Genomic DNA, 101,630 nt, shown 5'->3' with positions numbered 1-101,630 from the left:
GCTGGCCGCGGCGCTGGCGCCGCAGCGCCCGCCTTGCGCTCCGCGGTCAGCGCGATCATGGCGACGCTGACGCCGGGAATGGCACGCACGGCGTTCTCGGCCTGCGCACGCACGCTCTCCCAGGCGCGGGCTTCCGCCGCATCGACGTTGATCGAGAAGAACACCTTGCCGTCGGTGACCGTGATCGCCGACAGCACATTGGCGTTGGTCAAGGGGACGCCGCGCGGCGACATCACCTTGGCAAGGCCATCGAGAACCTGTTGCTGCGTCACGCTCACCGCGCATCTCCTGGAAAATTCAAGAGTGCACCCATAGAGCGTTGCAGCGCAAAAGGCTACCTCGCTCCGACGTCGTCCCGCCGCTCGGCCGGCGCGGCCGAGGCCCCTTCCTTGGCGGCCTCGTAGTTCAGCTCGATCATGACCCCGTTGGGGTCGTTCACGAAGATCTGCCAGAGATCGCCGCCGGGAACCTGGCGCGAGTCGAATTCCATGCCCTTGGACTGAAGCCGCTTCCGCATTCCGTCGAAGCCGTGACTTGCAAAGGCGACGTGATGGACGACGCCGGAGTCCGGCTTTTGTGCCTCGTCGGTCGCCGAAATATCGACCAGATGCACGACAGCCTTGCCCTCGCTGTACATCCACGCACCGGGGAACGCGAAGTTCGGCCGCGCACCCTTTTCCAGGCCCAGAATGTCCTCGTAGAACCGCACCGTGGCGGTGAGATTCCGGGTCCGGATATTGAAATGATCGAGCACTCCGACGCTCATGCCCATGCGATACACTCCCTTTTTTGTGAGCTTCTTTGGTGGGCCGATCCTAGCACAAAACCGGGGTCTGCCATCCAACGAAGCCGTTGCCCTCCGCTGCGCAGGGGGTATGGTGCGGCTCCTTCCATGGACGGAATGCCCTACCCGCCGCGACGTTTTCCGGCGGTCCTAAGGGGCGATCACCACGGCAAATCACAAGGTATCAGGCACAAGGTAGCAGATATGGCTAAAGTCGCTTTTCTCGGTCTCGGCGTAATGGGTTTCCCGATGGCGGGACACCTCGTGAAAAAGGGCGGCCATGAGGTCACCGTGTACAACCGGACCGCAGCGAAGTCGAAGGAATGGGCCGACAAATTCGGCGGCAAGACTGCGCCGACCCCGAAGGCCGCAGCCGAAGGCCAGGACTTCGTGATGTGCTGCGTCGGCAATGACAACGACCTGCGCGCGGTCACCATCGGCCCCGATGGCGCCTTCGCCGGCATGAAGAAGGGTGCGACCTTCGTCGATCACACCACCGCCTCCGCCGAGGTCGCCCGCGAGCTCGATGCCGCCGCCACCAAGGCCAGCTTCAAGTTCGTCGATGCGCCGGTGTCCGGCGGCCAGGCCGGCGCCGAGAACGGCGTGCTGACGGTGATGTGCGGCGGCAGCGCAGACGCCTACGCGGGCGCCGAGCCGATCATCACCGGCGCCTACGCGCGAATGTGCAAGTTGCTCGGACCGGCAGGCGCCGGCCAGCTGACCAAGATGGTCAACCAGATCTGCATCGCCGGCCTGGTGCAGGGCCTCTCCGAGGGCATCCACTTCGCCAAGAAGAGTGGCCTCGACGTCGCCGCCGTGATCGAGACCATCTCGAAGGGCGCAGCGCAGTCCTGGCAGATGGAGAACCGCTACAAGACCATGAACGAGGGCAAGTACGATTTCGGCTTCGCCGTCGAGTGGATGCGCAAGGATCTCTCGATCGCGCTGGCGGAAGCCCGCCGCAACGGCGCCACCCTGCCCGCCACCGCGCTGGTCGACCAGTTCTATGCCGAGGTCGAGAAGATGGGCGGCAAGCGCTGGGATACGTCGAGCCTGCTGGCGCGTCTGCAGCGCTAGTACCTGGAATCATAGATTCGTGAGACACAACCGTCATTGCGAGCGAAGCGAAGCAATCCATCTGCCCGCTTCTGCGGAAGCATGGATTGCTTCGTCGCTGTCGCTCCTCGCAATGACGACCGAATGCGAGTCACACTTCAGCGCCATGGTGACCCGCCGGCGGGTCACCAGCCATGCAGCGTCGTCTCGCGAAGGAGAATTTCCCCTTTGAAGGTCGCGCTGCCAAAATATCGAAAACAACCCCATGCAAAGGAGCTGGCCGGCCGCCGGCATTCGATATGGCAACTTGACATGTCGGGCAAATCAGGGGCACATTTCCATTATTCAGAAATTGTGTGGACACCCTCAATTACGGCGACACTGCACTCAACTTCTAGTTGGCGGTTACGCTGAATAAGTCGAGCCCCTTGGCTCACCTGTAACGCTGAGACCCCACGAAACGACAAGATAAAAATATGGCACGATCCGCCTAGCCATCGAGCACGGCGTCCGCAAGCCGGTCCCGCGACGGATATTGTGCGGGTCCGTTACGCCCCCCGCGCAAAAGTTAATTTAACCTCCGGTTAACGCCTTTCTTTAGCTCTTTAAGGTAACGCTTAATGAATTGGCGTCACAGATAGACAATGCAAAAGGCGCGCGCGGTTCGCGCGCAGGATTTGTGTTGTTGATGAGTAATCCCGCAGAAAAGCCTGAAGTTGTACAGCTTCCGGCAGGACCTCAGGTGACGGTGTCGGTCAACAGCCGGCGCGTCGCTGCTCAGCGGGTGCGCGAGGCGCGGGATCGGTTAACGTCAACCAGTGGAACCCGCCCGGCATTCGACGCCGAACTGCTCCGCCAATACGCCCAGACCCGGATATCTGCGTCCTACGTCGTGATGCTGCTGGTGGTGGCAACCGGCGTGCTGTTTGGCCTCTGGATGAAGCCGATCATGGCCGGGGCCTGGACGCTCGGCATCCTCTGCGTCCATGTCGCCATCATCCGCAGCTGCGCCCGCTTCCTCGCCGAGCCCACCTCGGTCGCGGTGACCCGCAAATGGCGGACGCGCTTCGTGCTGCTCGACCTGCTCTACGGCCTGTGCTGGACCGCAATCCTGATCCACCCTGCCGGGCGCGATCTCGCTTCCAACACGCTGATGATGTTCCTGATGATGCTGGTGATCGCGGTCTCCAGCATGCTGGCGGCGAGCCTGCCGATCGCAGCGCTCGCGGCGACCGTTCCGGTGACGGTGGGGATCGCGCTCGACCTCGTGCTCAACGGCGCGTTCGACAATTACGTGCTGGCGCTGCTCGCGCTTGCCGCCGAAGGCTATTTCGCCCTGCTCGCGCACCGCCTGCATTCGACCACGCTGGCGACGCTGGAGGCCCGCGCCGAAAAGGATGCGCTGATCGGCGAACTGGAACAGGCCAAGGCGATCTCCGACGAAGCACGGCACCGTGCCGAATCCGCCAACGTCGCCAAGTCGCGCTTCCTGGCCCAGATGAGCCACGAGCTGCGCACGCCGCTCAACGCCATCCTCGGCTTCTCCGAGGTGATGAAGAGCGAGATCTTCGGCGCGCATGCCGTGCCCGTGTACAAGGAATATTCTGCCGACATCCATAATTCCGGCGTGCACCTGCTCAATCTCATCAACGAGATCCTCGATCTGTCGCGCATCGAGGCCGGCCGCTACGAGCTGAACGAAGAGGCCGTGGCGCTGGTGCATGTCGTCGCCGACTGCCACCATCTGTTGAAGCTGCGCGCCTCCAGCCGCGGCATCACCATCCACGAAGTGTTCGAGCACGGCATGCCCAGGATCTGGGGCGACGAGCGCGCCATCCGCCAGGTCGTGCTCAATTTGCTCTCCAACTCGATCAAGTTCACCCCGCAGGGCGGCGAGATCTGGCTGAAGGTCGGCTGGACTGCGTCGGGCGGGCAGTATCTGAGCGTCAAGGACACCGGCAGCGGCATCGCCGAGGACGAAATCCCGGTCGTGCTGGCCTCGTTCGGCCAGGGCTCCAACTCGATCAAGTCGGCGGAACAGGGCGCGGGCCTTGGCCTGCCGATCGCGAAAAGCCTGATCGACATGCATGGCGGCACCTTCACGCTGAAGTCGAAATTGCGTATCGGCACCGAGGTGATCGTGACCTTGCCGCCGGAACGGGTGATGAGCGCGCTGGCGCCGATGGCGGAAGAATCGCCGCCGATGCAGCCGGAGCCGGTCGAGCCCGCGATGAGCGGTGACCGCAAACGCGTGCGCCGCAAGTCGATCATGAGTGCCGGCACCGGATTGTAGAGCATGTCGCGGAAGATCGTGACGCGGTTATCGCCAGAGCCTCTTCCGTTCCGATGGAATCGGAACGGGGCTCCAGACTCTTATCTCGCCGCGTTTTCTTTACGCGAACCGGTATCCACTTCGCTCGAAAACGCTTTGACAACAAACGCAAGGCGTTCGCGCCAGAACCATGCTCGCGACAAGAAGCCGAGGCGTGATGCGGCATCCCGCGTCAGCCGGCTTGCACCGGCGGCTGAAACGGTTCAACAGTTGAACAATGAGCTCAGAAACGCCGTGTATCGCAGTCTGCATGATGGACCCCAGGACGAAGCTCTGCTTCGGCTGTGGTCGCACGCTTCCCGAGATCGCGCGCTGGCACAAGATGGACACCACGGAGCGGCTGTCCGTCATGTCGACGCTGCCGGCGCGCATGGCCGAGGCCGGGCTCGAGCGCATGGAGCCGCGTCCGAAGCGCGCATGACCGGCACCACGACCGGAGGTGCTCCATGACCCGCATCCTCCTCATCATCCTGCTGCTGATGGCAACCGCCGGCGCCGTCGTCGCCTATGGCGATCCCGATCAGATCGCGCGCGCCAGGCAGAACCTGACCCAGATCTTCGGCCGCACCATCGTCGCCTCAACCTCCTCTTCCAGCTCGGCCCCCGCGGTGCAGATCGCACGCAGCCAGGGCGGCGAGTTCGCGTTCCGCGCCAAGATCAACGGCGTCAGCGCGCCGATGGTGATCGATACCGGCGCGACCTCGGTCGTGTTGACCTGGGAGACCGCCAAGGCGATCGGGTTGCCGACCGAAATGCTCGAATACAATGTCGACCTGGAGACCGCCGGCGGTCACACCAAGGCGGCGCGCCTGACCCTCGACAGGCTCGCGGTCGGCAAGCTGGTCGAGAAATCCGTGCCGGCCTTGGTGGTGCAGCGCGGGCAGATGAAGACCAACCTGCTCGGCATGAGCTTCCTCGACCGGCTCGAAAGCTGGGGCGTGCGCTCCGACACGCTGAGCCTGACGGGATACCCCGACGTCACCGGTAGCATCAGCACCTCGAGCCGCCACCGGCGCCCGCGCACGGTCGTCGACTAGGTTTACCTATCGTCGTCGTGGATCGACGATGGATGCCGGCACAGCGGCGTGACCTGGATCTCCATGAACGGAAACAGCGGCAGGCTGGACAGGATGTCGTGCAACTCCTGCGCGCCCGATACGTCGAAGATGCTGACATTGGCGTAGCGGCCGGCGACACGCCACAAATGGCGCCAGGCGCCCGTGCGCTGCAGCTCCATGGCGCGGACCCGCTCGGCCTGCTTCAGCGCATCGATCTTTTCGGCCGGGATGTCGTGCGGAATCCGCACATCCATTTCGACGTGGAACAGCATGATGATGAACTCTTTCTGCAAGCAATGATACGGCACCATGGAGACGGCGCGGAGCCGCCGCGGATCGCGGCGGCTCCATCGATCTGTCTACGAGATCGTCAGCCCTGTCGTCAGCCTTGTCCTCAGCCTTGCACCAGACCGCGGCTGACGAGGTTGATGTCGTCGGGGTTGACGAGGTCCTTTGCCGTCCAGCCCGAGACGTCGTAGTCGCTCATGCAATTGCGCACGAAATCCTGCATCGCGCCGAGATCGCCGGTGGCGCTCGCGGCCATCAGGGTCTCGACACGCAGGTTCTCGTAATTGCCCGCATAGTTGCGCTCGTAGAGCTCGTGCCGGCCGCCGAACTCGGAGCCGACCGCGTCCCAGAGCAGCTTGAGCAGCTTGATCCGGTCGATCGCGGCGTAGCCGTTGGAGCCGCGCACGAAGCGGTCGAGATAGGGCCGGATCGCCTCGCTCTCCAGATCGGCCGAGCTCGACGGCAGATAGATCAGGCCGCTCGCGACGTGGCGCTCGATCAGCTCCTTGATTCGCGGATACGCCATCGGCGCGAACACACGATAGGCCAGCCCGTAGTTCAGATTGGGAAGATTGTAGCCATCGGTCCCCTGCCAGTCGATCGGCGATTTCACCATCGCATCGGCTATGCCGTGGAACAGATTGCGCCAGGCAATCACCTCGCCCACCGCGGTCTGCACGCCGCGGAAATCCTTCGAACCGGTCGCCTCGACGGCCATCGAGAACAGGCCAGCGATGAAGTCGAGCTTGACGGCAAGGCGCGTCACGCCGTGCAGCGTGAAACGCGGGATGAAGCCCGACGCCGGGAAAAACTGGTTGATCTTGTCGACGTCGCCATAGATGAAGACGTTCTCCCAGGGCACCAGCACCTTGTCGAAAACGAGGATCGAGTCGTTCTCATCGAAGCGGCTCGACAGCGGATAATCGAACGGCGAACCGGTCGCGGCCGCGGTGAATTCGTAGGACGAGCGGGCAATCAGCTTGATGCCCTTGGCATCCATCGGCGCCGTGAAGATCAGCGCAAACGACTTGTCCTTGATCGGGATGCCGTAGTGGGCGATGAAATTGTAGTGCGTCAGTGCCGATCCGGTCGCGACCACCTTCGCGCCTGAGACGATCAGGCCGGCGTCGGTCTCCTTCTCGACATGCATGAAGACGTCGCGCACCTCCTCGATGGCGCGATCGCGGTCGATCGGCGGATTGACGATGGCGTGATTCCAGAAGTCGATCCGTTCCTGGGTTCGCGAATACCACTTCTTTGCGTTGCCGGCGTATTCGCCATAGAAGCCCGAATTCGCACCGAGCGTGCCGAGGAACGCCGCCTTGTAGTCCGGCGAGCGGCCCATCCAGCCATACGCGACCTTCTGCAATTCGGCGATCGCATCGCGGCCCTTGATCAGATCATCGGCCGTTTTCGAGCCGAGGAAGAACGGATGGGTCAGCTGCCCCGAGCCGGTGTCCGTCAGAACGCCGATCTGATCCTTCTTCTCGTGGAAGCGATCGTACCAGCGCGCCACCATGCGCGCCGAATTGCGGAAGGCGGGATGCTGGGTGACGTTCTTGACGCGCTCGCCATAGATGTAGATTTCCCGGCCGTCCTGGATGCTGTCCAGGAATTCCGCACCGGTATAGACGCTGGTGGTTAACGCAGGCGCATCGGCCCGCAGGGCTGCTGCTGTGGTCATGGGTTTCTCCTCCGCTTGTGTCGTCGGACCGGCGGGGCATTGCCGCACCGGGCCGGACCATCCCGTCACGCTCTTGGTCGGCGTGACATCGGAGGAAAAGCTACGCGCTCACCCGGAGCGGGCGAAAGGTATCACACCATACCGCGCAGTCCGTCGCGGCTCGGGCTATGACTCAGCTCGCACCGACCAGACGGCAGCGATCGTCCAGCCGATGCAACACCGAGGCCGATGCAGCAATGCACAGCACGGCATAGGGAGCGAAAACCGGAGCGAGCCATGGTCAAAGGTTTGGGCAAAGGTTTTGACAGCACCGCTGTCGCTTTCCATCGCGATGGCGAATTGGCCCTCGATGCCTGCGTCGTCACGATCGGCGCATTTGACGGCGTCCACCGCGGCCATCAAGAACTGCTCCGGCAGACCATTGCGGCAGCGCAGCGCAGCGATGTTCCTGCCGTGGTCTACACTTTCGATCCGCCGCCAAAAGTGTATTTCGGCCAGGCCGAGGCATTGATCCCGCTCCGAGAAAAGCTCGAGCGCATCGCAACATTCGCGCCCGATCATGTCGTCGTCGCCGACTTCAACCAGATCTATGTCCGCCGCACCGCGGCCGACTTCCTTGCAGAACTGCAGCGCCTGCACCCGCGTGAAGTGATCGTCGGCGAGGACTTCCGCTTCGGGTCCTGCAAGGGCGGCACCGCGTTGCTGCTGCGGCAACATTTCAACACGCGCATCCTGCCGCCGGTGCGCTGCGGCAATGGCGAGATCGTCTCCAGCAGCCGGATCCGCGCGCTGCGACGGTCCGGCCTTGCCGCTGCCGCGTCGGCGCTGGAAAACTGGCGGGACATCGTGACCGCGCCATCCGCCAATCGACCGAGCTTGGTCCAATTCGAGGTCGCCAGCCAATGACCGCCATCGATCCACGCGAGCTGCGCAACGCCTGCGGCCAGTTCGGCACCGGTGTTACCATTATCACGACGCATTGCGAGGGACGCGATCACGGCATGACCGCCAATGCGTTCATGTCGGTTTCGCTCGAACCGCCGCTGGTCGCGATCTCGATCGCGAAGAGCGCGAAGATGCTTTGCAACATCCAGAACACCGGCCGCTTTGCAGTCAGCGTCCTCGCCGAGGGCATGGAGGATCTCGCCTGGCATTTCGCCGGCAAGCCCAGGCGCGACCTCCGCGACGTGTTCGAACGCCGCAACGAGCTGCCCGTGATCGTCGATGCGGCGGCGTACTTTGTGACCGACCTCGCCGACGAGATCGTCGCCGGAGACCACACCATCTTCATCGGCCATGTCCGCGAGATGGCGCTGGAGCCCGGCAAGAAACCGCTGCTGTTCTTCCGCGGCCGCTTCGGCAGCCTTGCCGACCCGCACCCCGCGCCCGCGACGCTGGAGAATGCTGCTTACGAATTTGTTTGGTGAGACCACCAACCGATATTCCCGAAAACGGGGATGCAAGTTTGATCAAACTGCAAGAAAAGGAGGAAACGACCATGCTGAACGTCACCAAGGACACCATCACCGACCACGTCATCGCCGCGCTCGCGAAGGATATTCCGGATCGCAACCGCCAGATCATGACGAGCCTGATCCGCCACATGCACGACTTCTGCAAGGAGGTCGACCTGACCTTCGCCGAATGGTTCGCGGCCTGCGAATTCCTGCGCCGCGCCGGCGACATCTCGGACGAGAAGCGCAACGAGTTCATCCTGATCGCCGACATTCTCGGCGTCGAGGTGCTGGTCGACATGCTCGACCATCGCGTCACCGATGGCGAGAGCGAGTCGACCGTGCTTGGACCGTTCTACCGCGAGAACCCGCCGGTGCTGGCCAAGGGCGCCTCGATCATCAAGAAGACGTTCGACAACGCGCAGACCGTCAAGGTCTCGGGGCGCATCAGCGACACCGCGGGTCGGCCGATCGAGGGCGTCACCATCGACGTCTGGGAAGACGCGCCCAACGGGCTCTACGATCTGCAAGACCCGGAGCAGCCGGCCTACAATCTGCGCGGCCGCTTCACGACCGACGCCAACGGCGAATACGCCTTCGTGGCACTCCGCCCCGAGCCCTACCCGATTCCGTACGACGGCGCCGGCGGCGAGCTCCTGAAGTACATGGGCCACCATCCCTGGCGCCCGGGCCATATCCACTTCATGCTGTCCAAGGACGGCTATCAATCGCTGATCTCGCAGATCTACGATTCCGAGACCAAGTATCTCGACAACGACTCGGTATTCGCCGTGAAGCAGAGCCTGATCGGCAAGTTCGCGAGGGCACCCACCGGGGCCGACACCGATCTCGTGCTCGACTTCGACTTCAAGCTCAAGAAGGCGGCAGTCGAGCGGCTCGTCGCCGCCGAGTGATACGCGTTACGCCCTGCCAGGCTGAGGCCTGGCAGGGCTCATTCTGATCTGACCTGTGAGGACTTATGAGCCGTGCCGTGATCGACATCGTCGAACCTGTGGAGCAAGTGCAGCCGCCCGCTAAGGACACTGCGATCCGCAGCATCCGCGCCACCATCGTGGAAGCGCCGACCCGCCGGCGGCACAAGCTGTCGAACACCGAAGTCACGCATCAGGGCTACGTGCTGGTGCGCGTCCTGCTCGACAACGGCGTCACAGGTATCGGCGAAGCCTCGACGCTGGGCGGGCCGCGCTGGGCCGAGGAGAGCGTGGAATCGATCAAGGCTGCCGTCACGAATTATCTGGCGCCGGCGCTGCTCGGGCAACCTGCCCTCGCCTTTGAAGCCAATGCGCTGCGGATGAGCAAGGCCGCCACCCGCAATTTCGCCGCCAAGGGCGCGATCGAGTCCGCCCTGCTCGACGCCGCCGGCAAGACCCTCGGCCTTGCCGCCAGCGCACTGCTCGGCGGTGCGGTTCGCGAGCGCATGGAGGTGATCTGGGCGCTGGCCTCGGGCGACAGCGGCCAGGAGCTCGAGGAAGCCAGGGAGAAGCTGCGGCGCCGCGAGCACCGCCAGTTCAAGATCAAGTTCGGCTTCAACCGCCCGCAAGCGGATTTGAAGCGGTTGCAGACGCTACGCGCCGGTCTCGGCGACGAGGTACGCCTGATCGTCGACATCAACCAGGGCTGGACCGAGGCCGAATGCATCCGCTTCATGCCTGCGCTGGAGGAGCTGGATGTCGCGCTGGTCGAACAGCCGGTTTCGGCGCTGCAGCTGGAAGCCATGGCGCGTGTCGCGGCCCGCACCTCCATCCCGTTGCTGGTCGACGAGGCCGCCTTCACCAAGGAGGAGATCGCCCGTGTCGCCACGATGGGCTGCGGCAGCGTCTACTCGCTGAAGCTCGTCAAGAGCGGCGGCCTGTTCGAGATGAAGCGCGCCGCCGCAGTCGCGGGCGCCCATGGGCTCGAGCTCTATGGCGGCTGCCTGCTGGAAAGCAGCATCGGCGCCGCCGCGCATCTTGCCGCATTCGCCACCCTGCCCAGGCTCGAATGGGGCACCGAGCATTTCGGTCCGCGAATTCTCGTTGAGGATCTCGTCGTCAACCCGATCAGATTCGACGCGTTCGAGATCTACGTCCCCGATGGCCCCGGCCTCGGCGTCGAGGTCGACGAGGACAAGGTCCGCGCCTTCGCTCGGAAGGATTAGCCGGATGGCGTCATTGCCGCGGACAATTGACAATCCTGGGACCCACGCCCAGTCTTTGCGCTGGAACCATCTTGATCGCACGCTGATGACAACGCGGTATCGAACCCGGCAGGCCTTTCCCGCAGCTTCTCCGGAAGTGCGCGAACACATGTCCGGCTGACCGTGACCGATCGCGACGATGTCATGGATCTCAGGCGACTGGTCTATTTCGTCGCTGTCGCTGAGGAATTGCATTTCGGCCGTGCCGCATCGCGGCTCGCGATCGCACAGCCGCCGCTCAGCCGGCAGATCGCACAGCTGGAGAGCGATCTCGGCGTCATGCTGATCGACCGGAGTCGAAGCCAGATCCGGCTGACCCAGGCCGGCAGCGTTCTGCTGGAGCGTGCGCGCGACGTGCTGGAGCGGCTCGACCGCACGCATCGCGAGATCAAGCGGATCGGAGAGGGTTTTTCGGGCCACCTACGTGTCGCCTTCGTCGGATCGGCGACCTATGGCGTGCTGCCCAACGTGATCAAGGCGTTTCGTTCGGCCTATCCCGACGTCGAGCTCGCGCTGTCGGCGATGAACAACGCCGAGCAGAAGCGCGCGGTGATCCAGCGCGAGATCGATATCGCCGTCGCCCGGCCCTCGCTCGAGGACGAGGAGTTGAAGTCGGAGCCGCTGCTGCAGGAGCCGTTGATCCTCGCGCTATCTGATACCTCGCCCCTGCTTGAACGCCAGGTCACGCGGCTGGCAGCGCTGAAGGCCGAGACATTCGTGCTCTACCCGCGCAAGCCGCGCCCGAGCTTCGCCGACCACATTCTCAGCATCTGCCTCGAAGAAGGCTTCATTCCGAAATCGCAGGTGCTGGCCCAGGACTACCAGACCGCAATCAGCCTGGTGTCGGTTGGCGTCGGCATCGCGCTGGTGCCGAAATCAGTCTCGCAGGCGGAACGCCCCGGCGTCGCCTATCGCGCCTATGAGGGACACAACCCGGGCACCGCGCTGTCGCTGAACTACCGGCGCGACAACCGGATGCCGCATCTCTTCAACTTCCTGAAGATCGCGCAAGACGTTATGCGGCGTCAGCGCAAGCAGTAATCGTTCCCGTCAGGCCGCGACCGGCACAAGCGCACGATCGTCAACGCGTGCGATCGCATCGCGCAGCACCTCGATCCCAGCGCCCGGCCGAACGCCGTTCTCCGCGAGGTGCCTGCGGAACGCACGCGCGCCGGGAACACCATGGAAGGCGCCGACGAAGTGACGCGTGATCGAATGCAGCCGCGTGCCTTCGGCCAGTTGCCGCTCGATATAGGGCAGCATCGCCGTGAACACGTCCTTCATCGTGGCATGCGGTGACGTTTCGCCGAACAGCTCGGAATCGACCGACAGCAGCCGCCACGGCTCCTGATAGGCCGCCCGCCCCAGCATCACGCCATCGACATGCGCCAGATGCTGCTTCGCCTCGGCGACGCTCGTGATGCCGCCGTTGATGATGATGGGGACGTCCGGCAGCGCCGCCTTCAGGCGGTAGACGCGATCATAGTCGAGCGGCGGGATGTCGCGGTTCTCCTTCGGCGACAATCCGTTGAGCCAGGCCTTGCGTGCGTGCACGACGAGCGCATCCGCGCCGGCGGCAATCACACCGCGGGCCAGCGTATCGAGCGCGACTTCCGGATCCTGGTCGTCGATGCCGATCCGGCATTTCACCGTGACGGGAATCCGCACCGCGCGCTTCATCGCCGCAACGCCTTCGGCGACCAGCACCGGCTCCGCCATCAGGCAGGCACCGAAACGGCCATCCTTCACCCGATCGGACGGACAGCCGACATTGAGATTGATCTCGTCGTAACCGAACTGCTCGCCGATCTGCGCAGCACTCGCGAGCTCACCCGGATCGGAACCACCAAGCTGCAGCGCCACCGGATGCTCGCTGGCATCGAAGCCGAGCAGCCGCGCCCGATCACCGTGGATCACGGCGCCGGTCGTCAGCATCTCCGTATAAAGCCGCGCCCGCCGCGACATCAGACGATGGAAGACGCGGCAATGCCGATCGGTCCAGTCCATCATCGGGGCTACGCTGAATTTGTATTTCATATCAGAGACTTAGCTGCCTTGTCGGTTCAATGCAACGAAAACCGACTGAATTTTTCGTCAGCAGATTCAAAGGCATGTCTGCTGGTTTGATTTCCAGACCGTTTTCGGTGTGCCAAAAGTGTGCCACGGGTCTTACCACTCCAATTCTAGGCTCGCCATTCGGTGTGCCACGAGAGTCGGAGTGGCTACGCAAGTCAGTTTGATCAATGGGAAAAGATGGCAAAGGCGACGATTTGCGATTTGGAGGGCGGGGCAGCGTTGTGCGCTTGGTTTGAAGGCACCCCTTCATTCCACGACGCTACACTGCATGAGTTTGAGCTTCGCCAAGGTGCGCCGGGTCGGCTCGTTGTCCACACCTTCCGCATGGAGTCGGAGGTCGATGCTCGGGGATACTTCCTGCTAACGAAACATGTGGACGTGACCTTGACCATCTTCGAACTGATCGAGGTTGAGTTATTCGAATTTATGGAATCTGCAATCATCTTCGGGCTCGATATTGAGACCGACAATGACGGGATCACACTCAGCTTCGATTCGAGCTACGGCGTACACGGACGGATCAAGGCAAAGCGAATTGTCGTCTCCTTTGAGCCGACAAAACCTGAATAGAGGCCGAACTCCTCGCGTGACGATGCGCAGCGACGCGAGGTCCGTCACGGGGCATTTGCACACCTTGCCTTAGGCCGGAAGTATCTCCGCTTTGCCCCCCGAAACCGGACATCGTTTGGAGGCTCACTCATGCGTCTAATGCTCGACAGCAACGTCTACGACTCGCTGCTCGCAGATCGGGATCTACTGGAGCAAGTAAAGCGCGCGATCCACGTGGGCCGTCTTGAACTGCTCACCACGCACGTCCAGCAAGACGAACTCAGCCGCATCGTGCAGCCCGCGAAGCGCGACGCATTGCAGTCGCTGCCGATCACCTTCGTGAGGGTCGCGACGTCAGGGGCGGCCTGGGATGTCTCCAAGTGGGACGACGCTGAGTGGGGTGATGACAGCGGCCGGATCGAGAAAATGGTCGGCGGCAATTCGAAGCATATAGAGGATGCGCTGATCTCGGCTACAGCAGACGCAAAAGCCAATGTGCTCGTGACGAACGAGAAGAGGCTTGCTGGGATGGTCGGACGGGCCGGCTTTGGTGTCGAGGTCTGGTCGGTGGCTCAGCTCGCAGAGTGGCTACGCAAGTCAGCATGAGAAAAGCCAGTGCCCGGTGTGCCGATAGTGTGCCGTGGCCTGTTTGCAGTGAACCAACCACCTGATTCAGCGATGACTTTTCGGCTGGTTGCTCCAATCCATCATCGGGGCGACGGAAAATTTCCATTTCATCTCAGCTGCTTACCCGCAACGCCGGTCCAATGCAACAGGATGCTTCTGGTACCTTTGCCCGCTTCCCTCAACTCAAAAATCGAAAACAACCCCATGCAAAGTAGCACCCCGGTTCGGACCGTAGCCTGCCAGCGAAAGCAAAATCGCAGCCAATTGGTCCGGTTGGCGCCAAGAACGGGGCAAGCCCCTCGACGCCTCTCAGCCTGAGGCCGGCGTGATCGGCCGGCAAATGTGAGAGAGCGCCGTCTCAAGCGAGCTCAACTGATCGCATGCGAGCGCTGCTCGGAATAGCTGCACGCCGTCGCGAGAGAAAGTCAGGTTGTTCGGCTGCACTGCAAGCCACCGATGGAAGGATCGCTGTTGGAGCTTGAGTCAGGTCCATGAAGACCATCAGAACTCGCTGTTGGTTGCTAAAGAATTCTCTGCAGGCGTCAAGTCCGCCGATCCAGAATGAAGCGCGCTGCCCGCTCTCCGATCATCATCGTCGGTGCGTTGGTATTTCCGGAGACCAGCCGTGGCATGATTGAGGCGTCGGCAATCCGAAGGCCCTCGACGCCACGCACCAGCAGTTCTTCGGAAACAACTGCCGTCGGATCGATGGATGCCCCCATCTTCGCCGTTCCGGAGGGATGAAACACGGTCTTCGAGATCGCGCGCACATAGTCGGCGAGCGCATCGATGTCGTTTTCCAGGCCGGGCTTGGGCAACGCGCGCCGCTTGACCAGCCGCGCCAGCGACGGCGCCTCGGAAATGCGAATGGCAAGCTGGACGCCTCGCACGAGCGTGTCGACATCCGCCTGCTCTGCTAGTGAATTGGCAACGAACAGCGCCGGGTCTGCCGGATTCGGCGATCTCAGGCGAACAGTCCCGCGGGACTGCGGGCGCAGCACGCAGGGGCCGATCGAGATGCCGTGTCCGGGCTCGGATGGCCGATCTGCAAAGCCGTTGAACGTCGGCAAGACGTGAAACTGGATGTCGGGCTCGCCGGTTCCGGCGGTATCGGCAAAGCCGCCGGACTCCACGACCGTTGATGTCAGCAGTCCGGTCTTGGTCAGAAGGTACTGCATCATGTGCGATGCGGCGCGAACGCCCTTGTCTTCGCCGAAGATCGAGATCGGATCCCGGGTTTCGCACTGAACGGTCGCCTCGAGATGATCCTGGTAATTCTCGCCGACCCCGGGCAGATCGGAAACGATCTCGATGCCATGTTCGCGCAGATGCGCGGCAGGCCCGATCCCCGACAGTTGCAGGATCTTCGGCGTTGCCAGGGCGCCCGCAGTCAGGATCACTTCGCGCTGGGCCTTGACGGTCGAACCGTCCTCGAGCCGCACACCGCTCGCCCGCTTGCCTTCGAACACCACCTTGTGGACACGCGTCGCGGTCCTGATGGTCAGGTTGGCGCGTCGCTCTGCCTCGCGCAGGAAGGCTTCGGCGGCGCTGCGGCGGCGTCCACGGCTCGTGGTGGTCTGGTAGAAGCCGACGCCCTCCTGCCCCGCGCCGTTGAAATCCTCGTTGTGGGGGATGCCTGCTTCCTGAGCGGCGCGGATAAACGCCCATGACAACGGATGGCCGTAGGCACGATCGGAGACATTGAGCTTGCCGACCGTGCCATGATACTCGCCGGACAGCCGCTGGTTGGCTTCCAGGTCGCGGAAGACCGGCAGCACCTCATCGTAGCTCCAGCCGCGGCATCCCAACTGCGACCATGTATCGTAATCCCGCCGCGATCCCCGGATGTAGACCATCGCGTTGACCGAACTGCCGCCGCCCAAAACGTGCCCTTGCGGTACGATCGACGGCCGCCCGTTCAGTCCCCTCTCGGGCTCGGACGCATAGACGAAGGCATCCCGTCCCTTCTCGAGGACCTTGAAGAAGGTCGCCGGGATGTGGATGAACCTGTCGGTGTCGCGCTGTCCGCTCTCGACCAGCAAGACACGATTGCGCGGATCCTCAGACAGGCGCGACGCCAGCACACAGCCGGCGGAGCCGCCGCCGGCGACAATGTAGTCATACTCCTGCATGTCACTCCCTGCGACGCGGCCGATTCAGACCTGTTCCCCGGTTAGACAAACACGGTCTGGACCGTGGTGAACTCCTTCAGCCCATCGACTCCGAATTCCACGCCGAAGCCAGACTGCTTCACGCCGCCGAACGGTGCATTCGGCTGAATAGCGCCGTGCTTGTTGATCCAGACCGATCCGGATTCGATGCGTTGCGCGACCGCCTTCGCACGCGCGAGGTCGGTGCCCCAGACCGACCCGCCGAGCCCCATCGTGCTTGCGTTGGCCTTGGCAATCGCGTCGTCGACATCGGAATAGCGGATGATCGGCAGGGCCGGCCCGAACTGCTCCTCGTCCACCAGTCTGCATCCGTGATCGACATCCGCAACCAGCGTCACAGGATAAAAATAACCGGGACCCTCGGGCGGGTCGCCACCAACCAGCACGCGACCGCCCTGCTGCCGCGCCTCTTCGACGAAGGCCGAGACGATCTCGAATTGCCGGCGGTTCTGCAGAGGGCCGAGTGTCGAGGTCTCGGAGAGACCGTCGCCGACGACCACCTGCCTTGCGTAGGCCGCAAGCTCGCGGCAAAGCTCGTCATAGAGGCCGTCATGGACATAAAGCCGCTTCAGCGCCGCGCAGGTTTGGCCGCCGTTGATGAACGCGCCCCAGAACAGGCCTTCGACGATCTTCTTCGGGTCTGCATCCGGCAGCACGATCCCGGCGTCGTTGCCACCGAGCTCAAGTGTCAGGCGTTTCAGGCTGCCCGCCGCGTTCTGCATGATCTTGCGACCGGTTGCCGTCGATCCCGTAAACGTCACCTTGCCGATTCCGGGATACGCCGACATCAGACCGCCGATCTCGTTGTCGCCGGTGACGACGTTGACCACGCCCGGAGGCAGCTTGTCGTTCATGAGTTCGACCAGACGGATCGTGCTCAGCGGCGTCAATGGCGACGGCTTGATGACCACGGTGTTGCCGGCGCGGATCGCCGGGATGACATGCCAGCACGCGATCATGACCGGCCAGTTCCACGGCGTGATCGAGCCGACCACCCCGATCGGCTTGCGGTGCAGCTCGACGCGCCCTTCGGCGCCGTCTTGCAGGACTTCCACCGGCAACGACAAACTGCTGGTATGGCGTGTCCAGGCCACGGCGCCGCCGATCTCGAAGCGCGAACCGAGTCCGTTCAGCGGCTTGCCCTGCTCGAGCGTCAGGAGCCGCGCGAGCTCCTCGGCATGCTGCTCGATCGTGTCGGCGATCGCGCGACACGCGTCGGCACGCTCGGTATCGGGCCGATCCTTCCAGCTTTCAAACGCCTTGGAGGCGGCCGCAACCGCGGCGTCAAGATCGGACGCCGTCGCGAGCGGCATCCCGCCGACGACAGCGCCGGTCGACGGGTTGAATACGTCCTGGAAACGATCTGTCTCGATCCGGCGCCCGTCGATAAGCAAGCTCCAGCGCTGCATGCAATCTTCTCCTCGCGACAACGACTGGCTTCAGCAAAAGCCATCGCACGGCTGCTGTCTTGGAAAGGAGCGCGGTTTCGCTTGGACGGGAGCGCAGCAGGCTATCGGCGCGTGACGTCGGTCGGCGAGCAGTCGAAGGCCCGCTTGAAGCAACGGTTGAAATAGGAGATGTCGTTGAAGCCTGACGAATAGGCGATCTCGGCGATGGTGCCGCCGTCGGAGCCGCGCTGCCGTTCCAGCAGGCGATCCTTGGCCAGCCGTAGCCTGCGATCCCGGATGAAGCTGGTGACCGTGGTTCCGACCGCGCTGAAATCCTCCTGCAACGTGCGCATCGAGACGCCGAGACGATTGGCAAGCCATTGCGCGGTCAGCCACTCCGCCGTGAGATGGCGGTCCACCAGGGCCCGCGCAAATTCAAGCCGGCCGGACGCACGCTCCTTCGGACATAGCGGGGTGTCCGGCGGATCCGCAGCGAACGCCTGCCGGGTCGCCTGCAGCAGCAATTGCCGCAATTCGCCGGATCGCTTGTGGCTCGACGGCATCTGCAGCATCTTGGCAACCAGCGCCCGCAGCATTGTCGACATCGGGTCCTCGGCGCCGAGACGTCGTGACACCTCGAAGTCGTTGGGCTTCTCCGACAGCAGCAATTGCCGCGGCAGGTGCACCGACAAATGATTGCTGAACTGGCCGTTGAAGAAGAAATTCGACGGAAGCGAGGAATCGACCAGGATGCAGTCGCCGGGTGAGATGATGCTCTGGTGCCCTTGCTGCTCGACCCCGCATACCCCCTGCAACTGAACCAGCAGGAAGAAGTGCTCGCCATAGTCCTGGCGAATGTCGCGCTCTCCGCGGCGAACCACGTCGACGTCGGTTGCGACCTGGACGATCTCCATGCCCGCGGCATCGCGCAGCACAACGCCGCCATTGACGAAGCCGCTCTCCTCCCGGCCGAACGGATTGAACCGCCCGCACACGGACCGGAGCTTGTCCTTCCACTCCTCCAAAGGCGGCTGCCCCCAGACATCGGGAGTCCAGCTGCTAAACTCCTGGAGCTGCATGCGCTCCTCCCTGGGAAACGCCGTCGGGCGGCGCTTTTGATAACATGTTAAGCACCTCCTTTGCCGTGTCAACGGGTTTCCGGCACGGAGATGCGGGCACGGCACCGCGACCTGCGGTCGCAACGACGATGCGCTTACGCGAGATAAGCGCTGTGCAGGATGGCCGGATTTTCGATCAATTCCAGCGGCTCACCCGAGAAGCAGATCCTGCCGCGTTCCATCACATAGACCGCGTGGGCGATCTTGAGGGCGATGTGCGTGAACTGCTCGATCAACAGCACGCCGACCCCTTGCGCGGCAAGGTCCTGCAACACCGGCACCAGGCGAGCGACCACGACCGGGGCGAGACCGAACGACAACTCGTCGGCGAGCAGATAGCGCGGTTTGACAATGATCGCCTGCGCCAGCGCCACCATCTGCTGCTGTCCGCCGGACAGATTGCCTGATCTGGCCTGGAGCCGTTCACGCAACTCGGGAAAGGTGCCGAGCGCGACATCAACCGCCGATCTCAGTGCGGAACGCGACAGATGGCTGCCGGCGACCTTGAGATTGTCTTCGACGCTCAGTTCGTTCAGGACCTGGTGTCCTTCAGGGACCGCAGCCAACCCGCTCGCGCGGATGGCCTCCGGCCGTAATCCTGCGATCGAGCGGCCGTCGAGATCGATGGCGCCCGAGGTCGCGGGCAGCACGCCGGCGATCGCCAGCACGAGGCTGCTCTTGCCGGCGCCGTTCGCGCCCAGCAGGGCGGTGATCCGGCCGGGTGCGAGCGCGAGGTCGATGCCGTGCAGGACCGCTTTGCCGCTCCTCGCGAGATTGAGGCCCCGCACTGTCAGGCCTGCACTCACGTCGCATCCTCCAACATACCGAGATAGGCCTCACGGACCTTCGGCTCGGCAAGCACGCTTGCCGTGGGCCCATAGGCGATCGCGGAGCCGAAATCGAGCACCAGCGTCGCCATGCAGGTCGCCGAGATCAGGTCGACGTCATGGTCGACCAGCAGCACCTGCGCGCCGCAATGGCCGTGAAGCTGCCTGATGACGTCGCGCAGATGCTCACTCTCATGCTGTGCGAGACCCGCGCCCGGTTCGTCCATCATGACCAGCCGCGGGCGGCCGACCATGGCGCGGGCGATCTCCAGCATGCGCCGCTGATAGGCATTGAGATCGCGGCCGAGCACGTTGCCCTTGGCGGCAAGGCCGACAAACTCCAGTGCCTGCTCGATCAGTGCAGTGCGCGGCCGCCCATCGATCGGCACGTTGTCGAGGATGGCTCGGATGTTGTCGGCCGCGGTCAGGTTCTCGACGACCTGCTCGTTCTGGAACGTGCGGCGGATCCCGAACCCGGCCCGCTTGTGAATCGCAATGTCTTTCAGGTCCTGGCCGTCGATGCTGACGCGTCCCGCGGTGGGACGCACGAAACCGGACAGGACATTGATCAACGTCGTCTTGCCGGCGCCGTTCGGCCCGACCAGACCGGTGACGGATTCAGGCAGGCGTGCCGTCAGCTCGCTCAAGCCACGCACGCCGCCGAACTGCACCGTCAGATCGTCGATCTCGATCATGGACCGGCCTTTCTTTCGCGACCCAAGACCCGGCGCAGGCGCCCGGCCAGGTCGGACAATTGGCCGGCGATGCCATGAGGCGCAGTGATCAAGGCGTGCAGCAGTCCAATGCCGAACACCATGGTTGCGATATTGCCGTCGACGCGAAAATCGTTGAGCAGCGCCGGGAACGCACGCAACATCAGCCCGGCGATAATCGGGCCGAACCAGGAGTAAGCGCCGCCGACGATGGTCAGCGCGAACAGCATGATCGATTGGCTCGCCGGAAACGCGCTGCCGTCGAGCTGCCCCACGCCCCCGGCAAGCACCGCTCCCGCGACGCCGGCGAGGAAGCCGGCGAGCGCAAAGGCCCACACCTTGTAGGCGACGATGTCGACCCCGCCGGCGAGCGCGCAGACCTCGCTGCGGCGGATCATGGCCCAGGCGCGACCCGGCCGCCCGCGAACATGCGCCAGCACCAGCAGATAGCAGAACACGGTGACGACGACCGCGTAGCGCAGGTAGGCCTGGTCGCTCTGCGCCACGAACGGGCGCGCCATCATCAGCCGCGCGCCGGTGCTCTTGCCGAGAATGCCCGGCCCCCCGTCCGGGAAGCCGAACGCGCTGATCAGCACCTGGATAGCGCCTGCCATCATCAAGGTGATGATCGCAAGATAGAGCCCGCGCATGCGAAGCGCCGGGAGCCCGACGATCAGTCCGACCAATGCCGCCGAGAGGCCCGCGCAGAGAAGTGCGATCTCGAACGGCGCCCCGAGGCCATGGGAGATGCGCAGCGCGAACCAGCCCCCGACACCGAGCAGGCCGAACTGTGCCAGTGACACCATACCGACTTGCGCGAACAGCGGGCCGACACTCAGGCTCGCGATCGTCAGCGCGGCTGCGGAAATGAACGTGCGCAGCCAATAATTGCTCAGCGCGTCCGGTATCACATACAGGGCGATCAGCGCGGCCGCGCACAAGACGCCCCAGCGAAGCGGAAATCTGACGGCGCGAATGGACGGAACTCCCTCCAGGCTTTGATCGGTCACGTCAACTCACCTGTACACGAAGGTAACCTTGCGCTGCATCCACAGCAGCGCGCCGACCGCGAACAGAAATGGCACCGCGGTGCGGAACGGACCGACGATCGGCACCGGCGTCAGCAGCGCCTCGCAGACGCCGATGGCGAGGCCTCCTGCAACCGTCGCCGGGAGCGACACGAAGCGCCCAATGACAGCCGCAGCGATTGCCGGAATGACGGCGAATGTCAGCGCCTGCCCGCTCAATCGCTGGAGGTCGGCGAGCAGCACGCCGCTGACACCGGCCAGCACGCCCGAGATCACCCAGGCCCAGCCGTCGACATGGAATACGCGAACGCCAAGCATCGCGCTGAGCTCGCGGTTGCTGGCCAATGCCCGCATCTGAAGGCCGACCCGGCTATAGGAAAGAAACGCCATCACCACGCAAGTCGCCAGCACGCCGAGGGCGAGCGCGATCGCGCGCGTCATCGTGACGCGCACGCCCATCAAGTCGAAACTCATCGTGTCGGTCGGCAGCCGAAGCCTGCGCGGCGCCTCGCCCCAGACATATCCCATGAAGCCCATCAGGATCAGCGCAAAGCTGAGCGTTGCAACGGCGCGCATGACCGGGTCCGAGTAGGCGAGCCGGGGGGCGATCACACGGCCGTAGAGGAATGACACCGCGGCCGCGGCCGCGATACCGGCAATCCACGACAATTCGGCCGGACCGCCGCGCTCGACGATCACCCAGGAAATAAAGGCTGCCAGGGCGCCGACGGCACCCTGGGCGAAGTTGACCACGCCGGATGCCCGGTAAAGCACCACGATGCCGACACCGGAGAGCACGTAGGTGGCGGCCGTCGCGAGGCCCGAGACGAGAAAGGGCGTGAAATCGGGCATCGTCTATTTCGCGATGCCGATCGTCTTCTCGAAGGCGTGCACGTCGTCGAGCTCAGGGTCCTCCGACTCGACGCAGCCCGGCTTCGGCACCAGCTTGCCATCCTTGACCTGCGATACCGGTCCGGCGTGGTTGGCGTTGTGACGTGGGCCATTGCCGATGTACCAGGGCGAACAGAACATGTCGCTTTCGAACCTGTTCACGTTGCGCAGCGCGGTGGTGACGGAGGCGCGGTCGATCTTCGCCGGGTCCATCTTCAGCAGGGTCTCGGCCGTGACACGCGCCGCGAGGTAGCCGGCCTGCGAGAAGGTGTCCCGCGGGTCCGAACCCTGGCCATACTTGTCCATCACCGCGAGCCAGTTCAGCGTATCGGGCGTCCCGGCGTTGGCAGCGTTCAGCTCCATATCGACCGTGACCTTGCCGTCCCAGTATTTGCCGATCGCATGCGGGAAATCCGGATTGTACAGCGACGCCGGACCGGTGAAGTGCACCTTTTCGGCCAGCCCCTGCTCTTCCGCCGCAGCGAAGATCGGCACTGCCAGCCCCTTGGGGGTGCCGACGCTGATTACGTCAGGCCTGAACGCCATGGCTTCGAGCACGATCGAGGTCGCATCAAGGGAGCCGGGGTCGAAGGCAATGATCTTGCCGTCACCGCCCTGCTTCTTGATCCAGGCGACCGCGCCGGTGCAGGACCATTCACCCACATTGGGAATATTCGGCGCGATGCACACCACGCGCTTGATCTTGCCGGGATAGGTCCGCGCGACATCCATCACGGCCTTGGTGTTGCTGACGCGCGGGCCGGCATTGGTCGGCGCATAGTTCTTCTGGAAGAAGCAATCGCGCGGCACGCCGACGCCGGCGATCACCATGATGTCTTCCTTTTCGTAGATCCCCTGATTGGCGCCGCAATCGACGAAGCTCATGTTGCCGACCAGCGCGACCGCCTTCTGGTCACGGATCAGCTTGGCTGCGACCTGCGACGACTGCTCCGGATTCCAGGCGTCGTCCTCGAGCAGATATTTGACCGGGCGGCCATTGACGCCGCCATTGGCGTTCAAGCACTTGAAATACGCCGCCGCTGCCAGCCCCGACGAGCTGAAATTATCCGGGCCGGTGATGCTGACGATGCCGCCGACGACGATCGGCTCGCCGGTCGCCGCCTTGCCCGTGCCGGCACCGCATTTCGGATCAGCCGCGTAGGCAGCGCTGCCAAGGCAGGCCGCAAGCGCTGCGATGACGGCAGCGAAGATCATCTGTCTCAATGTCATGCGTTCCCCTCCATACCCCAATTGTTGCGTGGGCTTCGTTGTTTCGGCACGCTTCCCCTTGCGCGTCGTGCAATGCAATAGCGGCGCGTTGTTCGGCCGAATTGATCCAGATACTAGGCAGGGGCGATCAGGCGCGTCTTGGACTCGGACGCAATCGGCCTAGGACATAAACGAGCAATGTGTGCCCGAAGGCCGCGTGCGCCGAGTGACCGATGCCCCAGCCCCGGCGCACGCGGTCGCCCCCGTCACCTCATCGCGTCAGCGACGAGCCGTGTGTCGGTGAATTGCTCGAAGCGCACCACGCGTCCCTCATCCACGTCCCAGACGTGCACGACGCGCGCGCTCATCGCCTTGCCGGTCGGCTTGTAGTGTCCGGAATAGGTCCCGACCCCGACGATCGTCGTGCCGCCGTCGATCAGTCTCTCAAGCGTGAACGTGTAACCGGTCCACTCCTGGCCAATGCGCTGGAACACGCCGGCGATGATGGCGTCTGCGCCGACATAGGTCCCCGCATAAGGAAAGCCCGCCATCTCGGTCCACCTGGTTTCCCCGGTGATCGGCGCCATCATGGCAGCGAGATCGCCACGATCCGATCCAGCATAATGCGCCTTGATTGCGTCGTAGTTGCTCACGTCACGGCTCCCTTGATCACACCGGCTCCTTGCCGGGGTCGTAGCTGGTTCTGGACTTGATCTTGATGAAAGCGCCGGCCGGCTTGTTCTCGACCCGGCCCTCGCTCGTCACGCCGAGGAATTTCCCGGTCGAGCGCATGGCATCCCAGTTGTAGAAGAAGATCGACGCGACCGGGATGATGAACTCGCGGAATCCGAAGACGTACTGGTTGTGATCGAACTTGTATGTCGTCGTCAGATCGACGTCGCCATGGCCGCGCTGGACGCCGACCAGATTTTGCCAGGCATAGCGCTGCGAGCTGAGATAGACGTGCTCGTAAAGGTGCTGCGGGCTGTATTCGTAGTGGGCCGTCATCCCGACCAGATCCCGCGACGGCGCCGGCTCGAAACCCGCTGGCGGAATGGCGGGATCGCCGACGACACCGGGCGTGTAGACCTGCGCAACCCGCGGTTCGCCTGGAGCTTCGCCTACGGCGCGGACGCGCTCGCGCACCGACAGCACCCGACGCGTCCTGGTGTTGACGATGAACGCTTCGTCCTCTGTCGCACGCGCAGCAAAGGTGACGTTGATGAAGACCACATCGGGTGCCACGATGATTGCCTCGTACCAGTCTGCACCGGCCGCATCGCCCTCGCGCCATTCAAGGCGGTCGGCCGAGGCGAAAGCCAGGTCAATGGCGCGACCATCCTTCAGCGTGATCTTGAGGCTCTGGCCGGCAAGCATGTCCGTGGTCGGCAGCCGGTTGGTTGCAATGCCGGCGGCGAAGTCATCGAAATTCTTCCAATCAGCGGGCCTGTCATTGTTCTGCATCTTTTGCCTTCCGCTCACTCGACGAATGCCAACGTCGGCAGGTCGACGACCGCCGCTCCGCCGTCGACGGTCAGGATCGAACCGTTCATGGCCGACGCCTCATCCGACGCGAGGAAGCAGATGACATTGGCGACCTCCTCCGACGTTGCCGGGCGGCCGAGCGGTACATCCTTGGTGACCAGCCGATAGGCTTCCTCGATCGAACGGAGTCCGTGCTTCTCGACGACGACCTGCATCTGCTCGTCGGCCATCGCAGTCGCAACCCAGCCGGGGCATACGATGTTGGTCCGCACACCCTTGCGGCCGTAATCGCGCGCCAGCGATTTGCCGAAGCCGATGCAGGCGTGCTTCATCGTCACATAGCCGGCCGCATCGGGGCCCGCGAACAGACCGGCGATCGAGGCGACAATCACGACGGTGCCTTTTCGCGCGATCAGATCGGGAAGGCTTTCGCGGGCACAGACAAAGGCTGTGTCGAGATTGAGTCGGGTCGCCAGCGACCACGTCTCGTCGGTCATCGAGATTGTCGGACCGACGCCGTGCCCTCCGGCATTGGCGATCAGGATGTCCACCCCGCCGAACTTGTCGTGGATCTCCTTCAAGGCCGCCCGTACCCCGACGCTGTCGGCCGCATCAGCCTGCACCACGAAGCAACCGGTTTCATCAGCCAAGGCTTGCAGCGGCTCCCGTCGCCGGCCCATGACCGCAACATTGGCGCCCTCCGACGCAAGCCGCCGTGCGACGGCCGCTCCTATTCCGGTGCCGCCGCCCGTTACCAAAGCAGTTCGTCCGCGAAATCTCATGTGCTTGCCTCGCCCCGCCCGATGCCGCCCGCGCCTTCGTCGAACCGGACGACACTACTGACCGACGATCTTCGTTGCGATCAGAGTGTCCTACCGGATCGAATCCGTCTTGGACTCAGGCGCAGACCCGCTAGGACGCGGGCGCGTACGGCCATCCTGCTCGCGAGGTGCCGCCAAGCGCGGCCTCGCTTGCGAGGCCTCGTTTTGCAATTCTGTGGTTTTGAAAGAGCCGAGATGGACGAGAATAACCGCTTGAAAAACTTTCGTTCTCGGCTCCCATCCATCATGGGCTCAACTTGAGCTGGCTCGCGCTGGATATGACCAGCGCGATCTCCTATGCGGGATGTCGCCCCTGAAGCAGTTCATTCCGAACCCGATGCTCGCTCTCCAGATCGGAAGCCTGTCCAACCCGCTGTTGGACATGTCCCTGAATTGCATCGATGACGTTTGAGGAATGCGTCACGAAGCCAAAGCATTTCTTGACGTTGAACAGCGTTGCTTCAACACAGAAGCCCGGCGAGGTCGTTGCGCAGCAGTCCTCGACCAGGAGGCAACCGTAGCCCAGGAAATTCGCGTCGGTGAGCGAATGCAGCACGCATTGATCGGTGTTGACGCCGGCGAACAGGATCGTCTTGGTTCCGAGATTGCGCAGGATGCTGTCCAGCGGCGTGTCCCAGAAGCCGCTGATCCGGTATTTGTCGACGTGAATGTCCTCGGGCTCCTGCTGCAATTCATCGACGACGGCCGCGGCCCAGCTGTCCTTCTGCAGCACACGCGCGCCGCTGCCCGGCAACGCCTCGCCAAGACCGATACCGACACCCTTCGGCTTGTACAGATGGAGCTGGTTGGGCGCCATGTTCTTGAGATCGGGCCGATTGCCCCAGTTCAGCCAGATCACGTGCACGCCGGCATTCCGCAACACCGGGAGAAGCTTCTGCAGCGGCTCGATCGGCGCCCGATCCGGCGTGTGATCGAGGCCGAGATGGTCGACCCATCCCCCCTTCGCGCAAAAGTCGTTCTGCATGTCGACGACGATCAGAGCGGTGCGGTGCAGGTCGACCGTCACCGTCTGAGGTTGCGCGTCGATCGTAACCGCTTGCGGCGGCGGCGGCGGCATCGCCATGTTGACGTTGTTGTCGTCGACCAGCCATTTGTAGCCGGGAGCCGACCCGAGGGGATTGGCGGTGCCGGACGCTGCGGATTCGGCGGCCTTTGCTAAAGTGGAACTCGTCATCGGACTTTCCTCCCTTGCATATGTTTTCTTGAAGTCGGTTGCGATCAGCCGCCGCGTTCGAACGGAATGGTCAGGGCTGAGGGCTGCCGGCTCTTTCCGACGAAGCCCGCGATGGCGACCAGCGCCAGCAGGTATGGCAGCAGCAACAGAAGCGCGACCGGCACATCGAGCTGCAACGCCGGCGCCAGGAATTGCAGCGCGGTCGCGAAGCCGAACAGCAGGCACGCCGCCAGCGTGTACCAGGGATTCCAGCCGCCGAAGATCACGGCCGTGATCGCGAGATAGCCTGCTCCCTTGGTCATGTTCTCGGTGAACGTATTGCTGTCCGCAACCGACATGAAGGCGCCGCCGAGCCCGGCCAGGATGCCGGCGTAGAGCACGCCGAGATAGCGCGTCCTGGCGACGCTGATGCCCGCCTTGTCCGCGGCGCGAGGATCCTCGCCGACCGCCCGCACCGCCAGCCCGAACGACGTGTACTTCAGGATCAGCCACGTCACGACGACCATCAGGATGCTGACATAGGCAAGGCCGGTCTGGTTCGCCAACGCCGGCCCGATTACCGGGATATGAGCGAGCCACGGCAGATTGAGCTGCGCGAAGCCGGGAATCGGATCGCGCGACAGCGGCCCGAAGATCTCACGGTAGAGAAACGTTGTTGATCCCAGCGCCAGGATGTTGAACCCGATCCCCACCACCAATTGATTGGCGCGCAATGTCACGCTCAACACGGCCTGCGCCCCAGCAACCGCCGTCGCGACCAATACGCCGGCCGCGACGCCAATGAGCGGCGAGCCGGTCGCCCACGATGCCAGCGCCGCCGTGAAAGCCGACATCAACATCATGCCGTCGAGGCTGAGGTTGAGCACGCCGGCGCGCTCGCTCAGCATCTCGCCGGTTGCGGCGAAAATGATCGGAACCGCTAGCCGGAGTCCGGAACCGATGAACACAGCCATTTGTTCGTCAATCATCGGGTCACCTTTCGGTTGGTGAGGATCGCGGAGCCGGCAATGACGATGACGATCAGGCCCTGGCAGATCAGGACGACGGCGGACGGGACGTGGGCGGAGATTTCCATGTTGATCGATCCCGAGCGCAGGAATCCGAACAGCAACGCCCCGATCACGACGCCGACGGCCGAGCCGCGCGACAGCAGGCCGACCACCAGACCGTCAAATCCGTAACCGGACGAGAAATCGCTCGTCAGATAGAATTGCTGTCCGAGGATCATGATCGCGCCACCGAGACCGCCCAGGCCGCCGGACACCGTCATCGCCAGGATCACGTAGAAGCTCGTCCGCATGCCGGCACGGCGGGAAGCCGTCGCATTCAGGCCGACGGCGCGCAGCCGCAGGCCGAGCGTAGAGTGCTTGAGCACCAGCCACACCACGACGACCGCGATCGCTGCTATCAGCAAACCGATGTGGAGCGGAGATCCATTGTCCGGGAATAGCAGCGGCAGCTTGGTTGTGTCAGGAATCTCCGCCGATTCCGGCAGCGACGACACGTCGCTGATCGGCTTCCGCAGCAGGTGAAAGGACTCGACCGACCAGTACACCAGCGGCAGCGCGATGAAGCTCAACAGCAATGTGCTGATGACCTCGTTGGTGCCGCGCGCCGCCTTGAGGAAGCCCGCCAGGCCGCCCCAGACGGCACCGGCGACGGTTCCCACGGCAAGCGGCACGATGAACGCCAGTCCCAGCGGCAGACCACCGGCGCCATGGAGAGCCGCCGCGGTTGCGAACATGCCGCCCATCGCGATCTGCCCTTCGCCTCCCACATTGGTCAGGTTGGCACGGCTGGCGAAGATGAAGCCGAGACCGACCAGCGCGAGGCTGATGGCGCGATTGATCGAAGCACCGATGTTGAAATCGCTTCCCGCCATGCCGTCCCAGAAGGCTTCGATCGCCTCGACGACGGACGCACCGGTGGCAGCGATAATGAGCAGGCCGATCCCGAGCGCGATGACGGTCGACACTACGGGAACCAGAACCTGCAGCGGCACGAGCTTGCGCCGCGTGCCCTGCGCAAGCTTCGGATTTTTCATGACCATGGCTAACCTAGACATGCGCGTGCCCCGACATCATCGCCCCGATCGCCTCACGGCTGAACGACCCGGCCGCGAGCTCGCCAACCAGCTTGCCGCGGTAGATCACCGCGATCCGATCCGACACGGCCATCAGTTCCTCGAGCTCGCTGGAGATCAAAAGCACCCCGAGGCCGTCATCGCGGGCAGCACGGATGCGATTGTAGACGGCCTCGATCGCACCGACATCCAGCCCGCGCGTCGGCTGCGCCGCGAGCAGGAACACCAGCGGATCGAGCGAGAGCTCGCGTGCGAGCACCGCCTTCTGCTGATTGCCGCCGGAGAGGCTCGCCATCGAAACATCAGGGCTGCTCGCCCGCACGTCGAAGTCGCGCATCATTGTCTCTGCCGCCTTGCGGCGCGCCGATTTGTCGAGCAGGCCGAAGCGGCTGAATTTTCCGATCGCGCCGAGATAGAGGTTCTCGGCAACCGACAATTCCTTGATGCAGGCCACTGCATGGCGATCCTCGGGAACGATGCCGACACCGGCATCCGTGATCTCTTGCGGCGTGCAGCCGGTGACCTGTGTCCCGCCGACGACGATCGCGCCTCCGCTTGGCGCGGCGAGACCAGCCAGGATCAACCCGAGCTCGGTCTGGCCGTTGCCCTCGACGCCGGCGATCCCGACGATCTCGCCGGTGCCGACCGTGAGGCTCAAGCCATCGAGCCGCGGCACCCCATGCGGGTCGCGATACACGAGGTCCGAGATCTGCAGCACCGCCTCGCCCGGCGACGTCGGACCAACATCCGAGCTGGATTTCGCCGGCGTCTTGCCCTCGATATCGACCGCTGCGGCGAGCACCGAACCTGCCGACTGGACATCGCGGCCGACCATGGAGCGCACCAGTGACCGGATGTCGGCGCCCTCCATCGCGACGGTCTCGATGATCCGGCCCTGCCGCAGAACGGTCGTGCGATCGGCCACACGGCTGATCTCGCCGAGCTTGTGCGTCACCAGGATCACGGATTTTCCGCGCAGCGCCACCTGGCGGCAGATCGCCAGCAGCGCGTCGATCTCGTCCGGCTGCAGCACGGCCGTCGGTTCGTCGAGCACGAGCAGTTGCGGATCGCCGAGCAGGCATTTGATGATCTCGACCCGCTGCCGCTCACCGACCGAAAGCTCGTCGATCCGCGCCTCGGGATCGATCTCGAGCCCGTATTCCGCGGCGAGCTGCTCCATCCGCACGATGATATCTTGCGGCTTCAGCACCGCGCTGGCGCGCCCGAGCATCAGGTTCTCAGCCACGGTCATGTTGGGCACCAGGCTGAAATGCTGATGCACCATCACGACGCCGCGTTGCAGCGCTTCCGCCGGGCCACGCGGATCAAACGGCTCTCCGCCCAGCGTCATCGTGCCGGCATCCGGCCGGTGCACCCCGAACACCAGATTGCACAATGTCGATTTGCCGGCGCCGTTCTCGCCAAGCAGGCAGTGCACCTCGCCGCGCTCGATCAGCAGCGATATGTCGTCGAGCGCGGTAAAAGCCCCGAAGCGCTTGGTCAGACCAGACAGTTCGAGCAGAGCCACGGTCAGCCCACCTTGACTTTGATCTTGTTCGACAGCAGGTCTTCCTTGAGCTCCTTGATCTTTGCCTGGATCTCGGGCGTCGCCCCGCCGCAGATCTCGATGTCGGCCGAGCGTGGCCCCATGGCGAGGCCGAACTGCTTGTATTCCGGGTGCCACGTTCCGGCGACGGCCTGGTCGATGGCGTATTCGACCATGAACCCGATGCCGCTGACCGTGTAGGCGATGTAGAGCGGGTTGTTGTCGGAGCAGTAATTGGTATAGCTCCCGATCATCCTGGTGCCCTTCTCGCGCGCCGCCTGCTCCATTCCGCGCACACCGAGATTGAGGATGTTGTAGTGGACGTCAGCCCCTTGCGCGATCGAGGCAAGGGTTGCTTCCTTCGCCTTGGCGACGTCGTCAAAGTCGCCGGTGTAGGTCACGAAGCATTTGGTATCCGGCTTGAGGTGCTTGGCGCCGTTCGCGAATTCCGTTCCGGTGTTGACGATGGCGGGAATTTCAAGCCCGCCGACGTAGCTCACCGCGCCGTTCTTCGACATCATCGCGGCGACCGCGCCGGCAATGAAGCCGATCTGGGCCTGCAGTACGTCGTATTGCGCGACGTTGTCGGTCGGCTGTCCGGTCGGGCCGACGATCGAGAACTTCACCTTCGGGAACCGCTTGGCGACCTTGAGCACCGAGGCCTGCGTCTGCCCCGCGGCGCCGATCACCATGTCGTTCTTGGTCGCGAGCGTGACGAGCGCCTGCTCCATGTCCGCGAACTTGACGTTCTCGATCGACGTGATCACGACATTCTTGCCGTGACGTTGCTCGGCCGCCTTCATGCCGTTATAGGCCGACTCCATCCAGCCATGGTCGGCCCTCGACCCCGGAATGAGAATGCCGATGCGGAGCGGCTTCGCAGCGTCGTCGGCGAAGGCGAGCCGGCCTGATGAACCGATAAAGGCCGCCGAGAGCAGGCCTGTTTGCAGAAATGCACGACGGGTACCGTTCATGTGTTTCCTCCTGTTCGTTCCCGCTGTTGCCGCATTCTTTTTATTGCGGCATTTTTGTTATCTACGGCGCGGCCATCGGCCGTGCTGTCGTCTTCAGAATCGAAGCAACCTCATCTCGCGGCCATCGTCGCCAACGCTCCGACGGCGTCGACGAAGCACTTCATCGGCGCTTGCACGACGCCGGCGCCGATGATCCCCTTGCCCGGCTCCTTGTGCGCCGTTGCGGTGTTGATGACCGGCCGCATGCTCTCGTCGACGACCTTGCGGATATCGATGCCGACCGGAGCTCCGATGAAGTCGAGCATCGGCAGAGTGAAGCCGGGATTGCGGCCGACGGTGACGTGCGCCATCTCGCGCGAATAGCGCAGCGCGTCCTGCGGCGTGCCGCCGACGAACTGGACCATCGCGGGAGCCGCCGCCATCGCAAACGCGCCGAGCCCAGCGGTCTCGGTGATCGCGCTGTCGCCGATATCGGGATTGGCATCCGCCTCGCTGAAGCCGGGCAGGAACAGGCCGACAGGGATGTCGGCCGGGCCGACGAACCATTGCCCGTCCAGTCCGCTGACCCTGATGCCGACATTCACGCCGTTGCGCGCCATCGCCGTAACGATGCTGCTGAACGGCACGCCGTGCGCGGCATCCATGGTTGCCTTGCACGCCGCCATCGACAGGCTCAGGAAGAACATGTCGTCCGCCCCGATCGTCCGCAGCGTCTCGTGAACGACATCGCGCGAGATCGAGGACTTGAGCAGCGCTTCCGTGACGGCGCGATACAGCAGCAGGGTCGCGGCCGTGTTGCGATTGTGGACGTCGTCGCCCATGTGCAGCGACTGCGACATCAGCGGCTTCAACGGCACCCCGCCATCGATGCCGGCGACGGCGGCCTTCAGGCACGGCGCCAGCACATTCTCGATGAGCTTGAGGCCTTCGATCACTTCAGGGGCGAAGGCGCCGAAACGCAGTGTCTTGGCACCGCCGGATTCCATCATCGGCGCATAGGCGCGATTGCCCGTGGTCTTGTTCTCCACCACGAATAGCGGCATCGAGGGCGAAACGATCCCGGTCATCGGCCCGACCGCGCCGAATTCATGGCACGGCGCGAAGCGGATGCCGCCTGACGCGGCGAGTTGCTCGGCCTCGTCGGGGGTCGTGGCCCATTTCTCGTAGAGGATTGCGCCGACCACCGCCCCCTTCATCGGGCCGCACATGTCGCTCCAGGCGATCGGCGGGCCGGCATGGAGCAGCGTCCGGCCCATGTCCGGCCAGATCTCGGATGCGTGCGCCGCGACGTCGACCCATACCGGCTGTGCGGTCAGGATGCGCTCGAGCACTTCCGCATTGGCGCGGTCGATCCGCGATCCCAGGCAATCGGCATCACCGGCATCGCCAACCAGTTGCGCGAGGCTCCAGGCGATCTCGGGACTTCCATCGCCGACCGGCCGCCACTGCAGCCGCACCAGCGGCGCACCGCTGCTTTCGACACCGTGATCGAGGTCGGCGGCGCCGAGGCTGATGACGGATGTCTTGGCCTGGAGTGCGGAGGGAGCTGCGTTCATCATCGTTCTCCTCCTTGCATCGCACGACGCCCTGTGCCGCTGTCATCGGCCGCCATGCGGCTCGCGATGGCTTGGGCGGCAAGGGCCGCGCCGGTGCTGCTGCCGACAATCTCCGCGCCGGCGTCCGCCAGCATGGCTTTCTGGGTTCCGACCGGCTGCGGATCTGAATCCGTGCCGCAGACGAAGCAGATAACAGGGAGCTCCCGCCCTTGCGCCCGCGCGGCGGCCTTCGCCCGGCGGATGGCCGGAGCCAGAATCTCTGCGGGATTCGGGTGACTGCCGTGGCCTAGCACGACGTCCAGAACGATGCAGGCAACGGTCGGATCGTCCGCCTCCTTCAGCAGCAGCTCGATCCGCACGCCGTAGTCGATCATCGGATGCGGACGCCCCACCGTGAATTCGTCACTGCCCAAATCGATCACCGTGTGTCCGCGGCTCTCCTCCACGTCGGCGAGACGGTCTGCGGCGGCGAGCGGCGTGTTCGACCGGGCACGAATGCCCGCGGCCCGCCAAATGGTTTGGGCTTCCGAGCAGAACGTGCCGCCGGAGTAGAGACCGCGCAGGTAGCGCTGCGACGGCGCCAGCGCCGCACAAATCCGCGTTGCCAACCGTTCGATGGCCTGATCGTCACTCACGGCCAGGCGCGCGCCCGCAAGCGCAACGGCTTGCCGCGCCGTCTCCCCGAGCGACGAGGCGCGGTGGACATTGCCGGCGGATGCCGCAGGCTCGCCGCCGAGAAAGCAGATCACGACCGGCTTGCCGATCGCGCTCGCGCGCTCGATCACCCGCTTCTGCACGTCGCGTGCGGGAGGCTTGGAGACGATAGCGACAACCTTTGTCTGCGGGTCGGCCGCCAGCAACTCAAGGCCCTGCAGCATGGTGATGCCGCCGACTTCGCTCGAGACGTCGTGGCTGCCGGTGCCGATCGCGTGCGATATGCCCTGCCCATGGCGATGGACCTGGCACATCACTTCCTGCAGGCCCGTGCCCGACGCGCCAACCAGCCCAATGACGCCCCGCCGAACGACGTTGGCAAATCCGAGCGGCACGCCGTTGATGATCGCCGTGCCGCAATCCGGCCCCATCACGAGCAAGCCCTTCTGGGCCGCAACGCGCTTGATGGCCTGCTCCTGCTCGATCGGCACGTTGTCGCTGAACAGCAACACGTTCAGGCCCTGGCGCAGCGCCTTCAAGGCTTCCGCGGCGGCATAGGGGCCCGGCACCGAGATCAATGCGAGGTCGGCATGATCGGCAATCGCGACGCCGCCGGAGATCGATCGCGGCGGCGCTTCCGCCGCAGGTTCGCCCGCCCCACCCTTCGGCTCTTCGCCCACGATCAGGGAGTGAATCTCCCGCTCTGCGGCGGCGAGCTTTTCGGGTGCGTCGTCCGTCACGACGATCATGATATCGCCCGGTTTGGCGCCCTCGAGCGCGGGGTTCATCAGCCCGGCCTGCTGCAGGAATTCCTTGTTGCTGCGGGTTCCCATCAGCAGCGTGACCCGCTGCACGCCGGTCCGCGCGACCGTGACCTGCGAGATCCGCATCAACGACACGGAATCCTTGTACAGGTTCGCCCTTATGCTGGATTGGATGGCCATTGCCTTGTCGTTCCCTTGAATCCCGCAGGCTGCTTGTTTGTCTTGTGCTTGAGCTTCAGCCAGCGGCCAGCTCGATCGCCTGAGCAGATGAGACGCCGAGGCGTCTCATCTGCTTCAACTCCGAGAGCGCCTGCGCAATTGCGGTCGTCAGGTGCGGACCGCCATCTTGCTCGACACCCAAATCCAGATTGGCGCGGGCTGCTCGCCCGCCGATGCGCCAATCCCGGTAGCTATTGAATGACGTGCGTGCCGGTCTCGCCGCGCAGCGCCGCCATCGCACAATCGAGGTGACTGATGATCGCGCGCTTTCCACCGCCCTCGAGAAACCGGATGGCCGCATCGACCTTGGGGCCCATGCTTCCCGGAGGAAAATGGCCTTCGCGATGGTAGGCCTTGATCTCCTCGAGGCTGACCTGATCGAGTTCCCTCTTGTTCGGCTTGCCGAAGTTCACGGCGACACGCGGCACTGCCGTCAGGATCAGCAACTCTTCGATACCAAGCACATTCGCGATGTGAGCGGACGTCAGGTCCTTGTCGATGACTGCCGGCACGCCGGTGCGGACGCCCTTTGCGTCACGAACCACGGGAACGCCGCCGCCGCCTCCCGCGATGACGATCGTCCCCCGCTTGACCAATGCGTCGACCAGCGAGATGTCGCAGACATGCTTGGGCTTCGGCGACGGCACGACATGACGCCAGCCGCGCCCCGAATCCTCGCGCATCGCCCAATTGAGCTCGTCGCTGATCTTCCTGGCCTCGTCTTCCGAAAAGAACGGCCCGACGAACTTCGTCGGATTTTTGAACGCGGGATCGTCCTTGTCGACCTCGACCTGGGTCAGCAGGCTTGCCACATGTCGCTGGTTGCCCTGTTCGCGCAGGGCATTCTCGATCGCCTGCATCAGGAGATAGCCGATGCCGCCCTGGCTGTGCGCGACGCAGATGTCCATGTCCATCGGCGGAATTCGGTTCATCGTCAGCATCTGGCGCATCATGATCTTGCCGACGACGGGGCCGTTGCCGTGCGTGATGACCAGCTCATTGTCGAGCTGCGCAAGCGGCAGCAGCGCCTCCGCGGTGATCTGCGCAACGGACTTCTGCTCCTGGGACGTGCCCCTGATGTCTTCGGGGTGAACCGCATTGCCGCCGATCGCAACCACCAGGCGACGCGGCACGTCATTGAGCGTACGCATTTCCTTACCTCCCGGCATTCTGGACGATGGCGACCGCAAGCTCGCACGCCTGCGCGTTCGACGGCGCAACGAGGATTCCGGCCTGCTCCAGTTTCCTGACCTGCGCGGAGCGTCCTTGCGGATCCTGCTCCGTGCCAACGACGGACGCGATCAATGCCGGTGCATCTCGCCCACGATCCGTGACGATCTTGGTCAGATGCTCGGCGGGATCGGCATGCGCGCCATAGCCGAGCACAAGATCAAGCAGGACCACCGAAAGGTCGCGGTTCCTGAGTGCAGCACGCAACGCTTCGTCGCGCACTGACGGGTCGATCATCGGGTGCGGCCGGCCACGGGTATATTCGTCGTCGCCGAGGTCGATCAGCCGATCGCGTCCGTCATTCGGCTCGACGCCGAGCTTGAGCACGCCGGGGATGGCCGCATTCGACGCCACCTTGCGGCCTGCGGCAGCGAGGATCACCTGCGCTTCGGCGCACAACGTGCCGCCGGCGAACAAGCCCTCGATCCCGCCACGACCGTTCCGCGGAATCCTTGACGCAACTGCGTTGGCGTCGAAGCCCGCTCCGATCTTCTGGTGTCCCAGTGCGAGCTCCGCGGCGCCTTTCAGCGTCGGCGAGAAGCGGGCGTTCGGCGGCAGCTCGACCTCCGAGGCGCCGATGAAGCAGACGGTGAACGACTTCTTGCTTTTGCCGATCCGCTGAAGGACGGATTTGGCGACATCAGGATGCGGCGGTTTCGAGATCAGCACCACGTGGTCGGTTTCCGGATCGGAATCGAACGCATCGATCGCCATCAGCGTGGTGATGCCGCCGATGTCCTTCTTCAGATCGCGCCCGCCAACGCCAATGGCATGGGAGATTCCCGCGCCGGCTTCCGAGATCAGGCACGAGACCTCTTGCGTTCCCGTACCCGACGCGCCGACGATGCCGATCCGACCACGCGTCAGCTTGTTGGCAAACGCCAGCGGCGCGCCGCCGATCACGGCGGTTCCGCAATCCGGTCCCATCATCAGGAGGCCGGCCGCCCGCGCCTGCTGCTTGAGTGACAATTCGTCCTCGAGCGACACGTTGTCGCTGAACATCAGGACATGCAGGCCGCGATTGAGCGCCTTGCGGGCCTCCGCGGCGGCGAACTCGCCGGGCACGGAAATCAGCGCGAGATTGATCTCCGGCCTGTTCTTCACAGCGGCGGCGATCGAGTGCGGCCGCCAGGCCGACTGTGCCTCGCCCTGGCTCTTCGGCTTGTCGAGCGACTTGATCGCATTGTCGAGGGCTTCGCGGGCAGCGGTCTCGGACTCGGCCTTGACCGCGATCACGAGGTCATTGCCCTTCACGGCAGTGCCCTCCTCGAGCAGCCCCGCATTGCGCATGATCGCAGCGTTCGACGGAGTACCCATCATCAACGCCGCCTCGATCACGCCGGGCGACCCGGCGACCTCGCGCGACAGCCGCATCAGCGCGACTGAATCGAGATAGAATCCCTTGCGGACCTCATTCAGGACAACGACGTTCATGACACCCCCAAATCCTTGGCGATCGCCACGATCGCCTGCTGGAAGCACGCCAACGGCGCCTTGACCACGCCGGCACCGACCTGGCCGATGCCGGGCTCGCGATGCGCGATGCCGGTGTTGATGACGGGCACCACGCCGGAATCGACGACCAGGCGGATATCAATGCCGGTCGGCACGCCCGCGAAGTCCATTGCGGCGATGGTCCATTCCGGATTCTGCGCAACCGTGATCTCGCCCATCGAGCGGGTGAAATTGCCGGCCTCGGACGGCGCGCCGGCCCCCACGAAGCCAGCAACTGCGGGCGCGGCCGCCATCGCAAATCCGCCCAGGCCGATCGTCTCGACGATCGCGGAATCGCCCATGTCCGGATTGGCGTCCTTCTCGGAATAGCCGGCAAAATACAGCCCTTCCGGCATTTCGACCGGCGCGGTGAACCATTGCTCGCCGAGCCCGCTGACCCGGATTCCGAAATCGGTGCCGTTGCGGCACATGGCGGTGACGATGGTCGATCCACGAATGCCGTTCGCGGGATCGGTGATCGCCTTGCCCATCGCCATCGCGATGTTGAGGAAGAACTGATCGTTCTGCCCGATGAATGCGAGGCATTCGGCGAGAACGGCATTGTCGGTCGAGGTTCGCGCCATCCAGGGCGCGACCTCCCGAAGGAAAACGCTCGAGCAGGCGAGATTGCGTTGATGCAGCTCGTCGCCCATCGACAGGCCGCGCGCGACGATCGATTTCAGGTCGACGCCACCGGCGGCACGGATCGCCTTGCCCAGAGCGGGCCCGAACACGTCGCGCAACCAGGCGAGCCGCTTCAGCACGCTCGCGTCGTTGCCGCCGAACCGCATCACCTTGCCGAGCCCCTCGTTGACCGCGCAGTAGGCGCGATTTCCGAAGCGTGCGTTCTCGACCACGAACAACGGCATCGACATCGTCGTCATGCCGGTCATCGGGCCGACCGCCCCGAAGTGGTGGTTCGGGTGAAATTCGATCTCGCCACTGGCGGCGAGCTTGGTCGCAGTCGGCAGATCCTGCGCCCATCCTTCGAACACGATGGCGCCCGCGACCGCACCGCGCATCGGCCCGCACATCCTGTCCCAGGAGATCGGCGGTCCGGCGTGCAGGATCATCCGTTCGCGCAGGCCCGGGATCAATTGGCGGGCGGGAACGATGTCGATCAGCCGGGGCTCTCCTTCGAGGATCCGCTCGAGCGCCTGCTGGTTTGCGTCTTCGATCAGTTTCATCGGCGTGCCCTCACACACCGAGCTTCGCGAGCAGGGCCGCCATCTGCGGATCTCCGCCCGCCGATGGCTTCCAGTCGACGTGAACGACGTCGATGCCGCAATCGCGGAGGTCCTTCACGAACCCCTCAAGCCCGACATTCACGACTTCGACCTTGCGCGCCAGCAACTGCTGATACTGCGGCCCATCCTGATCCGTCATCGTCTCCGCCCTAACAAGTTCGTTTTCGTTACGTCGAGCTAATAAGAAAATACTTACTTCGTCAAGACCGGATTCTCGTGAAATGCAAATCTCTGTGCCCGGTCGCGGAGCGGATCGGTCGAAAGCGATCCCGCCTTAAAAAAAGTGCTCCGAACTTGGTTCGGAGCAGTTTGGGAGAACTTGAAATTCGATCGTCATCGCTCGCGAAGGGCGTGGCGCAGGACGATCAGACTGCCTGCAAATGCATCCCGGCCGGATGTGTGGCCGATCGCGGCGAGCGCGATGAAGGCGCGGCGAACTCCGGCGACCTCCCCGCTCATCGTCGCATGGATGGCGGCGTGCAGTGGTGCCGCGCCGTAGCCCAGCGCCGCCGCGCGCAGATGAATTCGGCTGATGTCGTTGGTGCCGTCGAGCAGCGCGCGGCAACGGTCCCACAACGCATCACGACGTTCGGTGCGCCCCAGCGCAGCCAGCGCAATCAGCGCACCACCGATCAGATCGTCGCCGGACGGCGTAAGCCCCGGCCCGAGACCGATCAAGCCGGCAAGCCCGGAGTCTTGAACCGCATGGTCATCCCCTCCTGCCAGGACGCGTTCCAGCGCAGCGAGACCGGGCATGGCAGCCCGAACCAGCGCTGAGGCGTCGCTCGGAACAGGTCCGGCCCCGACAATGGCCAGGCCTTCGGAAGTCAGATCATCGCCCCACATCTCGTCGACGGCATCAAGGCCGCGTCGGAGGCTGCTGATCGACCAATGCGGCGCAGCGCGCGGCGCCCAGACGGACCGCGCGGCCAGATTTGCGAGCGGCGTCCCTGCGATCCACAGAACGCAGTCCGCGACCCGCACGGGATCGCCGACCACAAGGCCCGGCCATCGGAAGTCGCCGAGCACCTGCAACGGCCCCGATCCGATGCCGGTCTGTCCAATGCAGATCCAGATCCCGTCGATGACGGCGTAGAACGAACGTTCGAACACGGCGACGACCTGGCCCGCCGCGCGGTCGCGAAGCGCCCTGTCGGCAAGAAGGCCTACTTCCACACAGTCACAGACCGTCGTTGCGGGCATGCGAGGCCGCTCGCCGTGCGCGCCCGCGCAAACCTGCGTCCTCCCCTCAGCTTCGCGGTCTCCGACAAGCATCCGCCCTCGCCTCCTTCAGCGCGCCTGAGCCGCGAACCGCTGCGGCGCACCGGCCTGGGCCTCGCCGCCCAGATAAGCCGCCTCCAGCAGCGGGTCCTCGGCGATGATATCGGCGGCGCCGCTCTTCAAGATCGCACCGGTCTCCAGGAGATAGGCCCGGTCCGCCAGAGCGAGCGCATGGCCCGCCATCTGATCGACCACGATGATGGTCATGCCCTCGATCCGCAGCCGCTCGAAGGACGCAAACAGCTCGTCGACGACGAGCGGCGCCAACCCGAGCGACGGCTCGTCCAGCATGAAGATCTTCGGCCCGGTCAAAAGCCCGCGCGCCACCGCGAGCATCTGCTGCTCGCCTCCGGACAGCAGGCCGGCGCGCTGATCGATGCGCTCCTTCAGCCGCGGGAAGCGCACGAACATCGCCTCGATCTCGGCATCGAGGTCGATTCCCTTGCGCGCATAGGCGCCGAGCTGCAGATTCTGCTTCACCGTCAGTTCCGGAAACACCTGGCGCCCTTCCGGCACCAGCACGACACCCGAACGGGCGCGAATATGTGCGGGCATCTTGTCGATGCGCGTCTCGGCGAGCCGGACTTCGCCCGTGGATCGCGGCGGTTCGAGACCGGCGATCGACCGCATCAGGGTGGTCTTGCCGGCGCCGTTGGCACCGAGCACGGCAACCGCCTCGCCGGGAGCGACCACGAGATCAATACCGTTCAGGGCGCGCGACAAGCCATAGAACGAATCGAGCGCCTTGACCTCGAGTGCGGTGCCCTGCCGCGCCGGCCGCGGCGCGCGGCTCTTCTCACCCGGCGCGGCGTCGCCAAGATAAGCCTTGCGGACCAGCGGATCGTTGCGGATCGCCGCTGCATCGCCGATCGCGATCCGCTTGCCGCCGTCGAGCACGACGATGAGATCGCTGAGCGACATGATCATCGGCATGTCGTGCTCGACGATGATGACGGCAATCCCGAGGTCGGCGATCCGGCGCAACAGCGCCGTCAGGCGCTGCTTGTCGCCCTTCGAGAGGCCCGCCGCCGGCTCGTCGAGCAACAGGATGCGGGGCCGCAGCGCGAGCGCGCGCGCGATCTCGACCAGCCGCTTCTCGCCATGAGACAGCGAATCCGCAAGCCGATCGACATCGCCGTCGACACCGGCAAAGCGCAGCAGGAACCGGGCAAAACCCTCGGTCTCCGCATTGCGCAGCGCGGAGACAAGGCCGCCAAGACGGCCGGCCCGCTCGGCCAGCAGGATGTTTTCGAGGATCGCGAGCGAACCGAACAATTGCGTGGTCTGGAACGTGCGCGCCACGCCGACCCGTGCCAGCAGATGCGACGTCATGCCGGTGACATCGCGATCGCCAAGCTTCACCGACCCCGCCTGCGGCCGGTAGAAGCCGCAGAGCAGATTGAGCGCACTGGTCTTGCCGGCGCCGTTGGGACCGATGATGCTGGTGACGGCGCCGGGCGCCGCCTGGAACGATACGCCCTGGACGGCGCGCACGCCGCCGAACGAAATCGAGAGATCCGTCACGTCGAGCCCGGCCGCATTGTGCGTCTCGAGCAGCGCCGCGTCGACATTCGCCGCCGCGACCGCGGGCTCGGCCACCGGCTTGCGCGCCGGCAGGAATTTTGCGGCGAGCTGCTCCGCGAGGCCAACGATGCCGGAGGGCGCGGCGCGCAGCACGACGAACAGCAACGCGCCGAAGGCCAGCAGGCGATACTCGGCGAGGTCCGACAGCACTTCCGGCAGCAGCACCACCAGCGCGGCGCCGATCACCGGGCCGAGCGCCGAACCGGCGCCGCCGACCATCACCGCGAACAGGAGCAGCACCGATTGCAGGAACGGAAACGAGCTCGGGCTGATATAGCCCTGCAGCGGCGCGAACAGCGCGCCGGCGAGCGCCATCGCCGCCGCCGAGATCACGAACGCCACGGCGCGGACATGCACCAGATCGATGCCGAGCGAGCGTGTCGCGACCTCGGTATCGCGCGCCGCACGCATGGCATACCCCCACCCGCTGCGCTTCAGCCGCTCGAACAGGATGAGGCCGGCAAACACCAGCACGATGCCCGCGATCGCCAGCGAACGCTCGGACAGCGCATAGCCGAACACGCTCGGCGGCGCGCTCAGCATCAGGCCGTTGCCGCCGCCGGTGAGATCACGCCATTCGATGGTGACATGCTCGACGATGAAGCCGAACGCAATCGTCACCATGGCCAGATACGGCCCGCGCACGCGCAGTGCCGGCATCGCGAGCAGGCCGCCGGCGATGCTGACCAGCACGATGGCCCCCGCCGTCGCGGCAAGGTAGGGCCAGCCGGCCTTCTCCATCAGCAGCACGGTGGTGTACGCGCCGATCGCCATGAAGCCGATATGCCCGAGCGAGATCTGGCCCGCGAGGCCGAGCAGGACGTTGAGGCCGATGCAGCCGATCGCCGTCAGCGCGATCGTCGCGATCAGGAACACCGAATAGCTGTCCGCGACCGCGGCGTAGCCGACGGCAATCGCGAACGCCGCGACCGCGACGAGAAGGGAAGCGCGCGAGGTCATACCTTCTTAACTCCAGCTCGGCCGAGCAGCCCGTGCGGCATGACGACGAGGATGACGATGACGGATGCGAACGTGATGATCTGGGTGTAAACCGATCCGAGATAGTTGGTCGCGAACACCTCGATCAGGCCAAGACACAGCCCGGCCAGCATGACGCCCCAGGCGCTGCCAAGACCGCCGATGATCGCGGCGGCGAACGCCTTGATGCCGAACAGCGTGCCCATCTCGGACGAGACGTTGAACAGCGGCGCGATCAGCAGCGCCGCGACGCCCGCCAACATGGCCGACACCGCGTAGCTCGCGGCAATGGCGCCGCTGACATTGATACCCATCAGCCGTGCGGCATTGGGATTCTGCACCACCGCAAGCATCGCGACGCCATGCCGCGTGCGGCGGGTGATCAGATGCAGCGCCAGCGCAAGCAGGAGGCCGACCACCGGAATCAGGAGCTGCAGGGGATAGACCCCTGCCCCCTCGACGATCTGGATCGGCTTGGCCGCGAGCATCGACGGGAAGCTGCGCGGCTCCTTGCCGAACACGAACAGCATCAGGTTGTCGACCATGATGCCGACCGCCACGGTCGCCATCAGCCAGCTGTCCGACCCGCGCAGCACGAACGGACGAACCGCGAAGCGTTCGATCAGAACGCCGTAGACAGCGCAGACCAGCAACACCGCGGGGACGCCGATCGCGGCCGGCCAGCCCCACACGACGAGGAAGAAGTATCCGGCAACGGCTCCCAGGGTCATCGAGCTGCCCTGTGAGAAGTTGACCGTGCCGGACACGGCATAAGTGACGTGAAAGCCCAGCGCGAGCAGACCGTACATGCTCCCCAGCGCCATTCCGGTTATTATCGCCGAAAGAAACGACATCGATGATCACCCCGATCTGCTTGCTGGACCACCGTTGCCGTCAGTTCTTGAACGGCAGGATGTGGTTGTCTTCGAAGTGGGCCCAGATGTAGTCCTGGGCCGTCAGCGCATCGTGCTTGTTCTGGGCGAACGGCTTTTCATAGGTCTTGATCAGGCCTTCCAGCCGGTCGATTCCGTAGAAGCCGTCGCGAATGGCGGTTGGATCGGTGCTGCCGGCCTTCTGGATCGCGCCGGCGATCACCATGACGCTGTCATAGGCGTTGGCGAAGCCGACCGCCGGGGTCACGTCTGCGGGCCCCTTGATATCGGGATACTTCGCCTGCAGCTCGGCGAGCACGCGCCTGCCGACCGGCGAGAGGTTGCCGAAGAAGCTGTAGGTCTGGACGAAGACGACGCTCTCGGCGCTCGGCCCGGCGAGCTCGGTGAAGCGGCCACCGGCCGGCCCCCAATGCGACACGATCGGCGGCGACCAGCCCATCCGGTCGAGCGATTTCACGACCTGCGAAGATGGACCGACATTGCCGACCAGGAACAGCGAATCGGCGCCGGCCTGCTTGAGCCGGGACAATTGCGCGACGACGTCGACATCGTTCGCCTCGAACTTCTCGACACCCGCCGGCTCGATACCGGCCGCCTTCAGCGCGGCGCGCAGGCCGTGCTCGTTCGATTCGCCCCAGGGATTGTTGACGAGGATGAGACCCGGCTTCTTGGCTGCGAAAGTCTTGCCGGCGAACGCAACGATCGCCTTGTCGACCTCGTCGTCCATTGCCGAGACGCGGAACACATAGTTGGACGCGGCGCCGTTCTGCGTGATGTTGGTTCCGGCGGCCCACGGCACCACGAACGGCATCTTGACGTTGTTGACGAACGGCACGATCGCAAGCTGGACCGGCGTATCGAGACCACCGAGCAGCACCGCGACCTTTTCGCGCTGGATCAATTCGCGCGCGGCGGTCAGCCCCTTCGCGGGATTGCTTTCATCGTCACGGCGCACCAGCTCAAGCGGACGGCCGAGCACGCCCCCTTTCGCGTTGATGTCCTCGATCGCGATCGTGGCGCCGCGGGTCAAAGCTTCGCCGGCGCGCGCCGACTGCCCGGACAGCGCCGTGACCAAGCCGATCTTGATCGGTTCGGCGGCCAGCGCTCGCTCCGCAAATGGCAGAGAGCCGATGAGAATGGCGAGCGCGCCCTGCAAGACAACGCGGCGGCGCAACCCGGTAATGGGGGTACAAGCGTAGTTCATTTCTGCAATTCCTCCCGCTCCGACGGCTCCCCAGCCGTCTCTGGTCCGCTTGCCGCTGTCTCCGCGGCCTTGACGGAAGTAAAAACTTTCTTCACAAATTGACGAATGTCAAGCGGCCGATCGCGCGCCGCGTGGAGATTGCGATGCAGCGGGAGATGGGAGCGGAACCGGAACGAGCCAATCCACGTGGCGTTTTCGGCGATGCAACATGCGCGCAAGCGCCGAATCCGGCGCGCGGTCTCCGCTCTCACGACCGCTATCGCTACAGCGCGATCACGCGCCGTCCCGACGTAAGAACCTGGAGATCTTGATTGACCGCCATCGACACCCTCTTTCAAAACGCGCGGCTGGCCGATGGCCAACTTGTCGACATCGCCGTCGGCGGCGGCAAGATCGTGGCGATCGCGTCGTCCCCGCAAAGTTACGGCACAGTCGGCACAACCCGCGACCTTGGCCGACGCCTGGTGCTCCCGGGCATGGTCGAGGGTCATATCCATCTGGACAAATGCTTCATCGGCGATGACTGGAAGCCGCACCGGCCCTGCACCGCCGGCTTCAGCGTGCGCGAGCGCGTCAAGTTCGAGAAGGAAGCCCTCGCCGGCGCCAGGCCGATCGCAGTTCGCGCGGCGGCCCTGATCGACCTTTGTGTCTCGCAAGGCACGTCTCACATGCGCAGCCATGTCGATGTCGACGCCGAGGTCGGCCTGCGGCATTTCGAACCGATCGCCGCCGCGCGGGAGGCGCACCGGGAGAAGGTTTCAATCCAGATCGTGGCGTTTCCGCAGAGCGGCATCCTGACATCGCCCGGAACCGCCAGCTTGCTTGAGGAAGCCGTTCGCGCCGGCGCTGATCTGGTCGGCGGACTTGACCCCGCAGGCCATGACGGTGACGTCGCCGGCCATCTTGACGTCATCTTTGGCATCGCCGAGCGGCATGGTGTCGGCATCGACATTCACCTGCACGACGGTGGCCTGCAGGGCATCGCGGAGATCGAGGAAATCGCGCGACGGACCAAAGCGTCGGGCCTTGGCGGCAAGGTCACGATCAGTCATGCCTACGCGCTCGGCGAAGTGGCTGTTGACGTGGTTCGACGTACCGCGCAGCAGCTTGCCGAGGCCGGCGTCGCCATTCTCACCAATGCCCCGGGCGCGCGCCTGTTTCCGCCTGTGTTGCTGCTGCGCGATGCCGGTGTCACCGTGTTCTCCGGCAATGACAACATCCGCGATTCCTGGTGGCCCTATGGCGACGGCGACCTGCTCGAACGTGCAATGATGGTGGGCTACCGCTCCGGGTTCAACACGGACGATCAATTGGCCGCGGCCTTTGACATGGTGACGACCAACGCGGCGCGCGCGCTCGGCCTCAGGGATTACGGCCTCACCGTCGGAGGTGCGGCGGATTTCGTCGTGCTGGATGCCCGGCATGTCCAGGAAGCTGTGGTTGCCCGTCCCAAGCCCCGCGATGTCTACAAGGCCGGCCGGCTCGTCGCACAGGGCGGCGTGATGATTGGGGCCAGCGCCCAGAAGCAGTGAACATGGAGGAATCGCCCTTGACGAACAGTCGCAATGCCGATCTCAATCCCAGCTGCTTGCGCCGGGAACCGGTCCGCTGCGCCATGTGGCCTGATGCGGATATGCCTTGCGTGAATGCCCGAGTCCACGCAAGGTTGACGCCGTGACAGAGACGACAGCACAGACCAGCTCCACCCGCAGCGCCGCACGCGGAAGGCGGCCTCGCGACTCCGCGCTCACCAAGGAGGCGATCCTGCGCGCGGCGACCTTCGAGTTCTGCCACAACGGCCTCGGCGGCGCGCGCGTGGAGGCCATCGCGCAGCGCGCCAAGGCCAACATGCGCCTGCTATACGCCTATTTCGGCGACAAGAACGGGCTCTACATCGCGGTCCTCGAGGACGTCTACACCGAAATTCGCGCGGCCGAACAGCAGCTGAAGCTGGACGATCTCGAGCCGATCGCCGCGATGAGCGAGCTGATCGATTTCACCTTCACGTTTTTCGGCCAGCACCAGAACTACATCGCACTGATCAACACCGAGAACCTTCAACGCGGGCGCAACATGCGCAAGTCGCGCAAGATCGCCGATCTCACCTTGCCGCTGGTTGCAAGCATCGAAAGCATTCTGCGGCGCGGCGTGGCAGCGGGCCTGTTTCGCGGGGACGTTGACCCGATCCAGCTCTATGTCTCAATCACTGCGATGAGCTATTTTCACGTCTCCAATCGCTACACGCTGTCGGCGATGTTCGACAAGGACCTCGGCGCTTCGGACTGGCTTTCGCTACGCCGCGAGCATGCGCAGGACATGATCCTGACCTGGCTGACGGCGACCGTCGGGGAAAGCAAGCACAAGCCTGCGGGATCGAAGACGACCGCGCGCCTCGGCAAGCCATCCCGCTAGGGGGCGCGCCGCACGAAACGGTTTCGTGCGGCTCATGCGCTGGCAATGCCCCTCAGCGGGTCGCAACGACGCCGTCGCTGCGAGGATCGCTGGCCCCTTCCATCAGGCCGTCCGGATGCCAAACGATCGCGCCGGCGTGTCCCATGAACTCCTCAAACGGGCCGGCCACCTGAATGTCGTGGCCGAGTGCGCGTAGCCGATCGATGATCGCGGGATCGAAACGGGATTCGATCTTCAGGTTGTTATTTTCCTCGCCCCAGGTGCGACCGAGCAGCCAGCGGGGCGCCGTGATCGCGGACTGCAGCTCCTGGCCGTGCATTGCGTAACGGCTGAAGATGGCGGCCTGGGTCTGCGGCTGCCCTTCGCCACCCATCGTGCCGTACGATATCAGCCGTCCGTCGGCGAGCTCGGCCATCGCCGGCTGGATCGTATGAAACGGCAGGCGCCCCGGATCCAACCTGTTGGCATCGGTCTCGCCGAGGCTGAAGCTGGTTCCGCGGTTTTGCCAGGTGACTCCGCTCTCGGGGAGGATGACGCCCGAACCAAACTCCCAGTAGACGCTCTGAATGAAGCTGACGCTGAGCCCGCTGCGATCGGTCGCCGCGAGCCACACCGTGTCGCCCTGCTTGGACGGATCAGGCCACGGCGCGGCGCGGCTGTTTGATACTTTCTCGTGAAGCGCGTTCAGCGACTCCTCCGACAGGAACTCGGTGGCCGGACGCTCCATGTAGTCCGGATCGGTCACGTAGCCGTTGCGAATGCGGAACGCAGCCTTGGTGCACTCGACGAGCCTGTGCAGATGATCGACACCATCGGCCTCCTCAGCCATGCGCCTGGCATAGAGCGCCAGGATCAAGAGCGAGGCCAGCCCCTGCGTCGGCGGCGGCATGTTGAAGATCTTGTGTCCGGACACCTCGACCGAGAGCGGCGTCACCAGCGATGCCTGATGCCGCTCCAGATCAGCCAGCCGCAGCGGGCTCCCCACCCGCTCGAGGTCGGCCGCCATCGAGCGCGCCAGTTCGCCGCGATAGAAGTCAGCCAAGCCGGCCTTGGCCAGTCGCCGCAACGTCTCGGCGACACGCGGCTGCCGCAACCGCGCACCGACCGCGAGCGGGCTGCCTTGCGGCAGATAGACCTCGGCATAGCCGGGCACGTTCTCGAGTTCATGCCGCTTCTTGCCGATATTTTCATGCAACGTGCCGGTGACCGCGACGCCTTCCTCGGCATGCCCGATTGCAGGCTCCAGCAGCCGCGCCAGCGGCAACCGACCGCCATGACGATCGCGGCTGAGTTCATAGGCCTTCTGCCAACCGTCGACGGTGCCGGCGACGGTGAGCGCCGCCAGCGGGCCGCGGCCCGGAATGCTGCTGCAACCCCGCTCGCGATACCAGGTGCGATCGGCCGCCATCGCAGAACGTCCGCAAGCCTGAATCCCGACCGGCATCGAACCGGCGCGGCCGACGAGCCAGAAGCTGTCGCCACCGAGGCCGTTCATGTGGGGATAGACCACGGCGATCGTCGCGGCCGCGGCGATCATGGCCTCAATGGCATTGCCACCTTCCGACAACACCGCGAGTCCAGCCTGCGCCGCAAGGTGGTGCGGCGCAGTCACCATGCCGCCATAGCTTCGTTTTGTCTGCAACATCAGCCCTTCTCCAAGCACGGTATGTAATAATATTTTTACTTACCGTGTCAAGGAGCCAGCGATCCCTCTTGGGGATTTGGGCGCCGGGCCTCGATATCGTCACCAAGGCCGGCCGAAGTCCGGCACCACGAATGTTGCATGAATCTCAGGCAGAAGCGACCTCGTGGCCCGCCATGACTTCCAGCGCTCTCAGAATTGCCGAATGGTCCCAGGCTTTGCCGCCGAGGGCGGTACAGGAATTGAACAGCTGCTGGGCTGCGGCGGTGCCAGGCAGCGACAGCCCGAGTGCCCGCGCGCCCTCAAGCGCCAGGTTGAGGTCCTTCTGATGCAGCTCGATGCGAAAGCCCGGATCGAAATTGCGCTTCAGCATGCGATCGCCGTGCACCTCGAGGATCCGGGACGACGCAAAGCCGCCCATCAACGCCTGCCGCACCAGCGCCGGATTGGCGCCCGCCTTCGAGGCGAACAGCAAGGCCTCGCTCACCGCCTCGATGGTCAGCGCCACGATGATCTGGTTCGCAACCTTGGTGGTCTGGCCGTCGCCGTTGCCGCCGACATGCGTGACATTCTTGCCCATCGTTTCAAACAGCGGCTTCATCGCGTTGAACGCCCGCTCCCGCCCGCCGACCATGATGGTCAGGCTAGCCGCCTTTGCGCCAACCTCGCCGCCGGAAACCGGCGCATCGAGATAGTCGGCCCCGAGCGCATCGATCTTCCGTGCAAACTCCTTCGTCGCCAGCGGCGAGATCGAGCTCATATCCGCCACGATCATGCCTTTGGAGACCCCCTCCGCGACGCCGTTCTTACCGAACAGCACGGCTTCCACATGCGGCGTATCCGGCACCATGATGATCACGGCGTCCGCCTCCTGCGCAACCTGCTTGCCGGACTCGCAAGCAATGCCGCCGCTCGCGATCAATTCGGGCGGCAGAGGTGCAACGTCGTGCAGGAACAGGCGATAGCCGGCAGCCAGGAGATGGCCGGCCATCGGACGTCCCATGGTGCCGAGCCCGATGAATCCGATGTCTTTCATGTGATGATGCTCCTGTCAGCTTGATCAAGTCTCGAAAGTCTGCGCTGCGTGCCAGGCGAGGCTCTCGAGCGTGGTCGTCCGCGGCTTGTATTCGCATCCGATCCAGCCGCGATATCCGATGCTGTCGAGATGCTTGAACAGATAGGGATAGTTGATCTCGCCGGTCCCCGGCTCATAACGGCCGGGATTGTCGGCGAGCTGGACATGCGCGATCCGGCCGAGATGCTTTTGCAGGGTCCGCGCCAGGTCACCTTCCATGATCTGCATGTGATAGATGTCGTACTGGATGAACAGATTGGGTGAGCCCACGTCGGAAATCAGCTGCACCGCCTGTTCCGTCCCGCTCAGGAAGAAGCCGGGAATGTCGAGCGTGTTGATCGGTTCGATCAGGAGCTTGATGCCATGCTGGGCCAGCGCGCCGGCGGCAAAGCGCAGATTGGGCACCAGTACCTCGCGCAATTCCGCCGCATCCGCGCCGGCGGGCGCGATGCCGACGAGGCAGTTCAGCTGCCGGCAATCCAGCGCCTTCGCATAGTCGATCGCGCGCACCACCCCGTCGCGGAATTCATCGACCCGATTGCGCAGGATCGCAATGCCCCGCTCGCCGGCGGCCCAATCGCCGGCGGGAAGGTTGTGCAGCACCTGGGTCAGCCCGCAGCGCGCCAACTCCTCCCGCAACTCGCTCTTCTCGAAGTCATAGGGAAACAGATACTCGACCGCATTGAAGCCGGCGGCCTTGGCAGCCGCGAACCGATCGAGGAACGGCAGCTCGTTGAAAAGCATGGTGAGGTTGGCGGCAAATTGAGGCACGGTCGTATCTCCGCTTCGGGCAGCGCTGGGTGATGTCGTCAGGCCGGCAGCAGCGTGCCGGATCGTTGCGCACTCGGGACATCATCAAGCGGAAGATCGAGCACCTCCTCGAATTCGACGATGTTGTCGATCTCCGTTCCCATCGCGATGTTGGTGACCCGTTCGAGAATGAACTCCACCACCACGGGCACCCGATGCTTGGCCATCAGCTCGCGCGCGGTCGCGAACGCGGCTTGTGCGTCGTTCGGGTCCGTCACACGGATCGCCTTGCATCCGAGCCCCTCTGCGACGGTCACGTGGTCGACGCCGTAGGCGCCGATCTCGGGTGCGTTGATGTTCTCGAACGAGAGCTGGACGTGATAATCCATATCGAAGCCGCGCTGCGCCTGCCGGATCAGCCCGAGATATGAGTTGTTCACGACGACGTGGATGTAGGGCAGATTGAACTGCGCCCCGACCGCGAGCTCCTCGATCAGGAACTGGAAGTCGTAGTCACCCGACAGCGCGACGATCTCGCGGTCGGGATCGGCGGCGCGCACACCGAGCGCAGCCGGCAGGGTCCAGCCGAGCGGACCGGCCTGCCCGGCGTTGATCCAGTTGCGCGGCTGATAGACGTTGAGGAACTGGGCGCCCGCGATCTGCGACAAGCCGATCACGGTCACGTAGCAGGTGTCGCGGCCGAACGCCTTGTTCATTTCCTCGTAGACGCGCTGCGGCTTGATCGGGATGTTGTCGAAGTGGCTCTTGCGCAGCATCGAACGCTTGCGGTCGCGACAGGCGGCAGGCCACGCCTGCCGATCACGCAGCTTCCCCGATTTCCGCCACTCCTTTGCCACGCTCACGAACAGTTCCAGCGCGGCCTTCGCATCCGACACGATACCGAGGTCCGGATTGAAAACCCGCCCGATCTGCGTCGGCTCGATGTCGACATGGACGAATTTGCGACCCTTCGTGTAGGTCTCGATCGAACCGGTGTGTCGGTTGGCCCAGCGGTTGCCGATGCCGAGCACGAAATCGGATTCGAGCATCGTGGCGTTGGCGTAGCGATGGCTGGTCTGCAAGCCGACCATGCCGGCCATCAGCGCGTGATCATCGGGAATGGCGCCCCATGCCATCAGCGTCGGGACGACCGGAACATTGACCGCTTCGGCGAAGGCGACCAGGAGCTCGGATGCATCGGCGTTGATCACGCCGCCGCCGGCCACGATCAGCGGCCGCTCGGCGGCATTGAGCATCTCAAGCGCCTTCTCGACCTGCTTGCGGGTCGCCGTCGGCTTGTAGACCGGCAGCGGCGAATAGGTCTCGTCGTCGAACTCGATCTCGGCCAGTTGCACGTCGAGCGGAAGATCGATCAGCACCGGTCCCGGCCGCCCCGACCGCATGACGTGGAAAGCCTGGCTGAACACGCGCGGCACCAGCGCCGGCTCGCGCACGGTGACCGCCCATTTCGTCACCGGCTTGGCGATCGCCTCGATGTCGACCGCCTGAAAATCTTCCTTGTAGAGCCGCGCCCGCGGCGCCTGACCGGTGATGCAGAGGATCGGAATCGAATCCGCGATCGCCGAGTAGAGGCCGGTGATCATATCGGTTCCGGCGGGGCCCGATGTGCCGATGCAAACGCCGATATTGCCGGCTTTCGCCCTGGTATAGCCTTCCGCCATGTGCGAGGCACCTTCGACGTGCCGCGCCAGAACATGCCGGATCGAGCCGTTGCGTTTCAGTGCGGAGTAAAGCGGATTGATCGCGGCGCCGGGAACGCCAAAAGCGCAAGTGATCCCCTCGCGTTCCAGTATGCGCACTGCCGCATCTATCGCTCGCATCTTCATCTGATGATCCCGCTTCGCTATGAGTTGGCCTGACTGGGATCATCAGGCCCGCGATCATCGATCTCAACGCAATCGATCAGATTTTCCGCGCTGTGGCAGCGCTGGCGATTTCTTGCATGTCTCCAAGTGATTAGTGCCCACGAAAGCGTGGAAACCGGCAACGACGAGAACGGCAGAAGGCGTTGCGCCTGCTACGGTTGCGTGCGGCTGCTGCCGCGAAGCTCTGCCGAGAGCTCAGCTGCGATCTGGTGCACGATGGCGCCGATCTCCGGCAAGCGACCATCCGTCAGACGATCCGCCATCCCCGATACCGACACCGCGGCGAACGGCTCGCTGCAATCGTTGAAGACGACTGCGGCCACGCAGCGCAGGCCGAGCCGCGCCTCTTCATCGTCCACCGCATAGCCCTGGCGTCGCACGGTCTCCAATTCCCTGAACAACTCGCCCGGCCGAATGATCGACTTCTCCGTCAGGCGCGGCATGCCACGACGGCGGATAATCGCATTGATGTCGTCATCGGAATACGCGGCCAGCACCGCCTTCCCCACGCCCGAGGCGATCAACGCGACGCGTCCGCCGACCTTGGTCAGCGAACGCATGATCTCCCGGCTTTCGATGCGGGATACGACGATGATGGAATCGTCATCGACCACCGCCAGATTGGCCGTTTCCCTGGTCTGGTCGCGCAGCTTGCGCAGATACGGCAATGCCCGCGCGGAAAAATTGCGCCGGCGCATGAAGGTCGAACCGACCACGAAGCTTTGCGCGCCGATGTGCCATTTGGACTCCTCGCGGTCGAACTGCACGAACCGGCGGTTCTCCAGCGTCGTCAGTAGCCGATGAGCCGTCGACGGCGGCAGGCCGATGCGGATCGCAAGATCTGTCAGCCGATAGCCTTCGTCATCCTCGGCAAGCGCTTCCAGGATTTGCAGCGCGCGATCGACAGATTGAACGCCGCCGTCTCGCGAGTCCTGATCCGGCTGCGCGCGAGAATCGGGATCGGACGGCTTGCGGCGGATCGGCTCTCTTTTCATCACGACCTGACCCTAACCAGTTGTGGTTCGGAACGAAATCGCTCGCCGTGGGCGGGCGCCAGTTTTGGCATATGGCATGCCAATAGCACCAGGAGTCAAGGCGACACTACTGGCGAATAGGTCAGCATTTTTGCCACTTCTCTTGCGAAATGTTTCGATTCTTTTGTTTGACTTCTGGGATAATGTATACCACAATTGATTCTTAACAACCCAACCGGGAGGACATGCCATGTATGTCGGGGACATCCTTCGCACCAACAGTGCGCACGTGGTGACGATCGGCTCGAGCGAAACCGTGAGCATTGCAGCGAACCTGATGTACGCGAGCAATGTCGGCGCACTCGTGGTCAGGAACGTCTCGCGCAGCGTCGACGCCACCGTGGTCGGAATGTTCAGCGAGCGCGATGTCGTCGCTGTGATCGCCGAGCGCGGCACCGGTGGTCTTGCCGCGAAGGTCGCGCAATTCATTTCGCCGCGGCCGCTGGTGTCTTGCAATTCGCAGGACGCGCTCACCGATGTCGAGCGTCTGATGGTTCGTCACGACATCCGGCACATGCCCGTCATCGACAACGGCCGGCTCGTCGGCGTCGTGAGCATGCGGGACATCGGCCTTGCCTTGGAGGACGCCGCCTGCGCGGCCTGACAGATTTTCCCAAGGCCATTGCCACGCAACCCGGTTCGAGCCGCTGCGGCTCATGCTGAGTCCCTACTCTGCCCGAGAGGATTTCATGAAGATCTGCATCTACGGCGCCGGTGCTATCGGCGGCTATCTCGGTGTCGAATTGATGCGCGCAGGCGCCGATGTCAGCCTGGTCGCACGAGGTGCGCATCTCGCCGCGATGCGACAGAACGGCTTGAAGCTCCTGATCGGCGACGAGGAGCGCGTGGTGCATCCCCGCTGCACCGATAACCCCGCCGAACTCGGCGAGCAGGATTTCGTCATCATCTGCCTCAAGGCGCATTCGATCACTGGCGTCATCGAACCGATGCGGCCGCTGCTGGGTGAGCGGACCCGCATCGTCACCGCCGTCAACGGCATTCCCTACTGGTATTTCTACAAGCATGGCGGGCGGCACGAAGGATCGGCGCTCGAGAGCATCGATCCCGGCGGGCGGCAGTGGAGCGAGCTCGATCCCGCGCGCGCCATCGGCTGCGTGGTCTATCCCGCCACCGAAATCGAGGCGCCCGGCGTCATCCGCCACGTCTACGGTAACAGCTTTCCGCTCGGCGAGCCCTCCGGCGAGATCACACCTGATGTCGAGCGCCTTTCCGCCCTGTTCGCAGCGGCGGGCATGAAGGCGCCGGTCCACGAACGCATCCGCGACGAGATCTGGCTCAAGCTGTGGGGCAATGTCTGCTTCAACCCGATCAGCGCCCTCACCCACGCGACCCTCGACGTGATCTGCAGCAATCCCGGCACGCGCGCGCTGTCCAGAGCGATCATGCTGGAGGCTCAGGCGATCGCGGAAAGCTTTGGCGTCAAGTTTCGGGTCGACGTCGAACGCCGCATCGAGGGCGCACGCAAGGTCGGCGCGCACAAGACCTCGATGCTGCAGGATCTCGAACGCGGACGTCCCGTCGAGATCGATCCGCTGGTCACCGTGGTGCAGGAGATGGGTCGGATGACCGGAATTGCGACGCCCGCGCTCGACGCGGTGCTGGCGCTGGTCGCGCAGCGCACCAGGCTGGCAGGCCTCTATGACGGGTCGGCCGGTGCCGCCGAAGCACAATCGCTTGCGGTGGCGTGATCGCGATGGGCAATGTGACACGCTGGGTCCGCTTCCGCCACCGTGCCGAAATCGGCTTCGGGCAACTCACCCCATCCGGCATCTCCGTGCACGCAGGAGAGATGTTCGGCGACGCACGACCGACCGGACGAACGCTGGCGCTTGACGGTGTCGAGCTGCTCGCCCCGACCCAACCGAGCAAGATCATCGCGCTCTGGAACAATTTTCACGCACTTGCGGCCAAGCTGAAATCGCCTGAGCCGGCCGAACCGTTGTACCTCTTGAAAGCACCGACCAGCGTGACCGCGCCCGGTGCCGTCATCAGGCGCCCTCAGGGCTACGACGGCAAGACGACCTACGAAGGCGAGCTCGGCATCGTCATCGGCAAGAGCTGCGCGGCCGTCGCGCCCGAACAGGCCGACGCCTTCATCTTCGGGTATACCTGCACCAACGACGTCACCGCCGCGGACATCCTCAATCGCGATCCGACCTTCCCGCAATGGGCGCGGGCCAAGGGCTGCGACGGATATGGCCCCTTCGGTCCCGTCATCGCCTCGGGCCTCGATCCCGCAAGTCTCGTGGTGCGCACCATCCTCAATGGCGAGGAACGTCAGAACTACCCGATTGCCGACATGATCTTCAGTGCCCAGGTGCTGGTCAGCAAGATCTCACACGACATGACGTTGTTGCCGGGCGACCTCATCTGCTGCGGGACATCGATCGGCGTCGGGGTGATGAAACAGCCCGTCAATACGGTCACCGTCGCGATCGACGGAATCGGCGAGTTGACCAACGAATTTCGACAGTAGGCGGGGCTTCAGCACATCTCGGCCAACGATCGGAATCGTCTGCATGACCGAGACACGGCCGGGTCACCGCAAATAGTCTTGCGAATTCAACGACTCAACCCACCTTCCCCGATCGGATTGAGCATGAGCGCGTACACCTTGAGTTAGCCGAAACTGCACACGATTGTGCCGTTCTGACCCCGCGGCGCACAGGAAGTAGTGCGTGTATCGCGCAGCACCAGCACGGCCCATTAAGCATTTTGGGGTGTCGTGTAGATTGCTCGTGATCGGTGCCACCAGGAATGACACAAACCATTTTCCGTTATTTGGCTTGGACTTTGATCCTGGGCCTCTTCATCGTCACCGATACAACGCTGGCATTCCGTCCCCACACGTTGATATCGCCGAACATCGATCGTTTTGTGGCCCTGTTCGTTGTCGGTGCCGTATTTTCGTTCGCATATCCGAAGCACGTTCTGCCGATCCTGCTTACACTTCTAGCTGTGGTCGTCGGCTTCGAACTCCTTCAAAGGCTGCTCGCCGGCAGGCATGGATACGTGAAGGACATGTTCGTCAAAGGCATCGGCGCTTGTGCAGGCGTTTTTGCCGCAGTTGCCTTGGGGCGTGCGTTTTCGGCGATGTCCGGGCGTACCGATCAAGGTAACTCGTGACGACCCGCGCCGCCTTACCTCGCGCTCGCGGCAGCGATCACCATTTCAACGCCGCCGTGCGCACCGGCGCGTCCCACAATGCGGACGTCTCGGCATCGAGCAGGCTCACCGTGAGCGAGCAGCCGGCCATGTCGAGCGAGGTGACGTAGCTGCCGACCAGCGAGCGGGCGATGCGGAGGCCGCGCTGCTCGAGCATACGGCGCGCGGCATTGTACATCAGATAGAGCTCGATCGTCGGCGTGCCGCCGAAGCCGTTGACCAGCAACAGGGCCTCGGAGCCGACGGGCGCAGCGAGGTCGTCTGCGATGGCGGTCGTCATTTCCGATGCGATGGCGTCGGCGGCTTCGAGCTTGACGCGGCGGCGGCCTGGTTCGCCGTGGATGCCGACGCCCATCTCCATCTCGTCCTCGCCGAGCGCGAAGGTCGGCGTGCCCGCGGCAGGTACCGTGCAGCTGGTCAGCGCCACGCCCATCGAACGCGTCCGCGCGTTGACGAGTTCGCCGAGTGCGACGCAGGTCTTGAGATCGGCGCCCTTCTCGGCGGCCGCACCGACGATCTTCTCGACGATCAAGGTGCCGGCAACGCCGCGGCGCCCGATGCTGTAGGTGGATTTCTCGACCGCGACGTCGTCATCGGTCACGATGGTGGCGGTGCGGCCTTCGGCGATCTCAGCCGCCATCTCGAAATTCATGCGGTCGCCGGCATAGTTCTTGACGATGAACAGCACGCCGGCATCGCCCGCGACCGCCTGCGCGGCCTCAACGATCTGGTCGGGCGTCGGCGAGGTGAACACCTGTCCGGGACAGGCGGCGTCCAGCATGCCGTAGCCGACGAACCCGGCATGCAGCGGTTCATGCCCGCTGCCGCCGCCCGAGACCAGCGCGACCTTCTTGCGGTTCAGCTCGCGGCGACGAACGAATTTACGCTCGGCGCCCAGCACGACCAGATCGGCATGCGCGGCCGCGAAGCCGTCGAGGCTCTCGCCGAGCACGTTGTCGACCGCATTGATGAACTTCTTCATGGTGTCCTCCCCGCTTCGTCTGTTCGGCGTTTTCGCCTATTTTTCCCGCATGATGCCAATCAGGCGCCGTGTGAACTCCTGGAGCAGCGTGTCGAGCTCGGCATTGCGCTTGGCACTGCCGAGATCCGGCAGGTGCAGCGTCAGCGTCCGCTCATGCGATCCCTCGCTCAGCCGGCCGACGCGGCGCGGATGCGCGCGGGCATAGGCACGCAGGAAGGCGGTCTTCGCCTGCGGCGGGAAGTGGCAGACATCGAAGATCGTGTTGAGATGCTGCACCGGGATCGGCACCGGATAGGCCGGATTGCTGATCTGGCTGACGAAGCTGCGGTTCTTGCCCATGGCGTGGGCCAGTCGCAGCCGCATGCCGGACGGGCGGCTCTCCAGCACTTCCTTGAAGATGCGCTTGTAGACCGCAACCGCGCCGGCTTCGGGCGCTTCATCGGCCGCCGTGTCAGCCAACACCGCCTCCGCTGCTCAGCCGGTCGATGGTCTGCTTGATCTGCGCCAGCGCCGAGGCGTTCACCGACAATTCGCGCAGACCGCAGTTCAGCAGTGCCGGAAGACAGCGCGGATCGCCGGCCATGTCGCCGCACAGGCTGACGCTGATGCCGGCGCGGCGGCCGTGCTCTGCGGTCCGCGCGATCAGCTCAAGCACTGCGGGATGCAGCGGGTCCATCAGGGGGGCGAGAGCTCCGTTGGAACGATCGCAGGCCAGCACATATTGCGCGAGATCGTTCGAGCCGATCGACAAGAAGGAGGCCTTGAAGCTCGCAACCGCCAGGGCCGCCGCCGGGACTTCGACCATGATTCCCAGTTCGGGAAGCATCGCGGCAATGCCGTCCACCTGCAAGCGCTGCACGATGCCGGCGAACAGCTTCCGTCCCGCCTCGAGCTCGTCGGCCGAGGTCACCATCGGGAACATGACCTTGAGATTGCCGCGCACCGCGGCGCGGGCCAGCGCGCAAAGCTGGACGGCAAAAATCTCCGGCCGCGCCAGACAGAGCCGCAGGCCGCGCACACCGAGGAATGGATTGGCCTCGCCGTCCAGTGTGAAGCCGGGCACCGGCTTGTCGCCACCGGCATCGAAGGTGCGGATGGTGACGGGCCGCTGGCCGGCCCAGCGCAACACCGCGTCATAGGCCTGGAATTGGGTCTCCTCATCCGGCAGGTCGCTCCGCCCGCTGAGCAGGAATTCCGTCCGCATCAGGCCGATGCCGTCGGCATATTGCGCATCCGCATGATCGAGGTCGTCGACGCGCTGGATATTGATCAGGAGCTTGACGTGCTCGCCGCGCCACGAGGCCGTCGGCCGCCGCAGGATCGCGCGCGCGGATGCCCTGCTTTTGCGATGGCTTTCGCGCCGCTTCTCGAAGATGCGCACCTGCTCGGCGCTCGGATCGAGCTCCAGCGTCGCGCCTTCGCCGTCGAGCAGCGCAGTGGCGCCGGCATCCGGAATGGCGCCGAGCTGCACGACCATCGGGATGCCGCGCGCACGCGCCAGCATCGCGACATGGCTGGTCGGACTGCCGTGCAGCAGCGCCAGCCCGCCGCCGCCGGACCAGTCGATCTCCAGGAAACGCGACGGCGGCAGATCGTCGGCACAGACGACACCGCCACTTGGGATCTTCAGCGGCTCACCCGCGTCGCCGCGCAGGATGTGGACCACGCGGTCGCGCAGATCCGCAAGGTCCGACGAGCGGGCCTGCAGATACTCATCCTCCGCCGAATTGTACGCCGCGATCTGCTCGTCGAGCGTCGCGCGCCACGCGACGTCGGCCGGACGCCCCTCGCCGATCGACGCGAAGATCGCCTCGATCAGATCCTCATCTTCCAGCAACGCAACCTGGAATTCGAGGATCTGCGCGGCTTCACCGCCGGCGCTGGCGGCAAGATCGGCGATCTGCCCGCTTGCGAGATCGATCGCCTTGCGCAGCGCGAGCGCCTCCTCGACCAGCGTGCCGGCCACCCGCTCGCCACCCGCGCCCGCGTCGACGCGGACCAGCGGACCATGGGCAAAGCCGATCGAGGCGGTCCTGCCGCGGTAAGCCAGTCCTGCAGCGCCGCCCTGCATGCTAGCCCGCTCCATCCGGAAAATCGCTGGCGACCAGATCGACCAGCGCGGCAACGGCCGCCTCGGCATCGCTGCCCGACGCCTTGATCTCGATCGTGCTGCCGTGCGCGGCGCGCATCGCCATGATCTTGGCCACGCTCTTGGCATTGATCCACTCGGGCGCACCGGCGACCCGCACCGAGATCTGAGCCTGGAACTTCTTGGCGAGCTTGGTCAGCTTGACCGCCGGGCGCGCGTGCATGCCTACCGCGTGCACCAGTCGTACGCTGCCGGTGAATATCTGTCCGTCCGCTTTATCAAGCATACTCATCATCCATCATCACTTCGCCGACATCTCAATCGGCAGAGAGTTCCTCGGCCACGGCCTTGACCTGAGCCAGCGAGCTGCCGCCCGCCGCCTCGGTCGCCGCCATCACAGCGCCCTCGACGATCGGCGCGTTGCAGACGACAACGAGATCGCGCCGCGCAGGCTCCAGCATCTCGACCGCCATTTCACTGTTGGTCTCGGCGCCGCCGAGATCGACCAGCACCGCGACCCCCTTGGGGGACCAGGCGGCATTGATGGCGTCGATGATCAGCGGCACGCTGGTGCCCAATCCTCCGTCGGGATTGCCGCCGCAGAAGGCCACCTTGACCTCGCTCCCGACCATCTGCCGCACCATGTCGGCAGTTCCCTTGGCTATGTCGCTGGAATGCGAAACGATCACGATCCCCACGGTCTCGGTCATGCGCGCGCTCCAGGCCCGCGCACACCGCATGCACCAGCACGCAGCTCGACCGCGCGCCGGGATCGACATGTCCAACGCTGCGCGCGCCGAGGAACGACGCGCGCCCCTTGGTGGCCTGCATCGGCGCGGTCCGTTCGACCGCTTCGGTCGCCGTGCTGCGCACCCGCGCGATCAGATCCGGCTGGCCGGCCGACGTCTTCAACGTCTCCAGCACGGGAACAAGCACATCCAGCATCGTCTTCTCGCCAACCTGCGAGCGGCCGCGCGCGCTCACCGCGTTCACGGCACTGCCGAAGACGTCAGCGAGATCATCTGGCAGGTCCTTGTCGTGCGAGAGCGCCTCGCCCGCGGCGAGAAAGAAGCTGCCATAAAGCGGCCCGGAGGCACCGCCGACCGTCATCACCAGGGTCTTGCCGATCATCTTGAACGCTTCGTCGAGCGGCTGTGCCGAGATGGCATCGAGCTTGCCGAGCACGGCTTCGCAACCGCGCTTCATGTTGGTCCCGTGGTCACCGTCGCCGATCGCCTGGTCGAGGCTCGTCAGCTCCGGCGCGCTGGCAATGACCTGCTCTGCGGCCGCCTTGACCAACGACTTGAATGTCTCTGATGGCACCGACATCTCTTCGATCCTCTCGCCCCTCTAATGAACCGCCGCGGCAATGCGCTGCCCCGCACGGTCGAAACACAACGGATGCACCAGATGCAAGTCGACCTCCTGGCCGGCCTGCAACGGCTGATGCGGATCGGCCAGTGTCACCAGCGTCTCGCCCTTATAGTCCAGATGAATATGATTCTGCTCGCCGAGGTGCTCGACCCGGTGCACACGACCGACCATCTGCCCGCCATTGCGCGCGGCAAGCTGAAGATGCTCGGTGCGAATGCCGACCGTCTCGGTTCCCGACGGCATTGCTACATCCGAAAGCAGGTGTGCCGGCAGGAAATTGATCTGCGGCGTCCCGAGCCGCGAGGCGACATAGCTGCTCGACGGGCTTTCGTAGATCTCCCGCGGCGTGCCGAGCTGAAGTAACTGGCCGTCTTTGATCACGCCGATGCGCGAGGCCATCGTCATCGCCTCGACCTGATCGTGGGTGACATAGAGAATAGTCGCGCCGAGCTCGATCTGGATCCGCTTGAGCTCGAGCCGAAGCTCGCTGCGGAGCTTTGCGTCGAGCGAGGAAAGCGGCTCGTCCATCAGATAGATCGAGGGATCGCGGACCAGGGCACGGCCGATCGCCACGCGCTGCATCTCACCGCCGGACAGCCGGGTGGCGCGGTTGTTCAGCTTGCTCGCGATATGCAGCAGCTCGGCGGTCTGCTCGACGCGCTTGCGGATAATCGGCTCCGCCACCCGCCGCGCCGGCGAGCGCAGCGGAAATGCCAGATTGTCGTAGACCGTCAGATGCGGATACAGCGAGTACTGCTGGAACACGAAGGCGATATCGCGCGATCCGGGCGCATCGTGCGTCACGTCGCGCCCGTCGATCATGACAGAGCCCGCATCAGGGGTCTCCAATCCGGTGATCAGCCGCAGTGCCGTGGTCTTGCCGGCGCCGCTCGGTCCGAGCAGCACCAGGAACTCGCCGTCGCTCACCGTCAGCGAGAGGTCGCGGACCGCGTCCACCGCGCCGAAGCGCTTGGTGACGTTGCGCAGGGTGACGTCAGCCATGGCGCGGGCCCTCCCCATTGGCGGTCCGGATCGCAAGCCCGCTGCCGATGTCGAACAGCGCCAACCGCTCGGCGTTGAATTCGAGACCGATGTTTTCACCGATCCGCACCGATGCGCTTGAAGACAACCGCGCCGCGACCCGTCCATAGGCGGTGTCGACGGTGACGATCTGGGTGGTGCCGAGATATTCCGCGCCGAACACCTCGCCGCGAACGGCGCCGGTGTCGGCGAAGCGGATATGCTCCGGACGGACGCCGAGCGCCAGCGGCGCGTTGGCACGGTCCTCGCGGATCTCCGGCACCGCAAGCCTGGTGTCGTGGAAGCTGACCGCGCGATCGCCGGATCGCAGGCCGCCCTCGAAGCGCAGGAAGTTCATCGGCGGCGAGCCGATGAAGTCGGCGACGAACATGCTTGCGGGCCGGTCGTAGACCTCCTGCGGCGTGCCGATCTGCTCGACGCGCCCCCTGTTCATGACGGCGATCTGGTCGGCCATCGACATCGCCTCGAGCTGGTCATGAGTGACGTAGACTGTGGTCGCCTTGATGCGATCGTGCAGGTCGCGCAGCTCACCGCACATCAGATGGCGGAATTCGGCGTCCAGCGCGCCCAGCGGCTCGTCCATCAGGAACGCCTTCGGCCGCCGCACCATGGCGCGCCCGAGCGCGACGCGCTGCCGGTCGCCGCCCGAGAGCTTCGAGGTCTTGCTCGACAGCAGATGCTCGATCCGCAACATCCGCGCGGTCTCCTGCACCCGCTCGCGGATCTCGCGCCGGCCCATGCCTTGGCACTTCAGGGGGAAGCCGATGTTCTCCCCGACATTCATATGCGGATAGAGTGCGAACAGCTGGAAGACGAAAGCGATATCGCGCGCGGCAGCGCGGTGGAACGTGACGTCCTCGCCATCGAGCAGGATCTTGCCTTCAGTCGGCAGCTCGAGGCCGGCGATCATGCGCAAGGTGGTGGTCTTGCCGCAGCCGGAGGGCCCGAGCATTGCAAAGAACGTCCCGTCGTCGATCGTGAAGGTCGAACCTTCCACCGCGGTGAACTGATCGAACGACTTGCGCAGGTTTTCGATACGGATCTGTGCCATGGCCCTATTCCGGAAAATGGCTGACGATGACGAAGCCGACCGTGCCGGCAAGGATCGTCACGAAGGAGTAGCTGTAGAGATCGATCGACCAGGGCTGCACCAGCATGACGATGCCGCCTCCGATCAGGGTCATCGCGACGGCCTCCCACGGCCCGCGACGGAACCAGCGCGCTACACTACCTTTGGCAACCACAGACCCGCTCATTTGCGCACCGCTCCGAAGGTGATGCCGCGCAGCAGATGCTTGCGCAACAGCACCGTGAACATGACGATCGGGACGACGAACAGCGTGGTCGCGGCCGCGACCGCCGGCCAATCCTGCCCTCCCTCACCGATGATGAAGGGGATGAAGGGTGGCATGGTCTGGGCCTCACCGCTGGTCAGCAGCACCGCGAAGGCGTACTCGTTCCAGGAGAAGATCAGGCAGAAGATCGCGGTCGCCGCAATTCCCGTGACGGCCTGCGGCAACACCACCTTGCGCAACGCTTGCAGCCGCGTATAGCCGTCGACCAGGGCCGCCTCCTCATACTCGCGCGGGATCTCGTCGATGAAGCCCTTGAGCAGCCAGACCGCGAGCGAGACGTTCACGGCGGTGTAGAGCAGGATCATGCCGAGCCGCGTGTCGGTCAGGTTGAGCTGCCGGTACATCAAATAGATCGGGATCGCCACGGCGACGGGCGGCATCATGCGCGTCGACAGGATGAAGAACAGCAGATCGTCCGCCAGAGGTATGCGGAAGCGCGAGAACGCGTAGGCCGCAAGCGTACCGAGGAAGACCGCCAGGAAGGTCGAGCCGAAGCCGATGATCAGCGAGTTGACGAAGCGCGGCACGACCTTGGACGGCCCGGCGATGACCATGTCGCGCTGCCGGACCAGCTTGTCGTACCAGGTCTGCGGCGGCGGCAGCTTGGCGATGAAGTCCGGCGTCTGGCGCGTGCGCACCGTGAACAGGTTCACGTAGCCTTCGAGGGTCGGCTCGAAGATCACCTTGGGCGGATAGGCGATGGCATCGCTCTGCGACTTGAAGGCGGTGGCGACGATCCACAGCAGCGGCAGGATCGTGATCACGGCATAGAGGATGACGAGACCGCTGGCGAACGCCTTGGCGCGCGGCGAGGCTTCGACGATGGAATGCGCGGTGGATTTGGTGGCGGCAGCGGTCATCGTTGCTTCACCTTGTTGAGCGTCTTGACGTAGATGTTGGCGGCGCCGAACACGGTCACGAACAGGATGATGGCAAGCGCCGAAGAATAGCCGGTGCGCCACTTCTCGAACGCCGCGCGCTTCAGCGAGATCGAGACCAGCTCGGTGGTCGAGCCCGGACCGCCCGAGGTCAGGAGGTTGACCATGTCGAACATCTTGAAATTCTCGATGGCGCGGAACAGCACCGCGAGCATCAGGAACGGCACCGTCATCGGCAGCGTGATCGACCAGAATTGCCGCCATGCCGAGGCACGATCGACCTCCGCGGCCTCATAGATGTAATCCGGGATCGAGCGCAGCCCGGCGAGGCAGATCAGCATGACATAGGGCGCCCACATCCAGGTATCGACCAGCACGATGGTCCAGGGCGCGAGCGACACCTGCCCGGTCATGCTGAACGAGCTCGGCGGCACACCGGTGAACAGGCTGATCAGATAATTGAACGGCCCGATCTGCGGCTGCAGCAGCAGCGTCCAGAAATTGCCGACCACCGCCGGCGACAGCATCATCGGCAGCAGGATGATCGTGGTCCAGAAGCTGTGGCCGCGAAACTGACGGTTGATCAGGAGCGCCAGGCCGAAGCCCACGACCACCTGCAACGCCACCGACGAGATCACGAACTGCGCCGTGGTCTGCAGCCGGAACCAGACGTCCTCGTCGGAGAGGATGTCCCTGAAATTGTCGAGGCCAACGAACCGCAGCGGCAGATAGGACATGCTGAGGTTGAGGTTGGTGAAGGACAGCCGGATCATCCAGATCAACGGAAAGATGTTGATGGCAAGCAGCAGCGCGATCGTCGGCGCGACGAACAGCCAGGCAATGGTCCGGTCCGACAGACCGTGGACGCGCCGGGCAGCGCGGGATTTGGCAGGCTTGCTCACGCCTCGGATCGTAGCATGATCGGGTTGCAGGATCGTCGTCATCGTGTCCATCGGCTGGGCTGGTTCGGCCTCCCCGAGGCAGCCCTCGGGGAAGCCAGTTCAGGTGGAGTACGGGCGCCGTCTATTGCGAGGCGACTTCCTTGCCCTGCTCCTTGAACACCTTGGTCCAATCCTTGACCAGGAGATCGAGCGCCTGCTGTGCCGTGCCCTTGTCGGCAACGACGTAGTCATGCACCCGCTTCTGCATGTCGAGCAGCAGCTGAGCGTAGGACGGCTCGGCCCAGAAGTCCTTGACGATGCCCATCGACTCCAGGAATTGCGGCGCGAACGCCGCGCTCTTGGGGAAGTCGGGCGCGTCGACCACGGCCTTGAGGGCGGAGTAGCCGCCGATCTGCCACCACTTCTGCTGCACGGCCGGCTGCGCGAACCACTTGATGTAGGCGAGCGCGTCGTCCTTGTGGTCGGAGGTCGCCACCACCGAGATGCCCTGCCCGCCGAGCTGCGTGAAATGCCCCTTCGGACCGGCCGGATTGACGAAGAATCCGATCTTGTCGCCGCCGACATTCGGATCCTTGTAGAGGCCGGGGAAGAAGGCGAACCAGTTCATCTGCATCGCGACCTGGCCGGACTTGAAGGCATCAAGTCCTTCCTGCATGTAGGCGTTGGTCATGCCCGGCGCGGTGCAGCACTTGTAGAGCTCCTTGTAGAACTCGAGCCCCTTGGCTGCGTCGGCCGAGTTGACGATGCCCTGCATCTGGTACGGCTTCTTCGGATTGTCGTAGGCGAAGCCGTAATTGTAGAGCACGTTGGTCACGCCCATCGTGATCCCCTCCGAGCCGCGCTCGGTGAAGATGTAGGCGCCATAGACCTTCTTGCCGTCGATCTCGTGGCCCTGAAAGAACTCGCCGATCTGCTTCAGCTCGTCATAGGTCTTCGGCGGCGCCAGGTCGCGGCCGTACTTGGCCTTGAACGCGGATTGGATCTCGGGCCGCGCGAACCAGTCCTTGCGGTAGGTCCAGCCCACCGCATCGGCCATGGCCGGCAGCGCCCAATAGTTCGGCGTGTTCTTCGGCCACTGCGAGTAGCCGACGACGGTCGCCGGGACGAAGTCGTCCATCGAGATCTTCTCCTTATCGAAGAAGTCGTTGAGCTTGACGTACCACTTGTTCTCGGCGGCGCCGCCGATCCACTGGCTGTCGCCGATGATCAGGTCGCAGAGCTTGCCGTGGGAATTCAGCTCGTTGAGGAAGCGATCGGCGTAGCTCGTCCAGGGGACGAACTCGTATTTCATCTCGATGCCGGATTGCTTGGTGAAGTCCTTGCCCAGCTCGACCAGCGCGTTGGCAGGATCCCAAGCCGCCCAGCAAAGTGTCAGCTGCTTGCCTTGCGCTGCGGCTTGCCCGCCGCCGAGCCCCCCGAGGGCTGCGGCCGCAACAACCGCGGACGCCGCCGTACTGCGTAACCATCCCAATCTTCGCATATCCATTTCCTCCCTATCGTTGAAGCACCTAACCCGCTCGACGCATCCTTGCCGGATTGACGCCGAGGATTTCGAAAACGAGTTGATGAGCGATGATGGAGGGCGAAACAAAGCGCTTCCGGACATTGCAGTCCGGATGGCTGGGCTCCTCCCACACATCTGCTCGATGCGCGATGTTTATCGTTTTTGTAATACTAAACGTATTACTAAATTCGGGAGGCCGTCAAGGCGGTTTCTCGCGGGCCCCAAAGAAAGGCTCGCCACGCTCGCCGGCACGAACGTATCCACCGCAGTGCAGCGATGGGGACTCGCGGACTTCCACCGGGCGACGATCGCCGCGCGGATCATCGCAGACGGCAAGTAGGCCGAATTTGCTGTACCGCAGCAGAATCTTATCGCAGTCGCGCCGCGGCACGAAAGGCTGCCGCGTCAGGCCTCCGACTGCGACGAATCGGATTGCAGCTCAGACTCTGTCTTGACGGCCGCGCCTGGCAGCGCGACCCGGCGCTACGCCGATAACGAAAAACACCAGGCTTGGCCCGGCACCCGTGTTTAATAAATCATTTTACTGAACGTTCATTGCATCGCAACGTGAAACAAGTTGCACGATGCCGTCGATGCCGCTTCATAGCGGCAGAACCCGACACGCGTGCCCGAAGCGAGCGCCTACGGACAATTCGAAGCCGCATCGAATCCTGAACCGTCACGCGATGCTATTCTGCGGCCGCCCGCAGCTGGCTGCGAAAGTAGCTGATCGTTCGCTCCAACCCATCATTGAGATCGACGCTCGGCTCCCAGCCGAGCACCCTGCGAGCCAGCGTGATGTTCGGCTGCCTCTGACGCGGATCATCCGAAGGCAGCGGCGCGAACACCAATTTGCTGCGTGATCCGGTCAGTGCAATGACCTGCTCGGCCAGCTCACGGATGGTGAACTCGCGGGGATTGCCGATATTAATGGGCCCGGTGAATTCGTTCGGCGTGTTCATTGCGCGGATCATCGCCTCGATGAGGTCGTCGACATAGCAGAAGCTGCGGGTCTGGCTGCCATCCCCGTAGATCGTGATGTCATTGCCCCCGAGCGCCTGAACGATGAAGTTCGACACGACACGGCCGTCGTTCGGGTGCATGCGAGGGCCATAGGTGTTGAATATCCGCACAACCTTGATCCGCAAGCCGTGCTGCCGCCAATAGTCGAAGAACAACGTCTCGGCGCAGCGCTTGCCCTCGTCATAGCAGGAACGCAGGCCAATGGGATTGACGTGCCCCCAATAGGATTCGACCTGCGGATGGATTTCGGGATCGCCGTACACTTCGGAGGTCGATGCCTGGAGGATTTTTGCCTTCACGCGCTTGGCGAGCCCAAGCATGTTGATGGCGCCGTGGACGCTGGTCTTGGTGGTCTGGACCGGGTCGAACTGGTAATGGATCGGAGACGCAGGGCACGCCAGATTGTAGATCTGGTCCACTTCCACATAGAGCGGGAACGTCACATCGTGCCGCAGCATTTCGAAGCGCGGATTGCCGATGAGATGCGCAATATTCGCCCTGCTGCCGGTAAAGTAGTTGTCGACGCAAAGCACATCGTGACCTTGATCGACAAGCCGCTCGCACAGATGCGAGCCAAGAAATCCGGCGCCGCCGGTGACCAACACCTTTGCCACGTCACTCCCTCTTCATGTCCGAGCTTGATGCCGGTTGCCAGATCCACGGCTGTCGACCTGCGGGCACGTAACCCGCAACATGTGAGCAATCACCGCTCTGCGAACCGAAGACAGTCCACTGCGTGACCTTCCAGACCGCCCTGCGGCGAAGCGAAGCGCCGGCGATGACGCAGTTATTCCATGGAGCAACGACAAACTGGATGTCGTAGCATCCCGGCGTGATGCCGGAGACCGTGAAAAATCTCGACGGCGGCAACGCGCCGGAAAACTGGTCCGGTCCCCACTGCCGTGCTCCGCACGGCGATAGATAGAGATGCTGCAATGGGGCGTTTGACGCATTCACGATGGTGAATTCGGCTGCATGCGCAGCCGAACAGAACATCCCAGCCATTACGGTCACAACGAGTTGCAGACCCGATCTGGGATGCTTGTGAGACGACGCGCCGCGGGTACTCATTGCACTCTCCACCGCCGGCGGATGATAACATCCACATCTTGCAGATTTGTGGCATTGCTCGCTGTAATTGTCTCGCCGGAAGCGATCGGTGAACGGTTGCACGGCGCACCTCATGCAGTCTTGCGACGCCAGAAGGCGTGCACCGTCAGATTGACCTTCAACATCGGATCGGCTGCAGCGCGATCGGCGGATCCCACCGGCTGCATCAACAGCGCGTCGACGAAGACATAGGGCGCACCGCTTTCAAGGCGATAGAGCAAGGCCTGCAGCGCCGGCAGCGTGGCATTCAGGGAGACCTGAAGCTTGATCGCATCGCTCTTCTCATCGCGATCAGCCGGGACTCCGGATGAGACCACGACCGCGTGTTGACCTGTGGCAAGTTCGGACAGGTAAGCCTGGAACTGCGCCGTAGCGAGCCCGCTGGTCGGAGCATCCAGGAAGGCAGCCTCCGGTGCTGCGCGGATTTTAGTCTGCGCGCGCTGATTGGCGGCCGGTCGCGCGCGCGCCTGCAGCGCCGCAAGTTGATCGCTCTGCTCAGCGAGGTGCTGCAAGGCATTGGCGCGCGCCTGCAACGCCCACGCAATCGCAATCGCACAGACGATCAGCAGCGTGCAGAAGCCACCGACCGCGAAGACCTGTTCTCGGTCGAAATTGAAGTTGAGGTTGAAACTGAGCTTCGATTTCAGCACCAGTCACTCTCCATCGATCCTGAAATGCGGCTCGACCCGGGCCTCGATGTGAAACACGAAACGCCCGCCATCAGCGTTGCGCGTTGTCGGGGCGAAGAAATGGACGTCTTTGAACTGGCCGGACTGCTCGAGCGGTGCAATCAGCGACGGGGCGTCGCCGGCCAGACCGACAAGGCGCAGCGTCGCACCGTCCATGTTCAACTCCGTCAGATAGGACGTTTCGGGAAGCACGCGCGACAGGGCCTCGACCACGACGACCGCAACCGACGACGTTTCCTTCAGGGCCTGCGCCCGTTCAGGGGGAGCGAGCGCGGCGATCTGCTCGCGCGACGAGTTGCCCCTGATCTGGCGTTGCAGTGCCGCAACGCGCGATCCGACGTCGTCGCTTTCGCCGTCCGCGGAAGCTGCGCTCATAAACGCCCAGACGTTCACGACAATGGTCAACCCTGCCGTTACGACCATCAGGCCCGCGATCAACCTCCGCGTCCGCGACAGGCTGGTATCGGTTGTGTCGGCGAGACGGGACCACAACGTGACGTCAGAAGCAGCATCAGTACGGCCGGCTGCTGCGACGACACGGTCGACACGAAGCCCCAGCGCGGCAAGCTGCCCGCACGCCTCGTCGAGCGTGCTGCGCGAGGTGGCAAGAACCTGCACATCGAGGACGTTTGCATCCTCACCGGGCACGGCGTTGAAACCATAGGCGGCCTGGCTCGCCCTCCACGGGAACAGCCGCTCGAACTGGTTGCGCACGATGCCGGCGAGCAGGTCCCGTGCCTGCGCGGGAACGGTCATCGCGCGCGAGACAACATTGAGGGCTGGAAGTTGCAAGATGACGAAGGATTTCTGCGCGGCACGAACCATCTCGTTCGGCAGCGCGGTGCCGTCCGGCCCGGTCGCGGGCTTTGCCCTGACCGACCTCTTCGCGTCCTTAAGCACCCATTCGCTGCCGTCCCTGACGACCCTCAGCCATTGGCGGGCGCGGCGCCGCTCCTGCCAGCCGAGCCATAGGCGGGCCAATATGTCGACCCAGCGCCGCATCATCACATCGATGTTCATCAGCGCACCTCCATCGAGGCCACGGCGCTTGACCTGGCGAACGGCGAAACCGGATTCCAGGCAAGAACCCGATACGGCTGCTTGTCCTCGGCGAGCAGCACGATGAAAGCTTTGGCAGCGGCGGTGTATCTACTGGTCGTGCTGGCGACCAGATCGACCGCGACGACGTGCTTCGGCTGAACCTTGAGGTATTTCTGCGCCGCGCCGAGGACGAAGCCGAGCCGCTCGGGGTCGGCCAGTCGAGCACTCCGCATGTCGAGAAAGGTGTCGAGCCGCGCTGCATCGAAGGACGGCAACGCCTGCAGCACCCCGACCGGCGCAGTGAGTGGATTGACGGAATCGCAGCCAAACACCGTGATCAGGGGGGCCATCGCTGCCGTCCATTCCGACCGCATGCCGGGAACGCTGGCGAGCTGCCCGATGTCGGTGAACGGCGAAGCGGCGGCCGGCTGGTCAGGCTTGCCCGCCGGCACCGGCGGCTTCGCCGCATCGTTCGGCCGCGCCGGCGCATCGTTTGACTTCGGCTGTCCTTCTTTCTCACGAAGCGCGACGATCCGTTGCGCCACGGTGGTCGCATCGTCGTCCGCGGCACCGACATGGCGCAGCAGCGATGCCAAAAGTTCCACCGGGGCCCTTCCGATGTCGATGCGGCCGCCCTCGTCACTCACGGTGATGCGCACCGATCCGCTCGGAAACGTCAGCGTCGTGCCGCGCTCGGTGAGCGGAGCATCGCCCAGCGTCGCGACGATGCCGGCGGCTCCCTCGAGCCCCGCGGTCAGCAGCCCGTCGGCCTGCACACGATCTCGGTCGATCCGGATGATTCCCGCGAGACTGCGAAAGGTCGTCGATGTTGCCATGGCGAGCACCGAGCACAGCGCAATCGCCCACAACACGGTGAGGAGAACCATTCCACGTTGGTTAGACCGGCTGCTCATTCGCGTGCTCCCGCCGGCGCACCCTTGGCGGATGCGTCATTTGCCGGAACAGTCTGCTGCGGCGAGTCGGGCTTGCCTGCGGTCGCGCATTTGGCATTGGCCCCGGGCTGGGCGCAGGCGGCCGGCGCATCGGCGCGCAGGACGAATTGAAGCCCCGGGAGGAGATCGGCGCCGCTTGCGCGGTCACGGATCGTCAACCGCACCAGCCGAGGCAAGGATGGCTTGCCGCTCCACGTCTCGCTCCAGGACAACGTCCCGTCCGGGCCGAGGCTCGCGAACGCAAAACTCATGTCGACCTGCCCTTCGATCAAGCGGACGGGATCCTGCAGCAAGACGCTGGCGAACGGCGTGCTCTGCCCGCGCCATCGCGCGCGCCGCCGAACCAGATAATCGACGCCGTCGGTCGCCTCGACCCGCAGGCCGATCACCTCCTCGCCCAGGGTTCCGGACGCCGCACCGCTTCCCGTGACAAACCTCACCTCAACGGCATCGCCGCTGAATGTGCTCGCGGTATCGCTGCCGCCGTTGGGCTGCTGCACCTGACGGGCCGGGCCAAGGTCAGCCGCGAGGCGGTCGACGGCGAGCAGCAGCTGGTCCGTTCGTCCCGCCAGACCGGTTCTGCGGTCGAAATTCAGCGCGACGTTGTTGACCAGCACCGCAGTCGAGGCGATGACCGCGGACCCGATGGCGAGCGCAGCAAGCACTTCGATCAAGGTGAAGCCGTGCTCCGCGCGACGGCCCAGGCGGGCAGCCGCGATCATTCCCCGCCTCCCAATCCGAGCCGCAACGTATCGGCGCTGACCATCTGTCCGGGCGCCCACGACACCGTCGCAACAAGATGAAATGCAACCCAGCTCGGACGCTTCTCGTCTCCCTTCTTCTTATCCCCTGCCGCGGGCACCGACACGTCCTGCTGCGGAACCATTGCGTCGACGAACATCGGCTCGGCCGCGACCGACCAGCGCAGACCCGCGACTTCGCCGTCGCGCGGACCATTACCGAGGATCGAGCGATCGACCGGCGCATCGAGCAATGTGCGCAACAGGGTCTGCGCGGCGATGCGGCCGTCGATATTGTCGGCGATGCGCCGTGCATAGAACAGATGCGGGCCGAGCACGGACACGAACGCCAGCAGCAAGGCCAGCGCCACCAGCGCCTCGATCAGCGTGAACCCGGCGCTTGCCGCACGCGGTTCAGGGCAGATCGACCGCAACACGCCCACTATACCAGTTGACGTCGACTTCATAGCGCACATTCTCCCAAGAGAATTTCAACACCGCGCCGGTGGAGGCGCCGTCCGGCTCGAACCGGACGACTGCCCGGCGTCCCGACCACACTTCGTCCACGCCGACCACATCGAGCATGACGTCGCGCGGAACCGCGACCGACCCGCTCTGCCCAACCAGCGTCCGCGTATTGCCGTCGAGCGACACCAGCCGGCGTTGCCCGGACAGAATCGCCGCAAGCCGTTCACGCCGCAGCAGTGCGGCGGCCTGCAGCGTCAACGCCTTCAAATTGCCGCGCCCGGTGCCCGGCATCATCGTCACCACCAGCGACGCCAGCATCGAGATAATCAGCATCACCGCCATCATCTCGATCAGGGTCGTCCCCGCACATGAACCGGTGATCTTCGCTCGCGCCATCGCCGCCCCTACATCGCAAGCTCGGTGATGCTGAGCAGCGCGCTCATGATCGACACGATCAGCGTCCCGATGCCGATGCTGACGACGATGATGGTGATCGGCCCGATCGCGCCCATCAGCCGATCGAGGCCGATGGCGAGCCGCTGCTCATAGAGTTCCGCCGCATGGTGCGCGATCGCCGACAAGTCGCCGGTCTCGTCGCCGACCCGGAGCATGCGAACCGCAAGCGGCGGCACCAGTTCGCTCTCGGCCAGCGCCTCGATGAAGCGGCGGCCGTTGCGCACCTGTTCGTGGACCTGCTCTACGGCCGCCGCATAGCGGGGCTCGGTCATGATGTCGCGCAGGATCTTCAGTGCGGTCGGCAATGCGACGCCGTTCTCGATCAAAAGACCCAGCGTACCGATGAAGCGCGCGGTGCGGCGGTCATGCATCGGTCCCGACACACCGGGGACGACTCCTAGGACGGCCATCAACGAGGCCCGCGCCGCCGGCTGACGCAGGATCAGCCAGCCGAGCAGCAGCAGCCCGGCGCAGCTCCCGAGGAACGTGTTGAGATGAGCCCGCAGCCAGGTCGACATCGTGAGCGCGAACGCGGCGCCCGAATTGAGCTTCCCGCGCAGCTCCGAGAACACCGACTCGAATTGCGGGACGACATAGAGCAGAAAGAAAAACAGGATGACCAGGGCCGACCCGACCAGGAACATCGGATAGCGAACCGCCCCCGAGATCCGTTGCGACAGCTGTTCGCGCCGCGTCCGGTCCTCGACGATTGCCCGCAACACCACTTCCAGCTTTCCGGACGCCTCGCCGGCGCGCACCATCGCGATATAAATCGGCTCGATGATCTGGTTGTGGCGTTCCAATGCCTCGGCAAACCCGTCGCCGCCCGAGACCGCCGAGCGCAGCCCGCCAGCGAAGCGCGACACCGCCTTGTTGGTGTCTTCCTCCAGCGTCTGCAGCGCCGCCTCCAGCGTCAATCCAGAGCGGAGCAGCAAGGCCAGCAGGCGAAGAACGGTCGTCAGCTCGCGCTGCCGGGGCACAGCGCCGCTCGATACGCCCGCGCCGAGCGCCTTGCGGCCCGCGATCTCGGCTTCGACCGGCAGATGGCCGAGATATTCGATGCGCCGCAGTACCTCCTCACGCGTCGGTGCGTCGACGTCGCCGAGAATGATCTCTCCGGCCTTGGTCAACGCACGGTAGCGGTAGTGTGGCATGATCGCCCTACAGGCTCATGGTCAAGCGGAAGATTTCGTCAAGCGTGGTCTGCCCGGCCCGCAGCTTCGCCACGCCGTCCTCAGTCATCGACGTCATGCCCGCGCGCCGTGCCGCGGCCTCGAGGTCGGAGGCATCGGTTTTCGGGCCGATTGAGCGCCGCAGCGCAGGGCCGATCTCCATGATCTCGAACACGCCCTTGCGTCCGCGGAAACCAGTCGAACCGCACCAGTCACACCCTTTCGGCCGGCAGACCACCTCGCCTGCCTCGACGCCGAGTGCTGTGTACCGTTCGTCGGCGGCGATATCAGCCGCCGACAGCGAATAGCTTTCCTTGCAGTGGTCGCACAGGATCCGCACCAACCGCTGTGCCACGATCACCCGCGCGCAAGACGCCAGCAGAAAGCTCTCGACACCCATGTCGATCATGCGCGTGATGGCCCCTGCCGCGGTGTTGGTGTGCAGCGTCGTCAACACCAGATGGCCGGTCAGTGCAGCATGGACGCCGATATGGGCCGTCTCGGAATCGCGCATCTCGCCGACCATGATGACGTCAGGGTCGAGCCGCATGAATGAGCGCAGCGCGGACGCGAAGGTGAGCCCGATGCCGGGGTGCACCTGAGTCTGGGTGATCCCCGGAATCTGGTATTCGACCGGATCCTCGATCGTGAGGATCTTGCGGGTCGGCTCGTTGATCACCGCGAGCGATGCCGCCAGCGTCGTGGTCTTGCCCGACCCGGTCGGTCCGGTGACGATGACCATGCCATAGGGCGCCTGCAATGCCTTGCGTAGAACAGCCTCGTCGCGCGCACTGAGGCCCACCTGGTCGAGCGACACCAGGCCGGCTCCCTTGCGCAACAACCGAATGACCGCGCATTCGCCATACATCGTGGGCATGGTCGCGACGCGCAAATCAATCTCGCTGCCGCCGACGACGATATGGGCGCGCCCGTCCTGCGCCAGGCGACGCTCGGTGATATTGAGACCCGCCATGATCTTGAGGCGCGACAGGATCCCCTTGGACATGCTCATCGGCGGCGCGGACACGTGCTTGAGCATGCCGTCGACGCGCAGCCGAACCTGCAGCACGTTGCCGGCCGGCTCGATGTGCAGATCGGTCGCGCGCTGGTCGACCGCCAGGCGCAGCAGGTCGTCGAGCGCCCGCACCACCGGCGCGCCACGCGCGAGGTCGCGCAGATTGTCGAGATCGTCCTCCCCCGCTCCGGTGCCCGCCTCCGGGACGGCGTCGCTGGGTCGATCGGCCTCCAGCCGCAATGAGAGCGCAGCCTCCAGATCCTCGGCCGTCGCCACCGCAAGCGCAATTGACCGGCGCAGCACGAGCTCAACTGCCCGCAGTGTCTCACTGTCGACGGGCCCGGCCACCGCAAGACGCAACGCCCCGCCCACCCCCTCGTAAGGGAACAGGCGCTCCTCCTTCAGAAATCGCGTCGACATCTCGCTGCCGGCGAAGCGCCCATCGACCAGATCGTCGCGGCGGACGCGGTCGCACCGATAGAAGCTGGCCAGTTCGTCGGCCAGTGCCGAGGGGGTGAGTTTCGTGATGGCACTCCAATCGACATTGCCGGTCGATCCGTCCGCGTTACGGCTCCGACCAGCGTTGTCCTCCTTCTGGCCATCGCGCAACGCTCCCCTGCCGGCGAGATAGGCCATGAAATCGATCGGCGGCACGGGCGTCGTCGCAGTCGTATTGCTTTCACGCGCTATCATGCCAGGGTTCCGATCAACTTGGCCTGCACGACCGGTGTTCGCACTGCACGAAGCGACGCGAGACAACGATGACGCCCAACGACCACACCGGCGACGCTGCTGGTCCGCACACGCTGCTTCCCGATCGCACCGTGCTGGCCTGCGGATTCGCGATCACTGCGCTGTTGTCCTGGGCAACGCTGCCATGGCCGCAGGCGTTGGCCTCGACAGTTCTCGGCACCCTCATGGTTGCCGGCGCCGATGTCGACGCGCGCCACTTCCTGCTTCCCGATATTGTCACCGGAGGTGCTCTGCTCGCCGGGCTGGTCGTTGCGGCCGCGCTCGGTTCGTATGATCGCTGGAACGGGCCGACCAGCGCGCTGAGCGGCTCCTTCCTGGTGGCCACGGCACTGTGGTTGCTGCGCCGGACCTACCAATGGCTGCGACGGCGTGAAGGTATCGGGCTCGGCGACGTCAAGCTCGCGGCAGCCATTGGCGCATGGCTCCCGCTCGACGCGGTACCTCTGTGTTTCGCATTGGCAAGCACTGCCGCCTTGATCGCCGTCCTGCTGGCCCGGCTGCGCGACCAATCCATCGAGCGAACAACGAAGCTGCCGCTCGGTGCCTTCCTGTGTCCCGCCCTCTGGTTGGTCGACTACGGCATACGGCTGCAGGCGACCTGGTTTTGAGCGCACCTGATTCAGGTGACGGGAGCATCGCCACTCAAGCACCACGCGCCGCCTGGTCGCCTCGACACATCCGACGATGTGACTCTGCCGTTCCATCGCATGTTACCTGCCATCGCCCAATGGCCACCGCCGCGCCAGGACCGTACCTTCATCACCCAGCGAAACTCGCGGTGCGTGATCCCTCTGGCCGAACGGGCTCCGACGTCGGAATGCAACTCCGGGCATCCGCGCGTTGCGATCGAGGCAGATCGCGCAATGCGCCAGCGCCTGCTTGAGCTCAACCTGCACCGTGCGAACACTGATGCCGAAGCGCTCCGCTACGAGCCTCAATGGCGCATCTTCAACACATATTGCCATGAAGATCTCCCGGCGACGGGTCGGCAGCTCCTCGATCGAACGCTTGAGCGCGTTGATCTCCGAACGCGCCTCGATGATCCTGTCCGGGCCGGGTGTTTCGTCCGGCAAGTCGAACAGCGGATCCGCCTCGCGCGCGATGCGACGGCGACGCTCCGCCACACGGCGATTGCTGATGGCGCTCATCGCCACACGAAACAGATATGCATGGAGATCGCGGACAGGTCCGATACCATCCGCATTGCTCAAGCGCAGAAACGTATCCTGCAAGGCTTCGTTGGCGAGATCGGCAGAGCCAGCCCGACGCGTCAAACGTTGTTTGAGATCGTCGTAGCTTGCGACGAGGAGCGTGAGCAACGCCGCTCGAGTGGTGTCGCTCATTGCAGGGACCCCATCCCCAACCGCGGCATTTGAGATGCATCCATCCGGTCGCGTCGTTTCTAGCCGCAGTTAATGACATGGCAATGAAACCACAGCGAGCACTCAATTCACGACACACCTCGCTACAAGCGATGACACACATTTGATTTTTTCCAAGCGATGTGTGCGCCGGTAGCACATCGCTCGTTGCGACAACGATCGCGCATCTGCAGGTTCCATACATTGCGCAAGGTTCTGCGCGAACTTGACTGCGATTGCTCGCGACGATGTTCATCTCACGACATCCCGTTGACGAGCATGGTCTGCTGCGACGCCTGCACGCGTTCGATTCCCCGCAGGGCCACGACACTTTCTGCGTCGATGGTCAGCGCTTCGCGGAAACTGGCCTCGGCATCGTCAGGCCGGTCGAGCACGAGATAAAGATCGCCGAGGGTACAATGGGCTGTCGCGCGGCGCGGATCGAGTGCAACTGCGTGCTTCAGGCTGATCTCCGCGCCCTGCGAGTTGCCGCGCGCAGCGCAGGTGCGGCCGAGCGCCTCGTAGAACTCTGATGATTGCTGCTGATTGATCTTCGTCGCCGCCAGGAAATGGCTCATGGCATCGTCGAGGTCGCCAAACTCGCACAACGCAAGCGCATACTGGGCATGCATGGCATCGCTGCGGGGCGCGAGTTCCACTGCCTTGCGGTAATGCTGGTAGACCAGGCGCTTCATCGTATCGGCATGCATGCCGGCCTGCCCGTGATCGCCGAGCTTGCGCAGCGCGGTCGCGTAGGCCGCGTGCACGCCGGCGTTCACCGGCGCAAGCTCGATCGCCTTGGCATACTGAGCGAGCGCCTGTTCGGTTCTCTTGGCATCCATCAATGCCTCGGCAAGTCCGATCCGAACCGGGACGAGATCGGGCGCCAACTCTACGGCCATCCGCAGCCGTTCGAGCGCAGGCGCGCTGCGGCCGGTATCGAGCTCGAGCGCACCGAGATTGCAGAGCGCGTTGACATGCCCCGGATCGAACGCGAGGATCCGTTCGAACAGCCGTTCCGCGCGATCGAGATTGCCCGCTTTGTGCTGACGGCAGGCCTCGACGAACAGTGCGTCACACAGAACAGGATCCGATACGGGCCGCGGCGCGGTCATTCGCCGTACCGAAGCTGAAACCGGATCCGCAGTCTCGCCCTCGGCCGCCGGAACAGCGGCGCTGACGAAGGACCACAGCGCTGCGGCTAGCCGTCCGATCACTTCGGTCCAATCGCCCGGGCTGGTTTGCCGGAACAGGCGCGCCTGCGGATACCAAGGCGTGTCGTCGCGCCCCTTGAGCCAGCGCCAATCACTCCCCTTGGCGAGCAGAATCCAGACCGGTTTGCCCATCGCGCCGGCCAGATGCGCGATCGCACTATCGACCGTGATCACGAGGTCGAGGTTGGCAATGATTGCCGCTGCATCGACGAAGGATCGTGTATCGATCTCTGCACCGACATTGACGATACCAGCGTCAAACTCCGTCAGTTGCCGCTGTCCGGGCCCCACCTGCAAGCTGACGAAGCGCGCACCCGGGCAGTCGAGCAAGGGCCGCAGCCGATCGAATGGAAGCGAGCGGCGCCAGTCGTAGGCATGCGACGGATTGCCTTGCCAGACCAGCCCGACGGCAGGACCGGAAGGGGCCCCTAACCGCCCGCGCCATTTGGCGACGAGATCCGGATCCGGTGCAATGTAGGGAACCGCCGCAGGAACGGTATCGTTCTGCGTTCCGAAGATCAGCGGCAACGACAGCAACGGCACATGCACGTCGAAGGCCGGTGCCTCGTCCGTCGAATCAAACACATCGTCAATGCCGGCGACGGTTCGCAACATCGGCAGCAGCGGTCCTTGCGCGCGCAGGATCACGCGGCCACCGCGCGCCTTGACCATCGGCGCGTAGCGTACGAATTGCAGGGTGTCGCCGAAGCCTTGCTCGAATTGCAAGAGGATCGTCTTGCCGGCGAGATCCTCGCCCTTCCACTGCGGGCGATCGGTGGACAACAGGTGCTTACTGACCTGCGGTTCCTTCAGCCGCCATTCGAATTCCGCCCATGCCGCCAGCCAGTCGCCCCGTGCGAACAGGCAGATCGCCAGCATCGTGTGCAGATCTGCAAATTCCGGATGTTGCGCGAGAACATCGCGCAACAATGCCATGGCCTCGTCATTCCGGTCCGTATCATTCAACAGCGTTGCAAAATCGACCACCGGCCTGACATCGTCCGGCGCGCATGCCCGCACGTCGCGAAATGCGTCATAGGCAAAATCCGTCAAGTCCACTGCCGCGAATGCGCGGGCCATCCCAAGCAACGCCGTGGCATTGTTCGGCTGCAACGTCAGAGCAGCGGCATAGGCGGCCAGCGCCTGCGGATGCTGGCGCGCCTTGAGCAGGAGGACGCCGAGATTGGCGTGTGCTTCACCGTCTGCAGGATTGAGCCTGATCGCCTCCTCAAGCAGGTCCAGCGCCTGCTCGTCCTCGTCGCGGTGCAGCGCGATCACGCCACGGAGGTGCAGCCCATGCTGCCGCACCAGAGGCTCATCCTGCAGGGTTTCGAGCAACACTTCGGCGCTGTCGAGCTGACCTTCGCGCAGAAGAGCCAGCGCGCGATTAACGATCGTCTGGATGAATTCCATGCGCCGTTCGGCCGGAGCTTGGGTCAGCATGGACAGGCCGGCACGCAACGCCTGCGCTTCGCTGATCGCTGCTTTCGACATCAATGTGGTCCTTATCCCCGGCTTGTCCGTGCCTTCTTCGTCTCTCCGGATGGCGCTGCGCTGATCCGCGCCCTAGGCCGCTTCGCGTGTGGCGCGCGCCTCGCACCATTCGGTCCACAGCCGCATCAATTCGCGTGACAGGTTGCCGGCGAACCGCGGCGCGTCGCACAGCGGCGAAGCGGCGATACGATCGCGCAGGCCGCGGCGCAGCTCGGCGAGTTCGTCGCGGCGATGTGTCCACTCGACCGCCATGGCAACGTAGTCGTCGATGCTGAGCGTGCAGAAGCTGCCGAGCCCGGCGGCGGTCAAATGGGCGGCTGAGTGACGGCCGGCGAAGGTGTCGCCGACGAAGGTCACAGTCGGAACGCCCATCCACATCGCCTCGAGCGTGGTCACGCCCGCCGAATATGGGAACGGATCGAGCGCGACATCCACCTCGCCATAGGCGAGCAGGAGCTTCGGCTGTTCGGCCTCGCCCACCAGCTCGACGCGCTCAGGCGGCACGCCGCCTTCGCCGAGGACCCGATAGATGGCCTCGCGCGTGCTCGCCTCGCCGAGGCCGCCATAAACCATCAGAATGCGCGAGTCCGGCACCTGCTCGAGAATACGCGCCCAGGCCTTGCCGACCTCGCCGTTGAGCTTGGCGGGGCGGTTGAAACAGCCGAAGGTGAAGCGGCCGCCGTTCAGGCTCGGCAGCGGCGGCACCTCGGGAGCTTTCTCGGGCGGCTGATAGCAGACGTAGCAGTCCGGCAGGCGGATCGGCCGCTCCATGTAGGTCGCATCGTGCTCCGGCGGAATCTCCACCGGATCGGCGATCAGACCCTCATAAGTGTCGAGCCCAACGGTGCCGACATAGCCGGCCCAGCCGAGCTGGATCGGCGCCGCGCGCGCGGCGAACAGAGACAGCCGGCTGCCCGCGGTGTGGCCTGCAAGATCGAACAGCACATCGATGCGATCATCGATGATCTGCTGCCCCAGCGCAGCCTCGTCCATGCCGGACACATCTCGCCAGGATAGCGAAATTTCCTTGTAGCGTTCGCTGAAATCGTCATCGAGCCGCTTGCTGTCGGTCTTGTAGCAGCAAATCTCGTAACCGAGCGCAGCAAGCGCTTCGAACGCACGCAGCACGAGGAACGACACGGCGTGACGATGCAGGTCGGCCGACACCAGGCCAAGCCGCGGCTTGCGTGCCGGATCCGGCACGTTCGAAAACGCCAGACGATCCATGGGCGCTTGCGGGCGATAGAGCGTCGCCCAGCGTCTGTGCTCGCGCAGCAGCTCCTCGCGGGTGACGCCGGGCTTGTGCTGAAGCGCGAACAGCAGCGTTCCGGCGATCGCGGCGTTTGCGGGATCGAGCTCGCCGGCACGCCGATAGGCCGCGACGGCGTCCTCGACGCGCCCCTGCCCGAGGACGCCGAAGCCCCGGGCGACGTGATGTTCGGCGCGCAGCGGATCGATCGCGAGCGCGCGATCGACATAGCCGAGCCCGCGCTCGAACTGGCGATGATTGATCAGGAAGTGGCCGTAGAGATATTGCGGCAGAGCGACATCCGGCGCGCTGTCGGCGGCGAGCTCAAACAATCTTGCCGCCTGCTGCTCGCGTGCGGCCGCACCGAAGTTCATGCCGAGCTCGAGGATCGCCTTGTAGTTCTGGCTGTCGAGCGTGGATGCGGCGCGGAGGTCGTCGACCGCCTTGTCGAACTTGCCGTCCATCACATAGGCAAGGCCGCGGGTGCGATAGGCATCCACATAGCCGGCGTCGAGCATGATCGACTTGTCGAGCGCCTCAATCGCCTCGTTGCGCCGGCTCTCCGTGAGCAGCGCAAGGCCGAGGCTGTATTGCGCGAGCGGCATCTGCGGCATCAGCCGCAGGCCTTCCTGCAGATAGGGAATGCCGTCGCGCGCACGTCCGGTGCGCGCCAGACAGGTGCCGATCTCGGCGAGCGCCGGCGCGTGACTGGGCGTCACCCTGAGCTCGGCCATGAATGCCTCGCGCGCATCGTCGAAGCGATCGAAGCGGCAGAGCGCAACACCCTTGCAGTAGTTGAAGCCGGCTTGCTCGGGTGCCAACCGCGCCGCCTCGTTGAACGCCCGCAACGCCTGGCGCCAGCGATCCTGCCGCGCGTGCGCGACACCCTGCTGATGCAGATCCTGCGCCCGCGTCAGGCTCGATGATGGAAGTTCACCACGCCCATATGTGAATGGATGCGGCGTCGGCCGCGCCAGAATCGCATGGCCGCTATGCTCCACGCGAATCGCAAGTCGCCCGCTCGAATTGTCTTCCATGTGGGAGGCCCCGCTTGGCAGAAGATCGCGCGAAGATTGTATCTATCTGACATCACTCGTTGAGAGCTACGCCGCTAGACCTGACGTCCATAGATCATCTCGCGTCCCGTTGCCAAGTAATATTTCGGACGATGATTGAAATTAATCTCTGCGCTCAGCCAAATGTCGCGTTGTCTATCAGATGTGAAGACCATCACCGGCGACAATGACATGACGTCGACGCATGAGATGTTTGTTATCTTCTTTGAATCGATCGAAGATTCATGAAGATTCCGGCAGAATAACTTCAACTAATCTGAAGATTACTTTGCAGTCTCGTAACGACGGGATGACGACGCACGTCCGGTGACCAACCCACAGGATGAGTGAGATGAAACTGCAATCTTCGTCCAAATACCTGCTCGGCACCGCTTCGGTGCTCGCGCTGTTCGCCTCGGCGGGCAGCATCACGCCTGCGCATGCTGGCGCCTCGGCGGCCACGCGTCCGATCTATTTCGGCGGCAGCACGCTCGCGTCTGAAGCGTTCCGTCAGATCTTCGACTGCTACTCGCACGGCAATGTCGGTTCCGGCACCGCCTACAGCGACGGCTTCCAGATCGGCGCCACCACGGGCCCGGGCTGGATCACCACCGCCTGCAACACCATTGCGACCACGCAGGTGAACGGCCTGTATGCCGGCGTCGGCTCTGGCAACGGCGTCCGCGGCTACATCGCCAACAACCCGCAGCAGTGGTATGGCGGCACGATCACCCCGCCCGCGTCCGGCACCGCGACGACCAGCTCGTTCCTGCCGGCGTTGCAGCCGTCGCTGATCGACCTCGCCAATACCGGATCGCCGTCGACGGTGTTCGGCAGCTACCCGTATCCGCGCGTCGATGCCGGCCTCTCGGACTCGCCGCTCGCGATCGCTTCCGGAGCCACGACCCTGACGACGGTGTCGCTCGGCCTCACCCCGACGCAAGGCTGGATGGTCCCGGGTTCGCCGACGACCACCTATGCCGCGCTGGCGTCCATCACGGTCGCCGCCACCACATCGGTGGCCAGCTACAACCCGACCGCCTATGGCCCGGCGATCCAGATCCCGGCGTTCGAAGTTAACGTCGCGATCGCGGTTAACACCGGTGGTCTCAACCAGCTCCACTCGGCCGTCACCGGCGCGGGTACCCTGCCCGGCACCCAGACCAACCAGGGCGCCGCCATTCAGCTCACCGCGGGACAGCTCTGCGCGATCTTCTCCGGCCTGGTGACCAATTGGGATGACACGACGGCTGCGAACGTCCCCTACCTCACCAGTGGCGGCACGGCCTCGCTCGGCGCCTTCAGCGACGCGAATACGCTGACGTCTGGCTCCGGGTCTGAAGCTTACGCGTCGACCTCCAAGGCCATCACGGTGGTGTTTCGTTCGGATGGCAGCGGCACGAGCTTCATTCTGACCAACTATCTGAAGAATGTCTGCCCGCTGCTCGATCCCACCGACGCGAAGCAATACAAGTCGATCTTCGGTGCCACCAACCTGCCGAGCACCAGCTTCAGCAACCTGATCGCCAACGTCAACAAGTTCCGCACCAACGGCTCGACCATCACGGCGACCTGGATCGGTGGCAGCGGAAGCGGCAGCGTGGCGTCCAACGTCAGCTCCAACGACGCGACGAAGGGCGGCCGGGTCGGTTACGTCAGCGCCGACTTCACCTACCCCTACACCACCACCGTTGCCGGCGTGACCGCGCCGCTCTCGGCAGCGCTTCAGAATGAACAGCTGCGCATCGCCGGCACCACGGTTCCGAACGACACCACGGGCACCCTCACGTTCATCGCCCCGACGCCAGGCGCTGCGCTCAATGCCTGGAGCGACACCAGGCTCCAGTCCACGTCGACGACCTGGACCTGGGCCAACTTCAATATCTACAACAACACCTTCACCGCCACGACCACGCAGGGCGGCGTGCCCCTGTTCGGCCAGTCGGTGCTGCCGCTCACCAACGTGTCGGGAGCCTATCCGCTCAGCGGCACGACCTTCCTCGACCTCTACAGCTGCTACAGCACAACAGCGGGCGTCGCGCCGGATGCCAACCGCGTCACCAGCCTGGTCAACTTCCTGACCTGGTACTACAGCTCTTCGGATACGCGTCCGACGACAGTGATGCAGAACGCCGGGTTCAACCCGGTCCCGGCCGGTTACTCGGCGCTGATCAGGAGCAAGTACCTGGGCAGCCTTTCCAGCACCCGCATCGCGGCGGGAGGCACGGCCAGCACCGGATGCTCCAGCGCGAGCGGTGCGCTGTAAGCCGACGACGTCGAACGACAAACACGAACGGGCGCCTCTAACGAGGCGCCCGTTTTTTTCTATCGCACAACGTGAGGCATCGCGGCGAATGGCTGCCCGGATACCAAGACATTGTATCAGATCTCGGTGTTCACGCGCACCGAGGTTGGACAAGTCAATCTCGATGCGTCTCATCGCTCAATGAAGCTCGAGCAGACGCTCCCGCGAGCGTCGACCGAGATAATCGCAACTGCGAAAATAAGGCGAACAACGCTGCGCTTCGCCTCGATTCAAATTGTCTAAGAGATGTGAGCACTGCACTGGCGTCGTCGTCGATACGACGCGGAGGGTTCTGCCCTGCGCGTCTCGCTGCACCATGTTTCAAGGGCTTCCGCGAAGGTCTTCTTCATCGCTTTCCACTTCATCGCATCGAGCAAGATCTTCTGGTCCCGAGACCATGAGGCGGGTCGCGCGGCGCCGCATCACATCGTCAAACAGGGAGTTAAGAACATGAAGACGACATCCTTCGCCGGACGCCTGCTGGGCTCGACCTCGCTGGTCGTGCTGTCGGCAGCCGCGATTCTCGGCACGCAGCGGCCCGCTGCGGCGCAGACCCCGATCTCAACCGGCATCTACGGCGGCGGCAGCACGCTGTCATCGCTGGCGCTGCGGCAGCTGTTCGACTGCTATGCCGGCACCACGGTGGCCAATGACGGCCAGGCGTTCTCGCCAACGTTCACCTTCGCGCCGCCAACCCCGGACATGCTGCCGGCGAGCTGCACGCAGGTCTCCACTGCGGTCGAAGGCCTGATCGCCGCGGTCGGCGCAGGCAACGGCCAGCGCGCCTACATCGCCAACGATCCGCATCAGCTGTTCCGTGGCAGCCCGGATTCCGCGCCAGCGCTGGTGCGCAAGCCTTCGGCCAAACCGCCGTTCCGCGACACTGCCAATTCGAACTTCAAGACCTATCCGTATCCGCGGCTCGACTTCGCCACCAGCGACCTGCCGCTTGCCGGCACGGTTTCCAGCCTGACCACCGTGTCGTTCAGCAATTTCCTGCCCACGACCAACTGGCAGAACACGCTGCTGATCGCGGCGCAGAGCAGCTCGGCGGTGAGCTTCAACCCGGCGTCCGTCGGCGCGCCGATCCAGATCCCCGCGGTAGAGATTCCGATCGCGATTGCGGTCAACACCGCGAACTCCGCCTCGGGTGTGACCTGGACCAACCAGTCGGCGCTGTCGCCGAACACCCAGGCGGGCGGCGCAATCCAGCTCTCCGCGGCGCAGCTCTGCGCGATCTTCTCGGCCACGGTGACGGACTGGAGCGACACCGCCACGCTGATCCCCTATCTGGACCAGAACGGCGTGCAGCAATTCCAGCACTTCTATGACGACAACACCAACGGCACCCTCACTCCGGTCGCCTACACCAGCGGCCGCCTGCCGATCAAGGTGGTCTACCGAGCCGACGACGCCGGTGCGAGCTACATCCTCACCAATTATCTCGCCAATCTCTGCCCGCTGCTCGACCCGACCGGCACCTACAACTACAAAAAGATTTTCACGGGCGTGGGCGTCAACGGCACCACCACGGCAAACCTGCCCTCGAGCAGGTTCTCCCACCTGGTCCAGAATATCCTGGCGGTAAAGGGCACGACCGATCACGATCACCACGACACGCTCGACGTCGAGGACGATTCCGAGCGACCCATTCCGCACTGGATCACCGCGCTGGGCGCCAATCACGAAGCGCTCAAGATCGGCACCGATGCGTTCCACGCCGGCCGGATCGGCTATCTTAGCGCAGATTTCACCCAGCCCTATGCGCAGAGCGTCACCGAGGAAATCGCCGGCAACACGATCTCCGCCGCGGCTCCGCTGTCGGCCAGCATCCAGAACGAAGCGCTGCGCATCTTCGGCGTCTATCATCCGGGCCAGACGGGCTCCGTCGGGACTCCCACGAACTTCGTCCCGCCGACGCCGGACAACGTCGCGCAGGCCTTCAGCGGTCTCTCCGCGCCGTCGGCGAGCGGCAGCTACAATGCCTGGAACATCTACGGGCAGACCTACGCCGGCGGAACCGTGCTGGGCGGTGTTGACTACAGCGGCCTGTCCGTGATCGGCGTCCCGCTGGTATCGCTCACCGACTATGCACTGACGGGCGCGAGCTACGCCAACGTCTACAGCTGCTATGGCGATGCCGGCGGCACGCGAGTGCCGACGCTGAAGAACTGGCTGGCCTGGCTCTATGGCGGTTCGGTCTCTGCGCTGCCGCGCTACAACCCGGCGACGTCGAATGCCAACGCTCCCGGATATGATCCTGATGTCGCGCAGGTGATCCGCAACAACGGCTTCCACGAGCTCGACCCGACCTGGGCCGGCAACGTCTTGAGCGGCTATCTGCGGGCGAGTGCCGCGGGTGGCCTGCCGACCGCGATCGCGGCATACAACGCGTCAGGTGCGCAGACCGACGGCTGCCAGGGCGTGACCGGCGGCGCGAAGTAAGCGCATGTGAGATCGTGGTCCGAATGTTCGGACCACGATCAAGACCTTGGCGGCCGGGCCTCGATCGAGACCCGACCGCCTCTTTGTCGGCGGCGATGCAGTCGTCGCATCAAGTCCATCCACGCGTCATTCCGGGGCTCGCGAAGCGAGAGACAGGAATCCATCGAGTCAAACAACGTGGTGAAATCGATTCCGGGTTCATCGCTGCGCGATGCGCCAGAATGACGTCAGTGCGTCACATCGACGGCTGCATGACGCCGCGGATTTCGGCGCCGGCGCGCGTGGCGCGGACCAAATCGAGATAATTACTGCCCGCCTCGGGGGCGACCGCCTTGCGATTGATCAGATGCTGGACGCAAATGGCCGCGAGGTCATGGGAGCCGTAGCAGTGATGAGCTGCCAAGGCGAGATGCTTGAGCTGCTCGGTACCGATGTCGTCGGCCTTGGTGAAGTCGCGCACGTAGACCGCATCGGCCTCGACCAGTTGATTGATCGCCGCAAATGGCGTGGCACCGACCAACGGCCAGATCATCCGCCGGTCGATCGAGACCAGGGTATGGGGAATGAATCCCTGGCTGCGCAGCTCGAGGTCGATCTCGCCGAACACCGGTTGCTTCTTGTAGAGCGGCAGGAACGAGACTTCGGTCTGAATGATGACGGCATCGGCGAGGCGGCGGCGCCCGCTCTGGAAGATCGCGAGCTCGGAGCCCTGCACGTCGCACTTCAGGTAATCCATCGCGTCGATCTCGGTGATATCGTCGAGCTTGCGGGTCTCGATCCTGCTGTCGGCGACGACGTGTCCCCACTCGAGAAATCCGGGGAAGTGCTTGAGCATGTGCCGGTCGGGCTCCAGCAGGCTCGTCATCCCCGGCGACGCGCATTCGCGAAGACGGGCCTGCTCGCCATTGCCGACGACATACGGCAAATAGGTCTCTCGCTCGCTCTTGCGGGCGTTCAACTCGGCCAGCGCCGCGCGCTGCGGCTCGAAGCCGAACAGGCGGCACAGGCGCTTCTCCAGCAGCGGCTGGTAAGGCAGGTCGGCGCCGACCGGGTTCGCGCCGATATCCACGATGGTGGTGAGGCGCTCGGGCGCCAGCAGCGCCCACAGCGGATCGGTATCCGCAGGTGAGGCTGATGGCGCAAGCGCGGCCGAGGGAGATGATGTCACCATCGGCGCACTACTGCTGCTTCTTGCGGCGATCGTCGTCGCTGTTGCCCGGCGTCGCATCATCGCCGCCGCTGCCGCCATAGCCCAATACTTCGACGATGACGACGGACGGCTGATCGTTGGGCTTGTTCTGCGCCGGCTGACCGGCTTGCTGGGTGGCTGCGGCCGCGTTGCTGCTGACCGCGGCAAGCGTGGTGCTCGGCGTTGGCGTGAAGGCAAGCCCGGTCACCGTGCCGGTGGCCTGGATGTTGTATGCGTTGAGCACGACCAGCGCGACCAGCGTGATGTCGTTGCCGCGGATGCCCGCCGAGCCGAGATCAATCGTGCCGCGCGGCGCCACCAGTGTGACGTTGCTCTTGGTCGGATCCTGGCCGGGCAGCGTCAACAGCGCGGCGATGCCCGCGCCGGTGACCAGCCCTTGCGGATTGGTGTAGCAATAGCCGCCGGGCGTGCAGATCTCGCTGACCGAGGGGCTGGAGACGTAGGTCTTCGGCCCCGAGCCTGCATTGATATCGCCATTGGCGACGAACAGGCCGATGTCGCCGCCCTGCTCCGTCATAATGCGGCTCTGGTTAACCAGGATCGAGTCGTCGGCGAAGGCGCGGATGCTGCCGCCGGCGAGCGTCAGGATACCCTCCTGGCTCGGCGTCAGCTTGTCGAGCGAAGTGTGCCCGACATTGATGCCGCCGCCCGGTCCGATGATGTTGATGTCGCCTCCCATTTGGGTCTCGAGCACGGAAGCGGCGATGTTGAGCTTGCCGGTCGCAACCTTCGGCGCGGCATTGCCGTTCACGCTCAGGCTGTTGTCGGTGTAGCCGAGACCCGCCGGGAATAGGGTGGAGATCGCGGTATAGGCGCGCGCGTACTGTCCGAAGTACGGGCTTGCGGCATTCTTGTAGTCCTTGCCGACTTGGATCACGAAGTCGAGGAATGCGCGGTTGACCAGGAGTTGCTGCCGCGCCTGTGACAGGCCCTGGAAGCTGGCCCAGGCCTGGTCGCGCGATTGCCCGAGGATCGCGGCGATGTCAGCAAGGAAGTCGATGCCGCCGGCGCCGGCTTGCGCCGGGTTGACGTATTTGTTGATCGCCGCCGTGTAGTCGATGCCGGGCTTGACACCGTACAGCAGATTGATCTCGGCGCCCTGCGATGGCAGGAAGCCGTTGGCGCCGAGATTGAGGCCGCCGAACGAGCCACCGACCGCGCTGCCGTTACCGATTGTGGCGACGCCCAAGGTCGTTGGCGGGTTGAAAACCGACGGCGCAAACGGCCCAAGATCATGTCCAGCCTGCAGCAAGAAGGTGCCTGGACCATAGAGAGCGTAGGCGCCGCCGACCAGATCGTTGCCGGCGACGATGCTGGTGATGTCGGATGCGTTGTTGTTCTGACCGACGAATATCAAGCCGCTCCCAGTGATGCGATCGCCGGCGTTGATGTTGTTGCCGGCCTCGATCTGCGCCGGCTTGACGAGCGTCAATCTGGCATTGGCGATGTCGAGATCCTTGCCTGCCGCGATGATGACGGGGTTGGGGTCATTGGCGTGCAGCGCCTGGGTTTGGGCGGGCAACGGGACACCGAGCGGCCCACTAAGGCTCTCGGTCATTGACAGGCCAGCCCCGAGATCGATGGAGCCCGTGGCGATCATGTTGACGGTTCCGGTAGCGCTTCCAATCAAATTGGCGTTTCCAAGGCCCCCGCCGGTGAAGACAGTGTTGAAAGCAATGTCGCCGCCGAGCGCCGTCAGATCCAGCGTAGCAGGCAACACCTGCCCGACGATGTCGTACCTCAGACTATCAGTCGGCGACTTCACCGCAAAAAGGCCGCCGATCGACGAATTGGAAGAAGAAACGGTCAAGGCCGTCACATCTCCCGTGAGACTGGTCAGCGAAACGCCGCTAGCCGGACCAAAGCTGGTAAACTGATTGCTCCAGGTCGAATTGTTCGCACCGGGCAGAGACGCGATCGGCGTCTGCGCCGTGGCAGCAAGCGGTAACTGGGCTGGGTCATAAACGTTGCCGAGTGTCACCGAGCCGCGAGCGGCCACCGTGACGAAGCCGTCTTGCACCGCCAGCAGCAGCGGCAGCGCATAAGAGCCGGTGACGTTCCCCTGATTGTCAACCGTAATGCCTTTGGTCGGCAAGCCCTGATTGAGCGGATTGCCCGTGGTGGCCTCGACCACTCCGCTGACACGGATCAGGCCCGCGCCGCGGCCGACCAGGAAATCACTGCTCAGGAGATTGCCGCCGGCAATCACGCTGAGATTGCCGCCACCATAATAGGTCGCCTTCGTCGGGTCGGCTGCGGTGAAACCGCCGCCGACCACCAGCGTCTCCGGCAGCGACGCGCCGACATCGACGATATCGGCGCCGGCCGACAGCTTGACGTTGCCACCGGCAAGCGCACCGAAGCCCTGGAAGAAGGTCGCGTAGTTGATCCAGGCAGCAGTCTGGCAGGCCGCGGCCCCGACCGCGCAAGCGGCAAATGGCGTCGCGCTGCCGTTCGACTGGCCGAAATGGATGTACCAGGCGCTCCACAACTGCCCGGTCGGACCGCCGACGATACCGGTCTGGCTGCCGTCCGTGTCCGTCGGCATCTCGATCCCGATAATCGACCCGCCGGCCGACCCCGTGACGGCGCCGCCGCCAGTAGCCCAAGCCGGCGTGCCGATCAGACCATTCGGGTTGCTCGTGTAGGACGCGGGCAATGTCGGCGCTACAAAGTCCGTCGGCGTGCTGGTTGCGACGCCGGCAGTGTAGATTGCTCCGGGAGTCTTGCTGTCGAGGAATTCGACGTTTCCAGCAGCCGCGACGGTGATCGAGCCGGTTCCGGTGCGCAGCAAGGTCGGAATGTTGATGGTCTGGCCGTTGACTTGCCCATTCGCGTACGACGTATGACCGTCGATCGTGAGATTCCCCGTGACCGTTGACGTGAGCGACGACATCTGGATCACCGCGTTGGGATCGGCCGAAGGCGTGTTGTCCGCCCGGAACACGGCGCCGGCGACGAAGTCGTAGGAGAAGGAGCCTTTGCTTCCGCCGAGACCGACCGTCATCAACGGCGTCGCTGCCGTGGTGTTGGGGACCGACGCGCCCTGATAGATCGCCGGATTGTTGGCGATCTGGTTGGCCGGTGGCGCTGTCGATGGCGACGGCGGTGGTGGCGGCGCGTAGGTGGACTGGAAGAGCGTCGTGTAGGCCGGCGGCGCGGACGGCGGCGTCACCGCGAAGCAAACCGAGCAGAACTGAGCATCGATCCCGGCTGCATTGGCAAGCGTCGGCGTCCTGCCGCCCAATGCCGTCGTCAAGTCCGGCGGACCGCCTAGACTGCTGTTATTTTGCAAGTTCGCGTTGATGACCCCGAAGAAATAATTCTCCCATTGAGTTACGTAGTCGAGCGGAGCGCCGGCCTTTCCGGTGATGTTGTAGTAGAGGCCTGTCGCGCTTGGCGCCGCTACTGGCATCGGCGGCGTGACGAAAGGCGAGCCCAGCACATTAAGAAAGTAGTTCGCCACTTCAGCATAAGTATAGTAGCCGCCGAGGCCCGATCCGACCACGCTGGAAGCAGCATTCGTGTTCCCCTGGACGATCTCGACCATGTAGGCGTGATACATGTTCACATATTGAACGTAAAACTGATTGTACTGATCGATCACCTGTGGGTCACTGCTCGCGATCGCGACCGGCTTCTGCAAATGGAAGTTCTGCATGGGTACCGGCGTGTCGAAAACTGAGTCGGCGTTGTAGACGCCCGGAATGGTGAAGAATGCCGCGTTTACCAACGGGGATTGATTAACGCCAAGGGCCAGAATTGTGTCAATCGACGCGCTATAATGCAGCGTACCGTCGAGGCTGAAGAATCCTTGATAGAGGTTGTAAGCGCTGTTGGCGTCGTTCGCCGTTTCGTTCGCATACGCCTCCGCCGCCGTGAGATTGGTCGGCTGTTGGTTATTCGGCAGATAAAAGCCGTCGCTGATGGTGGCGTTGATCTGCACATTGTTGAACGCGCGCAGCAGCAGCGTGCCGGGCTCGCCGCCTCCGGTGGTCCGGTAATAAAGCGTGGTGTTGCCGCCAACCGTGGCGCCGGAACCAAGATTCCAGTTGCTGGCAACTGTGATGTTGCCGTTGTTGATGGTCGCGCTCGGATTGACGAGGTCGATCTCCGGCCGCAAATGCAGCATCGACGACGGCAACGCGATTGCGGCTGTGCTTCCGACCTGCAGCTTGGCGCCGGCGAAGTTCGCCGTCACCGCGGCCGGGTTGAACGGCGTGTTGACGAAGCCCTGCAGCACACTCTGGTAGAAATTGACGTGCGGCATGTAGGCGCCGGCCGCCGGGTTGTCGGGCGTGGAGACCGGATAGAGGCCGCCATTGGCAAGGATGATCTGGGTCGGCTTGCCGTTGGTCAGGGTGGCATCGAAGAAGCCGGCAGGGTCGATCACGCCATCGAAATGCTGGTTGAGCTGGTGCTGTTGATCCGGCGTCAGCGCATTATAGGCGGCCACCGTGGTGACGGCGCCGCAGCCGCCCGCGATCAGCGTGCAGCCGTCGGTCGTGCTCCATACCGCATAGGCATTGAGCACCACGCCGCTGCCGCTCGGATTGCCTGCCGCATCGGCGTTGGTGATGACGGTGCCCTTGAAGTCGACATTAACATTGCCGCTGGTCAGGATCGGCGCGCGGATGATCACCGATCCGCCGGTGTTGTCGATGTTGGCGCCGCCGGTGCCACCGCTGACGTTGAACCTGGCGCCGTCGTAAACCGTGATCTTGCCCGATGTCGGCACATTTTCGTAGCCATACTGCCCGTTCAGCGTGCCGTCCGGTTTACCGGTGGTGCCGAGCGTGATGGTGCCGCCCTTCTGCACCAGCGCCGACGTGCCCTTGCCATAGAGCGGATCGCCCGCGGCGTAGGGCTGCCAGGACGCATCGAGCACGGCGCCGCCGGTGATCGTGACGCCGACCCCGCCATAGAGTGCGATCTGGCCGCGCCCCCCGCTGGCGTCGATGGTGCCGTTGACGGTGACGGTGCCGGTGTCGGCCACCAGCAGCACGTTGTTCGAGACCAGCGCGCCGTCGATGGTGATGTCGCCGGTCGCGCGGCGGACCGTGAAGCTGCCGGCGAAGGCGCCGAGCGGCAAGGTGCTGGACGGATCGATGCTGCCTGCCTGCAGCGTGAAATCACCGCCGACGCTCTTGAAGGCGGAATGGCCGTCGAGCGTGCCGTTGAGCACCGCCGTGTTCGAAGCCAGGATCGACAGCGATCCGGCAAAGCCGTTGCCGGAGGCCGCGACGCTGACGCTGGCGCCGGGATTGATGACGACATTGCCCGACGTCGAGATCAGCCGCACATTGCCGCCCGGCGTATCCTGAACGAGATCGAGGATCTGGATGCGCGAGCCGGAGGCATCGATGGAGGCCCCTGCCCCGAGCACCACGTTGCCGGTGAATGCCGCCAGGTTGACGTTGCCCGACAGCGCACGGATCGTCGCGGTGTCCGTGATCGATGCGGCGGTAACGGCAAGCGAGCCACCGATGTTGCGCGGATCGCTTGCGGGCGCGGTGCCGGCACCAGTGAGGAGGCTGACCTGGCCCCTCGTGGCGAGCGACTGCGACGCGCCGCTGTTGACCGCAATCACGGGCGCGGACAGCGTCATGTCGGCGCCGCCGCCGCCTCCGCCCGAGAACGTCACCGTCGGCAGGCTGGAATAGCCGGAGCCGCCGTTGGTGAGCGTGAGCCCGGTCACGAGGCCGCCGGATACGCTTGCCACTGCACTGCTGGTCGTGCCGCCACCGCCGCTGATCGTCACTGTCGGCGCGCCCAGATAGCCATCGCCGGGATTGGTGAGCGTGATGCCGGTAACGGCCGCGAGCCCCTGCGCGATGGTGCCGCTGCCGCCGCCGCCGGAGAACGAGAATGTCGGAATGCCGGTGTAGCCGGAACCCGCGTTGGTCACCGACACGCCGACGACGCCAAGCGACGCCGCGAGCGTGGCACCGGTGCCCGCCGCGCTCGTAACATTGACCGAGCTGATTGCACCGGTGAAGCCGGAGCCAGTCGATGTGATCTTGACGCCGGTGATCGCGCCATTCGCATCGACGATGGCGGTGCCGGTGAAACCGTCGCCGGTGCCGTCGGGCCCGGTGACGGTGATTTGATCGCCATTGCTGTAACCCGAACCACCCGCGGTCACCGCGATGCTGGCGACACCGAGCAAGGCCGTTGCCTGTGCGCCGGATCCGCCGGTGCCACCGATCGTCACCGTCGGAACGCTGGTATAACCGCTGCCCTCGTTTACGATCGTGGCGCCGCTGACATTGAAGGTCAGCGAGGCAGTGCCGATCGGCCCGGAATTCAGGCTGCCGTTGCCGCTGAAGGCGATCGCCTGACCGGCATTGAAATTGACCTGACTGAAGCCGCCGAGGCTCTTGGCGCCGACGTCCTCGGTGATGGTCGAGAAGGCATTCAATGTCAGCGTGCCGCCAGCGCCGGCGATACCCTTGCCGATGACGCCGCGGCTGTTGGCGAGGTCGATGTTGGTGGCGTTGACGGTGGTGCTGCCGCCCTGCCCATAAAGGCCGGCGCTGTCGAAGGTCAGCGTGCCGATCGGATGTGCGGCATCGCCGATCTCCAATCCATTGGCGTCATAGAGGTTGATCACCGATCCGCTGCGCAGGCGGACCGACACCGCATCGTTGAAGTTCGCCAGCACGGTCGGGCTCAGCACCACGCCGGTCGAGCCGCCGCCGATATTGATGACGGAGCCGGCGATGTCGTAGTTCCTCGCCGTCAGGATAGCGCTCGAGGCGAGCTTGCCGTTGCCGCTGGTATCGAGCGTCAGCGCGTTGCCGCCGTTGATGATCGCGCCGGCGCCGACCGAGAACTTGCCGAGCGCGGCCGAGCCGCTCGGCGGCGTACCTGGCCCGCCGTATTGACCGGGCACGAAGTTGCGCGTGACGTTGACAGTGGTGCCGTTGGAGACGCGCAACAGCGCACCGTCGCCGCTCACTCCAGCCGTGTATCCGGTCACCTTTCCATCCGAGCCCACTATGGCTACGGGGTTGATGCCGAACACGATGTCGCGATCGGTGCCCGTCGGCACCGAGCCGACGGCGCCGATGACGCTGCCATCATCGACCACGACACCACGGCCGCTGCCACCGAGCGAGACCAGCAGGAGCTCCGGCCCCGTGAGCGGATGCGCCGCGTCGGTCTTGACCTCAAGATCGAACGCCGTGGCCGCGATCTGCTGGACACCGTTCACCACGCTGGCGGTGCCGCCAATCAACACCGACGCCGCGCCGAGGTTCGATATCTGATCCGGATCGAGCACGAGATAACCCGCCGGCGAGGCCTGCCCGGAATCCAGATGCGTGATCAGGATCTCTTTGCCGCCGATCTGGACCTGGCCGCCGGCGCCGACGAGGCCAGGTGCGAGATCGCTGGTGCCCGGTGCGAACAGATTGGTGGCGCCAAGCTTCAGCGAGTTGATGGCGCCGAGCACCAGCACGCCGCCATCGATCGGCAGCGGAGGTGGCGCCTGGTTCGCGGCCAGCGCCTGGTTGCGGAAGAACGTCGTACCAGAGGTGATATTGATCTCTGAATATTTCGACCAGACCGACTGCGACTGCAGCTGGAACACCGCGGTCTGCGACGAGCGCGCGCCGGTCAGCGAATTGCCAAGCGTGCCCAACACATATTGCGAGCCGTCAGGGCTGGTTACGCTCTTGGTGGTGCCGGGATTGACGTTGTTCGCCACCTGCACGACGCGGAAGGCGCCAGGCAGCGTCGCGTACATGCCGGGCAGCAGCGTGTAGGTGCCGGCGGGAACGCCGCTGCCGGCTCCAATCGTTACCGTCTGACCAGGTGCGATCGCATTGGGGAATGTCCCGTTGGCCGATGCGCTCACGCCGGAGAAATTGGGTGCGTAGGCGAAATTGGGATCGTAAGGCGCCACCGGCGCCTGATAGGTCGGGACCAGCGCATAGACCTGCCTCCCGTCGGCATAGGTCGGCGTGAGGTTGCCGGTGGCAGGGTCCTGCTGATAGGTGGTGAGCACATTGCGGGTGCCGCCAGTGCCGGCGACGAATTCCGTGGCATAGATGTCGCCGCCACCGCTGAGATCGAGCCTTGCTCCTGTGCTCGTGGTCACGCTGGAGCCGAACAGGCTGATCGATTTGGCGGGCGGCGCGGTGAGCACGGGTGGCGGGTCGACGCCGCCAACACCGTTCAGCTTCGGAGCGCCTTGATACCAGGTCGTGCCGTCGACGGTATAGCCGTCAGGAATGATGAGGCCCGCCGCCGAGACCGAGGACAGGCTGCCTGCAGCCAGCGTCACATTCTGGGTCGGTGCGAAGGCGCCCGGAGCAAAGAGACTTGCGATGTTGACCAAATTGAAGAACGTAGCGGTGAACTGGGTCGGCAGATCGTCGCTGGTCCGCACGCCGAGGACGATGCTGCCGAGCGGAGCCCAGAGCGTGCCGCCCTGCTCGATGGTGCGCGCGCTGACCACGATGCTACCGCCGGCCGAGAGCGGCGCCGTCGGCGCTCCGTTCTGCGCGATGGTGACAGTGCTGGCGCCGGGAAGCATGCCGGTCGACATCAGCAGGAAGGCCGTGTTGCTGACCGGATAGATTTCGGCGGCACGCAGCGTCACGTTACCTGGCGCGAGCAGCGCCCCTCCGGAGGTCGCCAGACCGGTGCCGCCTTTGGTATCAAAACCATAATTTTCCGGCAGCAACCGAATGGCAGAAGTGCTGTTGAAGGTGGCGTTCGCGACGTTGTCGAACGCAATCGCGCGCTGCAAATCGATCCATTGAGCCGAGATGTTCAGCATGCCATCGGCAAGGGTTGGAGAATTGACAGCCCCCACCCGATCCTTTCCGACGATGCGCGCGTAGCCTGCAATCAGGTTCACCGTGGTGCCACCAATACTGGGGATGCAATTCGTCCCGCAGCTGGGCGCAAAGGTCGTCGGATCATTAAGGTCGATGCCCAAGGGCTGCAGCCCGGTGCTCGCCGGCAACAGCACGAAATTTCCCTTGTCCGCACGCAGGGTCAAGGCGCCAGGGACCGCAACATTCACCGAACCGGCGAACGCCACGGCGAAGTTGGCGTTCAGAGTGACGGAGTCAAAGCCGCTGTCGTTGAGCGTATCGGCGCCGATGAAGGCGCCGCGCGCGGACGTTGTGCCAGCCGCAGGCAGGTTCGCGGCGACGCGGCCACCCGGCTCGATCACGATCGCATCAGGCAGATTGGTGAACGCAGCCGAAGGTACGCCCGTCACCGCCGTTGGGATCGCGACATCGCCGATCGTCAGGCTGCCACCGCTCGCGAGCGGCGCGCCGCCGGCGGCATTGACGCTGCCCGCAAAGTAGATGCTGGTGCCCACGAGTTGCAGGCTGCCGCCATCGCTCCACGCCGCCTGTCCGGCCAGGCTCCGTCCGAAACCGGCCTTCGGCTGCTGGATCAGGTTGCTCTCCGCTGTGACGGCCGCGCCCTGCAGATCGAGCTGCGCCGCAGGCTGCACCACGACGGTGGCGCCCCCGAGCGTGATGGTGCCGCCGCCGAGCACAATGCCGGTGGAGTAGCCGGTCACAGCCGGATTGGGCAGGAACACGCCGCCGACATCGAGAACGGCGCTGGAGCCGATCGAGACCAAGTCGCCGAACACGTTGATCGCGCCGGCGTGAGCAACCACACTGCCGAGCACGGTGACGTCGCCCAACACAGGCGTGACATTGAAGCCAGAGCCGGAGACCGTGACGTCGAAGGCATTCCCGCCGACCAGCGTGACGGTGGCCCGCGGATCGGCCGCGATAGTGGCGCCGCGGTCGATCAGCACACTGGTCCCGTCCAGTGTCAAGTTGACGGGCTTTCGCAAGCCGTCCGGCAGAAATCCAAGAGATGCGAAGCCACGTACCACGGCACCGGTTGGGATCTGGTTGGCAGCGACGTTGGCCAGCATGGCCGTCGGCTGCTGCAGAACCAGTTGGGTGCCGGCGGTGACCGTGGTGCCGCCATATACATCATTCAACGTATATTGCGAGAAACCGCCGCTGGCGAAGAATGATGCCGGCAGCAGCAGCTGGCCGGCCTTCGAATCCGACACGGCGAGGCTCGCGAGCGGCAGGCCGCTTTGAGCGGCAATCCCGGCCGCCTGTGCCGTGGGAAGATAGGACGTGACTGCAGCCGCGGCGCCGTCAATGACGATGCTCGCCGTCTGCAATGTCAGCGTGCCGCCGCCGTCGAAGCCTCCGGCATAGATGGTGCCGCCCAGCAGCACATTGGCCTGATCGGGATGATTGGTTCCGGTCGGAAGGACATTATAGGGGTTCGATCCTTCCGTCGCAGGTCCAGCCCAGCGATTGTCCTGCTTCGGCATGTACGTCTGAAGCGCAAGGCTGCCGCCCCTGCCGACCGGCAGACCGTCAGAGCCGGTCTTCTGCTTACCCGTGGGGCTGACATAACCGCCGCCGGACACGTCGATGATGCTTCCGGGCCGCAGCACGATGCTCTGGGTGACGTCAACAAACCCACTGCCGACACTGTCGCTGGCGGCAAACGTCGAGATGCTCACGCTGCCGCCGTTGACGAAGGCCTGCCCTTCAAGCTGATCCGCCTTGAGACCGCTATCGTTGACCCAGCGCCCACGCACGTCGAGCACGGCGTTGGACCCGATCACCACGGCCGGCATCGACGGCCGCTGCGGGCCACCGCTGGCATAGGTGAATCCGGTCAGGCTGAGCGTGCCGGCAGGCGCGCTGAGCGTGCCGTCGATGGTGCCGACACCGTCAAGCGTGATGCTGCCGCCAGGGCGCACCGACAGGACGGCACTGGCCGCCATGTCGAGTTGGAGTGCGCCCTTGATGGAAATCGCGCCGAGCGACGCATTCGACAGCACATCGGTGAAGATCGGAAACACGCCGTTGGCGAGCGTCGGTGTCCAGGTGGAGGCATTCGCGAGAGTCAAACCGGTGAGGCCATACGGATCCGACCCGACATCCGCCTGTGGCAGCAGCACGACGTGATTTTGATTGGCTTGACCAGACGAGGGATTCGCGAAGTTGATGCTCAGCGAGGCGCCACTCGGCATCTTGTCGGAGGATGCGAGATTCGACGAGCCCGCCAGCGCACGCTGGCGATCGCCGGCCACAACATTGCCGATGATGTCGTTGATGATCGGATTGATCGCCGACACGGTGACCGAGCCGGCATTGGCGCCGGCGACGTAGCCCGCTTGATAACGTCCGCCGCTGCCGCCGAACGGGCTGAGATAGACCTCGGTCAGCTGCGTGTCGATTACGCCGTTGATCTTGTGCAGGACGGTGAAGCCGCCACCGACACCGAGATAGGCGATGTTGGGATTGGCGCTGCCGATATCGTAGGTGCGTCCATCGGCGCCGATCACGCGCGAGGTGGCGATGACGCCTCCGGTATATTGGACGTAACCGCCGGAGACGTTGATAACAGCGCCGGGCTGCTGCACGAAATTGCGCGGCACGACGTTGGGGACCGACGTCGTGTCACCGATGGTGAAGCTGCCACCGACGGTCAGGATCTGGTCGATGCTCTGTGGGATCAGCCCGGTATAGCCACTGACGTTGAGGATCGGCGAACCGACCCGCGCATCGATCGTGACGGTCTTGCCAACCAGGCCCTTGGAGAGCGGGTTGTCGGCAACCTCGGCGGTGGTGACGAGGATGCTGATCTCGTTGATCGACATCGGCAGCGTCACGCCGGCGATACCGGAGAGATCGATGGTACTGCCGTTCTCGAGCAAGACCGTGCCGGCAGCGCCAGTGAAGATCGTCAACGCGGCGCTCGGTGCCTTGATCAGCGCACCGGCGCCCCCGGAACCGCTGCCCTGCAGGTCGACATTGCCCCTCGCCTTGATATTGATCTGCGGCTGCAGCACTGCCTGGAAATATGGACTGTTGAGAGTTGCGCCATTGACTGCAACGGACGAGTTAGCAGTCACGGTCGGCAGCGTGCCGCTGGTCTCGTCCGGCAGGATTGCCGTGAGGCTCGCCGACCCAAGCACGATGTTGCCGTTGGCACCGACTGCGCAGTTCCCCAGCGGGCATTGCGTGTTCAGGGTGATCGAGCCGGTGCGAGTGGTACTTGTCGTGGCGACCACGGCCCCGAGCTGGTTGATCGCGCCGCCGGAGAGCGTCACCGCACCATCGTTGGCGACGAGCAGGCCACCGACCTCGTTGCTCACCACGCCGCCGGCGCCGAACACCTGGATCGCGGTCTTGGCCCCGACATAGTTCGACGGCGGCATGACCAGATATACGCCGGCACGACCAGTTGTATCGGATACTGCGTTGTCCGAGGCGAGGATGATCTGTCCGTTCTGCGTGATGATGCTGCCGGCATTGCTGACGCCGCCGGCGCCGAGCAGCGCCACGAAGCCGCCATCGCCGGTGGCGTTCAGCTTACCGGTGGTATCGATGACAGCACCGGGCTGGACGATGACCTTGCCGTTGCTGCCTTGATTAAACAGCGCGGCCACCGAACCGGTGACAGGCACGTTCGTCGGCATGTTGCTGGCCGAGAACACAACGCTGCTGGCGTTCGACGGCACGTCCAGCGTCGAGGCAATCAGCGTATGGACGTTGATCTGGCTGCTGCCGCCAAAGATGATGCCGCTCTGGTTGATCACATACACTGCGCCGTCGGCCTTGATCGCACCCAGGATCTGGCTCGGCGCCACATTCGGCGCGACCCTGTTGAGCGCAGCCCAGCTGGCATTGCCCTGCTGGTTGAAATTGACGGTCGTGTCCTTGCCGACATTGAACGACTGCCAATTGAGCAAAGCCTGTGATTGGGTCTGATCGATATTGACCGTGGTCTGGGCGCCGCTCGTGGTCTGTGTCGGTGTGTTGGCGCCAACCCAGTCGGTGACCGGCTTGGCGACGCCTGATGCGGCAAGGCCGCTGCTCGGCACCAGGCCGCCGATATTGAGCCCGTTCGGAACCGTGCTTGGTGCGCTCGCCGCAATCCCGCGTGCCACGCTCTGCGCTGCCCGCAAGGCCTGGATCGCCTGCGTCGCGCGGATCATAGACGCCTGAGTGTTCTGCGCCGCCTGTTGCGCTTGCTGGGCCGCCTGCTGGGCCGCATTCATCGCCGCCTGCGTCGCCGCGACGCCGCCG

82 protein-coding genes and 1 pseudogene are annotated in these 101,630 nt (G+C 64.4%); 20 read left to right on the top strand and 63 right to left on the bottom strand.

Going from position 1 to position 101,630, the window contains the following annotated elements; genetic code table 11:
- The coding region (locus H8A95_RS03175; protein ID WP_229181777.1) for an iron-sulfur cluster assembly protein at positions 1-278 on the bottom strand (278 nt) is incomplete at its 3' end.
- A 56-nt stretch (positions 279-334) separates the two neighbouring features.
- Positions 335-772 (bottom strand): VOC family protein, encoded by a 438-nt coding sequence (locus tag H8A95_RS03170; protein WP_229181776.1) that lies wholly within the window; start codon positions 770-772, stop codon positions 335-337.
- Between the two features lie 216 nt (positions 773-988).
- Between H8A95_RS03170 and H8A95_RS03165 the strand changes: the two genes are divergently transcribed.
- The 4 genes from H8A95_RS03165 to H8A95_RS03150 all read left to right on the top strand — a co-directional run bounded on the left by H8A95_RS03165 (position 989) and on the right by H8A95_RS03150 (position 5,209).
- Positions 989-1,861 (top strand): NAD(P)-dependent oxidoreductase, encoded by an 873-nt coding sequence (locus H8A95_RS03165; RefSeq protein WP_229181775.1) that lies wholly within the window; start codon positions 989-991, stop codon positions 1,859-1,861.
- A 667-nt stretch (positions 1,862-2,528) separates the two neighbouring features.
- Positions 2,529-4,133, top strand: a complete 1,605-nt coding sequence (locus H8A95_RS03160; protein WP_229181773.1) for a sensor histidine kinase — start codon at positions 2,529-2,531, stop codon at positions 4,131-4,133.
- A gap of 256 nt (positions 4,134-4,389) precedes the next feature.
- Positions 4,390-4,593 (top strand): DUF1289 domain-containing protein, encoded by a 204-nt coding sequence (locus H8A95_RS03155; protein WP_229181771.1) that lies wholly within the window; start codon positions 4,390-4,392, stop codon positions 4,591-4,593.
- A 25-nt stretch (positions 4,594-4,618) separates the two neighbouring features.
- Complete coding sequence (locus H8A95_RS03150) at positions 4,619-5,209, top strand: TIGR02281 family clan AA aspartic protease (protein WP_229181770.1); 591 nt, start codon at positions 4,619-4,621, stop codon at positions 5,207-5,209.
- 2 nt (positions 5,210-5,211) lie between these two features.
- On the opposite strand, the gene catC is transcribed toward H8A95_RS03150, so the two are convergent.
- Positions 5,212-5,502, bottom strand: a complete 291-nt coding sequence (gene catC / locus H8A95_RS03145; protein WP_163151442.1) for a muconolactone Delta-isomerase — start codon at positions 5,500-5,502, stop codon at positions 5,212-5,214.
- A 122-nt stretch (positions 5,503-5,624) separates the two neighbouring features.
- Positions 5,625-7,202, bottom strand: a complete 1,578-nt coding sequence (locus H8A95_RS03140) for a 4-hydroxyphenylacetate 3-hydroxylase family protein (protein WP_229181769.1) — start codon at positions 7,200-7,202, stop codon at positions 5,625-5,627.
- Positions 7,203-7,478: 276 nt separating this feature from the next.
- On the opposite strand from H8A95_RS03140, the gene H8A95_RS03135 reads away from it, so the two are divergent.
- The 5 genes from H8A95_RS03135 to H8A95_RS03115 all read left to right on the top strand — a co-directional run bounded on the left by H8A95_RS03135 (position 7,479) and on the right by H8A95_RS03115 (position 11,894).
- A complete protein-coding gene (locus H8A95_RS03135) occupies positions 7,479-8,108 on the top strand; it encodes an FAD synthetase (protein ID WP_229181767.1) in 630 nt (209 codons plus the stop codon).
- A complete protein-coding gene (locus H8A95_RS03130) occupies positions 8,105-8,629 on the top strand; it encodes a flavin reductase family protein (RefSeq protein ID WP_229181765.1) in 525 nt (174 codons plus the stop codon). Before H8A95_RS03135 ends, H8A95_RS03130 begins: the two co-directional genes overlap by 4 nt.
- Positions 8,630-8,700: 71 nt before the next feature.
- Positions 8,701-9,570, top strand: a complete 870-nt coding sequence (locus H8A95_RS03125; RefSeq protein WP_229181764.1) for an intradiol ring-cleavage dioxygenase — start codon at positions 8,701-8,703, stop codon at positions 9,568-9,570.
- Between the two features lie 65 nt (positions 9,571-9,635).
- Complete coding sequence (locus tag H8A95_RS03120) at positions 9,636-10,814, top strand: muconate/chloromuconate family cycloisomerase (RefSeq protein WP_229181763.1); 1,179 nt, start codon at positions 9,636-9,638, stop codon at positions 10,812-10,814.
- 183 nt (positions 10,815-10,997) lie between these two features.
- Complete coding sequence (locus H8A95_RS03115) at positions 10,998-11,894, top strand: LysR family transcriptional regulator (RefSeq protein WP_229181762.1); 897 nt, start codon at positions 10,998-11,000, stop codon at positions 11,892-11,894.
- A gap of 9 nt (positions 11,895-11,903) precedes the next feature.
- Here the strand turns inward: H8A95_RS03115 and dusA are convergent, their stop codons facing one another.
- Positions 11,904-12,890: a tRNA dihydrouridine(20/20a) synthase DusA gene (dusA, locus tag H8A95_RS03110; RefSeq protein ID WP_274617367.1), complete on the bottom strand. Its 987-nt coding sequence runs from the start codon at positions 12,888-12,890 to the stop codon at positions 11,904-11,906.
- Between the two features lie 216 nt (positions 12,891-13,106).
- On the opposite strand from dusA, the gene H8A95_RS03105 reads away from it, so the two are divergent.
- Both H8A95_RS03105 and H8A95_RS03100 read left to right on the top strand, forming a co-directional pair.
- Entirely contained in the window at positions 13,107-13,499 is a 393-nt protein-coding gene (locus H8A95_RS03105; protein WP_229181760.1) for an Imm50 family immunity protein, read from the top strand.
- A 129-nt stretch (positions 13,500-13,628) separates the two neighbouring features.
- Complete coding sequence (locus H8A95_RS03100) at positions 13,629-14,084, top strand: PIN domain-containing protein (RefSeq protein ID WP_229181759.1); 456 nt, start codon at positions 13,629-13,631, stop codon at positions 14,082-14,084.
- A 563-nt stretch (positions 14,085-14,647) separates the two neighbouring features.
- On the opposite strand, the gene H8A95_RS03095 is transcribed toward H8A95_RS03100, so the two are convergent.
- The 26 genes from H8A95_RS03095 to H8A95_RS02970 all read right to left on the bottom strand — a co-directional run bounded on the left by H8A95_RS03095 (position 14,648) and on the right by H8A95_RS02970 (position 44,658).
- On the bottom strand, positions 14,648-16,237 hold the full coding sequence (locus H8A95_RS03095) for a GMC family oxidoreductase (RefSeq protein ID WP_229181758.1): 1,590 nt from the start codon (positions 16,235-16,237) through the stop codon (positions 14,648-14,650).
- A 41-nt stretch (positions 16,238-16,278) separates the two neighbouring features.
- Positions 16,279-17,685, bottom strand: coding sequence for an aldehyde dehydrogenase family protein (locus H8A95_RS03090; RefSeq protein ID WP_229181755.1), 1,407 nt, complete (start codon positions 17,683-17,685; stop codon positions 16,279-16,281).
- Positions 17,686-17,786: 101 nt separating this feature from the next.
- Positions 17,787-18,743, bottom strand: a complete 957-nt coding sequence (locus H8A95_RS03085) for a helix-turn-helix domain-containing protein (RefSeq protein ID WP_229181753.1) — start codon at positions 18,741-18,743, stop codon at positions 17,787-17,789.
- A gap of 134 nt (positions 18,744-18,877) precedes the next feature.
- Positions 18,878-19,588: an ABC transporter ATP-binding protein gene (locus tag H8A95_RS03080; RefSeq protein ID WP_229181751.1), complete on the bottom strand. Its 711-nt coding sequence runs from the start codon at positions 19,586-19,588 to the stop codon at positions 18,878-18,880.
- A complete protein-coding gene (locus tag H8A95_RS03075) occupies positions 19,585-20,304 on the bottom strand; it encodes an ABC transporter ATP-binding protein (RefSeq protein ID WP_229181749.1) in 720 nt (239 codons plus the stop codon). Before H8A95_RS03075 ends, H8A95_RS03080 begins: the two co-directional genes overlap by 4 nt.
- Positions 20,301-21,332, bottom strand: a complete 1,032-nt coding sequence (locus tag H8A95_RS03070) for a branched-chain amino acid ABC transporter permease (protein WP_229181748.1) — start codon at positions 21,330-21,332, stop codon at positions 20,301-20,303. Before H8A95_RS03070 ends, H8A95_RS03075 begins: the two co-directional genes overlap by 4 nt.
- 6 nt (positions 21,333-21,338) lie before the next feature.
- Complete coding sequence (locus tag H8A95_RS03065) at positions 21,339-22,202, bottom strand: branched-chain amino acid ABC transporter permease (protein ID WP_229181747.1); 864 nt, start codon at positions 22,200-22,202, stop codon at positions 21,339-21,341.
- A 3-nt stretch (positions 22,203-22,205) separates the two neighbouring features.
- Positions 22,206-23,471 carry an ABC transporter substrate-binding protein gene (locus H8A95_RS03060; protein WP_229181746.1) on the bottom strand — a complete coding sequence of 422 codons (1,266 nt, stop codon included), beginning with the start codon at positions 23,469-23,471 and terminating at the stop codon, positions 22,206-22,208.
- A gap of 245 nt (positions 23,472-23,716) precedes the next feature.
- Positions 23,717-24,103, bottom strand: a complete 387-nt coding sequence (locus tag H8A95_RS03055) for a nuclear transport factor 2 family protein (protein ID WP_229181745.1) — start codon at positions 24,101-24,103, stop codon at positions 23,717-23,719.
- Positions 24,104-24,119: 16 nt separating this feature from the next.
- Positions 24,120-24,914: a MoaF C-terminal domain-containing protein gene (locus tag H8A95_RS03050; RefSeq protein ID WP_229181743.1), complete on the bottom strand. Its 795-nt coding sequence runs from the start codon at positions 24,912-24,914 to the stop codon at positions 24,120-24,122.
- A gap of 14 nt (positions 24,915-24,928) precedes the next feature.
- The gene (locus H8A95_RS03045; protein ID WP_229181742.1) at positions 24,929-25,717 is read right to left on the bottom strand and encodes an SDR family NAD(P)-dependent oxidoreductase; all 789 of its coding nucleotides are present in this window, start codon (positions 25,715-25,717) and stop codon (positions 24,929-24,931) included.
- Positions 25,718-26,051: 334 nt separating this feature from the next.
- Positions 26,052-26,951 (bottom strand): cysteine hydrolase family protein, encoded by a 900-nt coding sequence (locus tag H8A95_RS03040; RefSeq protein WP_229181741.1) that lies wholly within the window; start codon positions 26,949-26,951, stop codon positions 26,052-26,054.
- 44 nt (positions 26,952-26,995) lie between these two features.
- Positions 26,996-27,919: an ABC transporter permease gene (locus tag H8A95_RS03035; RefSeq protein ID WP_229181740.1), complete on the bottom strand. Its 924-nt coding sequence runs from the start codon at positions 27,917-27,919 to the stop codon at positions 26,996-26,998.
- Complete coding sequence (locus H8A95_RS03030; protein ID WP_229181738.1) at positions 27,916-28,995, bottom strand: ABC transporter permease; 1,080 nt, start codon at positions 28,993-28,995, stop codon at positions 27,916-27,918. Before H8A95_RS03030 ends, H8A95_RS03035 begins: the two co-directional genes overlap by 4 nt.
- Positions 28,996-29,008: 13 nt before the next feature.
- Positions 29,009-30,562, bottom strand: a complete 1,554-nt coding sequence (locus tag H8A95_RS03025) for an ABC transporter ATP-binding protein (protein ID WP_229181737.1) — start codon at positions 30,560-30,562, stop codon at positions 29,009-29,011.
- 2 nt (positions 30,563-30,564) lie between these two features.
- The gene (locus tag H8A95_RS03020) at positions 30,565-31,554 is read right to left on the bottom strand and encodes a BMP family protein (protein ID WP_229181736.1); all 990 of its coding nucleotides are present in this window, start codon (positions 31,552-31,554) and stop codon (positions 30,565-30,567) included.
- 110 nt (positions 31,555-31,664) lie between these two features.
- Positions 31,665-33,110: a YlbE family protein gene (locus tag H8A95_RS03015; RefSeq protein ID WP_229181734.1), complete on the bottom strand. Its 1,446-nt coding sequence runs from the start codon at positions 33,108-33,110 to the stop codon at positions 31,665-31,667.
- On the bottom strand, positions 33,110-34,708 hold the full coding sequence (gene fdrA, locus H8A95_RS03010; RefSeq protein WP_229181733.1) for an acyl-CoA synthetase FdrA: 1,599 nt from the start codon (positions 34,706-34,708) through the stop codon (positions 33,110-33,112). Before fdrA (H8A95_RS03010) ends, H8A95_RS03015 begins: the two co-directional genes overlap by 1 nt.
- 230 nt (positions 34,709-34,938) lie before the next feature.
- Positions 34,939-35,898: a carbamate kinase gene (gene arcC / locus H8A95_RS03005; RefSeq protein ID WP_229181732.1), complete on the bottom strand. Its 960-nt coding sequence runs from the start codon at positions 35,896-35,898 to the stop codon at positions 34,939-34,941.
- 4 nt (positions 35,899-35,902) lie between these two features.
- Positions 35,903-37,411, bottom strand: coding sequence for an acyl-CoA synthetase FdrA (fdrA, locus tag H8A95_RS03000; protein WP_229181731.1), 1,509 nt, complete (start codon positions 37,409-37,411; stop codon positions 35,903-35,905).
- A complete protein-coding gene (locus tag H8A95_RS02995; RefSeq protein WP_229181730.1) occupies positions 37,408-38,658 on the bottom strand; it encodes a YlbE family protein in 1,251 nt (416 codons plus the stop codon). Before H8A95_RS02995 ends, fdrA (H8A95_RS03000) begins: the two co-directional genes overlap by 4 nt.
- A gap of 10 nt (positions 38,659-38,668) precedes the next feature.
- Complete coding sequence (locus tag H8A95_RS02990) at positions 38,669-38,857, bottom strand: hypothetical protein (protein ID WP_163152805.1); 189 nt, start codon at positions 38,855-38,857, stop codon at positions 38,669-38,671.
- A 194-nt stretch (positions 38,858-39,051) separates the two neighbouring features.
- Positions 39,052-39,921: an oxamate carbamoyltransferase subunit AllH family protein gene (locus H8A95_RS02985; protein ID WP_229181728.1), complete on the bottom strand. Its 870-nt coding sequence runs from the start codon at positions 39,919-39,921 to the stop codon at positions 39,052-39,054.
- A gap of 87 nt (positions 39,922-40,008) precedes the next feature.
- On the bottom strand, positions 40,009-42,543 hold the full coding sequence (locus H8A95_RS02980; RefSeq protein ID WP_229181727.1) for a branched-chain amino acid ABC transporter ATP-binding protein/permease: 2,535 nt from the start codon (positions 42,541-42,543) through the stop codon (positions 40,009-40,011).
- Positions 42,540-43,415 (bottom strand): branched-chain amino acid ABC transporter permease, encoded by an 876-nt coding sequence (locus H8A95_RS02975; protein WP_229181726.1) that lies wholly within the window; start codon positions 43,413-43,415, stop codon positions 42,540-42,542. Before H8A95_RS02975 ends, H8A95_RS02980 begins: the two co-directional genes overlap by 4 nt.
- 40 nt (positions 43,416-43,455) lie before the next feature.
- Positions 43,456-44,658 (bottom strand): ABC transporter substrate-binding protein, encoded by a 1,203-nt coding sequence (locus tag H8A95_RS02970; protein ID WP_163152809.1) that lies wholly within the window; start codon positions 44,656-44,658, stop codon positions 43,456-43,458.
- 311 nt (positions 44,659-44,969) lie between these two features.
- On the opposite strand from H8A95_RS02970, the gene H8A95_RS02965 reads away from it, so the two are divergent.
- Positions 44,970-46,190 (top strand): amidohydrolase family protein, encoded by a 1,221-nt coding sequence (locus H8A95_RS02965; protein ID WP_229181725.1) that lies wholly within the window; start codon positions 44,970-44,972, stop codon positions 46,188-46,190.
- A gap of 142 nt (positions 46,191-46,332) precedes the next feature.
- Complete coding sequence (locus H8A95_RS02960; RefSeq protein WP_229181724.1) at positions 46,333-47,070, top strand: TetR/AcrR family transcriptional regulator; 738 nt, start codon at positions 46,333-46,335, stop codon at positions 47,068-47,070.
- Positions 47,071-47,122: 52 nt separating this feature from the next.
- Here the strand turns inward: H8A95_RS02960 and H8A95_RS02955 are convergent, their stop codons facing one another.
- The 5 genes from H8A95_RS02955 to H8A95_RS02935 form a co-directional block, all read right to left on the bottom strand.
- Positions 47,123-48,715, bottom strand: a complete 1,593-nt coding sequence (locus H8A95_RS02955; protein WP_229181722.1) for a gamma-glutamyltransferase family protein — start codon at positions 48,713-48,715, stop codon at positions 47,123-47,125.
- A gap of 145 nt (positions 48,716-48,860) precedes the next feature.
- Positions 48,861-49,748 (bottom strand): 2-hydroxy-3-oxopropionate reductase, encoded by an 888-nt coding sequence (locus H8A95_RS02950; RefSeq protein ID WP_229181721.1) that lies wholly within the window; start codon positions 49,746-49,748, stop codon positions 48,861-48,863.
- Positions 49,749-49,772: 24 nt separating this feature from the next.
- A complete protein-coding gene (gene hyi / locus H8A95_RS02945; protein WP_229181720.1) occupies positions 49,773-50,558 on the bottom strand; it encodes a hydroxypyruvate isomerase in 786 nt (261 codons plus the stop codon).
- A 38-nt stretch (positions 50,559-50,596) separates the two neighbouring features.
- The gene (gcl, locus tag H8A95_RS02940; RefSeq protein ID WP_229181719.1) at positions 50,597-52,384 is read right to left on the bottom strand and encodes a glyoxylate carboligase; all 1,788 of its coding nucleotides are present in this window, start codon (positions 52,382-52,384) and stop codon (positions 50,597-50,599) included.
- A gap of 191 nt (positions 52,385-52,575) precedes the next feature.
- Entirely contained in the window at positions 52,576-53,418 is an 843-nt protein-coding gene (locus tag H8A95_RS02935) for an IclR family transcriptional regulator (protein ID WP_163152816.1), read from the bottom strand.
- Between the two features lie 229 nt (positions 53,419-53,647).
- Here H8A95_RS02935 and H8A95_RS02930 point away from each other — a divergent pair, with 229 nt between their 5' ends.
- The 4 genes from H8A95_RS02930 (at position 53,648) to H8A95_RS02915 (ending at position 56,604) form a co-directional block, all read left to right on the top strand.
- Positions 53,648-54,061 (top strand): CBS domain-containing protein, encoded by a 414-nt coding sequence (locus tag H8A95_RS02930; RefSeq protein WP_229181718.1) that lies wholly within the window; start codon positions 53,648-53,650, stop codon positions 54,059-54,061.
- 85 nt (positions 54,062-54,146) lie between these two features.
- A complete protein-coding gene (locus H8A95_RS02925; RefSeq protein ID WP_229181717.1) occupies positions 54,147-55,166 on the top strand; it encodes a 2-dehydropantoate 2-reductase in 1,020 nt (339 codons plus the stop codon).
- A 5-nt stretch (positions 55,167-55,171) separates the two neighbouring features.
- Positions 55,172-55,954, top strand: a complete 783-nt coding sequence (locus H8A95_RS02920; RefSeq protein ID WP_229181716.1) for a fumarylacetoacetate hydrolase family protein — start codon at positions 55,172-55,174, stop codon at positions 55,952-55,954.
- 281 nt (positions 55,955-56,235) lie between these two features.
- Entirely contained in the window at positions 56,236-56,604 is a 369-nt protein-coding gene (locus tag H8A95_RS02915; protein ID WP_229181715.1) for a VanZ family protein, read from the top strand.
- A gap of 37 nt (positions 56,605-56,641) precedes the next feature.
- On the opposite strand, the gene dhaK is transcribed toward H8A95_RS02915, so the two are convergent.
- From dhaK to H8A95_RS02805, 22 genes and pseudogenes are all read right to left on the bottom strand, one after another.
- Positions 56,642-57,625 (bottom strand): dihydroxyacetone kinase subunit DhaK, encoded by a 984-nt coding sequence (gene dhaK / locus H8A95_RS02910; protein WP_229181714.1) that lies wholly within the window; start codon positions 57,623-57,625, stop codon positions 56,642-56,644.
- 36 nt (positions 57,626-57,661) lie between these two features.
- Positions 57,662-58,087, bottom strand: coding sequence for a hypothetical protein (locus H8A95_RS02905; protein ID WP_420839320.1), 426 nt, complete (start codon positions 58,085-58,087; stop codon positions 57,662-57,664).
- Positions 58,077-59,696 (bottom strand): phosphoenolpyruvate--protein phosphotransferase, encoded by a 1,620-nt coding sequence (ptsP, locus tag H8A95_RS02900; RefSeq protein ID WP_229181713.1) that lies wholly within the window; start codon positions 59,694-59,696, stop codon positions 58,077-58,079. Before ptsP ends, H8A95_RS02905 begins: the two co-directional genes overlap by 11 nt.
- 1 nt (position 59,697) lies before the next feature.
- A complete protein-coding gene (locus H8A95_RS02895; RefSeq protein WP_229181712.1) occupies positions 59,698-60,000 on the bottom strand; it encodes an HPr family phosphocarrier protein in 303 nt (100 codons plus the stop codon).
- A gap of 31 nt (positions 60,001-60,031) precedes the next feature.
- Complete coding sequence (gene dhaM / locus H8A95_RS02890) at positions 60,032-60,424, bottom strand: dihydroxyacetone kinase phosphoryl donor subunit DhaM (RefSeq protein WP_021076445.1); 393 nt, start codon at positions 60,422-60,424, stop codon at positions 60,032-60,034.
- 7 nt (positions 60,425-60,431) lie between these two features.
- Positions 60,432-61,043 (bottom strand): annotated as a pseudogene (dhaL, locus tag H8A95_RS02885) (dihydroxyacetone kinase subunit DhaL); the annotation flags it as partial.
- Positions 61,044-61,064: 21 nt separating this feature from the next.
- Complete coding sequence (locus H8A95_RS02880) at positions 61,065-62,090, bottom strand: ABC transporter ATP-binding protein (protein WP_229181711.1); 1,026 nt, start codon at positions 62,088-62,090, stop codon at positions 61,065-61,067.
- Positions 62,083-63,180, bottom strand: a complete 1,098-nt coding sequence (locus H8A95_RS02875; protein WP_229181710.1) for an ABC transporter ATP-binding protein — start codon at positions 63,178-63,180, stop codon at positions 62,083-62,085. Before H8A95_RS02875 ends, H8A95_RS02880 begins: the two co-directional genes overlap by 8 nt.
- A 4-nt stretch (positions 63,181-63,184) precedes the next feature.
- Complete coding sequence (locus tag H8A95_RS44340) at positions 63,185-63,313, bottom strand: hypothetical protein (protein WP_420831274.1); 129 nt, start codon at positions 63,311-63,313, stop codon at positions 63,185-63,187.
- 68 nt (positions 63,314-63,381) lie between these two features.
- Positions 63,382-64,344 (bottom strand): carbohydrate ABC transporter permease, encoded by a 963-nt coding sequence (locus H8A95_RS02865; RefSeq protein WP_229181708.1) that lies wholly within the window; start codon positions 64,342-64,344, stop codon positions 63,382-63,384.
- A complete protein-coding gene (locus H8A95_RS02860) occupies positions 64,341-65,315 on the bottom strand; it encodes a carbohydrate ABC transporter permease (protein ID WP_229181707.1) in 975 nt (324 codons plus the stop codon). Before H8A95_RS02860 ends, H8A95_RS02865 begins: the two co-directional genes overlap by 4 nt.
- Positions 65,316-65,385: 70 nt before the next feature.
- Positions 65,386-66,744, bottom strand: a complete 1,359-nt coding sequence (locus H8A95_RS02855; RefSeq protein WP_229181706.1) for an ABC transporter substrate-binding protein — start codon at positions 66,742-66,744, stop codon at positions 65,386-65,388.
- A gap of 713 nt (positions 66,745-67,457) precedes the next feature.
- Positions 67,458-68,405, bottom strand: a complete 948-nt coding sequence (locus H8A95_RS02850; protein ID WP_229181705.1) for a UDP-glucuronic acid decarboxylase family protein — start codon at positions 68,403-68,405, stop codon at positions 67,458-67,460.
- Position 68,406: 1 nt separating this feature from the next.
- Positions 68,407-68,862 (bottom strand): hypothetical protein, encoded by a 456-nt coding sequence (locus H8A95_RS02845; RefSeq protein ID WP_229181704.1) that lies wholly within the window; start codon positions 68,860-68,862, stop codon positions 68,407-68,409.
- 110 nt (positions 68,863-68,972) lie between these two features.
- Positions 68,973-69,551, bottom strand: a complete 579-nt coding sequence (gene gspM / locus H8A95_RS02840; protein WP_229181703.1) for a type II secretion system protein GspM — start codon at positions 69,549-69,551, stop codon at positions 68,973-68,975.
- A 3-nt stretch (positions 69,552-69,554) separates the two neighbouring features.
- Positions 69,555-70,610 carry a PilN domain-containing protein gene (locus H8A95_RS02835; protein WP_229181702.1) on the bottom strand — a complete coding sequence of 352 codons (1,056 nt, stop codon included), beginning with the start codon at positions 70,608-70,610 and terminating at the stop codon, positions 69,555-69,557.
- Positions 70,610-71,545: a type II secretion system minor pseudopilin gene (locus H8A95_RS02830; protein ID WP_229181701.1), complete on the bottom strand. Its 936-nt coding sequence runs from the start codon at positions 71,543-71,545 to the stop codon at positions 70,610-70,612. Before H8A95_RS02830 ends, H8A95_RS02835 begins: the two co-directional genes overlap by 1 nt.
- On the bottom strand, positions 71,542-72,306 hold the full coding sequence (locus H8A95_RS02825) for a PulJ/GspJ family protein (RefSeq protein WP_229181700.1): 765 nt from the start codon (positions 72,304-72,306) through the stop codon (positions 71,542-71,544). Before H8A95_RS02825 ends, H8A95_RS02830 begins: the two co-directional genes overlap by 4 nt.
- A complete protein-coding gene (locus H8A95_RS02820) occupies positions 72,303-72,791 on the bottom strand; it encodes a prepilin-type N-terminal cleavage/methylation domain-containing protein (protein WP_229181699.1) in 489 nt (162 codons plus the stop codon). Before H8A95_RS02820 ends, H8A95_RS02825 begins: the two co-directional genes overlap by 4 nt.
- Positions 72,739-73,188 carry a prepilin-type N-terminal cleavage/methylation domain-containing protein gene (locus H8A95_RS02815; protein WP_274617366.1) on the bottom strand — a complete coding sequence of 150 codons (450 nt, stop codon included), beginning with the start codon at positions 73,186-73,188 and terminating at the stop codon, positions 72,739-72,741. Before H8A95_RS02815 ends, H8A95_RS02820 begins: the two co-directional genes overlap by 53 nt.
- Positions 73,189-73,196: 8 nt before the next feature.
- Positions 73,197-74,402 carry a type II secretion system F family protein gene (locus H8A95_RS02810; RefSeq protein WP_229181697.1) on the bottom strand — a complete coding sequence of 402 codons (1,206 nt, stop codon included), beginning with the start codon at positions 74,400-74,402 and terminating at the stop codon, positions 73,197-73,199.
- Positions 74,403-74,409: 7 nt separating this feature from the next.
- Positions 74,410-76,071, bottom strand: coding sequence for a GspE/PulE family protein (locus tag H8A95_RS02805; protein ID WP_229181696.1), 1,662 nt, complete (start codon positions 76,069-76,071; stop codon positions 74,410-74,412).
- A gap of 125 nt (positions 76,072-76,196) precedes the next feature.
- Between H8A95_RS02805 and H8A95_RS02800 the strand changes: the two genes are divergently transcribed.
- Positions 76,197-76,796 (top strand): prepilin peptidase, encoded by a 600-nt coding sequence (locus tag H8A95_RS02800; RefSeq protein ID WP_229181695.1) that lies wholly within the window; start codon positions 76,197-76,199, stop codon positions 76,794-76,796.
- 102 nt (positions 76,797-76,898) lie between these two features.
- On the opposite strand, the gene H8A95_RS02795 is transcribed toward H8A95_RS02800, so the two are convergent.
- The 3 genes from H8A95_RS02795 to H8A95_RS02785 form a co-directional block, all read right to left on the bottom strand.
- Positions 76,899-77,531 (bottom strand): RNA polymerase sigma factor, encoded by a 633-nt coding sequence (locus H8A95_RS02795; RefSeq protein WP_229181694.1) that lies wholly within the window; start codon positions 77,529-77,531, stop codon positions 76,899-76,901.
- Positions 77,532-77,806: 275 nt separating this feature from the next.
- Positions 77,807-80,257, bottom strand: coding sequence for a tetratricopeptide repeat protein (locus tag H8A95_RS02790; protein ID WP_229181693.1), 2,451 nt, complete (start codon positions 80,255-80,257; stop codon positions 77,807-77,809).
- 72 nt (positions 80,258-80,329) lie between these two features.
- The gene (locus H8A95_RS02785) at positions 80,330-82,543 is read right to left on the bottom strand and encodes an O-linked N-acetylglucosamine transferase, SPINDLY family protein (RefSeq protein WP_229181692.1); all 2,214 of its coding nucleotides are present in this window, start codon (positions 82,541-82,543) and stop codon (positions 80,330-80,332) included.
- A gap of 370 nt (positions 82,544-82,913) precedes the next feature.
- Here H8A95_RS02785 and H8A95_RS02780 point away from each other — a divergent pair, with 370 nt between their 5' ends.
- Both H8A95_RS02780 and H8A95_RS02775 read left to right on the top strand, forming a co-directional pair.
- Positions 82,914-84,827 carry a substrate-binding domain-containing protein gene (locus tag H8A95_RS02780; protein ID WP_229181691.1) on the top strand — a complete coding sequence of 638 codons (1,914 nt, stop codon included), beginning with the start codon at positions 82,914-82,916 and terminating at the stop codon, positions 84,825-84,827.
- A 489-nt stretch (positions 84,828-85,316) separates the two neighbouring features.
- The gene (locus H8A95_RS02775) at positions 85,317-87,311 is read left to right on the top strand and encodes a substrate-binding domain-containing protein (protein ID WP_229181690.1); all 1,995 of its coding nucleotides are present in this window, start codon (positions 85,317-85,319) and stop codon (positions 87,309-87,311) included.
- 235 nt (positions 87,312-87,546) lie between these two features.
- Here the strand turns inward: H8A95_RS02775 and H8A95_RS02770 are convergent, their stop codons facing one another.
- Together H8A95_RS02770 and H8A95_RS02765 are read right to left on the bottom strand one after the other, a co-directional pair.
- Positions 87,547-88,560, bottom strand: coding sequence for an FkbM family methyltransferase (locus H8A95_RS02770; RefSeq protein WP_229181689.1), 1,014 nt, complete (start codon positions 88,558-88,560; stop codon positions 87,547-87,549).
- Positions 88,490-101,602, bottom strand: a complete 13,113-nt coding sequence (locus tag H8A95_RS02765; RefSeq protein ID WP_229181688.1) for a filamentous haemagglutinin family protein — start codon at positions 101,600-101,602, stop codon at positions 88,490-88,492. Before H8A95_RS02765 ends, H8A95_RS02770 begins: the two co-directional genes overlap by 71 nt.
- Between the last annotated feature and the right edge of the window lie 28 nt (positions 101,603-101,630).

The organism is Bradyrhizobium oropedii, from assembly GCF_020889685.1.
GTDB lineage: Bacteria > Pseudomonadota > Alphaproteobacteria > Rhizobiales > Xanthobacteraceae > Bradyrhizobium > Bradyrhizobium oropedii.
The sequence above is the reverse complement of the archived record's forward strand: the minus strand, read 5'-3'. Positions and strand labels throughout refer to the sequence as shown.

What these genes read in the sequence shown, in the direction of transcription:
- H8A95_RS03170 (WP_229181776.1), bottom strand. Translation starts at nt 772, where the DNA reads ATGGGCATGAGCGTCGGAGTGCTCGATCATTTCAATATCCGGACCCGG.
- H8A95_RS03165 (WP_229181775.1), top strand. Translation starts at nt 989, where the DNA reads ATGGCTAAAGTCGCTTTTCTCGGTCTCGGCGTAATGGGTTTCCCGATG.
- H8A95_RS03160 (WP_229181773.1), top strand. Translation starts at nt 2,529, where the DNA reads ATGAGTAATCCCGCAGAAAAGCCTGAAGTTGTACAGCTTCCGGCAGGA.
- H8A95_RS03155 (WP_229181771.1), top strand. Translation starts at nt 4,390, where the DNA reads ATGAGCTCAGAAACGCCGTGTATCGCAGTCTGCATGATGGACCCCAGG.
- H8A95_RS03150 (WP_229181770.1), top strand. Translation starts at nt 4,619, where the DNA reads ATGACCCGCATCCTCCTCATCATCCTGCTGCTGATGGCAACCGCCGGC.
- catC (WP_163151442.1), bottom strand. Translation starts at nt 5,502, where the DNA reads ATGCTGTTCCACGTCGAAATGGATGTGCGGATTCCGCACGACATCCCG.
- H8A95_RS03140 (WP_229181769.1), bottom strand. Translation starts at nt 7,202, where the DNA reads ATGACCACAGCAGCAGCCCTGCGGGCCGATGCGCCTGCGTTAACCACC.
- H8A95_RS03135 (WP_229181767.1), top strand. Translation starts at nt 7,479, where the DNA reads ATGGTCAAAGGTTTGGGCAAAGGTTTTGACAGCACCGCTGTCGCTTTC.
- H8A95_RS03130 (WP_229181765.1), top strand. Translation starts at nt 8,105, where the DNA reads ATGACCGCCATCGATCCACGCGAGCTGCGCAACGCCTGCGGCCAGTTC.
- H8A95_RS03125 (WP_229181764.1), top strand. Translation starts at nt 8,701, where the DNA reads ATGCTGAACGTCACCAAGGACACCATCACCGACCACGTCATCGCCGCG.
- H8A95_RS03120 (WP_229181763.1), top strand. Translation starts at nt 9,636, where the DNA reads ATGAGCCGTGCCGTGATCGACATCGTCGAACCTGTGGAGCAAGTGCAG.
- H8A95_RS03115 (WP_229181762.1), top strand. Translation starts at nt 10,998, where the DNA reads ATGGATCTCAGGCGACTGGTCTATTTCGTCGCTGTCGCTGAGGAATTG.
- dusA (WP_274617367.1), bottom strand. Translation starts at nt 12,890, where the DNA reads ATGAAATACAAATTCAGCGTAGCCCCGATGATGGACTGGACCGATCGG.
- H8A95_RS03105 (WP_229181760.1), top strand. Translation starts at nt 13,107, where the DNA reads ATGGCAAAGGCGACGATTTGCGATTTGGAGGGCGGGGCAGCGTTGTGC.
- H8A95_RS03100 (WP_229181759.1), top strand. Translation starts at nt 13,629, where the DNA reads ATGCGTCTAATGCTCGACAGCAACGTCTACGACTCGCTGCTCGCAGAT.
- H8A95_RS03095 (WP_229181758.1), bottom strand. Translation starts at nt 16,237, where the DNA reads ATGCAGGAGTATGACTACATTGTCGCCGGCGGCGGCTCCGCCGGCTGT.
- H8A95_RS03090 (WP_229181755.1), bottom strand. Translation starts at nt 17,685, where the DNA reads ATGCAGCGCTGGAGCTTGCTTATCGACGGGCGCCGGATCGAGACAGAT.
- H8A95_RS03085 (WP_229181753.1), bottom strand. Translation starts at nt 18,743, where the DNA reads ATGCAGCTCCAGGAGTTTAGCAGCTGGACTCCCGATGTCTGGGGGCAG.
- H8A95_RS03075 (WP_229181749.1), bottom strand. Translation starts at nt 20,304, where the DNA reads ATGATCGAGATCGACGATCTGACGGTGCAGTTCGGCGGCGTGCGTGGC.
- H8A95_RS03065 (WP_229181747.1), bottom strand. Translation starts at nt 22,202, where the DNA reads ATGCCCGATTTCACGCCCTTTCTCGTCTCGGGCCTCGCGACGGCCGCC.
- H8A95_RS03060 (WP_229181746.1), bottom strand. Translation starts at nt 23,471, where the DNA reads ATGACATTGAGACAGATGATCTTCGCTGCCGTCATCGCAGCGCTTGCG.
- H8A95_RS03050 (WP_229181743.1), bottom strand. Translation starts at nt 24,914, where the DNA reads ATGCAGAACAATGACAGGCCCGCTGATTGGAAGAATTTCGATGACTTC.
- H8A95_RS03045 (WP_229181742.1), bottom strand. Translation starts at nt 25,717, where the DNA reads ATGAGATTTCGCGGACGAACTGCTTTGGTAACGGGCGGCGGCACCGGA.
- H8A95_RS03040 (WP_229181741.1), bottom strand. Translation starts at nt 26,951, where the DNA reads ATGACGAGTTCCACTTTAGCAAAGGCCGCCGAATCCGCAGCGTCCGGC.
- H8A95_RS03035 (WP_229181740.1), bottom strand. Translation starts at nt 27,919, where the DNA reads ATGATTGACGAACAAATGGCTGTGTTCATCGGTTCCGGACTCCGGCTA.
- H8A95_RS03030 (WP_229181738.1), bottom strand. Translation starts at nt 28,995, where the DNA reads ATGAAAAATCCGAAGCTTGCGCAGGGCACGCGGCGCAAGCTCGTGCCG.
- H8A95_RS03020 (WP_229181736.1), bottom strand. Translation starts at nt 31,554, where the DNA reads ATGAACGGTACCCGTCGTGCATTTCTGCAAACAGGCCTGCTCTCGGCG.
- H8A95_RS03015 (WP_229181734.1), bottom strand. Translation starts at nt 33,110, where the DNA reads ATGAACGCAGCTCCCTCCGCACTCCAGGCCAAGACATCCGTCATCAGC.
- fdrA (WP_229181733.1), bottom strand. Translation starts at nt 34,708, where the DNA reads ATGGCCATCCAATCCAGCATAAGGGCGAACCTGTACAAGGATTCCGTG.
- arcC (WP_229181732.1), bottom strand. Translation starts at nt 35,898, where the DNA reads ATGCGTACGCTCAATGACGTGCCGCGTCGCCTGGTGGTTGCGATCGGC.
- fdrA (WP_229181731.1), bottom strand. Translation starts at nt 37,411, where the DNA reads ATGAACGTCGTTGTCCTGAATGAGGTCCGCAAGGGATTCTATCTCGAT.
- H8A95_RS02995 (WP_229181730.1), bottom strand. Translation starts at nt 38,658, where the DNA reads ATGAAACTGATCGAAGACGCAAACCAGCAGGCGCTCGAGCGGATCCTC.
- H8A95_RS02990 (WP_163152805.1), bottom strand. Translation starts at nt 38,857, where the DNA reads ATGACGGATCAGGATGGGCCGCAGTATCAGCAGTTGCTGGCGCGCAAG.
- H8A95_RS02985 (WP_229181728.1), bottom strand. Translation starts at nt 39,921, where the DNA reads ATGCCCGCAACGACGGTCTGTGACTGTGTGGAAGTAGGCCTTCTTGCC.
- H8A95_RS02980 (WP_229181727.1), bottom strand. Translation starts at nt 42,543, where the DNA reads ATGACCTCGCGCGCTTCCCTTCTCGTCGCGGTCGCGGCGTTCGCGATT.
- H8A95_RS02975 (WP_229181726.1), bottom strand. Translation starts at nt 43,415, where the DNA reads ATGTCGTTTCTTTCGGCGATAATAACCGGAATGGCGCTGGGGAGCATG.
- H8A95_RS02970 (WP_163152809.1), bottom strand. Translation starts at nt 44,658, where the DNA reads ATGAACTACGCTTGTACCCCCATTACCGGGTTGCGCCGCCGCGTTGTC.
- H8A95_RS02955 (WP_229181722.1), bottom strand. Translation starts at nt 48,715, where the DNA reads ATGTTGCAGACAAAACGAAGCTATGGCGGCATGGTGACTGCGCCGCAC.
- H8A95_RS02950 (WP_229181721.1), bottom strand. Translation starts at nt 49,748, where the DNA reads ATGAAAGACATCGGATTCATCGGGCTCGGCACCATGGGACGTCCGATG.
- gcl (WP_229181719.1), bottom strand. Translation starts at nt 52,384, where the DNA reads ATGAAGATGCGAGCGATAGATGCGGCAGTGCGCATACTGGAACGCGAG.
- H8A95_RS02935 (WP_163152816.1), bottom strand. Translation starts at nt 53,418, where the DNA reads ATGAAAAGAGAGCCGATCCGCCGCAAGCCGTCCGATCCCGATTCTCGC.
- H8A95_RS02930 (WP_229181718.1), top strand. Translation starts at nt 53,648, where the DNA reads ATGTATGTCGGGGACATCCTTCGCACCAACAGTGCGCACGTGGTGACG.
- H8A95_RS02925 (WP_229181717.1), top strand. Translation starts at nt 54,147, where the DNA reads ATGAAGATCTGCATCTACGGCGCCGGTGCTATCGGCGGCTATCTCGGT.
- H8A95_RS02920 (WP_229181716.1), top strand. Translation starts at nt 55,172, where the DNA reads ATGGGCAATGTGACACGCTGGGTCCGCTTCCGCCACCGTGCCGAAATC.
- H8A95_RS02915 (WP_229181715.1), top strand. Translation starts at nt 56,236, where the DNA reads ATGACACAAACCATTTTCCGTTATTTGGCTTGGACTTTGATCCTGGGC.
- dhaK (WP_229181714.1), bottom strand. Translation starts at nt 57,625, where the DNA reads ATGAAGAAGTTCATCAATGCGGTCGACAACGTGCTCGGCGAGAGCCTC.
- ptsP (WP_229181713.1), bottom strand. Translation starts at nt 59,696, where the DNA reads ATGCAGGGCGGCGCTGCAGGACTGGCTTACCGCGGCAGGACCGCCTCG.
- H8A95_RS02895 (WP_229181712.1), bottom strand. Translation starts at nt 60,000, where the DNA reads ATGCTTGATAAAGCGGACGGACAGATATTCACCGGCAGCGTACGACTG.
- dhaM (WP_021076445.1), bottom strand. Translation starts at nt 60,424, where the DNA reads ATGACCGAGACCGTGGGGATCGTGATCGTTTCGCATTCCAGCGACATA.
- H8A95_RS02880 (WP_229181711.1), bottom strand. Translation starts at nt 62,090, where the DNA reads ATGGCTGACGTCACCCTGCGCAACGTCACCAAGCGCTTCGGCGCGGTG.
- H8A95_RS02875 (WP_229181710.1), bottom strand. Translation starts at nt 63,180, where the DNA reads ATGGCACAGATCCGTATCGAAAACCTGCGCAAGTCGTTCGATCAGTTC.
- H8A95_RS44340 (WP_420831274.1), bottom strand. Translation starts at nt 63,313, where the DNA reads ATGACCCTGATCGGAGGCGGCATCGTCATGCTGGTGCAGCCCTGGTCG.
- H8A95_RS02865 (WP_229181708.1), bottom strand. Translation starts at nt 64,344, where the DNA reads ATGACCGCTGCCGCCACCAAATCCACCGCGCATTCCATCGTCGAAGCC.
- H8A95_RS02860 (WP_229181707.1), bottom strand. Translation starts at nt 65,315, where the DNA reads ATGGACACGATGACGACGATCCTGCAACCCGATCATGCTACGATCCGA.
- H8A95_RS02855 (WP_229181706.1), bottom strand. Translation starts at nt 66,744, where the DNA reads ATGCGAAGATTGGGATGGTTACGCAGTACGGCGGCGTCCGCGGTTGTT.
- H8A95_RS02845 (WP_229181704.1), bottom strand. Translation starts at nt 68,862, where the DNA reads ATGAGTACCCGCGGCGCGTCGTCTCACAAGCATCCCAGATCGGGTCTG.
- H8A95_RS02835 (WP_229181702.1), bottom strand. Translation starts at nt 70,610, where the DNA reads ATGAACATCGATGTGATGATGCGGCGCTGGGTCGACATATTGGCCCGC.
- H8A95_RS02830 (WP_229181701.1), bottom strand. Translation starts at nt 71,545, where the DNA reads ATGAGCAGCCGGTCTAACCAACGTGGAATGGTTCTCCTCACCGTGTTG.
- H8A95_RS02825 (WP_229181700.1), bottom strand. Translation starts at nt 72,306, where the DNA reads ATGATCGCGGCTGCCCGCCTGGGCCGTCGCGCGGAGCACGGCTTCACC.
- H8A95_RS02820 (WP_229181699.1), bottom strand. Translation starts at nt 72,791, where the DNA reads ATGAAGTCGACGTCAACTGGTATAGTGGGCGTGTTGCGGTCGATCTGC.
- H8A95_RS02815 (WP_274617366.1), bottom strand. Translation starts at nt 73,188, where the DNA reads ATGGCGCGAGCGAAGATCACCGGTTCATGTGCGGGGACGACCCTGATC.
- H8A95_RS02810 (WP_229181697.1), bottom strand. Translation starts at nt 74,402, where the DNA reads ATGCCACACTACCGCTACCGTGCGTTGACCAAGGCCGGAGAGATCATT.
- H8A95_RS02805 (WP_229181696.1), bottom strand. Translation starts at nt 76,071, where the DNA reads ATGGCCTATCTCGCCGGCAGGGGAGCGTTGCGCGATGGCCAGAAGGAG.
- H8A95_RS02800 (WP_229181695.1), top strand. Translation starts at nt 76,197, where the DNA reads ATGACGCCCAACGACCACACCGGCGACGCTGCTGGTCCGCACACGCTG.
- H8A95_RS02795 (WP_229181694.1), bottom strand. Translation starts at nt 77,531, where the DNA reads ATGAGCGACACCACTCGAGCGGCGTTGCTCACGCTCCTCGTCGCAAGC.
- H8A95_RS02790 (WP_229181693.1), bottom strand. Translation starts at nt 80,257, where the DNA reads ATGTCGAAAGCAGCGATCAGCGAAGCGCAGGCGTTGCGTGCCGGCCTG.
- H8A95_RS02785 (WP_229181692.1), bottom strand. Translation starts at nt 82,543, where the DNA reads ATGGAAGACAATTCGAGCGGGCGACTTGCGATTCGCGTGGAGCATAGC.
- H8A95_RS02780 (WP_229181691.1), top strand. Translation starts at nt 82,914, where the DNA reads ATGAAACTGCAATCTTCGTCCAAATACCTGCTCGGCACCGCTTCGGTG.
- H8A95_RS02775 (WP_229181690.1), top strand. Translation starts at nt 85,317, where the DNA reads ATGAAGACGACATCCTTCGCCGGACGCCTGCTGGGCTCGACCTCGCTG.
- H8A95_RS02770 (WP_229181689.1), bottom strand. Translation starts at nt 88,560, where the DNA reads ATGGCGGCAGCGGCGGCGATGATGCGACGCCGGGCAACAGCGACGACG.
- H8A95_RS02765 (WP_229181688.1), bottom strand. Translation starts at nt 101,602, where the DNA reads ATGAATGCGGCCCAGCAGGCGGCCCAGCAAGCGCAACAGGCGGCGCAG.